At 37.1% G+C, this 115,343-nt stretch carries 101 protein-coding genes, 2 pseudogenes and 3 riboswitches (2 of these 106 cut by a window edge); of the genes and pseudogenes, 66 read left to right on the forward strand and 37 right to left on the reverse strand.

Annotation, left to right across the window (positions count from 1 at the left end; translation table 11 throughout):
* The 3 genes in view from LF886_RS02425 to LF886_RS02435 are tightly spaced (at most 1 nt apart) and all read left to right on the forward strand, a layout consistent with a single transcriptional unit that may run on beyond the window.
* A protein-coding gene (locus LF886_RS02425) for a hypothetical protein (protein WP_236852545.1) crosses the window boundary here: on the forward strand, positions 1-507 show its 3' portion. It extends 198 nt beyond the left edge of the window; 507 of the gene's 705 nt are visible here — the last part of the coding sequence; its start codon lies beyond the left edge, outside the window; the stop codon is at positions 505-507.
* The gene (locus LF886_RS02430; protein WP_124535931.1) at positions 497-1,048 is read left to right on the forward strand and encodes an LptE family protein; all 552 of its coding nucleotides are present in this window, start codon (positions 497-499) and stop codon (positions 1,046-1,048) included. The genes LF886_RS02425 and LF886_RS02430 overlap by 11 nt, the downstream gene beginning before the upstream one ends.
* Position 1,049: 1 nt before the next feature.
* A complete protein-coding gene (locus LF886_RS02435) occupies positions 1,050-3,047 on the forward strand; it encodes a hypothetical protein (RefSeq protein WP_236852547.1) in 1,998 nt (665 codons plus the stop codon).
* 37 nt (positions 3,048-3,084) lie between these two features.
* Here the strand turns inward: LF886_RS02435 and LF886_RS02440 are convergent, their stop codons facing one another.
* The 4 genes from LF886_RS02440 to LF886_RS02455 all read right to left on the reverse strand — a co-directional run bounded on the left by LF886_RS02440 (position 3,085) and on the right by LF886_RS02455 (position 5,774).
* Positions 3,085-3,693, reverse strand: coding sequence for a DUF4126 domain-containing protein (locus LF886_RS02440; protein ID WP_236852548.1), 609 nt, complete (start codon positions 3,691-3,693; stop codon positions 3,085-3,087).
* A gap of 261 nt (positions 3,694-3,954) precedes the next feature.
* Positions 3,955-4,326, reverse strand: a complete 372-nt coding sequence (rnpA, locus tag LF886_RS02445) for a ribonuclease P protein component (RefSeq protein ID WP_236852549.1) — start codon at positions 4,324-4,326, stop codon at positions 3,955-3,957.
* Between the two features lie 103 nt (positions 4,327-4,429).
* On the reverse strand, positions 4,430-5,155 hold the full coding sequence (locus LF886_RS02450) for a ThiF family adenylyltransferase (protein ID WP_103231450.1): 726 nt from the start codon (positions 5,153-5,155) through the stop codon (positions 4,430-4,432).
* The gene (locus LF886_RS02455) at positions 5,148-5,774 is read right to left on the reverse strand and encodes a TatD family hydrolase (RefSeq protein ID WP_103231449.1); all 627 of its coding nucleotides are present in this window, start codon (positions 5,772-5,774) and stop codon (positions 5,148-5,150) included. Before LF886_RS02455 ends, LF886_RS02450 begins: the two co-directional genes overlap by 8 nt.
* A gap of 96 nt (positions 5,775-5,870) precedes the next feature.
* Here LF886_RS02455 and LF886_RS02460 point away from each other — a divergent pair, with 96 nt between their 5' ends.
* From LF886_RS02460 to LF886_RS02520, 13 genes are all read left to right on the forward strand, one after another.
* Positions 5,871-6,500, forward strand: a complete 630-nt coding sequence (locus LF886_RS02460; RefSeq protein WP_047097234.1) for a TetR/AcrR family transcriptional regulator — start codon at positions 5,871-5,873, stop codon at positions 6,498-6,500.
* A gap of 102 nt (positions 6,501-6,602) precedes the next feature.
* Positions 6,603-7,598: an outer membrane protein assembly factor BamD gene (locus LF886_RS02465; protein ID WP_236852551.1), complete on the forward strand. Its 996-nt coding sequence runs from the start codon at positions 6,603-6,605 to the stop codon at positions 7,596-7,598.
* Between the two features lie 41 nt (positions 7,599-7,639).
* Positions 7,640-7,963, forward strand: coding sequence for a DNA-directed RNA polymerase subunit omega (locus LF886_RS02470; RefSeq protein ID WP_236852552.1), 324 nt, complete (start codon positions 7,640-7,642; stop codon positions 7,961-7,963).
* 123 nt (positions 7,964-8,086) lie between these two features.
* The gene (gene coaBC, locus LF886_RS02475; RefSeq protein WP_236852554.1) at positions 8,087-9,292 is read left to right on the forward strand and encodes a bifunctional phosphopantothenoylcysteine decarboxylase/phosphopantothenate--cysteine ligase CoaBC; all 1,206 of its coding nucleotides are present in this window, start codon (positions 8,087-8,089) and stop codon (positions 9,290-9,292) included.
* Between the two features lie 36 nt (positions 9,293-9,328).
* Positions 9,329-10,234 (forward strand): DUF4835 family protein, encoded by a 906-nt coding sequence (locus LF886_RS02480; RefSeq protein WP_103231445.1) that lies wholly within the window; start codon positions 9,329-9,331, stop codon positions 10,232-10,234.
* A 168-nt stretch (positions 10,235-10,402) separates the two neighbouring features.
* Complete coding sequence (locus LF886_RS02485; protein ID WP_236852556.1) at positions 10,403-12,052, forward strand: DNA repair protein RecN; 1,650 nt, start codon at positions 10,403-10,405, stop codon at positions 12,050-12,052.
* A gap of 51 nt (positions 12,053-12,103) precedes the next feature.
* Positions 12,104-13,570 carry a DUF5687 family protein gene (locus LF886_RS02490; protein ID WP_236852558.1) on the forward strand — a complete coding sequence of 489 codons (1,467 nt, stop codon included), beginning with the start codon at positions 12,104-12,106 and terminating at the stop codon, positions 13,568-13,570.
* 3 nt (positions 13,571-13,573) lie between these two features.
* Entirely contained in the window at positions 13,574-14,290 is a 717-nt protein-coding gene (locus LF886_RS02495; protein ID WP_103231442.1) for an ABC transporter ATP-binding protein, read from the forward strand.
* Between the two features lie 20 nt (positions 14,291-14,310).
* The gene (locus LF886_RS02500; RefSeq protein ID WP_236852560.1) at positions 14,311-15,249 is read left to right on the forward strand and encodes a Dyp-type peroxidase; all 939 of its coding nucleotides are present in this window, start codon (positions 14,311-14,313) and stop codon (positions 15,247-15,249) included.
* Between the two features lie 229 nt (positions 15,250-15,478).
* Entirely contained in the window at positions 15,479-16,039 is a 561-nt protein-coding gene (locus LF886_RS02505; RefSeq protein WP_103231440.1) for an RNA polymerase sigma factor, read from the forward strand.
* Complete coding sequence (locus LF886_RS02510) at positions 16,026-16,355, forward strand: TMEM134 family protein (RefSeq protein WP_236852561.1); 330 nt, start codon at positions 16,026-16,028, stop codon at positions 16,353-16,355. The genes LF886_RS02505 and LF886_RS02510 overlap by 14 nt, the downstream gene beginning before the upstream one ends.
* Before the next feature lie 29 nt (positions 16,356-16,384).
* The gene (locus LF886_RS02515) at positions 16,385-16,633 is read left to right on the forward strand and encodes a hypothetical protein (RefSeq protein ID WP_236852563.1); all 249 of its coding nucleotides are present in this window, start codon (positions 16,385-16,387) and stop codon (positions 16,631-16,633) included.
* Positions 16,634-16,663: 30 nt separating this feature from the next.
* Positions 16,664-17,707, forward strand: a complete 1,044-nt coding sequence (locus LF886_RS02520; RefSeq protein ID WP_236852564.1) for a porin family protein — start codon at positions 16,664-16,666, stop codon at positions 17,705-17,707.
* Between the two features lie 74 nt (positions 17,708-17,781).
* Here the strand turns inward: LF886_RS02520 and fumC are convergent, their stop codons facing one another.
* Together fumC and LF886_RS02530 are read right to left on the reverse strand one after the other, a co-directional pair.
* Complete coding sequence (gene fumC / locus LF886_RS02525) at positions 17,782-19,176, reverse strand: class II fumarate hydratase (protein ID WP_103231437.1); 1,395 nt, start codon at positions 19,174-19,176, stop codon at positions 17,782-17,784.
* Position 19,177: 1 nt separating this feature from the next.
* The gene (locus tag LF886_RS02530) at positions 19,178-19,633 is read right to left on the reverse strand and encodes a hypothetical protein (RefSeq protein WP_236852566.1); all 456 of its coding nucleotides are present in this window, start codon (positions 19,631-19,633) and stop codon (positions 19,178-19,180) included.
* Positions 19,634-19,803: 170 nt separating this feature from the next.
* Here LF886_RS02530 and LF886_RS02535 point away from each other — a divergent pair, with 170 nt between their 5' ends.
* Positions 19,804-21,411 carry a fumarate hydratase gene (locus tag LF886_RS02535; protein ID WP_236852568.1) on the forward strand — a complete coding sequence of 536 codons (1,608 nt, stop codon included), beginning with the start codon at positions 19,804-19,806 and terminating at the stop codon, positions 21,409-21,411.
* A 93-nt stretch (positions 21,412-21,504) separates the two neighbouring features.
* On the forward strand, positions 21,505-21,789 hold the full coding sequence (locus tag LF886_RS02540) for a hypothetical protein (RefSeq protein WP_171006268.1): 285 nt from the start codon (positions 21,505-21,507) through the stop codon (positions 21,787-21,789).
* A gap of 92 nt (positions 21,790-21,881) precedes the next feature.
* Here LF886_RS02540 and LF886_RS02545 read toward each other — a convergent pair whose 3' ends face one another.
* Complete coding sequence (locus LF886_RS02545) at positions 21,882-22,754, reverse strand: helix-turn-helix domain-containing protein (protein ID WP_236852569.1); 873 nt, start codon at positions 22,752-22,754, stop codon at positions 21,882-21,884.
* 155 nt (positions 22,755-22,909) lie between these two features.
* On the opposite strand from LF886_RS02545, the gene LF886_RS02550 reads away from it, so the two are divergent.
* The 17 genes and pseudogenes from LF886_RS02550 (at position 22,910) to LF886_RS02630 (ending at position 47,047) form a co-directional block, all read left to right on the forward strand.
* Positions 22,910-24,988: a T9SS type A sorting domain-containing protein gene (locus LF886_RS02550; RefSeq protein ID WP_236852571.1), complete on the forward strand. Its 2,079-nt coding sequence runs from the start codon at positions 22,910-22,912 to the stop codon at positions 24,986-24,988.
* Positions 24,989-25,169: 181 nt separating this feature from the next.
* Entirely contained in the window at positions 25,170-28,007 is a 2,838-nt protein-coding gene (locus LF886_RS02555; protein ID WP_236852572.1) for an alpha-amylase family glycosyl hydrolase, read from the forward strand.
* A 75-nt stretch (positions 28,008-28,082) separates the two neighbouring features.
* Positions 28,083-28,188: riboswitch (SAM riboswitch) on the forward strand.
* 94 nt (positions 28,189-28,282) lie between these two features.
* Positions 28,283-28,716: pseudogene (locus tag LF886_RS02560) on the forward strand (TonB-dependent receptor plug domain-containing protein); the annotation flags it as partial.
* 573 nt (positions 28,717-29,289) lie between these two features.
* Positions 29,290-30,705 (forward strand): TonB-dependent receptor plug domain-containing protein, encoded by a 1,416-nt coding sequence (locus tag LF886_RS02565; protein WP_410685623.1) that lies wholly within the window; start codon positions 29,290-29,292, stop codon positions 30,703-30,705.
* A 7-nt stretch (positions 30,706-30,712) separates the two neighbouring features.
* Positions 30,713-32,011, forward strand: a complete 1,299-nt coding sequence (locus tag LF886_RS02570) for an APC family permease (RefSeq protein WP_236852574.1) — start codon at positions 30,713-30,715, stop codon at positions 32,009-32,011.
* Positions 32,012-32,170: 159 nt separating this feature from the next.
* On the forward strand, positions 32,171-33,256 hold the full coding sequence (prfA, locus tag LF886_RS02575) for a peptide chain release factor 1 (protein ID WP_103232213.1): 1,086 nt from the start codon (positions 32,171-32,173) through the stop codon (positions 33,254-33,256).
* A 77-nt stretch (positions 33,257-33,333) separates the two neighbouring features.
* Positions 33,334-34,011, forward strand: a complete 678-nt coding sequence (locus tag LF886_RS02580) for a hypothetical protein (RefSeq protein WP_236852575.1) — start codon at positions 33,334-33,336, stop codon at positions 34,009-34,011.
* 94 nt (positions 34,012-34,105) lie between these two features.
* Complete coding sequence (locus LF886_RS02585) at positions 34,106-36,208, forward strand: prolyl oligopeptidase family serine peptidase (protein WP_410685357.1); 2,103 nt, start codon at positions 34,106-34,108, stop codon at positions 36,206-36,208.
* A 137-nt stretch (positions 36,209-36,345) separates the two neighbouring features.
* Positions 36,346-39,351 carry a reprolysin-like metallopeptidase gene (locus LF886_RS02590; RefSeq protein ID WP_236852577.1) on the forward strand — a complete coding sequence of 1,002 codons (3,006 nt, stop codon included), beginning with the start codon at positions 36,346-36,348 and terminating at the stop codon, positions 39,349-39,351.
* A 138-nt stretch (positions 39,352-39,489) separates the two neighbouring features.
* Positions 39,490-41,610 (forward strand): methylmalonyl-CoA mutase, encoded by a 2,121-nt coding sequence (gene scpA, locus LF886_RS02595; RefSeq protein ID WP_236852579.1) that lies wholly within the window; start codon positions 39,490-39,492, stop codon positions 41,608-41,610.
* A gap of 44 nt (positions 41,611-41,654) precedes the next feature.
* Positions 41,655-42,638 (forward strand): M28 family peptidase, encoded by a 984-nt coding sequence (locus tag LF886_RS02600; protein WP_236852581.1) that lies wholly within the window; start codon positions 41,655-41,657, stop codon positions 42,636-42,638.
* A 406-nt stretch (positions 42,639-43,044) separates the two neighbouring features.
* Complete coding sequence (locus LF886_RS02605) at positions 43,045-43,290, forward strand: hypothetical protein (protein WP_236852582.1); 246 nt, start codon at positions 43,045-43,047, stop codon at positions 43,288-43,290.
* Positions 43,291-43,307: 17 nt separating this feature from the next.
* The gene (locus tag LF886_RS02610; protein WP_236852584.1) at positions 43,308-43,778 is read left to right on the forward strand and encodes a hypothetical protein; all 471 of its coding nucleotides are present in this window, start codon (positions 43,308-43,310) and stop codon (positions 43,776-43,778) included.
* A 27-nt stretch (positions 43,779-43,805) separates the two neighbouring features.
* Positions 43,806-45,197, forward strand: a complete 1,392-nt coding sequence (locus LF886_RS02615) for an RtcB family protein (protein WP_236852586.1) — start codon at positions 43,806-43,808, stop codon at positions 45,195-45,197.
* A gap of 109 nt (positions 45,198-45,306) precedes the next feature.
* Complete coding sequence (locus tag LF886_RS02620) at positions 45,307-45,852, forward strand: nucleotidyltransferase family protein (protein ID WP_236852588.1); 546 nt, start codon at positions 45,307-45,309, stop codon at positions 45,850-45,852.
* 3 nt (positions 45,853-45,855) lie between these two features.
* On the forward strand, positions 45,856-46,554 hold the full coding sequence (gene prfH / locus LF886_RS02625) for a peptide chain release factor H (RefSeq protein ID WP_236852589.1): 699 nt from the start codon (positions 45,856-45,858) through the stop codon (positions 46,552-46,554).
* The gene (locus LF886_RS02630) at positions 46,541-47,047 is read left to right on the forward strand and encodes a tetratricopeptide repeat protein (protein ID WP_236852591.1); all 507 of its coding nucleotides are present in this window, start codon (positions 46,541-46,543) and stop codon (positions 47,045-47,047) included. The genes prfH and LF886_RS02630 overlap by 14 nt, the downstream gene beginning before the upstream one ends.
* Positions 47,048-47,399: 352 nt before the next feature.
* Here the strand turns inward: LF886_RS02630 and LF886_RS02635 are convergent, their stop codons facing one another.
* A complete protein-coding gene (locus LF886_RS02635) occupies positions 47,400-47,693 on the reverse strand; it encodes a c-type cytochrome (protein ID WP_103232222.1) in 294 nt (97 codons plus the stop codon).
* Between the two features lie 197 nt (positions 47,694-47,890).
* On the opposite strand from LF886_RS02635, the gene meaB reads away from it, so the two are divergent.
* Positions 47,891-48,883: a methylmalonyl Co-A mutase-associated GTPase MeaB gene (meaB, locus tag LF886_RS02640; RefSeq protein ID WP_103232223.1), complete on the forward strand. Its 993-nt coding sequence runs from the start codon at positions 47,891-47,893 to the stop codon at positions 48,881-48,883.
* On the opposite strand, the gene LF886_RS02645 is transcribed toward meaB, so the two are convergent.
* The gene (locus LF886_RS02645; RefSeq protein WP_236852593.1) at positions 48,880-49,428 is read right to left on the reverse strand and encodes a DUF4251 domain-containing protein; all 549 of its coding nucleotides are present in this window, start codon (positions 49,426-49,428) and stop codon (positions 48,880-48,882) included. The two genes, meaB and LF886_RS02645, sit on opposite strands and share 4 nt — an antisense overlap.
* A gap of 105 nt (positions 49,429-49,533) precedes the next feature.
* On the opposite strand from LF886_RS02645, the gene LF886_RS02650 reads away from it, so the two are divergent.
* Together LF886_RS02650 and LF886_RS02655 are read left to right on the forward strand one after the other, a co-directional pair.
* Positions 49,534-50,340 carry a M48 family metallopeptidase gene (locus tag LF886_RS02650; protein WP_103232225.1) on the forward strand — a complete coding sequence of 269 codons (807 nt, stop codon included), beginning with the start codon at positions 49,534-49,536 and terminating at the stop codon, positions 50,338-50,340.
* Positions 50,341-50,426: 86 nt separating this feature from the next.
* Positions 50,427-50,738, forward strand: coding sequence for a hypothetical protein (locus tag LF886_RS02655; protein WP_236852595.1), 312 nt, complete (start codon positions 50,427-50,429; stop codon positions 50,736-50,738).
* Between the two features lie 36 nt (positions 50,739-50,774).
* On the opposite strand, the gene LF886_RS02660 is transcribed toward LF886_RS02655, so the two are convergent.
* The 11 genes from LF886_RS02660 to LF886_RS02710 form a co-directional block, all read right to left on the reverse strand.
* Positions 50,775-51,386 (reverse strand): outer membrane beta-barrel protein, encoded by a 612-nt coding sequence (locus tag LF886_RS02660; protein WP_236852597.1) that lies wholly within the window; start codon positions 51,384-51,386, stop codon positions 50,775-50,777.
* Complete coding sequence (locus tag LF886_RS02665; protein ID WP_236852599.1) at positions 51,370-52,185, reverse strand: ABC transporter ATP-binding protein; 816 nt, start codon at positions 52,183-52,185, stop codon at positions 51,370-51,372. The genes LF886_RS02660 and LF886_RS02665 overlap by 17 nt, the downstream gene beginning before the upstream one ends.
* Positions 52,185-52,937, reverse strand: a complete 753-nt coding sequence (locus LF886_RS02670) for an MlaE family ABC transporter permease (RefSeq protein WP_124535865.1) — start codon at positions 52,935-52,937, stop codon at positions 52,185-52,187. The genes LF886_RS02665 and LF886_RS02670 overlap by 1 nt, the downstream gene beginning before the upstream one ends.
* 103 nt (positions 52,938-53,040) lie before the next feature.
* On the reverse strand, positions 53,041-54,369 hold the full coding sequence (locus LF886_RS02675; protein ID WP_236852601.1) for an exopolysaccharide biosynthesis polyprenyl glycosylphosphotransferase: 1,329 nt from the start codon (positions 54,367-54,369) through the stop codon (positions 53,041-53,043).
* Between the two features lie 85 nt (positions 54,370-54,454).
* The gene (locus LF886_RS02680) at positions 54,455-55,084 is read right to left on the reverse strand and encodes a 7-carboxy-7-deazaguanine synthase QueE (RefSeq protein ID WP_103232231.1); all 630 of its coding nucleotides are present in this window, start codon (positions 55,082-55,084) and stop codon (positions 54,455-54,457) included.
* A 7-nt stretch (positions 55,085-55,091) separates the two neighbouring features.
* Entirely contained in the window at positions 55,092-55,976 is an 885-nt protein-coding gene (locus LF886_RS02685) for a bifunctional 5,10-methylenetetrahydrofolate dehydrogenase/5,10-methenyltetrahydrofolate cyclohydrolase (protein WP_103232232.1), read from the reverse strand.
* 47 nt (positions 55,977-56,023) lie between these two features.
* Entirely contained in the window at positions 56,024-57,664 is a 1,641-nt protein-coding gene (gene pgi, locus LF886_RS02690) for a glucose-6-phosphate isomerase (RefSeq protein ID WP_236852603.1), read from the reverse strand.
* 203 nt (positions 57,665-57,867) lie between these two features.
* Positions 57,868-58,473: a hypothetical protein gene (locus LF886_RS02695; protein WP_236852605.1), complete on the reverse strand. Its 606-nt coding sequence runs from the start codon at positions 58,471-58,473 to the stop codon at positions 57,868-57,870.
* Positions 58,463-58,897 carry an RNA polymerase sigma factor gene (locus LF886_RS02700; RefSeq protein ID WP_410685624.1) on the reverse strand — a complete coding sequence of 145 codons (435 nt, stop codon included), beginning with the start codon at positions 58,895-58,897 and terminating at the stop codon, positions 58,463-58,465. The genes LF886_RS02695 and LF886_RS02700 overlap by 11 nt, the downstream gene beginning before the upstream one ends.
* A gap of 99 nt (positions 58,898-58,996) precedes the next feature.
* On the reverse strand, positions 58,997-59,872 hold the full coding sequence (locus tag LF886_RS02705) for a TraB/GumN family protein (protein ID WP_236852608.1): 876 nt from the start codon (positions 59,870-59,872) through the stop codon (positions 58,997-58,999).
* Between the two features lie 25 nt (positions 59,873-59,897).
* Complete coding sequence (locus LF886_RS02710) at positions 59,898-60,941, reverse strand: DUF4349 domain-containing protein (protein ID WP_236852611.1); 1,044 nt, start codon at positions 60,939-60,941, stop codon at positions 59,898-59,900.
* A 209-nt stretch (positions 60,942-61,150) separates the two neighbouring features.
* Here LF886_RS02710 and LF886_RS02715 point away from each other — a divergent pair, with 209 nt between their 5' ends.
* Positions 61,151-62,509, forward strand: a complete 1,359-nt coding sequence (locus LF886_RS02715) for an acyl-CoA dehydrogenase family protein (protein WP_236852613.1) — start codon at positions 61,151-61,153, stop codon at positions 62,507-62,509.
* A gap of 66 nt (positions 62,510-62,575) precedes the next feature.
* Here the strand turns inward: LF886_RS02715 and LF886_RS02720 are convergent, their stop codons facing one another.
* A complete protein-coding gene (locus LF886_RS02720; RefSeq protein WP_124535849.1) occupies positions 62,576-62,953 on the reverse strand; it encodes a DoxX family protein in 378 nt (125 codons plus the stop codon).
* 157 nt (positions 62,954-63,110) lie between these two features.
* On the opposite strand from LF886_RS02720, the gene LF886_RS02725 reads away from it, so the two are divergent.
* Positions 63,111-63,359, forward strand: a complete 249-nt coding sequence (locus LF886_RS02725; RefSeq protein ID WP_109739121.1) for a hypothetical protein — start codon at positions 63,111-63,113, stop codon at positions 63,357-63,359.
* 109 nt (positions 63,360-63,468) lie between these two features.
* On the opposite strand, the gene LF886_RS02730 is transcribed toward LF886_RS02725, so the two are convergent.
* Both LF886_RS02730 and lon read right to left on the reverse strand, forming a co-directional pair.
* On the reverse strand, positions 63,469-64,581 hold the full coding sequence (locus LF886_RS02730) for an AI-2E family transporter (RefSeq protein WP_236852615.1): 1,113 nt from the start codon (positions 64,579-64,581) through the stop codon (positions 63,469-63,471).
* A gap of 210 nt (positions 64,582-64,791) precedes the next feature.
* A complete protein-coding gene (lon, locus tag LF886_RS02735) occupies positions 64,792-67,197 on the reverse strand; it encodes an endopeptidase La (protein ID WP_236852617.1) in 2,406 nt (801 codons plus the stop codon).
* A gap of 260 nt (positions 67,198-67,457) precedes the next feature.
* Here lon and LF886_RS02740 point away from each other — a divergent pair, with 260 nt between their 5' ends.
* From LF886_RS02740 to serS, 11 genes are all read left to right on the forward strand, one after another.
* A complete protein-coding gene (locus LF886_RS02740) occupies positions 67,458-69,611 on the forward strand; it encodes a SurA N-terminal domain-containing protein (RefSeq protein ID WP_236852618.1) in 2,154 nt (717 codons plus the stop codon).
* Between the two features lie 126 nt (positions 69,612-69,737).
* Positions 69,738-70,688, forward strand: a complete 951-nt coding sequence (locus tag LF886_RS02745) for an MlaD family protein (protein ID WP_236852620.1) — start codon at positions 69,738-69,740, stop codon at positions 70,686-70,688.
* A gap of 11 nt (positions 70,689-70,699) precedes the next feature.
* Entirely contained in the window at positions 70,700-72,037 is a 1,338-nt protein-coding gene (locus tag LF886_RS02750) for a (Fe-S)-binding protein (RefSeq protein ID WP_236852622.1), read from the forward strand.
* A gap of 89 nt (positions 72,038-72,126) precedes the next feature.
* Positions 72,127-72,912 carry a (Fe-S)-binding protein gene (locus tag LF886_RS02755; protein WP_103232354.1) on the forward strand — a complete coding sequence of 262 codons (786 nt, stop codon included), beginning with the start codon at positions 72,127-72,129 and terminating at the stop codon, positions 72,910-72,912.
* Positions 72,913-72,943: 31 nt separating this feature from the next.
* Positions 72,944-74,068 (forward strand): hypothetical protein, encoded by a 1,125-nt coding sequence (locus tag LF886_RS02760; protein WP_236852624.1) that lies wholly within the window; start codon positions 72,944-72,946, stop codon positions 74,066-74,068.
* A gap of 111 nt (positions 74,069-74,179) precedes the next feature.
* Entirely contained in the window at positions 74,180-74,668 is a 489-nt protein-coding gene (locus tag LF886_RS02765; RefSeq protein ID WP_236852626.1) for a hypothetical protein, read from the forward strand.
* 99 nt (positions 74,669-74,767) lie between these two features.
* Positions 74,768-75,901 carry a glycosyltransferase gene (locus LF886_RS02770; protein ID WP_236852627.1) on the forward strand — a complete coding sequence of 378 codons (1,134 nt, stop codon included), beginning with the start codon at positions 74,768-74,770 and terminating at the stop codon, positions 75,899-75,901.
* Positions 75,902-75,911: 10 nt separating this feature from the next.
* Positions 75,912-77,156 carry a polysaccharide biosynthesis C-terminal domain-containing protein gene (locus LF886_RS02775; RefSeq protein WP_236852629.1) on the forward strand — a complete coding sequence of 415 codons (1,245 nt, stop codon included), beginning with the start codon at positions 75,912-75,914 and terminating at the stop codon, positions 77,154-77,156.
* A gap of 137 nt (positions 77,157-77,293) precedes the next feature.
* Positions 77,294-79,129: an asparagine synthase (glutamine-hydrolyzing) gene (gene asnB, locus LF886_RS02780; RefSeq protein ID WP_236852631.1), complete on the forward strand. Its 1,836-nt coding sequence runs from the start codon at positions 77,294-77,296 to the stop codon at positions 79,127-79,129.
* Between the two features lie 38 nt (positions 79,130-79,167).
* Entirely contained in the window at positions 79,168-79,686 is a 519-nt protein-coding gene (locus LF886_RS02785) for a hypothetical protein (RefSeq protein WP_236852633.1), read from the forward strand.
* A 66-nt stretch (positions 79,687-79,752) separates the two neighbouring features.
* Positions 79,753-81,021, forward strand: a complete 1,269-nt coding sequence (serS, locus tag LF886_RS02790; protein ID WP_236852635.1) for a serine--tRNA ligase — start codon at positions 79,753-79,755, stop codon at positions 81,019-81,021.
* Between the two features lie 54 nt (positions 81,022-81,075).
* Here serS and LF886_RS02795 read toward each other — a convergent pair whose 3' ends face one another.
* The 9 genes and pseudogenes from LF886_RS02795 to LF886_RS02835 all read right to left on the reverse strand — a co-directional run bounded on the left by LF886_RS02795 (position 81,076) and on the right by LF886_RS02835 (position 90,653).
* Positions 81,076-81,813 (reverse strand): hypothetical protein, encoded by a 738-nt coding sequence (locus LF886_RS02795; RefSeq protein ID WP_236852636.1) that lies wholly within the window; start codon positions 81,811-81,813, stop codon positions 81,076-81,078.
* Positions 81,814-81,831: 18 nt separating this feature from the next.
* Entirely contained in the window at positions 81,832-82,557 is a 726-nt protein-coding gene (locus LF886_RS02800; RefSeq protein WP_236852637.1) for a sulfite exporter TauE/SafE family protein, read from the reverse strand.
* Positions 82,548-83,000 (reverse strand): FixH family protein, encoded by a 453-nt coding sequence (locus LF886_RS02805; protein ID WP_236852638.1) that lies wholly within the window; start codon positions 82,998-83,000, stop codon positions 82,548-82,550. The genes LF886_RS02800 and LF886_RS02805 overlap by 10 nt, the downstream gene beginning before the upstream one ends.
* A gap of 10 nt (positions 83,001-83,010) precedes the next feature.
* Positions 83,011-84,464, reverse strand: a pseudogene (ccoG, locus tag LF886_RS02810) (cytochrome c oxidase accessory protein CcoG).
* Between the two features lie 96 nt (positions 84,465-84,560).
* Positions 84,561-85,442, reverse strand: coding sequence for a cbb3-type cytochrome c oxidase N-terminal domain-containing protein (locus LF886_RS02815; protein ID WP_236852639.1), 882 nt, complete (start codon positions 85,440-85,442; stop codon positions 84,561-84,563).
* A gap of 9 nt (positions 85,443-85,451) precedes the next feature.
* Complete coding sequence (locus LF886_RS02820) at positions 85,452-85,652, reverse strand: cbb3-type cytochrome oxidase subunit 3 (RefSeq protein WP_076595423.1); 201 nt, start codon at positions 85,650-85,652, stop codon at positions 85,452-85,454.
* 17 nt (positions 85,653-85,669) lie between these two features.
* Positions 85,670-87,931, reverse strand: coding sequence for a cytochrome-c oxidase, cbb3-type subunit I (gene ccoN / locus LF886_RS02825; RefSeq protein ID WP_103232096.1), 2,262 nt, complete (start codon positions 87,929-87,931; stop codon positions 85,670-85,672).
* Positions 87,932-87,952: 21 nt separating this feature from the next.
* Positions 87,953-88,165 (reverse strand): cbb3-type cytochrome oxidase assembly protein CcoS, encoded by a 213-nt coding sequence (ccoS, locus tag LF886_RS02830; protein ID WP_103232095.1) that lies wholly within the window; start codon positions 88,163-88,165, stop codon positions 87,953-87,955.
* A 109-nt stretch (positions 88,166-88,274) separates the two neighbouring features.
* A complete protein-coding gene (locus LF886_RS02835; RefSeq protein ID WP_236852640.1) occupies positions 88,275-90,653 on the reverse strand; it encodes a heavy metal translocating P-type ATPase in 2,379 nt (792 codons plus the stop codon).
* A gap of 89 nt (positions 90,654-90,742) precedes the next feature.
* Between LF886_RS02835 and LF886_RS02840 the strand changes: the two genes are divergently transcribed.
* The 12 genes from LF886_RS02840 to LF886_RS02895 all read left to right on the forward strand — a co-directional run bounded on the left by LF886_RS02840 (position 90,743) and on the right by LF886_RS02895 (position 100,313).
* On the forward strand, positions 90,743-91,456 hold the full coding sequence (locus LF886_RS02840) for a Crp/Fnr family transcriptional regulator (protein ID WP_236852641.1): 714 nt from the start codon (positions 90,743-90,745) through the stop codon (positions 91,454-91,456).
* A gap of 60 nt (positions 91,457-91,516) precedes the next feature.
* Positions 91,517-92,332, forward strand: coding sequence for a 3-methyl-2-oxobutanoate hydroxymethyltransferase (gene panB / locus LF886_RS02845; protein ID WP_103232094.1), 816 nt, complete (start codon positions 91,517-91,519; stop codon positions 92,330-92,332).
* A gap of 3 nt (positions 92,333-92,335) precedes the next feature.
* Positions 92,336-92,653 (forward strand): hypothetical protein, encoded by a 318-nt coding sequence (locus LF886_RS02850; RefSeq protein WP_236852642.1) that lies wholly within the window; start codon positions 92,336-92,338, stop codon positions 92,651-92,653.
* 11 nt (positions 92,654-92,664) lie between these two features.
* Positions 92,665-93,342, forward strand: coding sequence for an RluA family pseudouridine synthase (locus LF886_RS02855; protein ID WP_236852643.1), 678 nt, complete (start codon positions 92,665-92,667; stop codon positions 93,340-93,342).
* Positions 93,343-93,449: 107 nt separating this feature from the next.
* A riboswitch (TPP riboswitch) is annotated at positions 93,450-93,546 on the forward strand.
* Positions 93,547-93,603: 57 nt separating this feature from the next.
* A complete protein-coding gene (gene thiS / locus LF886_RS02860; protein ID WP_236852644.1) occupies positions 93,604-93,810 on the forward strand; it encodes a sulfur carrier protein ThiS in 207 nt (68 codons plus the stop codon).
* Positions 93,811-93,834: 24 nt separating this feature from the next.
* Positions 93,835-95,646: a phosphomethylpyrimidine synthase ThiC gene (gene thiC / locus LF886_RS02865; RefSeq protein ID WP_103232090.1), complete on the forward strand. Its 1,812-nt coding sequence runs from the start codon at positions 93,835-93,837 to the stop codon at positions 95,644-95,646.
* Positions 95,643-96,230 (forward strand): thiamine phosphate synthase, encoded by a 588-nt coding sequence (locus LF886_RS02870; RefSeq protein ID WP_124535796.1) that lies wholly within the window; start codon positions 95,643-95,645, stop codon positions 96,228-96,230. Before thiC ends, LF886_RS02870 begins: the two co-directional genes overlap by 4 nt.
* Positions 96,206-96,946, forward strand: coding sequence for a hydroxymethylpyrimidine/phosphomethylpyrimidine kinase (locus LF886_RS02875; protein ID WP_236852645.1), 741 nt, complete (start codon positions 96,206-96,208; stop codon positions 96,944-96,946). The genes LF886_RS02870 and LF886_RS02875 overlap by 25 nt, the downstream gene beginning before the upstream one ends.
* 2 nt (positions 96,947-96,948) lie before the next feature.
* Positions 96,949-97,563 carry a thiamine phosphate synthase gene (locus LF886_RS02880; RefSeq protein WP_236852646.1) on the forward strand — a complete coding sequence of 205 codons (615 nt, stop codon included), beginning with the start codon at positions 96,949-96,951 and terminating at the stop codon, positions 97,561-97,563.
* Complete coding sequence (locus LF886_RS02885; RefSeq protein ID WP_236852647.1) at positions 97,560-98,336, forward strand: thiazole synthase; 777 nt, start codon at positions 97,560-97,562, stop codon at positions 98,334-98,336. The genes LF886_RS02880 and LF886_RS02885 overlap by 4 nt, the downstream gene beginning before the upstream one ends.
* A gap of 9 nt (positions 98,337-98,345) precedes the next feature.
* Entirely contained in the window at positions 98,346-99,464 is a 1,119-nt protein-coding gene (gene thiH / locus LF886_RS02890) for a 2-iminoacetate synthase ThiH (RefSeq protein WP_236852648.1), read from the forward strand.
* Between the two features lie 141 nt (positions 99,465-99,605).
* A complete protein-coding gene (locus LF886_RS02895) occupies positions 99,606-100,313 on the forward strand; it encodes a HesA/MoeB/ThiF family protein (protein WP_236852649.1) in 708 nt (235 codons plus the stop codon).
* 188 nt (positions 100,314-100,501) lie between these two features.
* Here the strand turns inward: LF886_RS02895 and LF886_RS02900 are convergent, their stop codons facing one another.
* Positions 100,502-102,730 (reverse strand): outer membrane beta-barrel protein, encoded by a 2,229-nt coding sequence (locus LF886_RS02900; protein WP_236852650.1) that lies wholly within the window; start codon positions 102,728-102,730, stop codon positions 100,502-100,504.
* A 120-nt stretch (positions 102,731-102,850) separates the two neighbouring features.
* Positions 102,851-102,948: riboswitch (SAM-I-IV-variant riboswitch) on the forward strand.
* Between the two features lie 298 nt (positions 102,949-103,246).
* On the opposite strand from LF886_RS02900, the gene LF886_RS02905 reads away from it, so the two are divergent.
* On the forward strand, positions 103,247-105,991 hold the full coding sequence (locus LF886_RS02905) for a TonB-dependent receptor plug domain-containing protein (protein WP_236852651.1): 2,745 nt from the start codon (positions 103,247-103,249) through the stop codon (positions 105,989-105,991).
* Between the two features lie 110 nt (positions 105,992-106,101).
* Here LF886_RS02905 and LF886_RS02910 read toward each other — a convergent pair whose 3' ends face one another.
* Together LF886_RS02910 and LF886_RS02915 are read right to left on the reverse strand one after the other, a co-directional pair.
* Complete coding sequence (locus tag LF886_RS02910) at positions 106,102-106,941, reverse strand: DUF5694 domain-containing protein (RefSeq protein ID WP_236852652.1); 840 nt, start codon at positions 106,939-106,941, stop codon at positions 106,102-106,104.
* A gap of 27 nt (positions 106,942-106,968) precedes the next feature.
* A complete protein-coding gene (locus LF886_RS02915) occupies positions 106,969-109,092 on the reverse strand; it encodes an outer membrane beta-barrel family protein (protein ID WP_236852653.1) in 2,124 nt (707 codons plus the stop codon).
* A gap of 180 nt (positions 109,093-109,272) precedes the next feature.
* Between LF886_RS02915 and LF886_RS02920 the strand changes: the two genes are divergently transcribed.
* Together LF886_RS02920 and LF886_RS02925 are read left to right on the forward strand one after the other, a co-directional pair.
* Positions 109,273-110,292, forward strand: coding sequence for a sensor histidine kinase (locus tag LF886_RS02920; RefSeq protein WP_236852654.1), 1,020 nt, complete (start codon positions 109,273-109,275; stop codon positions 110,290-110,292).
* Positions 110,285-110,962: a LytR/AlgR family response regulator transcription factor gene (locus tag LF886_RS02925; RefSeq protein WP_236852655.1), complete on the forward strand. Its 678-nt coding sequence runs from the start codon at positions 110,285-110,287 to the stop codon at positions 110,960-110,962. Before LF886_RS02920 ends, LF886_RS02925 begins: the two co-directional genes overlap by 8 nt.
* Before the next feature lie 146 nt (positions 110,963-111,108).
* Here the strand turns inward: LF886_RS02925 and LF886_RS02930 are convergent, their stop codons facing one another.
* Both LF886_RS02930 and LF886_RS02935 read right to left on the reverse strand, forming a co-directional pair.
* Positions 111,109-113,376 (reverse strand): aconitate hydratase, encoded by a 2,268-nt coding sequence (locus LF886_RS02930; protein WP_236852656.1) that lies wholly within the window; start codon positions 113,374-113,376, stop codon positions 111,109-111,111.
* Between the two features lie 317 nt (positions 113,377-113,693).
* Positions 113,694-115,343, reverse strand: partial view of a bifunctional aconitate hydratase 2/2-methylisocitrate dehydratase gene (locus LF886_RS02935; RefSeq protein ID WP_236852657.1) — the 3' portion only. 1,134 nt of this gene lie beyond the right edge of the window; the window shows 1,650 of its 2,784 coding nt (coding positions 1,135-2,784); its start codon lies off the right edge, out of view; the stop codon is at positions 113,694-113,696.

Consider the following 115,343-nt stretch of genomic DNA (forward strand, 5'->3'; position numbering starts at 1 on the left):
CAGGCAGCAAGTCCCGGAGATATTTTTGATTTTAAAGATTTCATGCCTTATTTTATGTTGCAGTTAATTCTTATTGGAGGTGTTCTAGTACTTTACATTCCTCTATTTGCTGTGCTGGGGATATCAGGCGCAATGTCTGAAGGTAATCAACCCAACCCAATGATCATGATTTTTATGTTTCCTTATATGTTTTTATTAATAGCAGCGATATATTATTTTCTATTGAAGGGGTTTTATATTATTCCATTAATTAGCCTTAAAGGAATCAGCGAAATAAAAGAAGCCTGGAATATTTCAAAAGTAATGACCAAAGGAAATCTATTGTCAATTTTTCTTTTCTCATTAGTGGTGAGTATTTTGTCTCAGATTGGTATTGTGGCTTGCGGGATAGGAATTTTTCTTACGTTACCATTTTTATACACTGCAAATTATTTTGCTTATGAAGATGCCATACAACAAATTGAGTATGATGAAATTACTGAAATTGGATCTAAAAATGAATTTTAAAATTAAAAATATTAGCCTGAAACAATCACTACTAACTGTAATGCTTTTTGCACTGCTGGGAGTTTTGAATTCATGCTACAGCTTTACGGGATCATCCCTTACAGATGAGAAGACTGTTCAGATCAACGAATTTCCGAATAATGCATCTCTCGTAAACCCGGCATTATCACAACAGTTTTCTACAGCAATACAAAATAGATTCCTTCAGAGAACCACTTTGAAAGGAACAAAAGAAAACCCTGATATCCTGATAGAAGGAGAAATCTCAGATTATTCAATTACTCCCACTACAGTAAGCTCCAGTACCGTGACAAACCCGTCTGGCGGAGTGATTCAGCAGGGGCAGAATAAGCTTACGATTACAGTAAAGGTACATTACGAAAATAAAATTCATCCGGATTCAAGTTTTGACAGAACGTATTCTGATGAAGCTGCTTTCAACAGTGATGTATCACTAAGTCAGATTGAAGACCAGCAGGTTAAGCTGGTGACAGATAGAATTATTAATAAGATATTTAACGACATTGTAGCGAATTGGTAAGATGAATCCCAGAGTTTTAGAATTAATAAAAAATCCGAAAAATATTCAGTTAGAAGACCTTGGTCTTTTGAAAGAAGAGATTCACACTTTTCCTTATATTCAAAATATTAGGGCGCTTCATCTGTATGGAGTACACCTGTACGAAAAAGAAAACTATCAGAAAGAACTTTCTACAACCGCTGCGTATACTACAGATAAGAAGATTTTATATCAACTGATCAACGGAAAGATCAGACAGGAGTCAAAACCTGAAATTGTTGAAGATAAAAAACCTGTCAAAGCGGTTGAAAAACCCGCTCAATATGCCCCGAAGAGCAAATCTTTTCCTATTAAAAGAGAAGAAGAAGTCTCTTTGGAAAAACAAGCAGATGAGCAAACCAATGTATGTGTCCTGCCAATTTTACAAGACGTAAAACCTATTTATGTAAATGGTGAACGAAACAGAATTTTATTTGAAGGAGAAGAAAACTTCCTGGATGAAGAAAATTCTGAGATCATAGATATTGAATCTACCCTTGAATCAGGAACTTTGGTAACCCAAAAGACTGAGACTGTTGCAGAGCAACCGGTTCAGGAACAAAAAGAAGAAATTCAGGCTGAAATAGAGGAGAATGCAGGAGAAGACTTTACACCGGAAACGATCATTCATGAAAATCAGCTTTCTTCAGAAAAAGAAGAAGAGAAAATAGATGAAGTAGAAAATGTAAGTTTCCATGAAGTAGAACCTTTATTGCCAGAAGTAAATGTTGACGAAGAAGTCACAGAAGAATCTGAAAGCATAGAAACAGCAGATAATCATGAAGCTGTATCTGATCAAGAGCAGCCGATAGAAGAAATAGATGCTGAAGTAAGCTTTCACGGAACAGATTCGTTTATGCCTGATGTTAAAATAGAGGCAAATAGCGGAGAGACCGTTGAAGCAGGTGAAATTTCCCAACCCAATGTGAATAGACATGAGGAGGAAATGAGGCGTCTGATTGAAGAGGTGGAGAAAAAAATGAAGGAGACTAAATCTGTTTCTCAGGAAGAAGAACCAGAGCCGGAAACCATTGAAGATCATGAAATAAGCTTCGCTGAAACGCAAAATTTCCATTTTTGGTCAACAGGCCAGGAAGAACCTGAGGAAACGAAAGAAGAGCCAATACAGGAAGAAATTGTTGAAAATCAATTGCCTGTAGAAGAGGAATCTAAAGTTGAAATTCCTGAGGAAAAACAAGAAGAACAAGTTCCCGAAGTTCAGTCTACATGGAAGCCAATGAGTGTGGAATCCAATATGCCAGATTCATTAATCAGCAAATCAACAGAAGGATCAGCCCCTGAAATAAAAACTCCTGCAGCAGAAATAATCCCCGCAACAGAGGCGGAAGTAATACTCGAAGAGCTACAACCAAAGGAAACGGCTGAAATTGTTATAGAAACGGCTAAGGAAGAAGCCGTGCCTGTAGAAGAAGAAACAGAAACTATTGAATCTCCTAAAGAAGAGAAAGCAGCAGAAGTTTCAAAAGAAGATGCTCCTGTAATGAATGTATCTTTCTTCGGAACCGATATTTCTACCCTTAAGGTTGAAGAAAAACGGCAGGAAAGTAAAGAAGAACCTGTAGAAAAAGTACAGGAGGTTATCATGAAGAATACCACTCAGCCATCAGCTGATAGCAATGTTCCCGGTTTTATCAATACATGGCAAAGCTGGCTTAAGATTGACAGAGTTGAAGAAGTCGAAAAAGACAAATCAGAAGTTAAAGAGAAAGCTATTGAAGCCTTTATCGAAAACAATCCTAGGATCAGTCAGTTAAGAGAAGAAAGCAGCTATGTTGTTAAAGAAAAGAACAGTGATATATCACATTTGATGACAGAGACGCTGGCCAAACTTTATTTTGAACAGAAACTCTATACAAAAGCGATAAAAGCGTTTGAAATATTAATCAAAAAGAATCCTGAGAAAAAGAAATATTTTGAATCTAAAATTCAGGATATTAAGGATTTCAGAAGTAAGAATTAAAAGAAAAAGGTACCGTTATAAGCAGTACCTTTTTTATTTATATATTTTGAGGCTTGTCTTTATTGCCTCTTAGTTTTTTCCAGGCCTTCCGCCCAAAAACAATAACAAGAATTAATATAATTATTGCAAAAATTGCTGCAATCACTGGAGCAGCCATTGCGAGAACAGACATAAGACCCGCTCCTGCCGTCTCTGTTGTTCCTACCACAGAATTTCCCAGCCCGCCCGTAGTAGCCGTAGAAGCAGCCCGTATTCCTGCAAATCCGGTACTGATGGTTGCTGCTGTACCACCACCTGCAATTAATGCCATTGCCCATTGCGGGAAAGTTCCAAGTTCGGTAAACTGGCTGGCAAATAATATAGAACCAGCAATCGTTGCCATAGGAATAGATACCGTATCCAGCAAATGATCAATAAAAGGAATATAATAAGCAAGGATCTCTGCAACCGTGGCAATTCCTGTTGTAATAAGCGCAGGTAAGCCTGCAAGCCACTCAAAATGCTCATTCATGGGAATCCAGTTGAAGTAAGAAGCAAGACTTACAACAAACATGGGGAGAAATACCCGGAAGCCTGTAGCCGCCGCCAATCCAATGCCAATAAATGCACTGATTATATAAGAGAAATAGGGAACATTATCTAACATATTAATTTTCAGATTTATTGTTTTCCCTAAAATTACAAAAACTATATGATATTTGGAGTGCTGTTAATTTCCGAGTTCCGGATACTAGATACGGGATGCAAGTTTAGAACTTTGCTATTCGTGATTTATTGTAGAATAAAAAAGTATCCACGCAATCATACGTGTAATTCTGTGTGATCTGTGGGAAAATAAAAAATCTCCCTGATTCACATAATCTGCGAGATAAAATACCTCACAGACCTCTTATTCTAATGAAAAAGATTACTTTTTCTGCGCTTCACAAAGCTTTATAAATTGAGCCTCCACGTCCTGAAATTTCGGGGGCATCTCAGAAGAAACCCAAAATACCATCGCCATTGTTTTCTCTCCGAAAGCGAGCTTAAATAAATCCTTATTCAAACGGTAGCATTCTCTCAGCAGTCTTTTGATACGATTTCTGTGTACGGCTTTTTTAAAATATCTTTTAGAAACAGAAACTCCAAATCTTGCAGACTCTACAGAAAGGGTGGGCTTATGTTTAAGAATGATGATTCTCAGATTGCCATTGGTTCTCCATTTGCCTTTTTCAAAAAGCAAACCGATTTCCGTGTTTTTTTTGAGCTTTTCCGCTCTGGGATATTGAGAATTTGTCATTGACGGAGTGTAATTGTAATTTTTATATTTTTTCTCCCACCTGTTTCACAAATTAATATACGATGTTGCTTTCGCAAATCTGCGAAGTAGGAGGGGAAATATGTTAATCTTGATTTAATAAATGATTAATCACTTCTGAAGCGGTGTACAACCCGAAAATGGCAGGCATATAACTTATCGTTCCATAAAATGATCTTTTATAATTGGTTCCGTCAGTCATTTTCAAGCTTTCTTCATCCTGAATATCATTGGCAAACACACAACGAACTCCTTTGTCAATTTTTACTTTTTTCAGCCTTTTTCTTACCTGTCTTGCAAGGTGGCAATGTTCGGTTTTGCTGATGTCTCTTACCAATACTTTGCTTGGGTCAGTTTTTCCACCGGCTCCCATTGAGCTTACGATTTTTATCCTTCTTCTTTTGGCAGCGATAATCAAACTAAGTTTAGGCGTAACGCTGTCGATGCAGTCCAAAACATAATCAAATTTTGCAGAATCCAGAACTTCATCCATTCTTTCAGGATTTAGAAACTCATTGATTTTGGTTAAATTAAGCTGTGGATTGATGTCAAGAAGTCTTTCAGCAACAACCTCTACCTTGTGCTTCCCAACAGTAGAATGCAAAGCAGGAAGCTGTCTGTTGATATTGGTAATATCTACCGTGTCACCATCCACTATCGTCATATTTCCTACTCCGGCTCTTGCAAGAAATTCAGCGGCAAAAGAACCTACTCCGCCTAGGCCTACAACAAGCACGTTCGCTTTTATCAGATTTTCCAATCCATCTTCCTTTATCAAAAGTTCAGTTCTTTCCAGCCAGTATTTATCCATTTTTTATTGAGTGTAAATTTTCTAAAATTTGTTCATTCAGTTGTTCCAAAGAAATTCCTTTTATTTCTGAAACCTTACCGTACAATTCTTCGATGTTAAAATCTTCATTGTCAGTTTCTAAAAACAATTTGTCTAATGGAGTGTTTTTTAAAATATCCTGCAAAGATAAATTATACAAAACAGCTTTTCCAAAACTCAGATAAAAATTATTAGCCAGAAGGTCTTCGGCAATTTGTCTTTTTTTATTAAAACCATGAATAATCATTGGTTGTTCGGCCTTCTTCTTAAAAGAAATAACCTCGTAAAATTTTCTTACACAATGGATGATAAGAGGCTTTTTTACTTCATTGGCTATTCTTATTTGCCTTAGAAAAACTTCTTCCTGAATTTTCTGATCTACAGAAACCAATGAATCCAAACCGCATTCTCCAATGGCAAAACAATTCTCCAACATCATACTCCTCATCCATGAAAACTGTACTTCTATATTGTTTATATCAATATCATTGGGGTGTATACCAATAGAATAAGGGAAATCCGGCGGAATATTTTCTATCCCAAGATTGTAGATTCCGTTCCTGATATATTTCTTATGATGATGAAAATCAAAAAATTCCATATTCAAAAATAGCATTTTTCAGATTTAATCTAAAATTATTAAACGATCGTTTATAAATGTGTTAAAAATTTCTTAACTTTACTCAAAGTGCACTTCATGAAAAAAAAATTTACGGAAAAACAGATTCACATACTGGATATTGCAGAAGAGCTTATCGCAAAGAAAGGATACGAGGGTACCTCTGTGAGGGATATTTGTTCTAAAGCCAATATCAATGTTGCCATGATCTCTTATTACTTCGGTTCCAAAGAGAAAATGATGTCTTATCTCTATCAGTACAGGGTACTGAAAACCAGAGAAAATTTCTCAGAATTTGCAGACACCATCAAGGAAGGAAAACCGGAGATGCAGATGAGAGAAATGATTAAATATATTGTTTCCCAGTTATTTAAATACAATTATTTCCATGGGTTTGTGACGCAGGAACTTCGTCATACAGAAAATCTAAAAGATGAACTGCTTGATTTTTACCAATTATTCGTAAAAAAACTGGATGAAGTGATTAAAAAAGGTGTTGCTTCCGGAGTTTTTACCTTTACACCCAAGCCGGAAGATATTCTTACCATGATTATCGGGTCCACTTTATTTGTGATCAGGAATAAAAACTTTTATGAATTATATGTTCCGAGTAAAAATGAAGAAACCTATACCAAAGAAGCTGAGAAGAAGGTGAGAATGAATCTTTTATTAAGTGTTTTTGCGATTTTGGGATACGCTGCAGACTAAAATTACGTTAAATATTCATAAAAAAAATCTATTGACAAAAAAGTTATATTTTTGCAAATTAGTAAATCGGCTGTGTAACCCGAAAACTGTTGAATTTTTTATATGAAAAAATATATTTTAGGTCTTTTTGCTGTAGCAGTGATTTCATCTTGTGTAAGCCAGCAGGAAAGAGCAATGAGGAGTGCTGATAAAGAGTTTATCTTAAAGGCGGCTAATGAAAACTTCGCTAAGAAAAAGTGGAAAAATGCTTTGGCTCTCTATGACAGACTTGCTAATCTTGTGGCAGGAACTGATGATTTTCCTAATGTAGGTTTCAACACTGCTTATGCCAACTATTATGACAAGAGTTATAAGCTGGCAGGTCACCAGTTTAAAAACTTTGCCGTTAGTTTTCCAAAAGATCCAAGAGCGGAAGAAGCAGCGTACATGTCTGCATTGTGCTACTATGAAGGATCTATGGATTACAACTTGGACCAGTCCAGTACAGAATTGGCGATCAATGAACTTCAGGACTTCCTGAACAATTATCCGAATTCCGAAAGATCTAAAAATATCAGTCAGCTTATTGATGAGTTGTCTTATAAGCTTGAATTTAAAGCTTATGAAAACGGAAAACAGTACTATAACATGGGAGAGTACAAAGCAGCGAATGTTGCTTTAGAAAATGTTTTGGAGGATTTCCCAAGTACAAAACTTCGTTCAAAAATTTATGATTATATCATGAAAGCCCGTTATGAACTGGCGGTAAAATCGGTATATGGTCTTAAAGATGAGCGTATTGAAAGTGCATTGACTTATACTAAACTGGTAGAGAAGGAACTTCCCAATACAGAATATTCTAAGACAGCTACCGATCTAAGAGAAAAACTGGAAAAGGAAAAGCAAAACTTTGTGATTGTTAAAAAACAAACTGAAGCAAGAATTGCAGCTTTAACAGCAAGACAGAAAAAAGAGGCTGAAAAAATGGCCGACAAAGATAAAACTGAGCAGCAGGTTAAAGATCAAATCAGCAATGAAAAGAAAGCAATGCAGTTACAGAGGGACAGTGCAGCACTTAAGACCCCTCCTCCGGCAGCGACTTTCAAAATCCAAAGATAATTCGTAAATTTGCCATCTTAAATAAAAATAATTTTCTCAAAATGAGTGTAAAAGATACAAAAGCCGAAGTAAATACAATTACTTACGACAAAGATAAGATTGAAGATAAAGTAGGTTCAATCTACGAAGCTATTGTTATCATGGGAAAGAGAGCAGAGCAGATCAATGCGGAGATCCGTACGGAACTTCACAACAAATTGGATGAATTTGCCGTTCACAATTCTACATTAGAAGAGGTTTTCGAAAACAGAGAACAAATTGAGATCTCTAAACATTACGAAAAGCTTCCAAAACCAACTTCAATTGCTATCGAAGAGTGGTTAAACGGAGATATCTATTTCAGAAAAACAGAAGACAGAAAATAATCATCTGTGTTTTAATAAATCAAGGTCATAAAGGAATTCATTTCTTTTATGACCTTTGTCATTTTAAAGCCTGATTGTGTGGGAAAAATTAAGTACTTTAGTATTTCAAAAAATTAGAACTAAATGAGTGTGTCCGGTAAAAAGATACTTATCGCGGTCTCTGGAGGAATTGCAGCCTACAAAATTCATTTCCTGATCAGAGATTTTGTGAAAAAAGGTGGTGAAGTACAGGTTATCATGACCCCAGATGCAGAACATTTCGTGACGAAACTAAGCCTGTCTACGTTGTCCAAAAAACCTGTGTATTCAGACTTTTATGGTGATAACGGAACCTGGAACAGCCATGTAGAAATGGCACTTTGGGCAGACATAATGATTGTTGCTCCCTGTACTGCCAATACACTGTCTAAAATGGTTCATGGGATGTGTGATAATCTGGTTATTGCAACTTATATGTCAGCAAAATGCCCGGTATTTATTGCACCCGCAATGGACTTAGATATGTATGTACATCCTTCTACAAAGAAGAATTTAGAGCTTGCGGAAAGCTTTGGACATATCATTATTCCTGCAGAAAATGGAGAATTGGCAAGTGGATTGATCGGCCAGGGAAGAATGGCAGAACCGACAACTATTTTTACGACTATTGAAAATTATTTTAATTCAAATATCCATTCAAAAAGTCTTGAAGGGAAAACTGTTTTAATTACGGCCGGACCTACCTACGAAGCCATAGATCCCGTAAGATTCATCGGAAATCATTCATCTGGAAAAATGGGATTTTCACTGGCTGAAGAAGCTTCCAAAAGAGGAGCAAGAGTTATTCTGATTTCCGGACCAAGCTTCCAAACCCTAAACGACCCAAAGGTTGAACTTCATAAAGTGACTTCAGCAAAAGAAATGCTGGCAAAAGTATTTGAATTTTATGATAAGATAGACATCGGAATTGCAAGTGCAGCCGTAGCAGACTATGCACCAAAAGAAGTGGCTAAGGAAAAGATTAAGAAAAATGACGACAGTCTCACTATAGAATTGGTTAAAAATCCGGATATTCTTAAAACTATGGGGGAGAAGAAAACACACCAGTTCCTGGTAGGATTTGCCCTGGAGACGCAGAATGAAGAAGAAAATGCAAAAGGAAAGCTGGAAAAGAAAAATCTGGATATGATTGTTCTGAACTCTCTGCGTGATGAAGGAGCCGGTTTTAAAAATGATACCAACAAAATCAAAATATTTACCAAAACGGAAAAGAAAGAATTCAATCTGAAATCCAAAGATGATGTAGCAAAAGATATTCTCAATTTTGTTGAGTCTCAACTTTTAAAATAATTTTAATAAATTTCCGTTCTCAATTTTTAATAGACAATGAAAAAAATTATAAGTTTATTTTTTCTGTTTTTCATATATACCCAAAGTTTTTCTCAGGAGCTGTTGGCTACTGTTCAGGTAAACTCCCAACTGGTAGGAGGAAGTAACCAGCAGGCGTATAAAGCATTGGAAAAAAGTCTCAGAGACTTTATCAATAATACCAGCTGGACTGGGAAAAAACTTCAGAATTTTGAGAAAATAAAATGTGGTTTTTCTGTTGTTATTGGAGAAAGAGACGGCAATAGATTCAAAGGGTCCATTGTTGTTCAGGCCATGCGTCCTGTTTATAATACGACTTATGAATCTCCTTTACTGAATCTTCAGGACCAGAGATTTGGTTTTGAATATATTGAAAATGAAAGTCTTATTTTTAATGAAAGACAGTTCTCGGGTAAGAATTTGACAGATGTTGTCAGTTTTTATATTTATGTTATTTTGGGCTTAGACGGTGACAGCTTCCAGTCGATGGGAGGATCCCAATGGTATGCAAAAGCACAACAAATTGCACAGAATTCTCAGAACAGAAACTATGAAGGCTGGAATACCATCAATGAGCCAAGAAGCCGTTCTATATTGATTAATGAAATCATGAACCCCAATTGGAGCCAGCTGCGTTCTACCATTTATACGTACCACAGAGCAGGAATGGATAACCTTTTCAACCAGGACCAGACTGCCGGTAAAAAAGTGATTTTTGATGCTCTGATGCAGTTGAAAATGTACGAGAATACTTTTCAGCAGGCATTTTTCTTCAACCAGTTTCTGGATACAAAAAGTGATGAAATCTTTAATATCTTCAATTCCGGCAATAACGGAGGCTTGATTCTCAATGATCTGAAGCAGACCATGATTATTCTTTCTCCGAAAAATATTGACAATAAGTGGAATAAATGGAAGGTATAAGATTGACACTTATAAAAAACCTTTAAAATTACTGACAGATCATTTGATTTTAGGTTAAAAATAGAATACTATAATTGAGCAGAATGCATAAAAACATTTTCTCACTTCATTAAAAAAAAACCTATTTTTACAGTTCAAATTCAAATTGAACCATAACCCGGATTATCAATGCTTTCGAGAATTTACATTAAAAACTTTGCCCTGATTGATACCCTTGACGTATCATTGAAGAATGGTTTACAGGTTATTACCGGTGAAACAGGAGCAGGGAAATCTATTATTTTAGGGGCTCTCCGTCTTATTTTAGGAGAAAGAGCAGATGTAAAATCCATTGCTAAGACCGAAGAAAAAAGTGTGGTGGAAACAGAGTTTTCACTCAACAACCAGTTTAAGAAATTCTTTATCGAAAACGATCTGGATTACGAACTTCAGACGATTATCAGAAGAGAAATCCTTCCATCAGGAAAATCGCGTGCATTTATTAATGACGTTCCTGTAACATTAGATATTCTTAAAGAGCTTTCTTCGCAGCTGATTGATATCCACTCCCAATTTGAAACATCCAATCTTTTTACATCAGAATACCAGTTTAAAATTATTGATGGACTTTCTGACAATAAAAAGATTATCGAAGACTATCAACAGACATTTTCTGAATTTCAGACCCTTAAATTACTGTTGAAAAAACTGAAAACTCAACTTTCAGAATCCAATAAAGAAAGTGATTATAAAGAATTTTTACTCAATGAACTGGAGGAGCTGAAGCTTGATGATGTAGACTATGAAGATGTTCAGAACCAGCTTTCTATTCAGGAAAATGCGGGAATGATTTCTGAAAACGTAGGTCAGATCCTGTCGAGATTCCATCAGGAAGAAATAGGAATTTTGTCTTTCTTTCATGAAGCGACCCACAAACTTTCAAAAATTTCTGAAGTTTCCACCAGTTTTGCAGAACTTGATGAAAGGCTTGAGACTTCCTTTGTTGAGCTTAAAGATATAATTTCCGAACTTGAGCATACCGCAGAGAGAGTTGAAATCAATCCTGAAAATCTGGTATATCTTACCGAGCTTAATAATAGAATCAACGCCTTATTCCTTAAACATAATGTTTCGGATCTTAATGAACTGATTGAGATCAGAAACCAGCTGGCAGGAGATCAGAAAGGAGCTTCAGAACTGGAGGCACAGATCGAAGAAACAGAGGGGAATATTTCTCAAAAAGAAAAAATACTTCAGAATCTCGCTGAAAAGCTTTCAAAGAACAGAACAAAAAATGTTCCCGTTTTCATCAAAAAAGCAGAAGGACTTCTGAAAAAATTAGGGCTGGAAAAGGCAAAAGTAGATATAGAACTGCAGGATGCAGACGAGTTCAATCAATTTGGAAAAGAAAATATCCAGCTGTTGTTCCAGGCCAATTCCGGATTTCCTTTAAAACCGATTCAGACAGCCATTTCCGGAGGTGAAAGATCTAGAGTGATGCTTGCTGTAAAGAAGATTATTGCAGAAAGTGATGAGCTTCCAACCCTTATTCTGGATGAAATTGATACCGGAGTTTCAGGGAAAGTAGCTGAAGAGATCGGAAATCTTATGAGAGAAATGTCCGAAGATATGCAGCTGATCGTTATTTCTCACCTGGCACAGGTTGCCGCTAAAGGAAATGACAACTATAAAGTCGTCAAACAGGATGTTTCAGGGAGAACCCAATCTACCATTATACCTTTGAGCGACGAGGAAAAACTCAATGAAATTGCTCAATTGCTTTCCGGAAGCAAAATTACCGAAGCTGCTTTAGCACAAGCAAAAGAATTAATTGGCTAGAAATCTGTAACATATTTTATTTTATATTTACTAATGTATAAAAACTAAAATATGTTTCTAAAGTTCCTTAGGCTTGAAATCAAAAGCTTCTTCCGTGGTACATCTTTAGGGATCAATCTGGCCATGAAGATATTCCGGTTCATCGGAATTCTCTATTTCATGGGATGTCTCGTAGGCGGGGCTTTTATTGCTTTTTTCTATGTAAAGGAAGAAATGCACCAGGATCCTTTAAAAGTAGTCTCAAAATTCATGATTGTTGCCTGGATCATTGATCTGGTCATTAAATATCTCTGGCAGGAAATTCCCACACAGAATATTAAGCCCTTTCTTACCATGAATGTCAGGAAGAATACACTGGTCAATTATATGCTGTTCAAAACCTTTCTTTCAGCATTCAGCTGGCTGAGTTCTCTATTCTTCATTACATTTTCATTGATTGCTTTATTTAACGGATATAGCATTTTAGGAATTTTGGTGTGGCTTATAGGCGTTATTTCATTACTCTATCTGAATAATTTCATCAATATTTTCTTCAACGGTAAAGAAACACTGGCAATTATTATAGGAGTTTTCTTTTTGGGAATCGGAGCTTTGGCATATTACAATATCGTTCCGGTTCTGTCTTATTCTGAATCTGTTTTCTACAGTTTCTATGAAAAACCTTACTTTGCTTTGATCCCTGTTTCCCTGTTTGTGATCTTGTGGTGGCTTTGTTTCCGTTATCTGCGTAAAGAATTTTACCTGGATCAGGGACTTGAAGCCAAAAAGACAATAGGAAAAACCGAGAATATTGCTTTCTTAAATAAATATGGGGCTACCGGAACATTTATCAATAATGATATTAAAATGTTAAGAAGGAATAAAGTGGCCAAAGGCATTCTTCTGGGAAGTTTTATGTTCCTCTTCTATGGATTGCTGATGTTTACGTCTTCCCTATACAAAACTCCGGCGATGATGATGTTTATGGGCCTTTTTGTGACAGGAGGTTTTCAGTTTTTGTTTGGACAGAGAGTTCCGGCTTTTGATAGTTCTTATTATCCATTGATGATGACCCTGAATGTTCCGTACAAAGACTATTTAAAGGCCAAATGGTGGCTTATGAATATTGTAACAGGAGTTTCTGTAATTGTAGCGCTGTGCTATGCGTACTTTGGCTGGGAGGTCTACGTTACATTCTTCGCTGCAGGACTATACAATATCGGAGTCAATTCTCAATTTACCTTATGGTCCGGGGCTTTCAATAAGACTCAGATCGATCTTAATTCAAAAGAGAAAAGGATGGGGCAGAAAGGAAGTTTCAATCTGGTAGCGATGCTTCTGTTGATTCCTAAAATGCTTCTTCCGATGGGGGTATTTGCGTTAGCAAAATATTTCTCAGGAATTACAGGAGGAGTAATAAGCATTGCCATTATCGGTATTATAGGATTTTTCATGAGAGAAAGAATCTTCAATATTATCGTAAAACTTTACAAAAAAGAAAAATACAGCACCATTGATGCATTTAAAAATAAAGGTTAAGCCATGATCAACATACATAATTTATCAAAAACATACGGAACAGCAACTGTTCTTAATATCGAACATCTTGACATTCCAAACGGGGAAACATTTGGTCTTGTAGGAAACAACGGGGCAGGAAAGACAACCCTTTTTAGCCTGATGCTTGATTTGATTCAGGCGACCACCGGATCTGTAAGCATTGACGGAATCAAAGTCAGTGAATCTGAGGCCTGGAAGAATAAAGTTTCAGCCTTTGTAGATGACACTTTTCTTATTGGCTATCTTACACCTGAAGAATATTTTTACTTCATTGGAGAGCTGAGAGGACAAAACAAAGCTTCAATAGATGAATTTCTGAAACCCTTTCACGATTTCTTCAACGGCGAGATTCTAAAATCAGGAAAATATATCCGTGATCTTTCCAAAGGAAATCAGAAAAAAGTAGGAATTGTAGGAGCCATCATTGGAAATCCTGAAATTATTATTCTGGATGAACCTTTTGCCAACCTGGATCCGTCCACACAGATCAAACTGAAAAACCTCATCAAAGAACTATCTAAGCAGGATGGTGTTACTTTCCTGATATCCAGTCATGATTTGTCCCATACTACGGAAGTCTGCAACAGGATTGTCGTAGTGAATAAAGGGCTACTGGTAAAAGATATTCAGACCAATCCTGAAACGTTAAAAGATCTGGAGCAATATTTTGCAGATCAGGTTTCAATTTCGGATATTTAGTATATTAAAAACAGACGTGTATGAATAGGGCAGAATCACAAAATGTAACAGATTATCCTAACAGCAATACGATTTTCATGGTGTGGAAACTTCATGATGATCCTCAATTGAAGGAGGTCTTTCAACAATTGTGTGCATTGGTACTTAACCTTAATAATTCGGTTTTCAACAGATTCCCGGACAGCAGAGCAAGCTGTGTAATGGGTATTGGGGCTGAAGCATGGAAAAAATTGGAACTTCCTACACCCCCGCCAAAAGAACTGACCAATTTTGAAGAGATCAAAGGAATAAAACATACCGCTGTTTCCACTCCGGGCGATCTTCACTTTCACTTAAGAGCAGATAATAAAAGCCTGATCTTTGATATGGCTATTGAAATATCAAATGTATTGAGCTCAGTTGCTGAAAGCATTCTGGAAATTCACGGGTTCAAATATTGGGATGCTCGTTCTATTCTAGGTTTTGTTGACGGAACGGAGAATCCTCATGGTGAAGACCGCGATTATTTTGCAAAAATCGGAGACGAAGACCCTCAATATAAAGATGGAAGTTATCTTTTCGTTCAGAAATATCTTCATAATATGGCTGCCTGGAAAGGGCTTTCCACAGAAGATCAGGAAAAAGTGATCGGGAGATCAAAGGAAAATGATATTGAAATGTCTGATGATGTGAAACCTGCCAACTCCCATATTGCTTTAGCCAATATTGAAGGGGAAAACGGTGAGGAATTGAAAATTGTCAGAGATAATATGCCTTTTGGAAGTCCTTCTTCTAATGAGTTTGGGACTTATTTTATTGCCTACTCAAGTACATTTACTACCACCAAAAAGATGTTGACCAATATGTTTGTAGGTGATCCCCCGGGAAACTATGACAGAATCTTAGATTTCAGTACAGCGGTTACAGGAACGCTTTTCTTTGTTCCTACCCGAAATATGCTTGATGAATTCTCAGGATAAAATATAAAAAGGCTATCTCACTCTGAGGCAGCCTTTTATCAATTATTTTTACAGAAATTATACAAAATTCTCAGATTTTTATGATTTGTATACTAAGTCATTAATATCTGATTTTCAGTATTATAAATACTGTTTTGGAACAGTGTCGTTATTAAGTAAATAAAAAATATTTTTTTAAGTTGTAACCTTTTTTTGTTTTGATTGTCTTTAAAGTAGAAACAGCATAAGCATGAAACTTTTGTTCGGAAATAAAAAGAATGATTTGTTGAGCCTCCTGAAGAAACAGGATCCGGCTGCACAGAAGATATTCTATGAACAGAATGTGAAGAGATTCCTGAGTGTAAGCAAAAGCTATGTGAGCGATTTGTATCAGGCGGAAGATTGTCTCATTAAAGCATTCTGCAAAATTTTTAAGCACATAGAAACTTTCAGAGAAGAGTCGAACCTGGACAGCTGGGCAAGAAGAATTGTGGTGAATGAATGCCTGAATTTTATCAAAAGCCATAAAACAGTATTCTATCTGGACGAGATCAACCAGTCTTTTCACGAAGATATCCACGAACCGGAGATTGATTGTGATTTTAATGCACAGGACCTTTTGGATCAGCTTCCCGATGCCTACAGAATGGTTTTTAACCTCTATGTGCTGGAAGGGTATTCGCATCAGGAGATTGCTGATACTTTGCAGATTTCAATGGCTGTGAGCAAAACACAGCTGTTCAGAGCAAAAGAAAAATTAAGAAAGATCTACTTTCAACAACAAAAAAAATTGAAAAATGAAAACGTCTAAAGATAATCTTGAATTTCAGATCAAAAGACAGATTGAAGAAAGAGAAATAGCTCCATCCAGAGATTTGTGGTCAGAAATTGAACTTCAGAGTAGGAGTACTCACCATCCCAAATCAAAAGTAAACTGGTTTTTGGTGGCTGCATGTTTACTTTTGACATTGAGTTTAGGAACTGTTCTGGTTTTTCTTAATCAACCCTCAGAAATTCAGCATGGAATTGTAAAAACGGCAGAAAAAACGGACACAGATAAAATACTAATAGAGCCTGCTCAAAATAATACTCCTTTAGCTGTTCAGGACGACGAAAAAAGGAAGTAAAGAAAACGCTTTCCCAAGATAAAGAAGAAGTGATTTCTGCAGTGGCGATAGGTGAAAATAAACTTATTCCTAGAGAAACTGCTGTAAAGAAGCTAGAAATTCCTCAGCTTTCTCATCCTAAGCTCATAGCAAAAGCCGATTCTTTGAAAACTCCGGTTAAAAAGAAAAAATATGTAGATCCTTCTACACTTCTCTTTTCAGTAGAACATAAAGATGTTATTGAAAAAACCAAGGATGGAAGTAACGTAGCGACTACTATCGATTTGAATGCCAGATAATTTATCCGTAAAAAATTAAAAATTAATAATATGATCAAGAAATTAATCGTAATGGGATTGGTATGCTTTTCTGCAGCATCATTCCATGCACAGAAGAAGGCGCTGAATATTAACCTGTCTTCTAAAAAAGACACCGAAGTAAGCCCGATTGTAAAAGAGAAAGTGGAAGAATATGCCACAAAGATCAATACTATTATTCAGGAAGAAAAGAAACTGATGGAAGGTGAACTTACCGTTTTACAGGCCAGAAATCTTGATAAAGCAGATTTTGACAGAGAGAAGGCCCAGATTGCAGACCGTTACTCCGAGAAAATGGATAAGAGAATTGAAGAATTGGGATTTGATCTGGACGATGTTATTCAGAAGCAGGTAAGATATTCACTTTTGAATACCGATGTTACCTCGAAAGAAGATCTTAAAGAAAAGCTGTTAAAAAAATTCCGTCCCAGCAGAAGCTTTACAGGCTATTTCTCCTACGGAATCATGACACTGACAAATAGTTCTCCCGATAATACTCTCGATAAAAATATCGGATATGCCAATAACCTGGAATTTGGTCTGAAACTGAATTATCAGCTAAGCAGAACAAGTCCGTGGGCCGTTATTTCAGGGTTAGGATTTTCCTGGAGAACCTTGAGAACAGACAACAATATGTACTTTACAAAAAGTGCTGACCAGGGAGTTGCTTTGGCACAGGCTAATGAAAATCTTGATAAAAGTAAACTAAGAACAGGTTATATTATCGTTCCTCTTGGTATGCAGTATAATTTTTCCAAGCTTAAAAATGCAGGAATGGATATCCAGTACAGAAGCTATTACACAGGATTTAAAGTAGCGGCCAATGTATATGGAGGAGTAAAAATGTCGACCAACAATATTGTAAAAGGAAATGATGGCGAAACCAGAGATCGCGGAAATTATCAGGTAAATCCTTTTGTCTATGGAGCGCAGTTTACTGTATCTTATAACAGCTTTAGCTTATTTGTTAAAAAAGACTTTAGCAACTTCTTTAAAGACAGTCATTTTAAGGATGATAAAGCTCTGATATTCGGCTTAGCCATTGGATTAGATTAAATAAACATTGAATGTAAATTAAAAACTCCGGGAATGACTCCCGGAGTTTTTACATTGTATCAGTTATAGAATCATTATTTTAAACTTCCTACCATATCTTCTGGTTTTACCCATTCGTCAAACTGCTCAGCAGTTAACAAACCAAGATTGATGGCTTCTTCTTTCAGAGTAGTTCCGTTTTTATGAGCGGTTTTGGCAATTTTAGCAGCATTTTCATATCCGATGTGAGTATTTAAAGCCGTAACAAGCATTAACGATTTATCTACAAGCTCTTTAATTCTCTCATGATTCGGTTCAATACCTACAGCACAATGATCATTGAAAGAAATACATGCATCAGCGATCAATTGAGCAGACTGTAAGAAATTATAAGCCATTACCGGTTTGAAAACATTCAGTTCATAGTTTCCCTGAGTTCCTGCAAACGAAATGGTTGTATCATTTCCTAAAACCTGAGCACAAACCATTGTTAAAGCTTCATTTTGAGTAGGATTTACTTTTCCGGGCATAATTGAAGATCCTGGTTCATTTTCAGGAATGTGAATTTCCCCGATCCCGGAACGTGGTCCTGATGCTAAGAGTCTCACATCCTGAGCAATTTTATATAAAGAAACGGCAAGCTGCTTCAATGCACCGTGGCTTTCCACAATGGCATCATGAGCTGCCAGCGCTTCAAATTTATTTTCAGCGGTAATGAAAGGATGTTTTGTAAATTGAGCAATATATTCGGCAACCTTTACATCGTAGCCGTTAGGCGTATTCAATCCTGTTCCTACGGCTGTTCCGCCTAATGCAAGTTCAGAAAGGTGAGGCAGAGTGTTTCTTAAAGCTCTTAATCCATATTCTAGCTGAGCTACATACCCTGAAAATTCCTGTCCAAGTGTAAGTGGAGTAGCATCCATCAGGTGGGTTCTTCCGATCTTTACAACATCTTTGAACGCTTTTGATTTCTCAGCCAGTGTATTTTTTAATTTCTCTACTGCGGGAATGGTTACCTCCACTACTTTTTTATAAGCAGCAATGTGCATAGCAGTAGGGTAAGTATCATTGGAAGACTGGGATTTGTTGACGTCGTCATTCGGGTGAACCTCAGATTTGTCACCCAATGTTCCGCCATTATTGACATGAGCTCTGTTTGAAATGACTTCATTGACATTCATGTTCGATTGTGTGCCGGAACCTGTCTGCCAGATCACCAAAGGAAACTGGTCGTTTAGTTTTCCTTCCAGAATTTCGTCACACACGTTGGCGATCATATCTCTTTTTTCGGCAGGAAGTACTCCCAGCTCAGTATTGGTAAAAGCGGCGGCCTTTTTCAGATAGGCAAAAGCTTCAATGATCTCATGCGGCATTGAACCTTCAGGTCCGATTTTGAAATTATTTCTTGAACGTTCCGTCTGTGCACCCCAAAGTTTGTCTGCAGGAACCTGCACTTCTCCCATGGTGTCTTTTTCTATTCTGTAATTCATATTATTTATTTGATTTTTCTTTTATTAAAATGACATCTTTTATATCAGCCATATTCATTAACACATCATAGCTTATAAAACATGTAGGGCCAACTGATTTTAAATTTAATCTCATGTTGTTTTGTGAGATGTCGGAGAGGGTTATGACTCCTTTAGAAAAGACACAATTTTCGTAGCGTTGAGAGGAAAATTTAGCTTCTTTAATATGGATGACAAATGTATTTTTTTCATTGTTTGCTACATCAGATTTTAGAATTGTAAACCGCTCATTTTGAAAATTAATGAATGAAAACGTAAATAAATTAGGCGTTTTTTCTAAAATTTCAAACTTAATTGGTTGGCCCTCAATTTTTCCGACCCAAGTTCCTGAAAGTTGTGTTGTGTTTTCTTGCTTTTCCTGAGCAAAACTGCTATTGCACATGATAAGACATAAAACAAGGGTTAGAATATTTTTCATTGAATTTAGAGATACAATTTTAAAACCTTTTACTATTAAAATAACTTTCTATAAAGTTAATTATAAATGAAAAACCCTGCAATTTATAATCATTATAAATATCAATTTAAATGACTGATTTTACTCATATTTTTTTTAATGAGGCGTATTTTTGCACAAACAAAAATTGAATGGACTTTAGATATCAGGATCCGTATCCAATTCAGAAAGATGATACGGTGTATAAGAAGCTTACATCAGACTATGTAAAGGTTGAAAAACTAGGTGACAGAGAAATTTTAACAATTGATCCGAAAGGATTAGAGTTATTAGCTGAAGAAGCGATGGCAGATGTTTCTTTCATGCTTCGTTCTTCACACCTGGAGAGCCTTAAAAGAATCATTGATGATCCTGAAGCTACAGATAATGACAGATTCGTTGCTTACAACCTTTTACAAAATGCTGCAGTAGCTGTTGAAGGAGCTCTTCCTTCATGCCAGGATACAGGAACAGCCATTGTAATGGGGAAGAAAGGAGAAAATGTATATACAGGAGTAGATGATGGGGAATACCTAAGCAAAGGAATCTTCAACACCTATCAAAAAAGAAACTTAAGATATTCTCAGGTAGTTCCTTTAACGATGTTTGATGAGAAGAATTCAGGATCTAACCTTCCTGCACAGATTGATATCTATGCTAAAAAAGGAGATTACTATGAATTTTTATTCTTAACTAAAGGAGGAGGTTCAGCTAATAAAACATTCTTATACCAAAAGACAAAATCTTTACTGAACGAAAAGTCTCTTGAAGAATTTGTTAAAGAAAGAATCTCAGATCTTGGAACAGCTGCCTGCCCGCCATACCACTTGGCATTGGTAATCGGAGGAACTTCAGCAGAAGCCAATCTTGCAACCGTTAAAAAAGCATCCGCAAAATATTATGATAATCTTCCAACAGAAGGAAATGAAGCTGGACAAGCATTCAGAGATCTTGAATGGGAAGCTAAAGTTCAGAAAATCTGCCAGGAAAGTGCAATCGGAGCTCAGTTTGGAGGAAAATATCTTACTCACGACGTAAGAGTAATCAGACTTCCGAGACATGCTGCATCTTGTCCTGTAGGAATGGGAGTTTCTTGCTCTGCAGACAGAAATATCAAAGGAAAAATCACAAAAGAAGGGATTTTCCTTGAGCAGCTTGAGCAGGATCCGAAAAGATTCTTGCCAGATACTCCTCCACACTTAGAAGAAGCAGTTGAGATTAACCTGAATAAGCCGATGCCGGAAATCCTTGCTGAGCTTTCAAAATATCCGATCAAAACAAGATTGAAACTGAACGGAACATTGATCGTAGCAAGAGATATCGCTCATGCAAAAATCAAAGAAATTATCGATAGCGGGAAACCAATTCCTGAATATTTCAAAAATCACCCAATCTATTATGCAGGACCTGCAAAAACTCCGGAAGGAATGGCTTCAGGAAGTTTCGGACCTACGACTGCCGGAAGAATGGATGTGTATGTAGACGAATTCCAAAGCCATGGAGGAAGTATGATCATGCTGGCAAAAGGAAACAGAAGTAAAGATGTTACCAATGCTTGTGGTAAATACGGAGGTTTCTACCTTGGATCTATCGGTGGTCCTGCTGCGATTCTTGCAAAAGACAATATTGTGTCTGTAGACGTAGTGGATTTCCCGGAATTAGGAATGGAAGCAGTAAGAAAAATCGAAGTAAAAGACTTTCCTGCATTCATCATTACCGATGATAAAGGCAACGATTTCTTCGCAAATCTTGCGCACTAATTAGTTTAAAATTAAAATAAATAAGAAAATAGAACATGTATCTTTTGTGTAAAAGGGAAAAAAGTTCTATTTTTGCCTAAAATCTTTAAGAGAATGATAACGATATTATCAGCATTTTGGCCGTTCTACCAGTTCCTTTGGACTATATTCTTCATTACTATGTTCTTAGTAGGATTCTGGTGTATTTTTATGTTCTTCGGATTAGTAATCCCAATGTGGCTAACTGAAGGTTTGAAAGAGTATTTCGGAAAAGTAAAGCCTTTCGATCCTGAAGATATCAGAAGAAAGCTTATTACTGAGCAGGAAGGTGTAGAAGTTATCTATAACGAGCCTAAAGGAAACGGACCTTTCCTTCACGATCACGGACATCATCATTAATTGATTGTCATTGCTTTTTCACCTGAATTCTGAAAAAGCAATATCAAAGCAAAACAACATATATAAACCGCTTAAGCAATTAAGCGGTTTTTCTATTTATTATTTCGCAGGCTTTCCGGTGATACTCCAAATTTCTTTTTAAAAGCCCGTGTAAAGTTCTGCAGGTATTCATAACCGCATTCAATGGCGATTTCTTTGATCATAATATTTTTATCGGGAATCAACTTTTTGGCTTTCAGCATTCTGAGTTCCGATATATAATGAGCAATCGTTGTATGGTACTGTGCCTTGAATTCTTTTCTGATGATATTCTGATTCATCCCGATATATTTCCCTATTTCTTCCGCCTTTATATTTCTGTGGTAATTTTCATCGATGAATTTTCTGATTATTTCAGGGGTCTTTGGATTTGATTCCAGTATATTCTTTTCATTGAACTGTTCGAAAATAAGAATAAGAAGCTTAATGATCTTGGCCTCTATAAATAATTTCTGCATGATTCCTTTCTTGGTGTAGCCCAGAATCTCTTTTATGATCATGTGCATTTCAACCGTTATGTCAGGAGGTGTTTCTTTATGAAGGAATATAAAATTATTGTGAGTCATGTTTTCCAGAATTTCTGCGTTCTCGAGATTAAGCTCCGGATTGATGAGGTTAAAAATATATTGATAATTAATTTGAATCTGGAGATATTTCAAAACCTCCTGATTTTCTGTCCATAGTTCAGCAACGCTTTCGTTGGGCGAATAATGAAGGATATATTGATTTTTCCTGAATAAGAATTTCGTTCCACAGTCGTGAGCTTCCAGATTGATACCATCACTTAGCAAGAAAATAAGATTAAAGCTTGACTTCCCTTCCAGCATATGAGACTTGAAGGTTTGGTCAGGACACAGGTCTTCCTGCATGATGATTTTGATGTCTTCGGATCTGAACAAAAGTCCACTTTTAGAATGATTCCTCATACAACACATTTTTACAGCCATGGTACAACTAACTTAAAGTAAAAGTACCGCGTAGGATAACCAAAAGTTCGGAAATGATAACTCGGGGTTAATTATGTGAGGTACTTTTGCGCAAAATTAAATTAAATTTAGAATAATTAAAAATAATATTTCATATGTTTAAAAATTTACATTTTGCAATAAAGAAAATCATCACGGGATTAGCATTGCTAGCTGCTGCTGGAAGCGGTTTGTATGCTCAGCAATGGGAAAATGTAGGAGGAGTTCAGAATGTATCAGCTGGGGGAAGCAGTTTTAATAACCTGGTTATTGATAATTCAGGAAATTATTATCTTTCCTATTATGATGTTTCAGTAACTAAAGGCTCTGTACAGAAATTCAATGGAAGTACATGGTCCTATTTAGGAGGAAGCCCTGGAGTTACCACCGGAACGGCAACTTACAATTCATTGTCTATAAGTCCTAACGGAAACAGCATCTATTACACCAACCAGATTGGTTATCCGGGATCCGGAATGGAAGTACGTCTGTTTACAGGAGCTTTATGGTCTCAGCTTCCTAACGCTACAGATAGCTCTGTTAACTATCAGGCTTCCGCAGTATCTTCTGATAATATTATATTCACTTATGGATCATATGGTTCAGGAACTGTAAAAAGATATTTTGGCGGTACATGGGAGCAGGTAGGTAATGCAGGTTTTTCTGGAGGTGCTGAATTTGCTGAAATGGTCATCGGAACCAATAATAAAGTGTATACATGCAATGTTTCAGGAGGTTTAAAAGTATATCAAAACAATACGGATGCAAGTTCATCACAAGACTGGAACTTAGTAGGTGGGGCTGCTGTAGATGCTTCTTCATCAGGAGAACAGTATAATGCTGATATTGCTTTAGATGGAGCTAACAGAATCTATGTTGCGTATGTTTCAAACTCAGGAGGAGGAAGAAAGGTCAATGTTAAAAAGTTTGACGGAAACTCTTGGGTACAGGTTGGAAATGCCAATTTTTCAGCAGGAAGTGTACAGCATATTGCTTTAGCCGTAACAGAATCCGGGAAACCTTATGTGGTGGCCAGCCGTTTTGAAAATGATAATTTCCTGAGAAATACAGTGTATAAATTAGATGATTCACAAAACTGGGTTCCTTTTGGAGGTGACTTCGTGTCTGATGGTGAAGCAAAATACAATGATCTTGCTATAGATAAAGCACACAATTACCTTGTTCTGGCTTATTCTGACAATACTACAAAAGTTAAAAGAATCTCTTTAACGTTAAATCCACAAACATGCAGCAATACAGATCCTGGATCAAATGTAGGAGATGTAGGCTGTGTGAGTTTTATGTATCGCGGTCAGCAGGTTGCCTATACCACGGTAAGAGGTGCAGACGGAAAAATTTGGCTTCAGCAGAATTTGGGAAGTGCACAGGTTGCTTCATCAATGGCTGATGCAAATTCATATGGAGATCTTTTCCAATGGGGAAGATGGGATGACGGGCACCAGCTTAGAAATTCTCAGGTGGTACAGGCTCCATCACCGAATACTCCTGAAGGAACAAGTACAACAGGAGGTGGATATATTGCCGGACCTACAGCATGGTGGGCGGCTTTTGCAAGTGGAGATACATGGACAGGAGCTTCCATTGCAGATGTTAGTGCATCTGCCGGAGTAGATCCTTGTAAAGCAATAGGAACAGACTGGAAAATACCTTCTCAGGCAGAATGGGCTGCACTGGTAGGAGCAGAAAGTATTGCAAACCCTGCAACAGCCTATGGAAGCCATCTTAAACTGCCGGCAGGAGGATTCAGAAGCTCAAGCAATGGAGATTTTACTTATGTAGGCCAAAGAGGATACTTCTGGAGTTCTGACACTTCGACTTCAGGAGGGAAATATCTTTATGTGGGAGCCACTATTGCTAATGCTTCGGCAGGTGCTATGAGAGGACAGGGGGCATCAGTAAGATGTATTAAACCATCATCTTCTCTGGGGACTTCGGATGTTAAGCTGAATAAATCAGTAGTAGGAATGTATCCAAATCCTACAAAAGGAATACTTACTATTAAGTCAGATTCCGGTATTGAAAAAGTGAATGTTATCAACGCTGTAGGGCAAAAAATGAATGTACAGTTCACGGATAACCAGATCAACATGACCGAGCTGCCTTCAGGATTATACATCGTAGAATTAAAATTAAAGAACGGTCAATCCATTTCAAAAAAGATTATTAAAGACTAACCGGATTTCATCAAAGAATTTCGTTAGATAAAAAATAGTTCATTACAATTACTTTTATTGGGAGGCTCATGAAATTTTCATGAGCCTTTTTCTTATTTGTTTTTCCCATTAAAATGAAATATCAGATCAAAATAATGTTGATGAATAAAAAATAATATTATATTCGATAAAAAATATGATAATGAAAAAATTTTATTCCGTTGTTTTTCTGTTGATTACCATGGCCGGTTTCGGGCAGATCAACTATACTATTACGCCCAATCCATTCAACGAAACCGATGCTGTTACGCTTACAATTCCCGGGGATCAGATTGATGAATCTGCCTGGGGTATTTCCAACAATGCTGTTTATATCTGGTCATGGTCTTTTGATACCAATTATCAGAACAGTCAGAACTGCCCCACCAATGGCAGCTGGGGCGATTCCAATGACCTGAATAAACTGAATTATAATGCAGCCACAGATACCTATTCCCTGGCTTTTACTCCGACTTCTTTTTTCGGAAGAACAGGAATCGGAAGGTTTGGTTTTTTATTAAAAGATAAAACAGGATCACATCAGACCTCACCGGATATATTTGTAAACGTGGGTACTTTAAGCTTAACCCTTACAAACCCGCTGGCAAATAGTCTTACCTCAGTCCCGGCAGGAAATTCCATCAATATTACAGCAACGACCAATGCTAATACTACTTTCCAGTTAAAAGCCAATGGAGTTGTTGTGAATTCAGCCCCAGCTCCTTCACAAGCTTATTCTTATACTTATACGGTTTCGGAAGATGCTAATATGGAGCTTACAGCAACACAGGGATCCAATTCCAAAAATGCTGTATTTATTCTGCAGACTCCGAGAAATGTAGTGTCTCAGGCAGTTCCGGGCTGGATCAGACAGGGGATTAATTATCATCCTACAGATCAGACCAAAGTAGGGCTTGCATTGTATGCTCCCGGTAAAAACTTTGTGCATGTTATCGGCAGTTTTAACAATTGGGCTGTGAATGATGCCTATTTGATGAAAAAAGATACCACAAATCCTGACCTTTACTGGATTGAACTCAGCGTACTGACTCCTCAGCAATTATATTCTTTTCAATACAGAACCAATGATTTAAGAAAAGTGGCAGACCCTTATTCACCACAGATTTTATCTTCTTACGACGACCCATGGATTTCGGCTTCTACCTATCCAAATCTACCTGTATTCCCTGCAGGACAGGGCTTTGAAGTTTCTACATTTAAAACAGGACAAACCGCTTATAACTGGCAGGTAACCAATTTTCAAAGACCTGCGAAAGAAGATCTGATCGTATATGAATTATTACTAAGAGACTTTACTCAGGAAAAAAACTGGCAGTCACTGATCAACAAGATTTCTTATTTGAAGAATTTAAAGATCAATGCTATAGAACTGCTTCCCATCATGGAATTTGATGGAAATCTTTCCTGGGGTTACAATACTTCCTTCCATTATGCATTGGATAAAGCGTATGGAACTCCTGAAAAATTCAAAGAATTTGTAGATCTGTGCCACCAAAACGGGATTGCGGTGATTTTAGATGTCGCCTTTAATCATGCAACAGGACGCTCACCTTTGGTAAGACTTTGGAATATAGATCCTGATGGAGATGGCTACGGAAATGTTGCTCCGGATAACCCTTATTTCAATCAGGTTCCCAAACACTCTTATAATGTGTTTAACGATTTTAATCATACAAGTTCTTCAACTCAATATTACGTTGAAAGATGCCTTCAGCAATGGTTGACAGAATACCGCATCGATGGATTTCGTTGGGATTTAACGAAAGGATTCACTCAAAACTGTTCCGAAAATGATGAAGCCTGTACCAATGCTTATCAGCAAGACAGAGTTGACATTATGAAACATTATGCAGACAGACAGTGGGCTATTGATCCCAATTCTTATATGATCTTCGAACACCTGGGAACAGATGCAGAAGAACAGCAGTGGGCCAATTACAGAATAGCAGAAGGAAAAGGTGTTATGCTTTGGAATAAGCAAACCGATCCCTATAATCAAAATACCATGGGATATAAGGAAAACAGCAATTATGACCGTATGAATCACAGTCTTCATGGCTTTACCAATATGAGTGCTGTGGGATATGGAGAAAGTCATGATGAGGAAAGACTCATGTTTAAAAACCTTGAATATGGTGCCGTCAATGGAGGTTATAGTGTTAAAAATCTGAATACGGCTCTTGAAAGAATGAAAACCTTCGGAGCTACATTTTTCACTATTCCCGGTCCGAAAATGATCTGGCAGTTTGGAGAATTAGGATACGAATTCAGTATCAACAGATGTGCGGACGGTACAATCAACAGCGGATGCAGAACAGATGAGAAACCCGTTGCATTTACGCTGGGATATGATACCAATGCAAACAGAAAAGCAGTGTACGACACATGGGCTAAAATACTCAATATCAGAAACACCCATCAGATTTTCAAATCTAAAACGTACAGTATAGAATCCAATAATCTTACGAATGATCCTGATGGCCTGATCACCAGGATTTATCTCTACGATACAACCATTACTACCGGAATAAAGAATGTGGTGGTATTGGCTAATTATACTACTTCTGCACAAAATGTTGTTCCTTACTTTCCTTACACAGGTCAATGGCAGAATCTGATGGATGACAGTGTTTCCAATATAGCTTCAACAACTGCTCCGATAACTTTACAGCCTGGAGAATTCAGGATTTTCGGAAATTACGCAGGCGCTTTATCCACAACGGATACTCATGCAGCTAATAAATTATCTCTTCAGATTGTTAATAATCCAATACAAAATGGGATCGCAAAATTAATTTTTAACAAAGCAAAAAACGGAGAAATTTTATTTTTCGACATGACCGGTAAAAAGCTGGACTCATTCAAAATTGATAAAGAAAATGGGACTTTTGAAACCAAAATCAATTATCCGCCAGGAACTTATCTGGTTCAATTAAAATCAGAAACAGGAATCGCAATTCAAAAGATGATTGTTAAGTAAAACAAAAAGGCAGATTGGCAGAATAGCTGATTTGCCTTTTTTGTATATTGAAAAAAATAGTCTACTTTTGCGGTAGATTTATCAAGAAAGGTGGAGGGATTTGGCCCAAAGAAACCTTAGCAACCTGTACAATTCAAAAAGTGCAAAGGTGCTAATTCCAACCCGGAAGGGGAGATAAGTGAAGTCAATATTCTTATATGAATTCCATTTCTTGAAGTCTTGTTTATCTGCGAAAAGGTTCGCAGGAATGTTATTATTAATTGGCAAGAACAAAAATGAAAAAATTAAGTACAGCGGTATTTTTGCTGAGTATAATTTTGGTAGCTGCTCAGGAGAATGAGGAGAAAGGAAAACAAATCGAAGACATTATCATTGTCGGAAACCGAAATGTCAAAAGAACAAAACTTGAGACAACGGTTCCTGTAGACGTTATTAATATTGACAAGATCCAGAGAAGCTCTCCACAAATGACTGCTCAGGATCTTCTGAACTATGTGATCCCATCATTCAATGCAGTGAGGCAGTCTGCTTCTGACGGTACAGAACATATTGATCCCGTGTCCTTAAGAGGAATGGGACCAGATCGATTTTGGTATTATTAAACGGAAAAAGAAGGCATTCTACATCGTTAGTCAACTATCAGAATACCGTAGGAAATGGCTCTGTAGGAACAGATCTTGGGACAATTCCCATCATTGCAATTGATAGAATAGAAGTCCTAAGAGACGGAGCTGCTGCACAATATGGTTCCGATGCCATCGCCGGAGTGATCAATATTATTCTTAAAAAAAATGCCGGAGCATCAGCAAGTCTTACTTATGGAGTAACCGGAAGAAATGATGGCGACACTTATCAGGCCGGAGCCAATTACGGAACTTCATTAGGAAAGAAAGACGGCTATATCAATCTTTCACTACAATTAAGCCATAGAGGAAAAACAACAAGAACTCAAAATCATGATTTAGATATTTTCGGAGATAATTTTGCGTATGCGTTTGCAAATGATCCCGAAGCCGCAAGAGCTGCAGATGATGCAAAAATTAAAGAGCGAGGATTGACACGTGACGACTTCAATTTCCAGATCGGAGATGCCCAGATTAGACAGGGACAGCTGTTTTTCAATGCAGAATATCCTTTTAATGATAATTTTAAACTGTATTCTTTCGGAGGTTTCAGTATCAAAGAAGGAAAAGGATTTGGCTTCAGAAGACTTCCAAGCGAAACATCTAATGTCGTTTCATCCATTTACCCAAACGGTTTTCAGGCAAGTCTTGGATCTCAGGTGTATGATGTCTCTTATGCTGTAGGCGCAAAATATAATGTCAATGACTGGCTATTTGACCTGAGTAATACGTTCGGAAGCAATACTTTCAATTATAATGTAAGCAATACCAATAATGCTTCTCTTGGGGCAAAATCGCCAGCCCGTTTTTATGCAGGAGCTCATAGTTTCCTTCAAAATACCGTTAATCTTGATGTTTCTAAAAATATAAAGCGGTTCAATATCGCATTCGGAGGAGAATTCAGATTTGAACAATACCAGATCAAGGCTGGTGATGAGGCTTCTTACACCCAATATGACATCAATGGAAATGTGGCTGCTGAAGGTTCTACAGTGCTTGGTGCGGGCGGATCACAGTCTTTTATCGGGTTTTCTCCCAATAATGCATTGACGAAGGACAGACATTCGACCGCAGTATACGCAGATGTTTCCTATGATTTAGATAAAAAGCTGAATATTGATGCCGCTGCAAGATTTGAAAATTACTCAGATTTTGGAAATACATTGAATGGAAAACTCGCTGTACGATATGAATTTGTAAAAAATTATGCAGTAAGAGCAGCAGTGGGAACAGGATTCAGAGCGCCTTCACTTCAGCAGCAGTATTTTAATAATTCTTATGCAGATATTTCGACTTCTGGTTCGGGAATTGTAACCAAAGGAATTTTCAGAAATGATAGCGATGCAGCGAGAATCCTGGGATTTGATAAACTCAAACAGGAAACTTCTGTCAACGCAAGTGCAGGATTTACCCTTCACCCTTTGAATAAATTATCTATTTCCGTAGATGGATATTGGATTAAAGTGAAGGACAGAATTGTAATCACCAGCAATATTACAGATCCAAGGCTGGCCCAGTTTATGGTAGAAAGCGGAAGATTCTTTGCCAATGCTGTTGATACAGAAACCAAAGGAGTAGATGTGGTTGTTTCTTACGACTGGATTCTCGGTAACGGAAAATTAAATATGAATCTTGCCGGAAACTATACAGAAACAAAAATTACAGATTTCCATTTTCCGGAAAACTTAGGAACCCCTCAGAATGAATTCTTTGGTCCGGATCAGATTAATATCATTGAAACATTATCACCAAAAACAAAAGCATCATTAGGATTAAATTATGGAATCGGGAAGTTCAATTTTCTCGTAAGAAATACCTATTTTGGCAAAGTAATAAGAGATGGTTATCCATTTGGCGGAGTTCAGGAGTTCTCTCCAAAAGTAGTGACCGACTTCAGCGTTGGATATGATGTCTCAAAAAGTATCAACTTTACCGTTGGAGCCAATAATGTTTTTGATGTCTTCCCGGATCGCCAGATTTATGAAAATTCATACTATGGAGTATTCAAATATGCACCGGTTCAGATGGGAACGCTGGGGAATTATTTCTTCGGAAGGCTTAATTTTAATTTTTAATCATTAAATGAGTACTACCTCACATCAGATTGGCTGGAAAACAGCCGCAGCCATCGTCGTTTCCAATATGATCGGAACAGGGATTTTTACCACCCTGGGATTTCAGCTATCCGATATTACCAATACCTACAGTATTTTCCTGCTGTGGGGTATCGGAGGGATTCTCGCTTTGTTCGGAGCTTTTTGCTATGCCGAACTAGGCTCACATTTTAAAGGAAACGGAGGCGATTTTATCTATCTTAAAGAAACCTATCATCCGTTGTTCGGGTACCTGATAAGCTGGGTTTCTTTGATTATTGGATTTTCTTCTCCTGTGGCCCTTGCAGCATTGGCAATGTCAAAATACCTTTCTGTATTTGATTATTCTTTTGGAAATGGTTTTGCGATTGCAGCCATTTTCCTGGTTGCGATTGCGTTGTCATTTAGCCTGAAAACGTCTAGCAGATTTCATAACTTTTTTACTTTCATCAAAATAACCTTCATTATTGTACTGGTTATTCTTGGAGTTGGGCTTTCAGATTCACCACAGATTGGAAATAGTCTGAACTTCAGTGACAACTGGAAAAACGAGATCATGCTTCCGGCTTTTGCCACTTCTCTTGTTTTTGTCACCTATTCCTACACCGGTTGGAATTCAGCTTCTTATATTGCTGGGGAAATAAAAGATGTTCAGAAAAACCTTCCCAAATCACTCATTATAGGAACTGTTTTCGTGACAGTAAGCTATATTTTGGTGAATTATATTATGCTGAAACATGCTTCTGTGAGTCAATTGGCAGGAAAAGAAGACGTGATGGGAGAGGCAGCGGTCAATATGCTGGGACCCACCTTCGGAAAAATTGTTAATATTTTTATCGCGCTACAACTGGTTGCAACCATAAGCGGATACCTGTGGGTAGGATCTAGATTGACGCAGGTTTTTGCAAAACACACCTATTTTTGGAAACCATTATCCGCAGGCAATGAAAAAGGAATTCCGGTAAGGGCTATTTTTGCGCATGCAGTGATTGCGGCCATTATTATTCTGACAGGAAGCTTTAAAGAAATTTTCGTGTACACGGCTTTTATTTTACAGCTTTTTGCAAGTCTGGCTATTTCTACCGTATTCTTTCTGAAGAAAAAAGACAGAAAAATTTTTAAGTCTAACGCTTTCCATATTTTTCCTGCTGTTTTTCTCCTGTTTAGTATTTATATTCTCTACTTTACATTTATTCATAATCCTAAAGAAAGCTTGATAGGACTGGGAATTATCGCAGTTGGAATTTTTTTATATTTGCTGGACAGAAGGCTCTCCAAAGGATCTTAGAAGCGGTTTTAATCTCATATAAATCCTGATAAACAAATTTGTAATTGGGCATTTTTGCTATTTTACTCCCTTTATCCCTAATGCTCAAAAATTTATGCTGATTCGGAATTTTAATTTTGAATTAATAATTCTTATCTTTGCACCCACAAAATTTCTACAATGTCTAAATCATTAATTCCAAAATTAGAAGCTATAAAACAAAGATATAATGAGGTTGCAGACCTTATTATACAGCCTGATATCATTTCAGACCAAAAAAAATATTCTTCTTTGAACAAAGAATATAGTGATTTGGGAAAAATTGTAAGAGTTTACGATCAGTACAAAGGTGCCCTTGACAGCATTGAAGAGTCTGAAGAAATCATTGCTGATGGATCAGACAGAGACTTAGTAGATCTTGCTAAAGAAGAGAAATTAGAAGCTCAGGCTAAAATTCCTGGATTGGAAGAAGAGCTGAAAGTATTGCTTATTCCTAAAGATCCTGCAGATGATAAAAACATCATCGTAGAATTACGTGCCGGAACAGGGGGTGATGAGGCGGCTATTTTCGTAGAAGATATCTACAGAATGTACAGCATGTATTTCAAAACCAAAGGATGGAGACATGAAGTTACAGATTCCAACGAAGCGGCGAAAGGCTACAAGGAACTGATCATGAAAGTAGAAGGAGAAGGCGTTTACGGAATCATGAAATTTGAATCAGGAGTTCACCGTGTACAACGTGTCCCTGAAACAGAATCTCAAGGAAGAGTTCATACGTCCGCAATCACAATTGCTGTTCTTCCGGAAGCAGAAGAAGTAGATTTTGAATTGAATCCTGCCGATATTGAAATGCAGACTTCCCGTTCAGGAGGTGCTGGAGGTCAGAACGTAAACAAGGTTGAAACTAAAGTTCAGCTTACCCACAAACCTTCAGGGCTGGTAGTGGTATGTCAACAGGCTCGTTCTCAGTTGGCTAACCGTGAATTGGCAATGGAAATGCTAAGAACAAAATTATACGATATAGAATTACAGAAAGTGCAGGGAGATATCGCAGCACAACGTAAATCTATGGTATCTACAGGAGACCGTTCTGCAAAAATTAAAACGTACAATTACCCACAAGGTAGAGTTACTGATCACAGAATCAACAAGTCTATGTATAACCTTGATGCCTACATGAACGGAGATATTTCTGAAATGATTGATGCAGTAATCATGGCAGAAAATGCTGAGAAAATGAAGGGAGAAGAAGAAAATTACTAAGATTAGAAAACATAAAAATAAAGCCTCTGATTCTTCAGGGGCTTTGTCTTTTCAAATAACTAAACATAAAATATACTATGAAAACCTACAAAATTATTTTGCTGCTGATGCTTACCATGATGGGACAGCAACTTTTCGCGCAGACTGAAGTAAAGAAACCTAAAGAAGCCTTTGAACTGTTCTTTGGTACTTTCGTGAGCAATGATGAAGAAACTTTGAAAAAGCTTAATGATTATTTAAAACCTACAGTAGAAGGCCAGGATGCTTATCAGGTGAACTTCAAAGAAACTTCACAAGAAGTGATGAATGGCAGTGTAGAGAATTTTTTGTCGGCTTTTCCTAAAGCTACAGGTTCAGCATGTAAAAAAGAAGCTGAAGACTATTTCAGAGCCATGTTTGATAATTTTAAAAAAGGAAAACTTACCATTAAAGATGTAAAAGTAGTTCCTAATGAATACGTTGAAGGGCAAAAGATTGCAGAAATAACATATTCTGTAAGCTTCCTGGTTCCATCAAAACTGACCTCCGGGCCAAAAGGTGATCTGAAAAAAATAAAAGTGGAAGATCTGAAAAAATACCTGACTCAGGCAGTTCAGGATTTTAAAAATGCTGATAAAACTGTAACCACAGATCAGAACTTTAATCTATACGAGCTTAAAGAAGGTTATAAAATATACTATTGGAACGGAAGTCCCGATGAGATTGTTACCAACCTTACCGATTTCTATTTTGAAAGTTTCGGTGCTAGTGAATAGTCGAAAAATACTCTAGTAAAACATACAAGTCTCAATTTATTGGGACTTTTTTTATTTCATATACTTTGCGTATTTTTGAGAAAAACCGATCAGTATGAATTTTAAACCTATATTGTTAACAGCTGGAGTATTATTTTCAGCATCTTTTTATTCTCAGAAAATGAATTATCCTAAAGCATTAAAAGGAAGCCAGACCGATACTTATTTCGGAAGCGCAGTTTCTGACCCTTTCAGAGACCTTGAAAATGATTCTGAAGCGACCAAAAAATGGGTGGATGAAGAAGTTGCTTACAGTCAGAACTATCTTTCAAAAATTCCTTTCAGAGATAAAATCAAAAGTCAGCTGAAGGACATCTGGAACTATGAGAAAATTTCAGCACCCTTCAAAGAAGGAGATTATACCTATTATTACAAAAATGATGGTTTGCAGGCACAGTCTGTTTTGTACAGAACAAACAACAAGACGAATGCCACAGAAGTATTTTTAGACCCTAATAAATTCTCAGAAAAAGGAACAACTTCACTTTCTAATCTGTCTTTCAATAAAAAAGGAAACCTTGCCGCTTATTCTATCTCTGAAGGAGGAAGCGACTGGAACAAGATTATCATCATCGATGCAGTTACCAAAAAGCAGATTGATGAGACTTTGCTGGATGTGAAATTCAGTGGAATTTCATGGCAGGGAGATGAAGGGTTCTATTATTCAAGCTACGATAAGCCGAAAGAAGGGACAGTACTTTCCGGAATGACAGATAAACATAAGGTCTATTTTCATAAACTGGGAACAAAACAGTCTGAGGATAAGCTGATCTTCGGAGGAGATAAAACACCAAGAAGATATCTGGGAGCCGGAGTTTCTGAAGACCAGAGATACCTTATCATTTCTGCTGCTAATGCTACAAATGGTAATGAATTATATATAAAAGATCTTAAAAAAGGTGGAGACTTTGTACAGATTGTAAGCGGATTTGATGTCAATGCAAACATTGTAGACACAGAGGGAGATAATCTTTTCATTTTTACGGATAAAGATGCACCAAATATGCGTCTTGTAAAAACGACGATCAGTAATCCTGCTCCTGCAACATGGAAGGACGTAATTCCACAGACTGAAAATGTATTGGGAATTTCTTCCGGTGGAGGATATTTCTTTGCCACCTATATGATTGATGCCATAGATCAGGTAAAACAGTTTGATAAAGCTGGAAAACTGGTTAGAGAAATTACACTTCCTGGTAAAGGAAATATATCAGGATTCGGAGGAAAAGAGAAGGAGAAAGATGTTTACTTTTCTTTCAGTAATTATATTACACCGGGAACCACTTATAAATTCAATGCAGACTCAGGTAAATCTGAAGTATATCAAAAACCAAAAGTGAAGTTTAATCCGGATGATTATGTTTCAGAACAGGTATTCTATACTTCAAAAGACGGTACAAAAGTTCCTATGATGATCAATTATAAGAAAGGAACTAAGCTTGATGGTAAAAACCCTACTATTCTATACTCTTACGGAGGTTTCAACATTAGCCTGCAGCCATCATTCTCTGTAGTGAATGCTATCTGGATGGAAAATGGAGGTATCTATGCCGTTCCAAACATTCGCGGTGGAGGTGAATATGGAAAGAAATGGCACGATGCAGGAACAAAACAGCAGAAGAAAAATGTTTTTGAAGACTTTATTGCTGCCGGAGAATATCTTCAGAGCAAAGGATATACTTCAAAAGAATACATGGCACTTTCAGGAAGATCCAATGGAGGATTGCTGGTAGGAGCAACCATGACAATGCGTCCGGATCTGGCAAGAGTAGCTTTCCCGGGAGTAGGAGTTCTGGATATGCTGAGATATAATAAGTTTACAGCCGGAGCAGGATGGTCTTATGACTACGGTACAGCAGAAGACAGTAAAGAAATGTTCGAATATCTTAAATCATATTCTCCTGTACACAATGTAAAAGCAGGAACATGCTATCCATCAACAATGATCATCACCAGTGATCATGATGACAGAGTAGTTCCGGCACATTCATTCAAATTTGGAGCAGAACTTCAGGAAAAACAGACATGTAAAAACCCTATTCTTTTGAGAATTGAAAAGAATGCAGGTCATGGTGCCGGAAGAGCAACAGATCAGGTGATTAGCGAGAATGCAGATCTTATATCATTTGCTTTGTATGAGATGGGAATAAAGAAATAACTCTAAAAAAGTATATTATTTAAGGAAACAGCTGATTTTATTTAAAATTGGCTGTTTTTTTTATGTGGCTATGGTTATTATTCTTATTTTTATGGCGGATATTAAAAGTTTATTAATTCTAAATTAACTGTGTAATTATGAAAAAAAGAATTTTATTGGTTTGTGCATTAGCTGCTGGGTTGTCCAGTGTTAATGCTCAGAGGTGGGAGCCAGCCTCACAAAAAACGTCTCAGATCAGAAAAGAAGTAGAAGTAAAGTATTCTTATAGATTTGATTTGAAATCTCTTAGAAATATTTTAAAAGATGCTGTAGAAACAGGCAAAGGAGCTCAGGCTGTTATTGTATCTCTACCTACAGCAGAAGGAAAAATTGAAAAATTTGCTGTCTATAGCGATCCTGTTGTGGAAAAATCTATGGCAGACAGATATCAGCTAGGTTCTTATGTGGGAGTAGGAGTAGATGACCCTGGAAAATATGTAAGATTTAGTACTGCACCTACTGAAATGCAGTCGATGATTATCAAAGACGGAAAATTCGAGTTTATTGAGCCTATTACTACAGATAAGCAGGTTTATGGTGTTTTTTATAAAACCAAGAGAACAGAGGGAGAGCACGGTTTTGAATGTACAACAGAAGAGAACAACTTTAAAGATATAAAGTCATTAGAGTTCAACGGGAAAAAAAATCTTTCTAATGTAGGTATTACAAATAGACCTGCAAGTACAAAATTCAGAACTTATAGATTAGCTCTATCTACTACAGGAGAATATACAAAGAAATTTGATCCAGCAGGAGGGATAACCAATACGGTTATTCAAATGAATGCAACAATGACTCGTGTAAATGGTGTTTTCCAGAAAGACTTTGCCATTAAACTTATTGTTCTGGATCTTCCGGCTATTATCTTTACAGATTCTACATCCGATCCTTATACAAATAATTTAAACCTACAACTTCAGCAAACCTTAACAAGCCAGGTTGGAAATGCTGCTTATGATATGGGGCATGTATTCAATGCAGCCGGAGGTAATGGAAATGCAGGATCTATTGGATCTACATGTGTTGACCCTGCAACTAATACAACGTTGGCAAAAGGATCTGCTTTTACTCAGAATACAAACCCGGTAGGAGATTCTTTTGATATAGATTATGTGGCTCACGAAATGGGACATCAGCTGGGAGGTAATCACACTTTTTCTAATAAATCTGAAGCATCAGGAGCTAATGTAGAACCAGGAGGAGGAACTACAATTATGGGATATGCCGGAATAACAAGTGACAATGTTCAAATGTCTTCGGATGCATACTTCCATTATAAATCTATAGACCAGATTTTAACAAGTCTGGAAGGAAAACTAACTTGTGGTACTTCAGAAACAATTGCAAATACACCGCCTGTTATAGGGGCTCTTACTTCATATACTGTTCCTAAAGGTACAGCTTATTATCTTGATGCAACAGCTACAGATGCAGAAGGAGATGCAATTAATTATACATGGGAGCAAAACGATAGTGTAAGTGGTTTGGCTACAATCTCTGGTGACAGTGGTTGGGGGTATAACACACAGGGAGCTTTAACAAGATCTCGTTTCGGAACAAGCAGTGGGAGAAGATATTTCCCAAGTCTTCCTTTAGTAATGAACGGAATTCTTACCAATAAAACGGATGCCGCAAATAATCCAAACCCAAATTGGGAAACGGTATCTTACATTCCTAGAACTGTAAATTATGCAGTAAGTGTAAGAGATCAAAATGCACAAAGGCCAATGCTGTCTTCTTTAGAAATAGCTACAGTCATTGGTAATGATGGACCTTTCAAATTTAACGGAATTACTGCATCATCAGTTCTATATAAAAATGCTGCTAATGTTATTCAGTGGGAGGTTGCTAATACAAATACAGCTCCTTATAACTCACCTAACGTAAAGATTGATTATACTGCTGATAATGGAGCAACCTGGACAGACTTAGTAGCTTCTACACCTAATACAGGTAGCTTCACTGTGCAGATGCCAAATACTATTACGACACCAATCAAGTTGAGAGTATCAGCAATTGGTAACGTTTTCTATGCAGTTTCTCCTGCTGTTACTGTTGCAGATGCACCTACTTCTACAACTGCCGCTCCAACCGGACTTGCGACAATAAGCACAGAAGTATTCAAGACAACAGCAAGAGTATCTTGGAATAGTGTACCTGGAGCAACGTATTCTGTTAACTATAGAAAACAAGGTGCTTCAAGCTGGTCAAATGCAACAAGCCCAACGAGTTCAGTTGTATTAACAGGTCTTGAAGATGAAACAAATTATGAAGTACAGGTTGCGGCTGTAGTAAATACTGTGCCTGGAACATTCTCCAATAATTACACATTTAAAACGAATGGTTTAAAAACAGGTATTGATTATTGTATATTAAACACAGGAATTACTGACTATGGAACAGTATATCAGGTGTCATTGAATGGAACAGTAATTCAAACAGATGGTTCTTATAGAGGGTATAAAGATCTTAGCGAAAACCCTGCTATGACCCTTAACCTCGTAAAAGGAACTCAATATAGCTTAGATCTTAGAACTGTAATTTCAAGTAATTATTCTGGTTTGGCATCACGACCTATAAGAATTAATGCATGGATTGATTATAATAGAAACGGATTGTTTGAAACATCTGAAAGAATTTATGGATTAGGAAGTAGTAATGTTTCTGTAAATAGTGCTGTTGGAGCAGCCGTAAACTTTACAGTACCAGATACTGCTTATGCAGGAGGTAAAACATTAAGAATGAGAATTGTTTCTAAATTTGGGAATTCAGATTTAGTAGATACATGTGGTGAACTTGCTGCAGGTGCAGGAGGAATTATGGATCTACCTGTAAAAATTACAGAAACCCTTGCTGTAAACGAGACAAAAGATGTAAAATCATCTGAAATTTCTATTTACCCGAACCCGGCAGATACTTTCGTAGAAGTAAAAAATCTGAAAGGAAAAGCAGATTATAAAATCTATACTGCTGACGGAAGATTAGCTCAGGAAGGACAGATTGATGGACAAAGAATTAATGTTGCTTCATTAATCAAAGGGATGTATGTGATCACGATAAAAGATGACAAAAATACTTACAATACGAAGCTTATCAAAAAATAAGCAGACGATATACCAATAAGAAAGGCCGGGCATTTGCCCGGCCTTTTTCTTTTGCTAAAACTTAGAAAAACAGAACGTTAACAGAAGTTTCATGTTTCGCTCAAAAAAATTAACTTTACGCAGACAAAAATAATTGGAATGCGAAAGACAATTTCTGTGAAAAAACCTGATTTTAGTGTATCACCTCAGGAAAGAGAGATTTACAATTTTGAAAAAGATGGGCTTGAACTTAAATCATCCTATGAGAAAAAAGATGTAAAAGATAAATCATTAACGCAGACTTCTCCAGGAATTGAACCGTATCTGAGAGGACCGTATTCCACCATGTATGTTCAGAAACCATGGACAATCCGTCAGTATGCCGGATTCTCTACTGCTGAAGAATCCAATGCTTTTTACAGAAGAAATCTTGCTGCCGGTCAGAAAGGACTTTCTGTAGCATTCGACTTGGCGACTCACAGAGGATATGATTCAGATCACACAAGAGTGGTGGGGGACGTAGGAAAAGCAGGAGTTGCCATTGACTCGATAGAAGATATGAAAATTCTTTTCAATGAAATTCCATTGGATCAGATTTCCGTATCGATGACGATGAATGGTGCAGTACTTCCTATTTTGTCTTTCTACATCGTTGCAGCAGAAGAGCAGGGGGTGAAACAAGATCAGCTTTCAGGAACAATCCAAAATGATATTCTGAAGGAATTCATGGTAAGAAATACCTATATCTATCCACCTGCACCTTCGATGAAGATCATTGCAGATATTTTTGAATATACCTCGCAGAACATTCCAAAATTCAACTCTATTTCTATTTCCGGATACCATATGCAGGAAGCAGGTGCTACGCCAGTACTGGAAATGGCTTACACATTAGCAGATGGTCTGGAATATGTAAGAACAGGAATCAAAGCCGGAATGAAAGTAGATGATTTTGCTCCCAGATTATCCTTCTTCTGGGCAATTGGGATGAATCATTTCATGGAAATTGCTAAAATGCGTGCTGCAAGGTATATTTGGGCAACACTTTTAAAACAGTTTAATCCTCAGAATCCAAAATCTCTGGCATTAAGAACCCATTCTCAGACCTCCGGATGGTCTTTGACAGAGCAGGAACCTTTCAATAATATTACAAGAACAGCCATTGAAGCTCTATCTTCGGCTCTAGGAGGCACACAGTCTCTTCATACCAATGCACTGGATGAAGCCATTGCCCTTCCTACAGATTATTCAGCAAAAATTGCAAGAAATACACAGATCATTCTTCAGCAGGAAAGCGGAATATGTGATGTGGTAGATCCAATGGGAGGAAGTAGCCTGGTAGAAAGCCTTACTCAGCAAATGATTGAAGAAGCGATGAGGTATATCAATGAGGTAGAACAGGAAGGAGGAATGACGAAAGCAATTGAAGCCGGAATTCCTAAAATGAGAATTGAAGAAGCTGCCGCTAAAAAACAGGCTAAGATCGATAGTGGAGAAGAATTCATTATTGGTGTGAACTCATTCAAATCCTCATTGAAACAGGATGCAATAGAGATCTTAGATATTGATAATACAGAAGTCCGCAGAAAACAGATCGAAAGACTGAAAACGATAAAAGCAGAAAGAAATGCTGATGCCGTTGAGCAGATCCTGAATGAAATCCGCGAAAGTGCAAAAACAGGAAAAGGAAACCTTCTGGCACTATGTATCGAAGCCGCGAGAAGAAGAGTTACTCTTGGCGAGATGAGTGATGCTATGGAAGAAACCTTTGGAAGATATAAAGCAAATATTAGAACAATTTCTGGTGTATACGCAATGAATGCCGGTAAAAACGAATACTTTGAAAAAGCCCTTAATCTGACTCAGAAATTTGAAGAAGAAGAAGGACGCCGTCCAAGACTAATGGTGGCTAAAATGGGCCAGGATGGTCACGACAGAGGAGCAAAAGTAGTAGCAACAGCATTTGCCGATATGGGATTTGATGTGGATGTAGCTCCATTGTTCCAGACTCCCGAAGAAGTAGCTAAGCAGGCTGTAGAAAATGATATTCACATTTTAGGAGTATCCTCATTGGCTGCAGGTCACAAAACACTAGTTCCACAGGTAGTGGAAGAATTAGCTAAACTGGGAGCGGATGATATTACCATTGTTGTAGGAGGAGTAATTCCACAGCAGGATTATGAATTCCTGTATGCTAATGGTGCTGACTTTATTTTCGGTCCGGGAACCAACCTTCCGAAATGTGCCGTAGAAATTTTAGAAAGATTTTTAGAAAAATAAACAGAAAAGCTTTAATTTCAGCATAGAGATTAAAAGCATACACTATGAGTCTGAAAAATATAATAAAGCCGACAAAGAAAAAACTGCTTTTTCTTGTCGGCTTATTTGTTATTGCAGGTGTTTTTCTGCTGGCTTCCGGAAAGAAAAATACATCAGTACAAACCTCTCCAATACACGCAGATACGGGTTGGGTAAAAAAGCATTTAACAGCACTTACCCAAACACCGCAGTTCCGGAATCATAAAAATATAGACCAGCTGAACGCAGTAGCAGACTATATTCATCAGACTTTTGCTGCTTACAGTGACAGCACTTCTTTCCAGGAATATAAAGTTGATGGGAAAATATATAAAAACGTGATCTCCTCCTTTGGAACAGAGAATAAGAAGCGAATTATTATAGGGGCGCATTATGACGTCTGTGGGGACCAGCAGGGTGCAGATGATAACGCAACCGGAGTTACGGCTCTTTTGGAGCTGGCAAGAATGCTTAAAGGACAGAAGCTGAACTATAGAGTAGATCTTGTTGCCTACACACTGGAAGAACCACCTTATTTCAGAACCGAAAATATGGGAAGCTACATCCATGCAAAATACTTAAAAGACAAGAATATTGATGTGTATGGAATGGCAAGCGTAGAAATGATTGGTTATTTCCGGGATGAAAAAGGTTCTCAGAGCTTTCCTCTAGGTCTTCTTTCCTGGATATATGGAGATAAAGGAGATTTTATTACTCTGGTCAAAAAATTCGGAGCCGGGAAATTTGTTAATAATTTCAGCGGAAATTTTAAAGAAGCCAATCAAATAAAAACAGAAACATTTACAGCACCAAAATTCATATCAGGAACCGATTATTCGGATCATCTTAACTATTGGAAATTTGAGTATTCCGCCCTGATGATCACCGATACCTCCTTTTTCAGAAACAAAAATTATCACGAAACCACCGATACGTTGGAAACATTGGATACGAAACGAATGACCAAAGTTATTGATGCCATTTTTCTCAGTATTATTCACCTGAAGTGAAAAAAATATTTTGATTATCAGAAAAATTTATATATTTGCACCTGAAAATCAAGTTTAACCAATAAAAAACGACGAAGCAATGTTCAGAACAAAACAGAATTCTACAGTTGGATTACCCCTTATGGTGGTAAGGCTTCGCGGTTTGGTACATTCTTAGAATAATAGTACAATACAATATCAAAACCCGAAGTCGCAGAGATTTCGGGTTTTTTATTGCGCAATATTTCAAACTTCAAGTTTCCCCGAAATCTTTTTTAGTGTCATAAACGACAAAATAGGATGAGGTATACTCCTCAAAACCGTTACTGTCTATTATTAATCCATTCAACTAATGTTTTAGTTGATTAAAAGTTGTGTGAGATAAAATAAAGAACTTCTACTATCTCACATCAGACTTCTGTTAACAATGGAAAATGATAATCTTCTGTTTTCCCGCCTGAGAAGCGTGAGAAGCAGGAAAAGAACAATTAGAAAAGATGTAGAAAAGCAGATAAGAACAAAATACAAACGTAGTAGAGAACTTTGGAAAATAAGAAGAAATCTTCCACTGATTCCATTAGATAGACCCTATCAAAAAGGATTTGTAAGATTTTTTGTAGTAAGGGATGATGTAAAACAATCTAAGGATGGAGATTTTTTGAAGGAATTTTAAAGAAGATAAATACCTATATGTATTCTGAAAACCGAAAATTTCTAAAAAAGAAAAGAAAGTTTGGAAGAAAGATATATGTAGAAAGAGAACAGAAGCTCAGATATATTACTTCATTTTCCTGGGATTATCCAAAATTAGAACTTACCGACAGAGAAAGACAATACTTTGAAAAGAAGGAAGACTACTGTCCTGTCCGTAAAATATTCGGAACCTACTACATATTTACCGAGCCATGGAGATTTACCCTGAGGGTAAAACCCAATATGATTACCCATTACAAACCCTTGGATCTGGAGCTGGAAAAAGAAAATGCAGCGCTGGATTCCTATTTGGAACAGTATAAGGTGATAGGGATTATGCATAAAATTAATTTATATAAACCCAATCCATGGAAAGAAAGGTATCAAAGAGAACTTATCAAAAGCAGGAAATATGCTTCCTGCACAATGTCTGCAACAGAGTTTGCAGAAAGCTTACAGGACTTATAGGTCCAACTGTTATTTAAAACAAAAACAATGGGAAATTTAAAACTAAAAGGAAAAGATATATTAAAACTCGGCTATCCAAATAACCAAAGCGTAAACGTAGCATTGGAAGTCATGAAAAGAAATTTTGCAACCAAAAATATTGATCACGTAAAATCTCTTTTAAAGGAAATCCTGCTGAATCCGGAGAATTTTGAAAAAGATCTCACCTTCGGACAAATCGCAGAAACCCTGCTTTCATCCAAAAAAACAGAAAAAAGAATGTTGAATTCACAGCGTGCTTCATTTCAGATTTTTGGAAATAACATTTCAGAAGAGGCAAAAAATCAGTTATACACTGGTTTGAAACTGCCTATTTCTACTCAGGGAGCATTAATGCCTGACGCCCATAGCGGGTACGGGCTTCCGATCGGTGGAGTTCTGGCGGTGGAAAATGCAGTGATCCCTTATGGAGTAGGAATGGATATTGGCTGTAGAATGAGCCTCAGTATTTTGGATACACCGGTTTCATATCTTGAAGGAGCAAGAGATAAATACGAAAAAGCGCTTGCCGAACATACAAAATTCGGAATGTATGAAACGCATAAATCTCACATAGATCACGAAATTTTCGACAGAGATACATTCGATATGATCCCGATCTTAAGAAGATTAAAAGGAAAAGCAATCAAACAGATGGGATCCTCAGGCGGAGGAAATCACTTTGTGGAATTCGGAGAAGTAGAAATTACCGAAGAAGACAAACAGATTGGTCTGCCAAAAGGAAAATATCTTGGAATCCTTTCTCATAGTGGCTCTAGAGGGCTAGGAGCAGAGATTGCACAGTATTACTCAAGAGCAGCAACAGATCAGTGTCCGCTACCAAAGGAAGCGCAAAACTTCGCCTGGCTGGATCTTAATACCCATCTCGGACTGGAATACTGGACAGCGATGAATCTTGCAGGAGATTATGCTTCAGCCTGTCACAATGATATTCACAGAAGACTGGTAAAAGCAGTCGGTGGAAGAGTAAAAGCCAGAATTGAAAACCATCACAACTTTGCCTGGAAAGAAATTCATAACGGAAAAGAAGTGATTGTTCACCGTAAAGGAGCAACTCCTGCTAATGAAAATGAATTGGGAATGATTCCCGGATCTATGACAGCAAAAGGTTTTATCGTTCGTGGAAAAGGAAATCCAGAGTCTCTGAATTCAGCATCACATGGTGCGGGAAGAGCGCATTCCAGAGGAGAATGCAGAAACCTTTTCACTCAGCATGATATCAAAAAAGAACTGAAATTGAAAAACGTCACGCTTATAGGCGGAAATGCAGAAGAAGCACCTATGGCCTACAAAAACATCAATGAAGTGATGAATGCACAGAGTGAGCTGGTAGATATTCTGGGAACATTCCAGCCAAGAATTGTGAGAATGGATAAATAGCTAGTGTAATACTTTATAACCTTATAGGTTTCAAAAACCTATAAGGTTTAATAAGGAAATGTTTTAAAATCGATAAGGTTTAAAATATTCAATTTAAAAAAACAAAAAAATGGGAGCACCACATAACATAAAAAGATACGGTGAAGTCTGGCCGGAATTCAGAATCCGGTTTGGGCTCGAAATTTTAAATATATTAAAAGATAAAATCATTATATCAGGAGGCTGGGCATGGCATTTTATGTCAGAAACAGGACATATGGAATACAAACACGCTCATGACCATAAGGATATTGATGTTTTTGTAAAGAAAGAAAATGTAGCAGAAGTCGTAATCATTCTTCAGCAGGAAGGGTTTCAGAAAGTCTGGACCCGATATGATCATCTGCCGAGTGAGGAAAACTTTCGCAGGTATGAAAAAACGGTAGAATTGGACCATGATAAATTCCACAGAATTACGATAGACTTTTTTGAAAGAAATGATCTTGAAACAATTGAAGCCAATGGTTTTACCGTTGTGAAGCCTGATGTTTTACTTTCATTTTACAGAAACATTCATTCCAGCGACAAATGCTGGGCCGTGATGGCTGCAAAAGATTTATTACAAAAGGGAATAGATCCGGTAGGACACCCTTTATTAAGCAAAATGCCGACATAAAAAATGGAAAAATTAATACAGATCACTTCAGGAAGAGGTCCTTTAGAATGCCAATGGGTAGCAGCCAAGGTTCTGAAGACCTTTCTTGAAGAGGCAAAACAAAATACAATAGAATACGAAATCATTCATCGTGAGAACGGGGATGAAAACCTGACACTGAAATCGGTGACTGTGCTTCTAAAAGGCGAAGGAGTAACTCTGTTTTTAAAAAACTGGTTAGGAAGCGTTTGCTGGATAGGAAAAAGTACATTCAGGAAACTGCATAAAAGAAGCAATTGGTTTATCGGGATTTTTGAACTTGAAAATCTAAAAATGATTGATTTCAATGAAAAAGATATCCGTTTCCAAACTGCCAGAAGCCAGGGAAGTGGAGGACAAAATGTAAACAAGGTGAATACCGCTGTGCGTGCCACTCATATTCCTACCAGAGAAACTGTTTTTGTGCAGGATTCCCGTTCGCAGCTGGAAAATAAAAAACTATCCGTTATCAGATTAAAAGAAAAAGTAATGGCGGTTTATATTCAACAACTGGAAAGAAAGCTGAAAGAAACATGGTCTCTTCAGATGCAGATAGAACGCGGAAATCCGGTTCGTACATTTTCAGGTACAGATTTTAAAAAGAATTACGAAGACAAGACATTCAAAAAACAAAGGAATGCCTTGAAAAATGACCTTAAAAACTACAAAAATGACCTTAACTAAGAGTAAATATTATTTTGAAGCATTAGATTATTTTCCATTCAATCTTTCCGAATGTATGGATGCGCTGAACTATGCCTTGTCTTATGAACCTGAAGATGCAGACAGCCTTTGTCTGATGGGAAGAGTATATTCGGAGGAATTGAAAGACTACGAAACTGCAAAGAGATACTTTGATGAAGCCATGCAGAACAACATCGGGAATATCAATACTCCCAAGTATTATATTGAATGTCTTTTGAATAATGAAGACTACAAGGAAGCAGAAAAGTTAATTGAATTTGCTTTAAAGATAAAAGGAATTGATAAATCTGAAATTCTGAACTGTCTGTCTCTTTTGCAGGAAAGAAACTTTGAGTACAAACAAGCTTTGGCAACTCTTAAAGAAGCTAAAAAATTTGCCTACAGCCGCACTGCACTTGAAGTCATTGAAGACAGAGAAAAGTTCGTCAAAGGAAAAGTTACCAGAACAAGAACCATAAAAAAGGCAGAATAATCTTTTTTTGATTACACTTAAAAGAAATAAGCTTTCGTTAGAAAGCTTATTTTTATTAACAGAGATCAGATAATCATACACCATTTGATGTTGGTCATCAGTCAGTTTAGCCTTGGGAGCCATTCTGCTTAACGTGTTGATCCATCCCTTGTCGTCATGCTTGGTAGGTTCTGGAAGCTTGTGACATTTTGTACAGGAATTTTCAAAAATGGTCTTCCCTTGTGTCAATTGCTCAGATGAGGTATACTTTGGCCCTGTTACAGCCACACTTTTTGGTCCGCATGACACCAGAAACGCTGATGCTGCGATACCGCTCAAAATGAATTTTTTCATACCTATTTTTATTTAATGATTACTTCTTCACAGAAACAATATAATCATAAACCCATTGGTGCTGTTCATCCGTTAGTTTTGCCTTTGGAGCCATAGAATTCATAATACCTACCCATTGCACAGGATTGTGTGAAGCAGGATCAGGGAGTTTATGGCATCTTCCACAAGAGTTTTCAAAAATAGTTTTCCCTTGAGCAATCTGTTCTGCAGTAGATGTTGAAGTTCCTGCAGTAGCAGCAGATGTAGTAGCTTTTGGCGTACAGGAAACCAGCAAGATAGCAGTAAACGAAGCCGCAGCGATGAGTTTTTTCATGTTTCTTCTTTTGATATATAACAAATGTAATAAATTCCTTAACCTGTTGATACAGGGCTTTGTAGTTTTAATTTAGAAGAAATAAAAATTGAATTGATGAGAAATTGATAATTGTAAATAAAGTCAATGTAAATCTTTTGCCGATCATTATGAGCCGGCTATTGACCATTCGCATTTTAATTATTAATTTTGAATCAATGAAATTTTCTACAGAAGAGCTAATAGAAGGAATACAGTCAGGAAACAAACGCCTGATTGCAAAAGCTATTACATTGGTTGAAAGTAAAAAAGCAGAGCACAGACAACAGGCAGAGGAACTTTTAAAGAAGATCATGCCTTTTACCGGAAACTCCTTGAGGGTAGGGGTAACGGGAGTTCCCGGAGCTGGAAAATCCACCTTTATAGAAAACTTCGGACGTTTGGTTATAGCTCAGGGCAAAAAAGTTGCGGTTTTAGCTATCGATCCGAGTTCTGCGATCAACAAAGGAAGTATTTTAGGTGATAAAACCCGAATGGAAGAACTGGCCAAAGAAGAAAATGCGTTCATACGTCCTTCCCCAAGCTCAGGTTTTCTGGGTGGAGTAGCCAATACTACTTTTGAAACGATGATGATCTGCGAAGCTGCGGGTTATGATTATATTTTGATTGAAACAGTGGGAGTAGGTCAGTCGGAAGTTCTTGTAGCAGATATTACTGATGTTTTTTTATTCCTTAAAATCATTGGAGGAGGAGATGAGCTGCAGGGAATAAAACGTGGGATCATGGAAATGGTAGACCTCATTTTCATCAATAAAGTAGAGAAGGACAATCTTCAGAAAGCAAAAAATACAAGACTGGAATTAAAAAGAGCACTGGATTTTATTCCTCCTAAAGAAAAAGGATGGAAAATCCCTGTTTTATTGGGTTCAGCCCTCTATAATGAAGGATTGCAGGATGTCTATGATAAAATCTTTGAATTTATTGATCTGAAAAAGAAAACAGGACGGTTTGAGGAAATTCGTGTTCAGCAGGCCGAAAAGCGCTTTGAATATTGGGTTCAGGAATATATTTTGTCCCTGATGAAAAAGAGCAATGCCGTGGAAGAAGCTTACCACATGCACAAAAAAAATGCTTCAGCTATGGTTTCCAATCCAAGTACTGAAGCAAAATTATTTGTAGAGAAATTTTTATCTAACGAAAACAGGGATTAAGGTTTCTCTTTTTCCTGTTTTACCTCAGTTTTAGAAACATATCCGTCATAAGTAATGGGTTGTCTGTCATTACTTCTCATAGAAACGAAAGCTTTACCGTTTTTAAAGATCTCAATATTGACTTCATCTATGGTTCTTACATCCTTAGGCTTGAACTTTAATGTCCAGGTTCCTTTTTTATTCTGAGTTTTATTGACAGTAAAATCTTTTGAAGTGAATCTGTAGCTGTTGTCACCTGCATTTCCATAGCTTGGGTTGAATACCCTTCCGAAGTAAGGTAATACTACGTCCAGTGTATTTTTAGTTACATCAATTGTATAATCTCCATTCAGATTAAGCAATCTTGTTGCAGTGGCATTAGGCATAGAATTCATGACATTGATAACATCATAATTCGTAGGATTGGCTCTTTCTGCATGGAAGGTGAACTCCTGAGAATCTACCAAGGTGTTCACGATTTTCGGATCTAATGAACCCTGTGATGCACAACTTTGAAAAAAGAACAGAAATCCAAAAATACTCAGTAAAGAAATATACTTTTTCATAATGAAATAATTATTACATTTAAATAGCAAAATGTATGCAAATATATTCTTTCTGAAATATTTTGGAATAAAAATTGTAAAGGTTGAATTATTAACACTCAAACTATGAAAGTTACACATCTATTTGGAATGGGAGCTGTTGCTCTGTTGGCTGCTGCCTGTACTACAAACCCGATTACAGGAAGGTCTTCTTTACAGCTGGCCAACAATTCGGAAATTTTAACAATGTCTTCACAGGAATACAGAACGACATTGTCTAAAGGTAAAGTGATTACCGGTACAGCAGATGCAAAAAGAGTGGTAAATGTAGGAAGTAGAATTAAGAGCGCAGCAGAAAGATATTATCAGAGTATAGGAAGATCAGCAGATCTTGCTACTTACAGCTGGGAATTCAATCTTTTGCAGAGCAGCGAGCTGAATGCCTGGTGTATGCCTGGTGGCAAAGTGGCTGTATACACCGGAATATTACCGGTTACCAAAGACGATAATGGTCTTGCTGTAGTATTGGGGCATGAGGTTTCTCACGCATTGGCAGGACATGGAAACGAACGAATTTCTCAGGCAATGGTTGCTCAGTACGGAGGGGCTATCCTGGGAGGAACGATCTCAAATTCACAATGGGCAAGTGTTTTCCAGAAGGTATATCCTATCGGCTCACAGGTTGCTTTATTGAAATACGGAAGAGGTCAGGAATCTGAAGCTGATGAAATGGGGCTTTACCTGATGTCTATGGCAGGATATGATCCGAGAGCAGCAATTCCTTTCTGGAACAGAATGGAGGCAGCATCTACAGGATCAAGACAACCTGAGTTCTTATCTACCCACCCGAATCCGGAAACAAGAATTTCAGATATCAACAAAGATCTTCCGAAAGCATTAGAATACTATAAGGCTGCAGGAGGAAAAATATAATTAGAATTTTAATCTTGAGTAAGGCCTTATTAAATTTTTAGTAAATTTGGTAAGGCTTTTTTATACAACCACTTAAACACAATATTATGAAGAGTTTATCAATTACCGGACTTATACTTTTGGCTGTTTCTGCATTACTTTTCTATCTAACGACTGATTTTGCCGTAGAACAAATAAAAATCTCTCACATCATGGGAGTGATGGCAGGCGTTGGGATAGGACTTATCATTGGAGGAATGGTAGGATATTTAAGTAAGGGAAGCGCTATCAAAGCGGAACAGAAGAAAAAAGAATTCAAACAGCTGCAGAAAGACAAAGAAGATCTGGAAAAGCAGGCTGCAGAAATTGCAAAACGCCAAGCTGAACTTGAAGATCAAAATAAAAACCCTCAAATTTAATTTGAGGGTTTAAAAGTTGTTATTTTCGATACTTGATTAGAATTTATATCCTAAACCTACCATAAACAAGTTAGGTCTGTTGTCATATCTGATTTCCGAACCGGAAACTCTGTTGATAAAGTTTCTTTCATCCTTACTGAAAGCACCTTCATATCTTGCATTTACAAGAAATTTTTTGATTTCAAGCTGAGCACCAAACTGGTATCCTACTGTAAAATCATTTTTAGCATTTTCTTTAAAGTCGTTGTAAGTATTGTCTTTGTTTAAGTTGAAACTTCCGACAGGTCCAACGAAAACGCCCAGCATATTTCCTAAAAGATTGTATCCCAAAAGAACGGGTACATCTATACGGTTGCTTTTAACATCAAAAGTAGTGTTCTGTGTAGTAAACTCGTTTTTGAAGTGAGTATAGTAGATTTCCGGCATCACAAACAGTGAAGTAGGAAGACCCACTTTTAATGAAAGTCCCACATTGAAACCTACATTATTTTTACCTGTTCCGCCAATGGCATCATTCACTGTTCCTTTAATGTTGGACCATGAAGGTGAGCCTGTAGGAAAAATTAAGTTAGCCTTACCTGCCAGAGAAATCTGTGCAGAAGCCCACATTGAAAACCCTAATAACGCTATACTAAGTGCCTTTTTCATTATCGTCTATTTTTGTATTTGTATTTTCAATCGTTTTATTATTCTCAAGTAAATATTCTCTCAGCTCTTTAAACAGTTCTGAAGAATAAACGAAATCAATCAGATTTTTATTGCCTGCAGTAATCAGAATGTCTTTGTTCCCTTCCCATTCTTTGATTCCCAATCGTAGGTATACAATTTTCTCGCCAATCGTCATCACAGAGTTCATATCGTGAGTATTGATAATGGTAGTTGTATTGTACTCTTTTGTGATTTCATAAAGAAGATCATCAATGATCTTTGAAGTATACGGATCGAGTCCGGAATTGGGCTCATCACAGAATAAATATTTAGGATTGTTGACAATAGCTCTGGCAATGGCAACCCTTTTCTGCATTCCTCCTGAGATCTCTGAAGGGTATTTTCTATCAGCTTTATCAAGATGTACTCTTCCGATTACCTCAAAAACCCTTTTCTTTTTTTCTCTGTAAGTAAGATTGGTGAACATATCAAGTGGGAACATAATATTCTCTTCTACCGTAAGGGAATCAAATAATGCACTTCCCTGAAATACCGTTCCGATTTCTGCACGAAGATGCTGTTTTTCATCTCTGTTCATGGTATTTACATTACGGCCGTCAAATAAAATTTCTCCTGAAGATGGCATATACACATTCAACAGACTTTTTAGAAAAACTGTTTTCCCGGAACCACTCTGCCCAATAATTAAGTTTACTTTTCCTTTATCAAATGAAGTTGAAATTCCTTTCAATACTTCAACGTCATCAAAACTTTTCTTAAGATCTTTTACCTCAATCATTAGCTTAATATTAATTGGGTTAAAATTAATTCGGAAATGATAATAAATACCATTGTCCATACAACTGCCTGTGTACTGGCCCTACCTACTTCCAAAGATCCTCCTTTTACATTGTATCCGAAATAAGACGGCACAGTAGCAATGATAAAAGCAAAAACGGTTGTCTTGGTAAATGCATAGTAAACAAATAAATTGGGCATATACATTTGGATACCAACGATATAATCATTCTCTGTCCAGTTTCCTGTTAATATCCCGGCAATATAACCACCTCCGATACCGAATACAATACTGATAGCGATAAGAAGAGGGTTAAAAATCATACATGCGATAATTTTCGGAAGGATCAGAAAATTGGGTGAATTTACTCCCATAATATCCAAAGCATCTATCTGTTCGGAAACTCTCATCGTTCCGATACTGGATGCAATATAGGATCCTACTTTACCTGCTAAGATCAGACTGATGATTGTAGGTGCGAATTCCAAAACCAATACCGCTTTCGTAGCATATCCTACAAATGAAGGTGGAATAGGAAATGAAGAAGCATCAAAGTTATTGAACATTTGAATAGCAACTACTGCCCCCACGAAGATGGATGTGAAGATGACAAGTCCGAAAGAATTCACTCCCAAATCATTAATTTCTCTCATGAACAGCTTCCAGAAAACTCTCATTTTCTGAGGTTTCTGCAGGGATTTTCCCAAGAGGATCATGTATTCCCCTACTGCTGTGAAAAACTTTTTTAACATACTGCTAAATTAGACTTTTTTATTTAATTGGGCTAGAGTCGAGAATAAGACTAAAGCCTAGTTTTGTGTTAAAATTATTTCAATATTTACCTTATTATGATCTTTATTTGGCATTTTTATCACCTCCTATAACCAATAAAACGGTTTTTAAAATAATAACCAGATCGAGTACAAAGCTCCAGTTTCTTACATAGAAAGCATCCGCCAGCACTCTTTTTTTCATTTCTACTTCCACGTCTCCAAAATCACCACGCAATCCATTCACCTGTGCCAATCCTGTAATTCCCGGACTAACCATACTCCTTAAGCTGTATCTTCCGATTTTTGGTTTATAATAATTGTCTACAGAAAGCATATGCGGCCTTGGTCCTACGACAGACATCTCACCTTTCAATACATTAATGAACTGTGGAAGCTCATCAAGGCTGGTTTTTCTTAAAAATTTACCTACTTTGGTAATTCTGGAATCATTTACAGAGGTTGTTTTCGTTGCAGACTCATCGTTCACAATCATCGTTCTGAATTTGATACAATTGAAAACCTCTTCATGAAAACCATATCTTTTCTGAAGGAAAAAGACCGGACCTTTGGAAGTCGCCTTAATAAGAATGGCAATAATGGGAAATACCCAGGAACAGACCAGTGTCAATATCAGGATAGAAAAGAAAATATCAAAAGTTCTTTTCATCAGAAAATTGGAATAATAATCTAATGGATATCTTGCCTGATTAAGAACCGGCTGGGTTTGTATATATCCAAGATCATACAGGAAAAAATCGCTTTGCGTGATACTCGGAATCAATGAAATATGAATCTTGTTATCCTCCGCCAGTTTGAAAATCTCATTCTCAATCTTTTCATCGTAAGAGTTTTCCATGGATAAAAACAAGGTGTGAATCCCGTTCTTTTTCCAGAAAGTAACCAGTTCACTGATGTTAATATCAGAACTGTCATATTCAAATATCCTGTATCCATAGTCTTTACGGTCCATAAAGATATTTTTCAGAATATCTGTAGACTGATGGTCTCCTAAAAACATTACATTTCTGTAATTAGCTCCCAGAGATCGTAAATATTTGATCGCAAAATAGATCAATGATTTTGTCAGGAAGATGAAAATAAAAAGATAAAATGAAAGCCAGTAAATATCCGAATTGAAAAATGCATTATTACTTACCTTCCCTATAAGCAGAACGCCCAGTATAAAAAAGAGGAAATGGATTAAAAGGCGTTCAAGAAACAAGGTATATGTAAGGTTTCTCGGAATGTTGTATATTTTTGTTCTACCACTCAGAAGTACCCAGAACAAAAACAACAGAATCAGAGAAAAAATATTTTGATACCAGGTTTCTTTATGGTATTTTAAACTTTCGTTTCTGCTTATAAAAAAGAATATAAAAATAGATGCAATAACCATGAGGTCAAGCAACATAATGATCGATTTCAAGTATCTAGAGTATCGAATTCTCTGCATCTAACGGTATTATAGCTTATAAGACCAGCTAATTTACGCTTTTTTAAGGGATATTCAGATATTTATGAGTCTGAACTGAAGCCTGCCATTCCGGATGTTCCAGGATGAAGTCTGTGATCTTAGGATACATGTCATCTCTCTTGCTCCATTCACTTTGAAGATAAAGCCTGCAGTTTTCAGAAACTTTTGAAGCCTGCTCTTGCGCGAAGGTAAAGTCATGCTGATTGAAAATGATCATTTTAAGCTCATTGGCTTTTTGATAGATCTCTTCTTTAGGTAATCCTGTTTTCTTTGGAGAAAGCGTAATCCAGTCAAGGTGCCCGCTCATAGGATAAGCTCCTGAAGTTTCGATATGTACTGTGCACCCCAGTTCTTTTAGCCTAGAGGTCAATATTTCTAAATTCCACATTAATGGTTCACCACCTGTTAAAACAATTGTTTTACAATGTTTGGCAGCCATTTCTGCAATTTCTACTGCATTCATCAAAGGGTGGAGTTTCGGATCCCAGCTTTCTTTTACATCACACCAGTGACAGCCGACATCGCAGCCTCCAAGTCTGATAAAATAAGAGGCTTTTCCAGTGTGTGCTCCTTCTCCTTGTAAAGTGTAAAAATGCTCCATTACAGGGAGCATTTTACCTTCTTTTAATAAAATATCTTCTTCTTTATTCATTTTAAAATTAGTCGTTATAGACCGAAGTTTTGTAAGCGATGATGGTATTTTTCATCAACATTGCTCTTGTCATTGGGCCTACACCTCCAGGTACCGGTGTAATCCAGCCTGCTTTTGCAGCACAGCTGTCAAAATCTACGTCACCTGCAAGGTAATATCCTTTTGGAGAGTCGTTATCCACTCTGGTAATACCCACGTCAATAATTACGGCTCCTTCCTTGATCATATCTCCTTTCAAGAAATGAGGATCTCCCAAAGCGGTAATCACAATGTCTGCTTTTCTTGTGTATTCTTCGATGTCTTTCGTATATGAGTGTGTAAGGGTAACAGTAGAGTTTCCAGGGAAATCTTTTCTTCCCATCAGGATGCTCATTGGTCTTCCTACAATTTTACTTCTTCCGATAATTACACAGTCTTTTCCTTTGGTTTCAATATTATATCTTTCCAATAATGTTAAAATCCCAAATGGAGTTGCTGGCAAGAATGTATCCATTTCAAGAGCCATTTTTCCAAAATTTTCAGGGTGAAAACCATCCACGTCTTTTCTTGGGTCAATAGCATTGATGATCTTTTCCTGATCTATCTGATCTGGTAAAGGCAGCTGAACGATAAATCCGTCTACTGCTTTAGATTTATTAAGCTCGTCAATTTTTTCTAGTAACTCAGATTCAGAAACTGTACTAGGAAATTTAATTAAGCTGGACTGAAATCCTACTTCCTCACAGTCTTTCACTTTAGAGTTTACATAGGCTTTGCTTGCTCCATTATTTCCTACAAGAATAGCCACCAAATGCGGAGCTCTTCTTTTGCTTTCGAGAATCTTGTCTACTTCAACCTTGATCTCTGCTTTTATTTCTTTGGATACTTTAAGTCCGTCAAGAATTTCTGCCATTTTTACTTTTTTACTTTATAGATTTACTTTTACTTTCTTTTTACGTACTATTTATTTTCTTTATAGTAACTGATCAATCCATTGGTAGAGCTGTCGTGAGAGTTTATTGCCTCATTGTTCTCAAGCTCAGGAAGGATTTTACTGGCTAATACTTTTCCTAATTCCACTCCAAACTGGTCGAAGCTGAAAATATTCCAGATAACTCCCTGAACGAAAATTTTGTGTTCATACAAAGCGATCAGCTGGCCTAATGAAAAAGGAGTTAATTCCTTGAATAATATAGAGTTGGTAGGAGTGTTTCCGTGGAAAACCTTGAAATTGATCAATCTGTCTATTTCTTCATCAGATTTCCCTGAATTTCTAAGTTCTTCTTCCACTTCCTCTTCCAGCTTTCCGAAGGCAAGTGCTTCAGTCTGAGCGAAAAAGTTCGCTAATAATATATCCTGATGGTCAGAAACTTGGTTCGGGCTTTTTGCATAGGCAATAAAATCTGCCGGAATCAATTCTGTACCTTGGTGGATCAACTGGTAGAAAGCGTGCTGACCGTTTGTACCAGGTTCTCCCCAGATAATAGGTCCCGTTTCATATTCTACGAATTCACCATTTCTGTCTACACATTTTCCGTTGCTTTCCATATCTCCCTGTTGAAGATAGGCCGCAAATCTGTCCAAATACTGGGAGTAAGGTAAGATTGCATAAGTTGTTGCAGCGTAGAAATTACGATACCAGATCCCAAGAAGTCCCATTAATACAGGAACATTTTCAGAGAAATCTGCAGTCTGGAAGTGTTGGTCTGTATCAAAAGCTCCTTTTAAAAGCTGTTCGAAGTTTTCATATCCTACAGAAAGAACAATGCTTAATCCGATAGCACTCCAAAGTGAATATCTTCCGCCTACCCAATCCCAGAACTCAAAAATATTTTCTTCAGCAATTCCGAATTTTTTAACGGCTTCAATATTAGTAGACAGCGCAACGAAATGTTTGGCAACATCTTCCTGTTTTCCAGCTTTTAGGAACCAATCCTTAGCTGAATTTGCATTGGTCATTGTTTCCTGAGTGGTAAATGTTTTGGAAGCAATGATGAATAAAGTGGTTTCAGGATTTAAGTTTTTTACCACTTCTGCGATATGGTTTCCGTCCACATTGGAAACAAAGTGAACATCTAATCTTGTTTTAAAATGCTTTAAAGCTGAACAAACCATTACAGGTCCCAGATCTGAGCCTCCAATACCAATGTTCACAACATCAGTGATCTCTTTTCCGCTGAAACCTTTGTGCTCTCCTGAAATAATTTTCTCAGAAAAAGATTTCATGTGGTCAAGAACTCTCTTGATTTTTGGTTTGATATTTTCTCCGTCTACAAGAATTTCACGGTCAGAGAAATCTCTTAATGCCGTATGCAAAACCGCTCTTCCTTCTGTTTCATTTATTTTATCTCCGGAGAACATTTTAGAAATGGCATCCTTTAACTGGCTTTCTTCAGCCAATTGTAATAAAAGCTCCTTCGTTCTTGAATCGATTAGATTTTTAGAATAATCAAAAAGATAGTTGTCCTTTTGCAGGGAAAACTCGCTAAAACGGTTCGGATTATAATGGAAAAGGCTTCTAAGATCAAAATCATTTCCACCGAAGTGTTCGTCAAGTGCCTTCCAGCTATTAGTTTGTGTTGGATTTATTTTTGATAGCATAGTACAGAATTTTTATACTTCAGAAAATCATGTATTAGATCAAAATTACTGACAATCTATAATGATTTATTTCTGATTTGCAAATTTACGGAAAAATAAAACCTCAGATAAATTTGAAGATGAGAAATAACAATTTTTTAAAAAACAAAGCCTCAGATATTCTCTGAGACTTCATTTTTAGGGTGTATAAAAAAGCTGTTAAACTATTCTTCCATTTCATTCAGGATCTTTTCCAATTGTCTGGCACCAGGTCCGTAAATATATTTTGTCCATAAGATAATACTTACTACAATGGCTAAAACACCTATCAATACTAATAAAATGAGTGATAGTTGATGTTTATCGGTAATGTCAGCTAACGACTCACCCTTTTTCTCCAACAGATTAAAAGCGAGTAACCCTAGGGTTATTAGAAAATGGGGAAGTAACAAGAAACCAAAAGACTGGTATCTTTCCATGTTTAACTTGAGTTCGTGATAGATCTTCCACAGGCTGTTTCTTGTGTTTCCGGTATAAAGTTCTGCTTGTTTGTAAAATTGATAAAATCCGAATAAATAATAACAGGATACTACTACCAATACAGCGTAAGATATATAATAAATGATATACTGTGAAGAAGGAAATTGAAATAGTAGCGGGAAGAACCCAATAAGTATGATGGAAAGAACCTGTGCAGGAAATTCCTTTTTCATACTCTTTTGAATCTTTTCTATAGGATGTTTACTTTCTTTTAATTGTTCTATAGTGTCAGGAATATGAACGCTGCCGCCTTCGTTATTCCATTGTTCTTTTAATTGATCAAAATTCATAGCCTGATTTTTTTATGATTTGTTGTATTTTTTCTTTTGTTCTGTTGAGTTTTACACGGGCATTGCCTTCACTGAGTCCTAAATTGTTCCCTATTTCTTTGTGAGACATCCCTTCCATGAAATAAAATATGACTGCTTTTTCTAAAGAGTTCAATTCCTGAACGGCACTGTAGAAGATTTCCAGCTGTCTGTCCTTAGTGGGATTATAGTCTTCCTGTTGTACTTCAAAATAAGTAGAAGCATCTGTGTGGTTATTGGACCTCTGCTTTTCTTTTTTTAAATACGTAATAGCAGTATTGATGGCAACCCGATACATCCAGGTAGAAAACTCACTGTTCCCTTTGAAGGTCTGGTAGGATTTCCAAAGCTGGATAAGGATTTCCTGCTGCAAGTCTTCCCGGTCCTCTACAGAATCTGCATAGATCCGCGAGGCTTTGTACAAAATACCCTTGTGCTGGTTGACAAGCTTTAAAAAAGCAGTTTCAGTTGGATTGCTCACAATAGTTTCATGGTTTGGTTATGATTATAAACTTGATACAGGTTTTACAGTATAACCTTTTGCCTGTAGAAGAGGGATAATACCATTTTCGCCCATAAGATGAGATCCACCCACCGCAAATAAAGAACTTTGGTTTTTCATTATTTCAGGCATTGCTTTTACCCAATTTTGATTTCTGTCGGTAAGCATTGCTTTTTCCTGTTGGGTATTCATAAACCTTTCATCCTTAAAAAGACTGTAAAGTAATTGTACATTTTCATTTTTAAAAGCTTCTATCATCTGTTTAAAAAGGATTTCATATTCCTTACTCATTTTTAGCTGGGTGATGGTGCTTTTCAGGTTATAAGCTTCATTCATGCTTTTCATCTGATCTTCTACCTTTTCAAGTCCTCTGACCGTTTTTTTATCTTTTATTGCTTTCTGAAGAAGTTCTATTTCGTAGAGCTTTATTTCAGTCTGGGGACATGGTATTGCTTTAGTAGAAAGCAGAGCATACAGTGCTTGTGAACTTGATGAGTCAATGCTTTTTAAATCCGTCCCGTAATCAGCCAGAATTGTATTCAGCTCTTTGGCTTCATCCGGAGAAAGCTGATCTGATATTTTTTTATCTGTCTTATACATTTTTTGTAGCGATTTTATTTCAGCAGGATCTGTATAATTGATCTCCATGACAAAATTTTCAGATTTCTCAAGCGCTTTCAATACCTTAGATTTTATTTCAAAATCTTTACTGCATAAGATATGAAAAGTTCCGGTAATATAAGAAGGCTTAGAGAGACCATTCCCGGATACTTCCCATAGCAGGCTGTTGTCATTGTTGGTAGTTGCTTTCTGTGCTTTTGCAGTTGTCATACTCATTGATAATAACGCTGCGAATCCAAGTTTTACTAAATTTTTCATACTATTAATTTTTTTTGATTTTCTATTATTTTAAAGAGTAGGTAAAGCAGGCATTACAATCGTTACAGTTTTTTTTCAAAAAAAATAAAAACCTCCCGGAAAAGGAGGTTGTAAAATCTAAAATTATGATGATAACCAATTGGTTAGGAATGTTTTTTTTATTCTTGAATTTTTGGTTGCCCAGGCTTTGAAATTCTTTTTTTCTTAGGAAATAGATCACTGCAGCTGCAATTAATAGGATCGGCCAGATGTTGATAAGAGCCACTATGATTTTCTGGATCAAGTAGAAACCATAAACAAAGCCATCTTTGGCGTCATAAATGAAATTGTATTTATATTTATTATCAATGCTTGTTGTGTTGGTAACCGCAATTTCTGCAATACGCAATTGAGGTTCTTTGATGTAAATCTGAATGGTGCTGTATTTAAGATCGTCTGTCATATTCATACTTGACAGCTTTTGAAGATTTCCTTCAGACATATTTTTATCATCTAAGTTTACTTTATCCTTATTGGTTTTCAGCTTGCTGATATTTTCAGAGGTTTTTTGATTTCTTTTCCCTTCAAGTTCAGAATATTTGATGTTGGCAGTCACATCTTCCGCATTAATGGATCTGGAATTAAGAAATAATTTGTTCGTATTAATTGACATTAAAAGTTCACCTAGTTTTTCAGTCGGAATATGCACCTGCATTGTATTTTCTGTCTGATATTTTTTGACCAGCATAGCTTCTTCATTAGAAGTGTTGTAGGTGCTTTCAGAAACCACATTACTTTGAAGATTGCTGTTGGTAACAAATCCTCCAAGCTCCTGAACCGATTTTTCAATAGCGATGGTTGCATTGTACACATCTTTTACTTCCATATTGACATCTGCAGTCTTGATGAACTGTTTGTCTTTTACTTTCATATCTGCAACAGATGAGATACTGTCTGATACAACTGCCGTTGCTGAATCTGTAGTAGCATAGGCTTCAAGGTCTGTAGAAGAAACTTCGCCTTTTTTACATGAATAAATACCTAATAAAAGAACAGCAGATAGAGATAATTTAATGTAAGTGGTTTTCATAGCGTTTATTTTTAATGTTTTTGCTTGAGTCAAAGTTCAGTCAGGATCTTTTGTAACGCTTGAAAATCAAAAGTAAAAAACTTGTAAACGGAATATTCTGTTTTAATGAGTTGAAATTAAATGCTTTGTAAAACACGGTTGGGCTTTGCACATTGCTTTCGGAGCAATTTTTGCTTATCTTTTACAAACCAAAACTACAATCTATCATTATGTCAAATACCTTTTCCAAAATCAGAAACGCAATAGGACTATTCACATCCATAGATTTTGATCAGCTGAGTGCCATTTCTCAAAAAGTAGATCTGCCAAAACTGATGCATAATTTTTCAAAACTGGATGATAAACAGCTTTCCGGGCTTATGAAAATGCTTGATCCGGAAAAGAAAAAGAAGGAACTTCCCCCTATTGATGGAGACTTCTATGATATCTACCATACTCTGACTCCCGAACAGCGCGAAATTCAGCTTAAAGTAAGAGCATTCATGGAAAAAGAAGTAAAACCTCTGGTGAACCATTACTGGCTTAGAGATGAATTTCCTTTTGAACTGATTCCGAAATTCCAAAAACTGGATATCTGCGGTGTTACCTATGAAGGATACGGCTGTCCGGGAATGCCTTTCCTGATGGAAGGTGTTATTGCGATGGAGATGGCGAGAATAGATGCTTCTATTGCCACATTTTTTGGAGTACAGTCGGGGCTGGCGATGGGATCTATTTATATCTGTGGTTCCGAAGAGCAGAAACAGAAATGGCTTCCGCAGATGCAGAAATTTGAAAAAATAGGAGCTTTTGGGCTTACAGAACCGGAAGTGGGTTCCGGGGCAGCAGGCGGATTGACTGTAACCTGTAAAAAAACACCTGAAGGATGGGTACTGAACGGTCAGAAAAAATGGATTGGGAATGCCACTTTTGCTGATATTATCATTATCTGGGCAAGAGATTTAGACAGTGGAGAAGTAAAAGGATTTATTGTAGAAAAAGATAATCCTGGATATTCCGTAGAAAAGATCAAAGGAAAAATGGCTTTAAGGATCGTGCAGAACGGATTGATCACCTTAAAAGACTGTCTTGTAACCGAAGAAAATCGTTTGCAGAACGCCAATTCATTTAAAGATACTGGAAAAGTACTGAGAATGACAAGAGCAGGAGTGGCATGGATGGCAACAGGTTGTGCGCGTGGAGCTTACGAAAGTGCTTTAGATTATACCCGAAAAAGAGAACAGTTTGGAAGACCTATCGCCTCATTTCAAATGATTCAGGGACATCTGGTAGAAATGCTGTCTAACCTTACTGCAATGCAGACCATGGTTTTTAGGCTGTCTGAAATGCAGGATGAAGGAATTTTAAAAGATGAACATGCTTCGTTGGCTAAAGTTTTCTGTACACTCAGAACAAGAGATATTGTTTCCAGAGCAAGAGAAGTGCTGGGTGGAAACGGAATTTTGCTGGAATATGATGTCGCTCGTTTTGTAGCCGATGCCGAAGCCATTTATTCCTATGAAGGAACAAAAGAAATCAACTCGCTCATCGTAGGACGATCGATTACAGGATTCAGTGCTTTTGTGTAGGGAACAGGTAGTAGATGATAGGTTTCAGGTTATAGGTGCTACAACCTGAAATCTATTACCTGCAGCTTATGAAACTAAATGCTTGTATTTTTCTTTATTGTCAATAATGATCCAAAGGTTGATCAGGAACATCACCCCGGCGATGCTCATGCCCATTGGAGATTTATCCATCGTGAAAACGTGGGTAACAATTCCTACCATGACAGGTAAAATAACAATGGCCCCTAACGCTCTTGTTTTTGGAAAAATGAATAATAATCCGCCAATGACTTCTACAATACCCACCAAAGGCATCAGCCAGCTGATTTCTCCAAAAGCAGAGAAAAGTTTCATTTGCTCTGGAGTAGGTTTCTCCATTGGCATATAATTAAAAAACTTGTTTAATCCGGCATTAATAAACATAAGCCCGAAAAGTAAGCATAAAATGAATTTTACTATTTTCATAATTGATGATTTTACATCAAATGTAAAATAAAAATAGGATTCGTTGATTTAATTTTTATAAAAAACATTTAATTAATGTTAATGATAGGTTAATGTTAGATTTTGAATAATTTTATTATCTATATTTGAGATGCAAACAAAAACTAATAAAAATATTATGTTGAAAAGCTTAAAAAAATTAAACCGTACGGATTTAAGAGAAATTCAAGGGGGCGGTGGCATTGGAAAATGTGATATAGGCCCAATAGGATGTCCATGTAAAATTCCGCCTGGTGATCCTTGTTTAGGTGGGGGCGGAGGTACGACACCACCACCGGATTATGGATACTGTCCGGATATTCAAGCCAATATTCTATGTACAGAAACCTGTCCAAACGGAATGAGCCCATACTGCGCTCTTCCCTAGTAAAATATAAAAAGACTGTCTTGAAAAAGGCAGTCTTCTTTTTTATATAAAGTTCAGGTCCGAAATGATCTCGCTTACCCGTTATTATCCATTATTTATTACTCATATTCTAATCCATTTCCTCCAGGGTAATATTTTTAGAAATCTTATAGCTTTTCTTCTTTTTATTGGGCTTCTGTTCTTCACCCAATAATCTCCCCCAAGGTTTAAGGTCATCCACTCTTTCACAGATAATTTTAATAATAGCAATGGCTGGAATACACAGGAACATTCCTGCAATTCCCCAAAGATGTTCTCCTAAAAGAATACCAATAAAGGAAAATAAAGCATTGATCTTTACTTTGGAACCTACAACAAATGGAAGAACAATATTTCCATCTACCGCATGAATCGCAATATACCCCAATGCAACATAAATACATGTGGAAGGAGTTGAAGTGGCAAATGCTATAAAACATGAAATTAAAAGAGAAATAAAAATTCCCAGATACGGAATGACGTTTAGTAATCCTGTCAGAACTCCTAAAAGAATAGCATATTTCACACCCAGAATTGTAAGAAGGATTGAAGTAAGAATAGATACGATAATTACCTGTAGAAAAAGTCCGAAGATATATTTCTTGGTCATAATACGAATCTCACTTACAGCTTCCTGTACACTCGCTTTATGTCTTTCGTTGAAAACAGTAACGATAAAATTATTTAAAAGCCTTCTGTAATTTAAAATAAAGATAAAAAACAGGGTGAAAAATATAATAAATCCGAATCCCGTTGAAAATATCCCAAAAGTAAACCCTAAAATCATTCCTGAAGAAGATAGTAGTTTATTCAATCCCTGGTTGATATAATCTACCTGTTCATCCACTTTCACATTGAATTTTTTGGAAACCCAGTGCTGCAAACCATTAAAAACAGTTGTGAACTGTTCTTTAAGGTGGGGAAGATCCTTGCTGAAATCAGAGAGCTGATTGGTAAAGAAATAAATGATTCCACCTAAAATCATCAGCATAATAAATACCGAGGTCATGGTAGACATTGATCTTGGAAACTTTAACTTTTTTTCCATAAAAGTGGCAGCCGGTAAAAACAGCATAGCTAGCAGGAATGCTAGAAAAAACGGAGCTAAAATACTCTGTCCTAATGCCAGAAGATAACCAAGGCCGATAATGGAAACCACCACCAGCGAAAGCTTGAGAAGGAAAGGGAGTCTAAGAAAATTCATAATCTATAAAATCTGTAGTGTGGAATAAAAATAAGAAAACCCCACTGAATTGAAAAATTTTTATTCAATCCTTCAGGGTTTTTCTTGTAATGAAGCAAATTTTATTCCACCCAATAAATAAAATTCTGTTTTTTTATTTATAAAACAGAAACACGCTCTGAATATCAGAACGTGTTTCCTTATTGAGAAGTTAATATGTTATAAATTGTTTTATGCTTCAATAGCGATGTCAATTACTTCCTCCATTCTGTTGACGTAATGGATGCTTAGATTTTTCAAATAATCTTTTTTGATCTCTTCCACGTCTTTTCTGTTGGCTTCACAAAGAATAACATCTTTGACTCCTGCTCTTGTTGCAGCAAGAAGTTTTTCTTTGATTCCTCCTACAGGAAGTACTTTTCCTCTTAGTGTAATTTCTCCCGTCATGGCAAGGTGAGGTTTTATCTTTTTGTTTTTAAAAGAAGAAACCATTGAAGTCAGCATCGCAATACCCGCAGAAGGTCCGTCTTTAGGAGTTGCTCCTTCAGGAACATGGACGTGGATGTTTTTCTTATCCAGTTCTTCCTGAGAGATTCCCAGTTCGTCATGCTTGGCTTTAATATATTCCAGGGCAATCGTAGCAGATTCCTTCATTACTGTTCCTAGGTTTCCGGTCATCGTCAAAGAACCTTTTCCGTTGCTTAGGATACTTTCAATATAAAGGATATCCCCACCAACACTTGTCCATGCAAGACCTGTTACAACACCTGGAACCCCGGTGATTTCAGATAAGCTTCTTGGTCTTGGTACACCAAGGATCTCATCTACTTTTTCCACTGAAATTTTTGGATCATAATCTTTTACCAGAGCAGTCTGAAGAGCTGCCCATCTTGCAACGGCAGCAATTCTTTTCTCCAGAGTTCTTACACCGCTTTCAGAGGTATGGGCTTCTATAATATGCTTAAGCTCTACATTTCCAAGTTTGAATGATTTAGCATCTAAGCCATTTTCTTCCTGTTGTTTCTTGATTAAATGTCTTTTCGCAATCTCAGTCTTTTCTTCCAAGGTATAGCCGGCAATCTGAATGATTTCCGTTCTGTCCAAAAGAGGAGTCTGTATCGTTGAAAGAGAATTGGCCGTAGCAATGAACATTACTTTTGACAAATCATACCCCATCTCAAGGAAATTGTCATAAAAAGACTTATTTTGTTCAGGATCAAGAACTTCTAGAAGTGCTGAGCTTGGGTCACCATGGATACCTTGTGCAATTTTATCAATCTCATCAAGAACGACTACCGGGTTTGAAGTACCGGATTTTTTGATAGATTGCAAAATCCTTCCCGCCATAGCACCAATATATGTTTTTCTATGTCCGCGGATTTCGCTTTCGTCATGAAGACCACCGAGTGATAATCTTACATATTTTCTTCCTAAAGCATCTGCAATAGATTTTCCTAAAGATGTTTTACCCACTCCCGGAGGCCCTACCAATAATAAGATAGGAGATTTCATGTTGTTTTTTAATTTTAAAACAGCCATGTGCTCCAGAATTCTTTTCTTGATATCTTCCAGTCCGAAATGTGCCTTGTCTAGTACCTTTTCAGCCTTTGCAATATCAAAAATATCTTTTGTATAGGTTTCCCATGGAAGATCTGTAAAGAAATCCAGATAGTTTCTCTGTACATTATAGTCCGGAGAATTAGGATTCTGACGTTGCAGCCTGTTGATTTCCTTTTGGAAATGTTCCTCTACTTCCTTGCTCCATTTCTTCGTTTTAGCCTTGGTAATTAGATCTTCAATATCACTTTCAGGTCCTCCGCCCAGTTCTTCCTGGATGGTTCTGATCTGTTGATTCAGAAAATATTCTCTTTGCTGCTTGTCAAGATCTTTTGAAGTCTTCTGATGAATTTGATTTCTCAATTCAAGTTTTCTGAAATCCTCATGCATCATTTCGTAGCATTGCTTAGCCCTTATCATCAGGCTTTTCTCTTCAAGAAGCTTTTGCTTGGCAATCGAAGAAAAATTGGCGTTGGTACAGATGAAATTCAGAAGATCATCATTATTGTTGATGTTTTTGATTGCGAAATTTGCTGCATTAGGAATATTAGGGTCCAGTTCAATGATCTTTAAAGCAAGATCCTTGATATTTTCCAGCAATGCCTCGTATTCCTCCTGATCTTTAGGCTGGGTATCTTTTAATTTTGATATTTCTGCTCTGAAATAAGGTTGGTTTTCAATGATCTTTTTAATCTTAAATCGGTGAAAACCTTTTGTAATAGCAGTAATATTACCTTCCGGGAGCTTGATGATCTTAATGATCTTGGCCAATGTACCGGTTGTATAAATATCTTTTTCGGAAGGTTGTTCCACATCCGAATTTTTTTGGCTTACAATTCCAATGAAATCTCCGTTCTTTTGTGCTTCCTCAAGAAGTTGTATTGAGGTCTTTCTCCCTGCAGTAATAGGAATTACCACATTGGGGAACATGACCATATTTCTTACGGGAAGTATAGGGAATATTTTCTGTTCGGAATTTTTATCAGTCTCTGCGAAGTCGGAAAGATTGATTTCTTCAGTGACAATATCAAAACCGTCGCCGATCATTTCTTCTAAACTAATATCTTCAAATTCTGTCATAGTCAATCGAATGACAAATTGTCATTTTCGTTTTTTATCGTTATTGGGATTTTTTATAAGATGCGCTGAAAACGTGTGGCATATTATAATATTCTAGAAATGCACAATACTTATGCCATTTGTTTTTTACTTAAAAATGCGGTCAAAATTTCCTTTTTTAGTTAATCTTTACATTAAAAGTCAAAATTAAGCACTTCTATTTCTGTAATTTCTTAAAAATGTGTATTTTCGCAAACTGATAAAAAACTATAATTTATAAAATGGCAATTTTAGGACAGATTAGGAGTAAGCCTTGGCTTTTAATGGGTGTAATAGCCTTAGCGCTTTTGGCGTTCTTGGTAAACCCGGATAGTATCGACAAGGTTTTTGGTAAGAATCCTGACGTTTTAGGAAAAGTAAACGGTGAGAAAGTCACCCGCGAAGAGTTCAATGATCAACTTTTCGTGCTGCAGCAACAGGCTGAACAACAAGGTCGTCCAAAAAACGGTCTTGAAGAACAGGCTTGGCAGTTACTTGTACAATCTAAACTTATCAAACAACAGTTTGAGAAATTGGGCTTTGAAATGACTGATGATTATTTCTGGAATCAAATCCAGTACGATCAGATGTTTGCTCAGAATCAACAGTTCTTTGATGAGAAAGGTAATTTTAAAACTCAAGAGCTTAAAAAAGAAATTGAAACATTAAAAAACACCAATCCTCAAGGATATGCTCAATGGTTGAAAACTAGAAAGACAGTTGAGTATAGACTAATGGCAAGACAGGTGTTTACAAATATTTCAGCAGGTGTTACTACAGGTAAAAAAGAAGCTGAAGAATTGATGAAGCAGAGAGATCAGCTTGCAGATATCGACTTCGTGAAAGTAGACTATGCAGCTTATCTTCAGAAAACAAAGATCAGTGTTTCAACACAAGATCTTGCGAACTACATCAAGCAGCACCCTGTAATGTTCAAAGCTGAGCCGAGCAGAAATATCGGTATCGTATTTTTCCCATCTAAACCTAGTGCGGCAGATGATGCAGCAACTCTGAAAGAGATTACAAAACTTTATTCAGGAGGTACAGATGCAAGTGGAGGTGCTGAAAACTTCCAGAATACGAAAAATGATTCCATGTTTGTAACGGTAAATTCTGATGCGCCATTCAACCCTCAATATGTGAATCCTACACAATTGCCTCCAACTATAAAAGATCAAATCACTGCAGCAGCAGTAGGACAGACTTTTGGCCCTTATAAAGAGCAGGATGTATACGTAGTTTCTAAGCTTGTAGGTAAAAGAGCTTCAGATTCTACATTATCAAGACATATCCTTATTGCTTTCAAAGGAAGCCCGGCAGGTGAAGGAGTAACAAGAACTAAGGAGCAGGCTAAGAAATTGGCAGACTCTATCGGTGCTATTGTAAAAGCAACTCCAGCTAGATTTACAGAATTCCTTAAGGTTTCTAGTGATCCAAATTCTGCAGCTCAGGGAGGTAGCTTAGGATGGACAACTCCGGAAACGCCTTTCGTTCCTGAGTTCCTTACTTACCTTGCAAACAATCCAAAAGGAGCTACAGGAGTAGTAGAAACACAGTTCGGTTACCATATCATCAATATTGAAGATAAAAAATCAGGATCAATGGGGTATAAAGTTGCTAACCTTGTGAAAGCAGTTAAACCTTCAGATGCTACTGAGGCTGATACAGATAAAAAATCAAGAAAATTCATTCAGCAGGTTCAAGGAAAATCTTTCAACGATTTCGTGAATATTGCTAAAAAAGGAAACTATCAGTTCACCAATCCAAAAGCAGCAAAAAGATTTGAAGGTCAACTTCAGGGCTTAGGTACTGAAAAAGATCCGGAAATCCTTACTTGGGCTTTCGATAAGAAAAGAACTAAAGGAGATACTGAATTATTTACAGTAGAAGGAACAGGTGATAAAATTGTAGTTTATCTAAACGGAAAACAAGATGCAGGTCTTGCTGATCCGGAATCTGTGAGAGATCAGATTGAAGTTCTTGTTAAAAATAAATTGGCAGCAAAACAAATCTCTGATAAAATTGCAGCAGCTAAAGCTTCAAGCTTAGATCAGATTGCTAAATTATTCGCAGCTCCAAAACAGTCTGCTCAAGTAAACCTATTGAACCCTTCAATAGCAGGTACTATGGAACCTAAAGTTGCCGGTGCAGCATTTGGTGTTGCAAAAGGTAAACTTTCCAATCCGGTTGAAGGTGGAACAGGAGTTTATGTTTTGATCAAAAAATCAGAAACAGTAAACAAACAACCTGGAGATCTTAAGCAGTTCACAGAGTCTCTTACTCAAAGAAATTCCGGAATGTTCGGACAAGCTTGGATGAAGAGTCTTCAGGACAATGCAGATATCGAGGATTACAGAATTGAGATCTGGAACAAGCTGGGAAATCAGCAACAATAAGAAATTCATTTCAATGATATAAAAAGCGACAAATTTTTTGTCGCTTTTTTTGTATTTATCGCAGAACAATAAAGGAAAAGATTTATTTAAAATGTACTATATTTGCTTATTAGAAAAAATTAGCAAGTGAAGTTCAGTAAAGAAATAAAAGCAGGTGTGATTACACTTCTGGCTATTGTAGGTTTTGTGGTGTTGTTTCAGTTTATGAAAGGGAAGAGCCTTTTTACTACTGACAATATATTTTACGCAAAATATGATAATGTAGAAGGCCTTGCGCAGTCTTCAGCAGTTTCTATCAACGGTTTGAAAGTAGGGCAGGTGGATAAGATTATTCCTCTGACCGCGAAAGACGGTAAAATCAGTTTTGTTGTAAAAATTACAATAGATAACAAATTCGAGTTTTCGAAAAATTCATCATTGGAAATCTTTGAACCAGGATTAATGTCCGGTAAAGAGATGAGAGTAAACCTTGCATATGGAGGTCAGACGGCTAAAGACGGAGATACTCTGAAAGGTGCTTTCAAATTGGGAACACTCGGAAGTCTTTCTTCTCAGGTAGGCCCGGTAAAAGATCAGCTGCAGGTAGTGCTACACAGAGTAGACTCTCTAATGGCTAATGCCAATCTGCTTGTTGATGCTCAAAACAGAGCTGAAATAAAAGCTTTATTATCCAATCTTAATAAAACAGTAGGAGCATTACAGACTACAGCCGGAAGTGTAAACAGTCTGGTAGGACACAATGACCCTAAACTGCAGAAAGTATTGGATGATGCAAGTCTTACCATGCAAAGTGGAAAAGTGACTTTGGATAAATATGGAACCCTGGCTCAGAGCATCGATACTAAGCAGTTGAATTCAACAATTGCCAACTTAGATGCTACAGTAGGAAAATTGAATCAGGTGATTGGCGGTATTGATAAAGGAGAAGGAAGTTTAGGGAAACTGATGAAAGATGATCAGCTTTATAACAACCTGAATTCGGCTTCTACTAACTTGAATTCATTAATCGAAGATATGAAAGCGAACCCGAAGAGATATATCAACTTCTCGGTTTTCGGTAAAAATAACAAAGACTAATACGCCACCTTATGCAGTACATTGGTAACATTATTTTCCTGATTTTATTAGTGGCAGGATTTGGGCTGTTTGCTAAAAGCCTGCTGAAAATCTACAGAAATATCAGGTTAGGTCACGAAATCAATAGAAACGACAGAAAAGGAGAACGCTGGGGAACCATGGCTCGTGTAGCGATGGGACAGAGTAAAATGACGGCACGTCCTGTTGCCGGAGTTCTACACCTTTTTGTATATGTAGGTTTTGTGATTATTAATATCGAATTAATAGAAATCATTGTTGATGGAATATTTGGGACGCATCGTTTTCTATCAAGCATTTTCGGACATACATTTTATAATTTCTTCACCGCAACATTAGAAGTTTTAGCACTTTTGGTGGTCATTGGAGTTGTTATCTTCTTTATCCGTAGAAATTTTTACGGAGTTAAGAGATTGACAATGAAAGAACTTTTTGGGTGGCCGAAAAATGATGCAAACTGGATCTTGATCATCGAGTTTGCTCTGATGATGGCTTTCTTTAAAATGAATGCTTCAGATTTTATTTTACAGACGAGAGGCATTTTTCCAGAACATGGAAGCTTCCCGATCAGTGAATTGACATTAGTTCCGTTTTTGGAAATCTTCAGTTTTGATAGCGGATTTTTGATGTTTACAGAGAAAGCCGCTTGGTGGTTCCACTTTGTAGGGATTCTTTTCTTCATGAACTATCTTTATTACTCAAAACATTTGCATATTATCCTTGCGTTTCCAAGTACATGGTATGCCAATCTTAATAAAAAAGGGAAATTCAACAATCTTGACTCTGTAACCAAAGAGATCAAATTAATGATGGATCCCAATGCTGATCCCTACGCAGCTCCGGCTGAAGGTGCTGAAGCAGATACTCCTTCTAAATTTGGGGCAGAAGATATTTTTGATCTGAACCAGGTACAGCTTCTTAATGCATACTCATGTACAGAATGTGGACGTTGTACTTCCGTTTGTCCGGCTAATATTACCGGGAAAAAACTTTCTCCAAGACTGATTCTGATGAAAACCAGAGACCGATTGGAAGAAGTAGGAAGAAATATTGATAAAAACGGAAAATTTGTTGATGACGGTAAAAAACTGCTCAACGATTATATTACAAAAGAAGAACTTTGGGCATGTACAACATGTAATGCATGTACAGAGGCTTGTCCGGTATTGCTTGATCCGCTTTCCATTATTTTTGAGATGAGAAGATTCCTGGTGATGGAACAGTCTGCTGCGCCACAGGAACTGAATCTGATGATGACCAATGTGGAAAATAATGCTGCTCCTTGGCAGTATAATCAGGCAGACCGTCTGAACTGGGCAGCGGAAAACTAGATAATTAATCAATTTGTAAGTTTGAAATTGATTAAAGTCTACATCATTTTCAAATTTCCAAATTCTCACATTTTCAAATTGAAAAAGAAATGGATTTCAATATAAAAACAATGGCAGAATATGCTGCCGAAGGAAAAGCCCCGGAAGTTTTATTTTGGGTTGGATGTGCGGGAAGTTTTGATGACCGTGCTAAAAAAATTACAAAAGCATTTTGCAAGATATTAAACAAAATAGGGGTTGAATTTGCTGTATTGGGGCAGGAAGAAAGCTGTACCGGAGATCCGGCTAAAAGAGCAGGAAATGAATTCGTTTTCCAGATGATGGCCCTTACCAATATTGAAGTGCTGAATGCCTATGAAGTAAAGAAAATCGTAACGGCTTGTCCACACTGTTTCAATACCCTGAAAAATGAGTATCCAAGCTTAGGAGGACACTTTGACGTAGTGCATCATACTCAGTTCCTGAAAACCTTGATGGAAGAAGGAAGACTGAAAATAGAAGGAGGAGCATTCAAAGGGAAGAAAATTACATTCCATGATCCGTGCTATTTAGGACGTGCCAATGATGAATATGAAGCTCCAAGACTATTGCTTGAAAAGCTGGATGCAGAGCTTGTAGAAATGAAGCGTTGCAAGACCAACGGACTTTGCTGTGGAGCAGGGGGTGCACAGATGTTTAAAGAACCTGAAAAAGGAAACAAAGACATTAATATTGAAAGAACGGAAGAAGCTTTATCTTTTGAACCTAAAGTAATTGCTACTGGATGCCCTTTCTGCAACACGATGATGACGGATGGGGTAAAACACTTTAACAAAAATACTGAAGTTGCCGTAAAAGATATCGTTGAACTTCTTGCTGAAGCAGAAGATTTATAGTTGTAATCTTATACAGGTTTATGAAAGTAAAATGGAGATTCTCCTTTTTGTTTATAATTTCGATACTTACTCTTCTTACATTCTGGAACTACCAAACAGAGTATATGACTGGGATATGCCAGGCTATCTGGGATCTATGTATACTTCCGAATTTCCGGACTCACCGGATAAAGTTAGAATCATTACGTATCAAGAAATAAAAAAAGAGGCTCCTGCAGAGCATTACGCAGACGTAATCGGAATAAAGCAATGGGACATTCCCAGGCAGTATTTCGTAAAAAATACACAATCTTTTACAGAACAATTACCCTATTTTCAAATCAAAATAGGGTATATTCTTGTGATAACTCTTTTTTATAAGCTTGGACTTTCCTCCCCAATGGCCGTCCTGTTTACCAGTCTTATTTCTTACTTTTTTTCAGGATTATTATTATTTTATATTCTAAAACTCCTGTTTCCGAAGAAATACTGGCTTGCTGTACTATTAACGGTAGCTGCTATGCTTTTGCCGCCAATGACCTATATGTCCAGGGTTTCTACACCGGATATGTTTATTTTTCAGTTTATGCTGATCTTTATTATTGCTTTGATTAAGAATTGGAGCAAATGGATCATGTTTCTGCTTCTTTTTGGAATCACTTTCATACGTCCGGACTATATTACTTTTACTCTGACTTATATCATCGCTGTCTTCTTCTTTTACTACATTAGAGAAAAGAAAATTGATGTTTCCCTTATTGCGCAAGGAACAGTACTTTTACTAATGTACCTGGCAATTATTAAATTTTACCATTATCCCGGTTGGAAAGACGTCTTTTATGACACGTTTATAGACAGAAGACCTATTATCTCTACCCATCCTATCGATGTCAGTGTAATGGAGTATTTAAGCATTATTTATATTAAAATTATTTACTTTAAAAAAGTGACATTATCCGTAGCGATTATGATTGGCGTTATTTTCTGGAAATCAAAAGATATGTGGGTAAGGATGATCTCAGTTCTTTTTCTGGTGAATGTTTATATTAAATTCTTTTTCTTTCCGCAATCGGCGGCACTACGGTTTTTCTTTCCGTTTATTTTCCCGCTTTTCATTATGATGCTTTATGTACTGAGCAAAAAATACAATGATCTTAAACTCGAGAAAATTGCGTAATTTTGTCTTTTAGATGGTAAGGATATGAAATCACTGTTACAGTAATATTCTGTTCTATGAACCGAATTGAAGAGTGATTGCACAGTGCCTTGAAAAATAAATTGTTACATTATGAAAATCGAAGAATCTAGCATTGTAGAAACCAACGACTACAGAGTTATTATATACCCGGCTTCAAGACCTTTTGAAACGAAAGAGGCAAAGATCATTACTGAAAAACTATTTGATTTCCTTGCGACTTGGGCTGCCCATGGAAAACCGCTTTCTTCTTCATTTAAAATTGAAAAGAACCAGTTTATAGTGGTCTGTGTAGATGAAGAAAAAGAAATGGCTTCAGGATGCAGCATTGATGCATTAGGAAAGATCATGAGAGAAATTGATGAAGAATATCAATTGGGTCTTTTTGACAGAATGAAGGCAAGCTTTGTTGAAAACGGAGAAGTGAAAACTTTAAAACTGATCGATTTTAAAACAAAGTTGAGAAATGGTGACCTTTCAAACGATATCCAGGTTTTTGATTTCTCTAAAAATACGTATCTGGACTTTTTGAGCCACTTCCTTCTTCCATTGGAGAAGAGCTGGGCGGCTTCTATAAAATAAACGCTGTTAAGCTGATACAGCTGATCAAATATAAAGTGGGAACCTGTTTCCCACTTTTTTGTTTTATAATGTATATTTGCATAGACTCGAGTAAAACAGATGCCTAAAGTACTTTTTTTAACGACCTCCCACAACTATAATGATGATCGCATCTTCTATCATCAGGCGAAGGCTCTTAGAGATAATGGGTATGAAGTGAAAATATGCAGCTTATATGCAGAGTACAAAGGTCATATTGATGGGATTGAAATAGAGTCGTATGCGGTTCTGGAAGAAAGTATAGAAAAGAAGATAGAAACCTTGCGAAAGGTCTGTGATACTTTTCAGCCAGAATGTATCATTTGTTCCGAACCTTTGGCAGTAATAGCTGCAAAGAAGTTTGTAAAAAAACATAAAGTATGCTGTATCTATGATGTTACAGAATGGTATCCTTCCATGTCTATGCTTGATGGATACCGATATCCGGCTAAAATTTTCCAAGCTGTCAAGTTTTCCCTTATTCAGTTGTATGCAGGATTTTTAAGTACGCATTTTATTTTTGGCGAAACCACCAAAAAATTTCCCTTAGCCTATCTTTTTGGATTTAAAAGACAAATAATTCTACCTTATTATCCTGATACTGTTTACATCAGGGAAAGTGTAAAAAGACTCGATTCTGAAGCCATTACACTCTGTTACACAGGTCAAATTTCTAAGGATAAGGGAATTGATAATTTCTTTAAAGCAGCAGATAAGGTTCGTCAAAAATATCAGGAACTTCGTATGAAGATTCTTATTATAGGATCAACTGTACAGGAAAGTGATGAACTCTATTTTTCAACGCTATTGAAAAAGTATTCTTTTGAACATATTGAGATCAGAAAACCCACTACTTTTGAAAAATTTACAGAAGCATTGGCAGAAGCAGATGTCTGTTTTGACCTTCGGGAAATCAATTTTGAGAACAATCATTCACTGCCGATTAAACTTTTTTACTTTATGGGCGCAGGAAAACCAGTGATCTATTCAAATTTGAAAGGAATCAGAAAGCATATGGGAGATCTCTCATTTGGTAATCTGGTAGATCCGGAGAACGCTGAATCGATTTCAGAAATTATTATCAATTATATCAGGGATCCGGAACTGTATTATTCACATGCTCTCAATGCGCGAAAAGAATTTAACGAAAAATATAATTGGGAAGTGATAAGAAATTCCTTTGTTGATTTTGTGAAAAGTTCTATTGATAAATAATCACATCACCATGCAGTTTACTATTATTAAAACATTTGTCTCACGTTTTCTTATTCTGATCCTCAGTTTCGGTCTGGTGATCTATTCTACGAATATGTGGGGAAGTGAGGGTAAAGGAACCATTTCTATTGTTGTTGCCAATGCTGCTGCAGTAAGCTTTTTCAGCAGTATCTTTTCAGGAAGCAGCGCTTCTTATTTTGCTTCAAGGTTTAAAATAGAAAAGGTCTTATTGTATGCCTATCTATGGTCTATCCTGATTGGGCTTTTTGTGCCGTTTTTATTCAGTCTGGCTTCTATTCAGAGTGAATATCTTTTTTATCTTATCGGGATTTCAGTTTTTTCATCTCTTTTGTCTACTAATATCAGCTTGTTTATTGGCAAACAGGATATTAGACAGTTTAATGTGTATACTGTTTTACAGCAACTTGTCCATATTATTTTTATCGGAACATTGGTATACGTGTTCGGAAAGAAAGATGTTTCCGTATATTTTCTTGCACAGATCGGATGTCTGGCACTTTTATCATTTACCAGCTTCCTGCAGATCATAAAAAAATGTAAGATTTCAGAAATTTCATTCTCTAAAGATGTTGCCAAAAACATGTTTGAATATGGCTGGAAAACCCAGCTGAGTGCGTTTGTCCAATTTCTGAATTACAGGCTCTCATTTTATTTTTTAGAATATTTTGAAGGTATTGCCAGTGTAGGAATCTTTTCAATCGGGGTTACATTTTCAGAAGCTATTTGGACGATCACGCGAAGCATTGCCGTTGTTTTATACTCAGATGTGGTGAACAGCAAAAGCAGAGAAGAATCTGTAGTGAAAACCAAAGAATCCCTGAAGCTGACATTTATTTTAATGATAGGTTTTGTGCTGGGAATCATAATCATACCCTCACAGGTTTATGAGATGATTTTTGGGAAAGAATTCAGAAATACCAAAGAAATCATGCTCCTTTTATCTCCCGGAATCTTTGCCATTGCGGTAAGCGATATGGTAGGACATTACTTCTCGGGAATGAGAGAGTTGAAAATCCTGAATGTAAAATCAATAGTTGGGCTGATCGTTACCGTTGTATTCTCCTTTATTGTGATACCCAGGTGGGGAATTTTAGGAGCTTGTATTGCCACCACATCCTCCTATTTGGTTTCCGCTTTCCTGCTGTTCCGGAAGTTTTATGGCGCTACAACATTCAGTTTAAAAGATTATCTGGTTTCAAAAGAAGAAATACAGCTTTTAAAAGAAAATTTCTGAAGAAATAATTATTCTCTTCAGGTGCAGAAAATAAAGTCATTTCCCTATTTTTACAAATCTATTAAGACTTTACTATGTGCGGAATCAGCGGTTACTATTCATTTCATAAAAGTATTTCCTCAAAAAATATTCTGGAAATGAATCAGGCGATCAGACATCGCGGACCGGATGATGAAGGATTTTGGCTCTATGAGCATGGTCAGGCAACTTCTTTTTCAGGAAATGATTCTACCCTAAAAATTAAAGAACAATTTCCACTTTTACAGAACAGAAATTCAGAAATTGCCTTAGGTTTCCGCAGGTTATCCATTATTGATCTGTCTGAAAAAGGGCATCAGCCCATGCTCTCGGAAGATGAAAAGATTATTATTACTTTCAACGGAGAGATTTATAATTTTAAAAAATTAAGAAAAGAACTTGAGGCTGCAGGACATTTTTTTCAAAGTAATTCCGATACCGAAGTCATTTTAAAAGCTTATCAGGAGTGGGGAAATTCAACCTTTGCAAAGCTGGACGGCATGTTTTCCCTCTGTATTGTTGATCTTATCAGCCAAAAACTTATGCTGGCAAGAGACAGAGTAGGGATGAAGCCCCTATTTTACCATCAGAGTGAAAAGGGATTGGTTTGGGCATCGGAAATAAAAGCGTTATTAAAAAATGAATTTGTAAAGCCTGAAATCAATTGGAATGGAGTGTACACCAATTTTCTTTTTCAGACTACTCTGGCCCCACAAACGTGCTTTCAGGATATTTTGTCCCTTGAACCTGCTTCTTTTATGACCATTGATTTAAAAGATCAGAAGATGACCAAAGAGAAATTCTGGAAACTGCCTTTACCATCTTCTGAAAATATTTCTGAAGAAGAAGCCGTAAGAATAGTAGATGAATTGTTGTCTGAAAGTATATCAGAACAACTGAATGCAGATGTTCCTGTAGCAGTGATGATGAGCGGTGGAATAGATTCTACCTTAATTGCTTCAAAATCAAAACCTTTTAATGCCCATATCAAAACATACACGATCTCTTATCCGTTTTCTGAAGAAGAAGTGAAAAATGCATCTTTGGCCGCTGAGCATTTTGGAGTTTCGCATGAGGTAAAAGAGGTAAGCGATGAAGAAGCTTTGGAACAGCTTAAAGAAAATATCCAGCATTTTGAAGAGCCGTATAGCAGTTTTGAAGTGCTGATCAATGCAGCAAAATATGCACACGATAAAGATTTTAAAGTAGTATTAAGCGGAAATGGTGCTGATGAGCTTTTTACAGGCTATTCTCATACTTTGAAACTTAAAAGATGGCTGCTGATGAAGAATTTTAATTTTATAAAACCTTTTATTTTTACAAAAGATAAATTTTCGCAACGGGTAAAAAATTATTTCGGTCAGGATTATCTGTTTGACTTTTTCCGCCAGAGTCAGATCAGTATGATGCCTCTTGAAGCTAAAAACCTTATAACACCTGCTATTTACAATATCATTAATACTGATTTGTCCCGTTACCATGGTCTTGAAATAAAAGGGTATTCAGGATATTTTGAATATGATATGAAATATTCCCTGTCTTCCCATCACGTCTTTCGGGATGATCTGAGTGCGATGAAATACAGTGTAGAATTTCGGTATCCGTATTTAAGCAATAACCTGATCGATTATGTGGCAGCATTACCTGAACATATCCGCTTTAATGGAATACAGAATAAGCCATTGCTGCGTAAAGCTGCAGAAAAATATCTCCCCGACTCAGTTTTGAATATGCCCAAAAAAGGATTTTCGTTTCCCGTCAACTATTTCATCAAAAATGAAAAAAAAGTAAGGGACTTTATTGTTGAAACCCTTGAAAGCTTAAAGAAGAGAAACTTTTTCAGTGCAGCCGTGATTGACGAATGGTGGAATCATCAGGAACACGAATATGATTGGGTGAAAATCTGGCAGCTCGTCACTTTTGAACTGTGGTATCAGAAATATTTTGAAAAATAAAGAAGCAGCCTAAAGATTAATATTTTACCTTTGTAATTATGATGAAATATTTTTGGAGCATATTTGTTGCGGTTTTTGCACTGGTAAGTTGTAAAAGTGATGATGATTCTTTGCAGAGAGTGGATCAGGTACTTAATATCTATATGAAAAACAGTGCCGGTCAGGATCTTCTGAACAATAAACTTACAGGGTCTTACACCGGGTTTTCCGTGAACGATGTTTTTGGAACAAAAGATATTTCTCCGGTAAGTATTTCGTTAAGAACGTCACCGGAGTCATTATTCTATATGGAATATCTTGCGGGTGCAAAGAGAAGAAGATTAGATTCTATCAGCCCTGACAATCCGGGAACAGGAAATTCATACTATTCCCAAATGCGGATTACGTTTACAAAAAGTACTAATGTAAGTGATAATGTGATAGGATTGCTGGAAGTGCAGTATCGTAATACGCCCACAGCATTCCAGGTTTCAAAGGTATTGTATGACGGAAACGAAGTGTTTTCAAAAAATGCTGATGCACCAACTTCGATAAATACCGTTACTATCACAAAATAATTTTTAAATTTGCACAATTGTTAGCTTATTATAAGCTAAACATCTAATATTTAACATCTAAATAAAATGTTACAAGTCAATTTTTTGCGCGACAATAAAGAACGCGTTTTAGAAGGTCTTAAGAAAAGACAATTCAAAAATCTTGAGTTGGTAGACGAGGCTATCGCTGCCGACGACGAAAGAAAAAGAATCCAGTTTGAACTAGATTCCCAGCTTTCCGAAATCAATAAAATTTCGAAAGAAATTGGACTTTTGATGAAAGAAGGGAAAAAAGAAGAAGCGGAGTCTGCAAAATCTAAAACAGCACAATACAAGGAGTCGAGCTCAGAATTGAAATCTCAATTAGAAGTTAAAGAAAATGACTTACTGAATATTCTGTACCAGCTTCCAAACATTCCAAATGAATTGGTAAAAAGTGGTGTTTCTGCTGATGATAATGAAAATATTTTCCAGTCTCATCCTGTAGAAGGTCTTGGTGAAGGAGCTATTCCTCACTGGGAACTGGCAAAAAAATACAACCTGATCGATTTTGAATTAGGGGTGAAAATTGCCGGAGCAGGTTTTCCTGTTTATTTAGGAAAAGGTGCAAGATTACAGAGAGCTTTGGTTCAGTATTTCTTAGATAAAAACGTAGAAAAAGGATATACAGAAGTGAATCCTCCTCACGTTGTGAATGAAGCATCAGGTTTCGGAACCGGACAGCTGCCAGATAAAGAAGGACAGATGTATTATATCAATGAAGATAAGTTATACCTGATTCCTACGGCAGAAGTTCCAGTAACGAACCTTTACCGTGATGTATTGCTTGATGAGAAAGATCTTCCGATCAAAAATACCGCATTCTCTCAGTGCTACAGAAGAGAAGCGGGAAGCTACGGAGCTCACGTAAGAGGATTGAACCGTCTTCACCAGTTTGAAAAAGTAGAGATTGTAAGAATTGAAAAACCTGAAAATTCTTATGCTGTTTTGGAAGAAATGGTAGAACATATCAAAGAAATCCTTACAGATCTTGAACTTCCGTTCAGAGTATTAAGACTTTGCGGTGGTGATACTGGTTTTGCAGCTGCCATGACGTATGACTTCGAAGTTTGGAGTGCAGCTCAGGAAATGTGGTTGGAAGTAAGCTCTGTGTCTAACTTTGAAACGTTCCAGGCAAACAGATTAAAGTGCCGTTATAAAGCAGATGGGAAATCTCAGTTGGTTCACACCCTGAACGGGTCAGCAATGGCTTTACCAAGAATTATGGCAGCATTGCTTGAGAATAACCAGACAGCGGAAGGAATTAAACTTCCAAAGAAGGTTGCAGAGTATGCAAGATTTGATGTAATCAACTAAGCTTAGAAAGTTTAGCTTATAATAAAAACCCACCGAATTTCGGTGGGTTTTGCTTTATTTTGTAACGATAATAATCTTTTTATCAGCGTTTTTAAGTTTTGGATCTTTATCATAAATGGCTTTGAGATCATATTCTATTCTTACCGAATGATCATCAATCTGTTTCAGCCAGTCATGTTTTCCTGAAATGGATTGTATTGGGTTTTCAAACCTTATTGTGGTCCCTATCTTTTTGAAAAACATGATCATCATACCTCCGATCTTTTCAGTCTCTTCCTTTGAGCTTTTAGTTCGGATGGCTTCTTCAATACTTTTAAGGTTAAAATTTTCGGTATTGATAGTTAAAGTTTTTCCATCCCAATTATTGTAAATATTCTGATCTAAGGGTAATTTTTCAGTTTTTGTAAAGCTTTTTAATGCCTGATAATCCTCCTGAGCAAAATGTTCCATCTTAAAAGAAAAACCTGCCAGCTTATTATCTTCTTTCGTTGATTTCATGAAGATCTTTTTCATAATCTTGATGGAATCCGGATTTTCAGTTTTTAATTTTCCTTCCTGCTTGGCAAGATCATACATACTTGTCCAGTTAGTCGGAAGCCTGTCCATTTCTCCAAATTCCTTCTGTTTTAATGAATCCGGTGTCATGGCCATCATTTCTGCCATAAACTCTCTTGTATCAATATCTGTTACTGAAGTAGAAGCGGCATCTTTATGATAGACAATTTCAGAATTGACACTACAGGATTGCAGTATAAAAAGGCTTATCAGAAATAAGACAATGGTTTTCTTCATGGTTTGTTTAAATACAAATTAATGGCAGTTAACAGCCCCGTTTGGATCTTTGATGATGGTCATGGCTTCAGCCTTAGGAGAAACATAAGGAATTCCCAATTCAAGACCTCTAAGAATGAATAGTCCTCCTAAAATAATCATGATTACCGGAACAGCTTTCAAAACCTTTCCCCTAAAGGCCTGATTCATGAGATTTCCGGCTAAAACAATAGCAAACATGAACGGAAGGGTTCCAAGCCCAAATAAAGCCATATATAAAGCTCCCTGCCATATTCCTCCTCCTGCGAGGCTGGCGGTAAGGGCCATATAGACCATTCCGCACGGTAAAAAGCCATTCAGAATTCCTGTAGTAAATCTTGAACGGTAATCTGCTTTCTGAAGCAACCGGCCTAAGTTTAATTTAACAGTGTATAGAAACTTAGACAAAAAAGGGATTTTTGAAGCAAAATCTTTTCCTCCAAATGAAAATACAGCCATGATAATCAGCAGAACTCCCGCAGTAATCGTCAGATATTGCTGAAAGCCCGCCATTTCAAATCCTTGTCCTATAATTCCCAGAAGTGCACCCAATAATGAATAGGTGAAAATTCTTCCGAATTGATAGGTAAGGTTCTGAAGATAAAAATTGGCAGCCTGTTTTTTGGTTAATCCCATCGATAAAGCAATAGGTCCGCACATTCCGATACAGTGAAAACCGGAAGCAAAGCCTAAAGCGATAGCCGATACAATAAGTCCTATTTCCATATCACATCATAATCCATTCTGTAGTCTGTTTTATCTTTTGTCCAACTTAATCTTAATGTGTAGTTTCCTACTTTCAATACCTGTGCTGGTATTATGAAAGACTGGCTGGCGTCAAGCTGTACAGATTTTTTAATATCTAAATTCTGGTCGTCGGTTCTGTTTAAAACAAATTTTACCGTAGTATTTGAGTTGTTATATTCTTTTGGAAAAGTAATTTTAATTCCTTTGGTATCCTGACTGTATACTGGTTTTTCCTGTAAATCATCAGCCTTTTTCTTGGCGTCAATCACATCCTGATACTTCAATTCTTCTTCGTAATAGTTATCGGTTACCATTTCAGAATTCTTCTGCCCGTTCGGGAAAAGAAACATCATGGATAATATAAAAACTATGAATGCAAATAATGCAATTACAACACCGTGTCCCCAACTAAAGTTCTTCATTTTTTTCTAATTAAAATTGCAGTTTAAATGGCCCTTCAAAATATGTCTGATATGAATCAATCAATTTACCTTTCATATCATAAACGCCAATCGTGATATTCTGTTTAGAGAGTTTCATTTCATCTTCCGGGAAGCTGATATTGATTGTTCCTTTTGAAATTTTATCTCTGTCTACCTGAATTTTGCTTGATGCACTATAAGTAATTTCACCATGTGCCGGATCCATTACTTTGATGGTAACTATTTTTTATCGTTCGTTTTATTAAGGAAAGTATAATTATAGGTATTGGTAATTTTACCCTCTCTTACAAAGAATGTGCTTCCTGCCGGTTTGATGAATTTAGCTTCCATCTCACCACGGCTGTAAAGAAGATATCCCAAGAATCCTACAAGAAGGAAAAGGAATATTGAAAAACCTTTCATTCTTCCTGTAAACTTGAACTGAGTCTGTTGCTCAATTTCGTTTTCAGATGCATATCGAACCAATCCTTTTGGAAGGCCTACTTTTTCCATTACTTCATCACAGGCATCAATACATGCTGTACAGTTGATACATTCCAACTGCTGTCCATCTCTGATGTCAATTCCGGTAGGGCATACCACTACACACTGATGGCAGTCGATACAATCTCCTTTACCAGCTGCTTTACGGTCTTCACCTTTTCTCCATTTTGATCTGTTTTCTCCTCTTTTGAAATCATAGAAAACGTTGATGGTATCTTTATCAATCAATACTCCCTGAAGTCTTCCGTAAGGACATACCAGCGTACAAACCTGTTCTCTGAACCACGCAAATACAAAGTAAAATGCCGCCGCAAGAAGAATCATTACTATGAAATTGGTAGGGTGCGTAAATGGTCCTTCACCAACGATTTTAAATACCTGCTCATATCCTACGATATACATAAACATGAAGTGGGTAATGATCAATGAAATGATGACATAAACAGTCCATTTCAAACTTCTCTTCCAGATTTTCTCCGTATTCCATTCCTGTCTGTCCAGCTTCATCTGCTTGTTTCGGTCACCTTCAATCAGATATTCTATTTTACGGAAAATCGATTCCATAAAAATTGTCTGAGGGCAAATCCACCCGCAGAAAATTCTTCCGAACGCAATCGTAAAAACAATAATAAAGATTAAAGAGGCGATAGCACCTAAAGTAAGGATAAAAAAGTCCTGTGGATAGAAAGGCTGTCCAAAGATGAAAAATTCTCTGTCTATAACATTGAACAACAATAACGGGTTACCATTGATCTTGATGAACGGTAACGCAAAATAAATAATTAATAAGAGATAACTTACAATGTTTCTATAGTTGGTATATTTTCCTTTTGGTTTTCTTGGAAATACCCATCTTCTCTTTCCGGATTGCTCCATTGTCCCTATAGAATCTCTGTAAGTCTCAGGGTCCAGAACCTGTCCCTGTCCGCCTCGTACTTCTAATTCTTCTATGTCTGACATTTTGTAATGTGTTTAAAAAAGAAAAAACATAATTCGTTACTATTTTTAAGGTAATAACAAATTATGTTTTTTTCATATGTTTCTAATTTTTCTAAATTATTCTTTTTCCCAATGTGCTTCAGTTCCTTGAGGAGCTGCTCCTCCCTGAGCTGGAGTTATTGGTGATTGTTCCTGATTGATATGGTATACATATGCGGCAATCTTTTCAATCTCTGCACCTGAAACTTCTCCGTTTTTACCGAATGCTCTCATCGCAGGGTTAGTAGGAGAACCATTCCAGTCCATATGGAATACGTTTTTGAATAACGTTTTCTCAGGCTGGTTGATCCAGTAGTTATCAGTAAGGTTTGGTCCGATACCTCCACTACCATCTTCCTTGTGACAAGATGCACAGTTTGTTTTGAATAATTCTTTACCTTCTGCGATATTATCAGCTGAATACTTAGCTGTTTCAATCGTTACAGGAGGCTGAGTTTTTTGGTATTCTTCAATACTAGCCAATTGCTCTTTATACTCTTTTTCATATTCGCTTAACGGGTGAGCGAAGTCTGTGAAAGAATATGCTGCGATATATACAATACAAAAAGCGGTCCCAAAATAGAATAAACCTACCCACCATTTTGGTAATTGGTTATCCAACTCCATGATCCCATCGAAACCGTGGTCAATAAGGATATCTTTTTCTTCAGTTTCAGATTGCTTTTTGAAAGCGGCATCATACATTCTTCTCAAGAAAGGAACTTTCTTTTCAGCTAAGTAAGCTGCTTTCTCTTCCGGAGATAATTTTTTGAATTTGTTGTTCTCAATAAGGTCTCCAATAGCACTATGGATATAGGCAAGGATACCAGCGATCACAACTGTTCCCCAGAAGTAAGGCGAAGCTAGGAACGCGTAGCTTTGTACAAACAAATAATAAAAAACTATTAAAAGTCCTATTATTATCAAGATGTTTACGACAACAGGTGTTCTTTGTTTCATAAAAATAGTTTAATTTTTTAAATTAAAATCGTCATCCTCATCATCCCCAAGTGGTGCCTCTTCCTCCTCTTTGTAATATTTTTTAGGTCTGCTAAAAACATAGATTACTAGAGCGACGAAGAACAGCATAAAGAAAATCAGAGCCAACGTCTGGTAAAAACCAGCGTTTTCTGTATTGGATAATATATCTTTAAAGTTCTGAGGAATCATATGAACCTTTTAATGTTTTAGTTATTACTTGCTGTTTTGATTTCCGTTGTTTTGATATCAGTACCTAGTCTCTGAAGATAAGAGATAAGAGCTACAATTTCTTTTTTCTCTAATTCTCCCTGAGGTCTCTTTGCATAAGCCTGCTTAAGGTCATTTGCTTCAGAGAAGATATCTTTTACAATTTTTGCTGACTGGTTATTAGCCCATTTGTCTGCAGAATCGATTTGAGCCTTAGTATAAGGTACATCGAATACATTCTTCATCAGCTTCATTTTGTCTACCATCTTAGTTCTGTCTAAGTCTGTAGCAATTAACCAAGGGTAACGAGGCATGATAGAACCTGCAGAAGTAGATCTTGGGTTATACATGTGTTTGTAATGCCAAGAACTTGGGTTTTTACCACCTTCTCTATGTAAATCCGGACCTGTTCTCTTAGATCCCCATAGGAATGGTCTGTCGTATACGAATTCTCCAGCTTTGGAGTATTGTCCGTTTTTACCATTGAATCTTGTGATCTCATCTCTGAACGGTCTGATCATTTGAGAGTGACAAGCGTTACATCCTTCACGGATATAAATATCTCTACCTTCAAGTTCAAGTGGTGAATAAGGCTTCACTGCAGAAATCGTAGGTACACTTTTCTTAAGAGATAGTGTAGGGATGATTTCAATTGAACTACCGATAGATATTGTAAAGAAAGATAGAATACCTAATAATACCGGAGTTCTTTCCAGCCAAAGGTGAGTACCTTCTCCTTCTTTTCTGTTTTTACTGATGTTTGCTAATGCAGGAGCTTCAGCAGGAACTTCTTTTTGGAATGATCCTTTTCTTACCGTAGCAATTACGTTAACAATCATTAGGATAGATCCTGAGATATAGAATAAACCTCCTACAAATCTCATTTTGAAGTAAGGAATAATTGCCGTTACAGTATCCAACCAGTTTTTCCATAATAATGTTCCGTCTGGGTTGAATTGCTTCCACATTAAACCTTGTGTAAATCCTGAAATATACATTGGAACTGCATAGAAGATAATTCCTAAAGTACCTAACCAGAAATGCCAGTTAGCTAATTTTACAGACCAAAGTTTTGTTCTCCACATGATGGGTACCAAATAATAGATAACCCCGAATGCCATGAAACCATTCCATCCAAGAGCTCCTAAGTGTACGTGACCGATAACCCAGTCTGTAAAGTGACCAATTTTATTGATGTTTTTAGTTGCTAAAAGCGGTCCTTCAAACGTTGCCATACCATAACAAGTAACAGCTACTACGAAGAACTTAAGGATAGGATTTTCTCTTACTTTATCCCAAGCTCCTCTTAAGGTAAGAAGACCATTTAACATTCCTCCCCAAGATGGTGCAATAAGCATGATAGAGAACCCTGTTCCTACCGCCTGAGCCCAAGCTGGAAGAGCTGTATACTGAAGGTGGTGAGGACCAGCCCAGATATATACGAAAATTAATGACCAGAAGTGAATAATAGACAGTTTATAAGAGAATACCGGTCTGTCTGCAGCCTTCGGAAGGAAGTAATACATTAAACCAAGTACCGGAGTTGTCAATACGAATGCAACCGCATTGTGTCCGTACCACCACTGTACTATCGCATCTTTTACCCCTGCATACGCTGAATAAGATTTCCAGCCTGTGAAAGATAAAGGTACTTCTAGGTTGTTGAAGATGTGAAGCATTGCTACTGCAATCCAGGTACCAATGTAGAACCATATTGCTACATAAAGGTGTCTTACTCTTCTCTTCGAAATAGTAAGGAACATATTGATACCAAAAATGATCCATGAGAATGCTATCAATATGTCGATCGGCCACTCGTGTTCTGCATATTCCTTAGAGGTATTGATCCCCATAAAGAATGTAACGAACGTAGCAACGATCATAAACTGCCAAGTCCAGAAATGTAACCATGACAATGTATCACTGTACATTCTTGTTTTTAATAATCTCTGTAATGAGTAATAAATACCCGTGTAAACGATGTTACAAACAAATGCAAAGATTACTGTGTTGGTGTGCAACATTCTGATTCTACCAAAACCAAATGCACCATGAGTGTTTATTAACCCCTCAATATTACCCGATGCCAAACTTTTGATGGTCGTGTCATCTGTCCCGAAAAAGAATTCAGGTAATTCCGGGTAGAAAAGCATTAATGCCGCCGTAAGCCCGAACGTAAATCCAATGAGACCGAAAACTAAGGTCGCATAAAGGAACGCACGGACAATACTATTGTCATAACTAAACTTTTGTGTTTCCATATCAACTATTCACTATTTTTCTCAATTTTTATTATTTTCTCCTATTTCTTTCTCGTCTTTATCTTTGTCGCCACTTTCATCATTTTCTTTGACTCTTTCATCATCAAAAAGGATTCTGACAGCTGGAGATTCATCATCTTCAAACTGTCCTTTTCGGGCATACACTATAAATACGACCAAGAAAATCGCAGCTAAAGAAACACTGCAGAGGATCATTAAATATAGAATATCCATTGGACAACAAAATTAACCTATTTTCGGGGTTCAAATTTAGTGAAAAATAATGACATTCATCACGAAATGCCGATTTCAGCTAATTTAAAATCAGTCTAAATAAGGGCCTTTAAGCCTGCTTTTTGAAATATTTCCGACCTAAAATCCACGTTGAAACTGTAGTAAAGGTAACCACTGTGATCGAACTGATTGGCATAATGATTGCTGCGAAGAGCGGATGCATATGCCCTGTAACTGCGTAACTTAAACCAACAATATTGTACAAAAAGCTGATTATAAATGTCATTTTCACAATGGTGATAGAGCCTTTACAAACATTCAGATAATTGTCCAGGGTGACTACTTTATCCCCATTCATGATGACATCAGAGGATGGTGTAAAACTGTTGGTGTCATCGGCAATTGCAATACCTACATTACTCTGTTTTAAAGCTCCTGCATCATTAAGGCCATCTCCAAGCATTGCCACTTTCATGTGCTGATCCTGAAGGGTTTTAATGTAATTTAGTTTGTCTTCCGGGCTCTGGTTAAAGGCCATTCCTTTGTAATTTGGAATAAGCTCTTTAAGCTGGTTTTCTTCTGAGGAATTGTCTCCGCTCAGGATAAATATTTTGTAGTGGGTTAGTTTTGTGAAAAGCTCTCTCAGTTTCGGGCGGTATTCATTTTTAAAGATGAATTTACCTAGATACTCACCATTTTTACTGATATAAACTGCTGTTTCAAGATTTTTAGGCTCCTGGTTGTTATACCTTGCGGATCCGATTTTATAAAGATTTCCTCTGACGCTGGCTTCATATCCTTTTCCTGAAATTTCAATGAAATTCTCTACTGGGAAATAATCATCACTTACCTCAATGAACTCATATAACGACTTTGAAAGCGGGTGATTGGAGTTCTTTAATAATGTTTTAATATTCAAGGAATCAAACTCGTTGATCTCAGATCCGTCGTATTTGATATTTGATTTTTTTCTGTGGGTAATGGTTCCGGTTTTATCAAAAACAATCGTATCAAGTTTCGCGATTTTTTCAATCGTTAAAGTATCTTTTACATAAAATTTATTCCGGCCTAAAATCCTCATAATGTGTCCGAAAGTGAACGGCGCAGATAAGGCAAGCGCACAAGGACATGCAATAATCAGGATGGCGGAAATAACCTGGAACATCGTATTCAAATCAATAAAATACCAATAAGTTCCTGCAACTAAAGCGATACCTAAAATAATGAATGTGAAATATTTACTAACGTTATTAGTCAGCGTGTCAAGACCTGTTTCGTGTTTTTTAAATGCTTCTTTATTCCAAAGCTGAGTTAAATAACTTTGATCTACGTTTTTAATCACTTCAAGCTCTAAAGAAGATCCAACCTGTTTTCCTCCGGCAAAAATTTTATCTCCGGGTTGTTTGCTTATGCTTTCGCTTTCTCCGGTGATAAAACTGTTATCAATATTTCCTTCTCCGTTGATCAAAATTCCATCAACGGGTATGATTTCCTGATTTCTAACTAGAATTCTATCACCAACTTTTATTTCAGACAATAAAATATTATCCTGTTTTCCTTCGAAATCCACTTTCGTTACGGCAATCGGATAGAAAGATTTGTAATCTCTGTCATAGGAAAGAGCACTGTATGTCCTTTTTTGGAAAATTTTCCCGAGAAGCATGAAGAATAAAAGTCCACAAAGGGTATCGAAATATCCTGGACCATAATCTGTTACCACTTCATAAATACTTCTTCCGTATAGAACAAAGATTCCTAAAACAATCGGAACGTCAATGTTGACGATCTTATTTTTTAAACCGTACCATGCAGATTTATAATAATCAGAAGCTGAGTAAAATACAACAGGCGTCGCCAGAAGGAAAATCAAGGTTCTGAATAAACCTTTATAATGTTCCATCCAATAATCTTCACCTCCAATATACTCTGGAAAAGCAAGGAACATTCCATTACCAAAAGCAAAGGCAGCAATGGCAAATTTTACTAATAAAGATTTGTCGAGATGATCTTCATTTTTATCCGCCGTTTCAAGACTGATAACCGGTTTATATCCTAGGTTGGTTAAAAATTTAGCGAGTTCGCTTAATTTCAGATCGTTATGATTGAATGAAATCTGTAAGGTCTTCCTGGTAAAGTTTACCTGAGAATATTTGATGTCCTTATGTAAAGTATGAAGGCTTTCCAATAACCAGATACACGAAGAACAGTGAATTACAGGGATTTTGAATGTAACAAGACTGGTGCTTCCTTCAGAGAAATCAGTGACTTTTTCAAAAATTTCCGGAGTGTCCAGATAATCAAATTGGGTAGAATTTTCATCGTTCGGACGAATTCCGGCCCCTTTATTAAGCTCATAAAAGTTGCTTAAATTATTCGTGTTTAGAATTTCATAAACAGACTTACATCCGTTACAACAGAAAATCCTTTCATCAAATAAAATTCTCTCTTTTTCTATACCTTGACCACAATGAAAACAGTTCTCGCTCACCACCATAATATATTGAACGACAAAATTATAACAATTTTTTTTGTTTATCGCGTTAAAAAGTTCTATTTTTGTGATAAATATCATATAAAATGCCGCAGGAACAACAGATAGCAATTGAAGAGAGGTTCGCCAAAGTTTTTAATGATAAATCATTTAAGGAAAGACTTTCTAGCGTAGATTTTGAAAAATACATTAATGGCAAGAAGAGACTAAGTTTTCAGAAACATGATACCATTTTCGAGGATGGTGAAACTCCCAAAGGAGTGTTTGTTCTGGAAAAAGGGGCTGCCAAACTTTCAAAATCAGGAGCGTTCGGAAAAGATCAGATTTTAAGATTTATCAAAGAGGGGGATATCATCGGCTATCGTTCTTTGCTTTGCGGGGAAAATTTCCAGGCCAAAGCAGAAGCAATGACAGATATTGAATGTGTTTTCTTGCCTGCAGATATCTTTATGTATCTGTTAGAGGTAGATCCACAGCTGTCTTTCGTAATGCTTCAAAAAATCTCATACGAATTAGGTGAATCTTCAAATACCATTACTTTCCTTGCTCAGAAAACGGTAAGAGAAAGACTGGCAGAAATTCTCTTGCTTTTAGAGCAGAAGTTAGGAGTAGATCCTGAAGGGTTCATTAAGATCTCATTGACGAGAGAAGAAATTGCCAATATTATCGGTACGGCTACTGAAAGTGCCATCCGTCTGATCTCAGAATTCAAACAGGATAGTCTGATTGAAGTAGATGGAAGAAATATCAAGATTCTAAATCACGACAAACTCATGAAACTCGGTCACGTAGTTTTATAAAATCATACAAAACTTAAGTCGGCTGAAGGCCGACTTTTTAACTTTTAAAATAGATAAATTATGTCTGTTCACTCTGAAATTAAGAAAGTTACGACTGAAACCTTGCGTAAAATGAAATTCGACAAGGAGAAAATAACAATGCTTACAGCCTATGATTTTACCACAGCAAAGATGGTAGATGCAGGTGGAGTAGATGCTATTTTGATTGGAGACTCTGCGGCGAATGTAATGGCTGGTTTTGAAACTACATTACCTATTACGCTCGATCAAATGATCTATCATGCTCAAAGTGTGGTAAGGGGAACCGACAGAGCTTTGGTGGTAGCAGACTTACCTTTCGGAACTTATCAGAGTAATCCTGAAAAAGCATTGGAATCTGCAGTAAGGATGATGAAGGAAGGAGGAGCACATGCTGTAAAAATTGAAGGTGGAAAAGAAATTTCCAAGTCTATCAAAAAAATTATCAATGCAGGTATCCCGGTAATGGGGCATTTGGGATTAACACCACAATCAATCTATAAATTCGGAACCTATAAAGTAAGAGCTAAAGAAGAAGCAGAAGCTGAAAAATTGATCGCTGATGCACAGCTTTTAGAAGAATTAGGCTGTTTCTCTGTCGTATTAGAAAAAATACCTGCAGAATTAGCGAAAAAGGTTACAGAAAGCATTTCTATTCCTACCATTGGAATAGGGGCCGGAGCAGATTGTGACGGACAGGTTTTGGTATATCATGATATGGTAGGAATGAACAAAGGTTTCAGTCCGAAATTCTTAAGAAGATACCTTGATCTTTACACAGAAATTACAGGAGCGGTTGCTCAATATGTAAAAGATGTGAAAAGTGTAGAGTTTCCAAACGAAAACGAAAGCTATTAATCCATGCAAAATCAACAACAATCTATCCAGGGAATATTATCCATCGCAGCACTTATTTGTCTTGCGATCGGGTGGTTCAATTTATTTTCTCCGGAAATCAATCATTTACTTTCAAGAAAAGTTTTCTATGTCTTGATAGGTGCCAGCTTCTTTATTCAGGCTCCATTGCTTACCAACAAAAACTTTGTTTATGCGATGTATGCAGCAGCAGCTATTTGTGTAATTGGAGCTTTTATACCGGAAGATTCAAAGCTTTCAGCGGTTAAAACAGTAGGGCTTCTGGCGGGGATTATTCTATCATTATCTAATAGAAGAAGGTAGGCTGAAAAAGTATGAAGGAGCAGATTATATATGAAGACAATCATCTTCTGGTGATCAATAAAAAAGTCGGTCAGCTCGTACAGGGCGATAAAACCGGCGATGAATCACTATTAGAATCCATCAAGAATTTTATAAAAATAAGAGATGCTAAGCCGGGAAATGTTTTTCTCGGCTTGGTTCATCGTATAGACCGTCCTACATCAGGCTTGGTGATCTATGCAAAAACTTCCAAAGCGCTTTCCCGTCTTACTCAGATGGTGAAAAACCGTGAAGTGAAAAAAACGTATTGGGCTGTTGTGGGAAAAGAGATAATTCCACAGAGTCAGAGACTGGTTCATTACCTAAAGAAAAACGAGAAGAATAATAAAGCGATCGTCTTTACTAAGTTTACAGAAGGAGCGAAGGAAGCGATTCTAACTTATCATATTATCAAAACATTGGATAATTATCTGCTTCTTGAGATTGACCTTGAAACGGGGAGACATCATCAGATCCGTGCTCAGTTGTCTAAAACGGGAATTCCTATCAAAGGTGATTTAAAATATGGTGCCCCACGTTCTAATCCTGATGGAGGAATTAATCTTCATGCCAGAAAACTGGAGTTTATTCATCCGGTAACCAAAGAAAACATTGAAATCATAGCTCCCGTTCCGCAGAATGATGCGATTTGGAGAGCTTGTGAAGAATAGTGAAGAATGTAAATAAAAAATAAAAAGCCCGTCTCTGGAATTGAGACGGGCTTTTTATTTAAAATCATTTCAGATTTTGCCCATTCTAAAAAAATGTCTAACTTCGTCCCATACTTTAGGGGTGTCTGTTATCAACAGACTGAGACTTTACCCTTTGAACCTGATCTGGATTATACCAGCGTAGGGAAAAGTAGGTGACTTTTGCTGTACATTCTATTGTACAATAATGGCCATTCCTAAAGTATATTTAAAATATTAGGAATGGAACTTATAATCAACCACACCCGAAAAACATTTGATATACTTCCTGAAACTCTGGAAGCATTATTGGCTATTGAACTACCCGGAAAGAAAAAGGGTATTGCTGTAGCCCTCAACAATCGCATTATTCCGCTGTCGGTCTGGGCGGAAACCATCCTCAACAATAACGATTCAATTTTAATCATTACCGCTACTCAAGGCGGTTAATTCTCATACTTAATACCTATACTTATGGCTCACTCCATTACATGTTCGCCATTTCCGAACTCAAAGAAAATCTATGTTGAAGGAACAATACACCCTATCAATGTAGCAATGCGTGAAATACAGCTTAGCCCAACCAAACTGACGAACGGTGGCTTTGAACATAATGCTCCGGTAACCATTTACGACACTTCAGGTCCTTATACCGATGAAAATGCAGTCATTGATATCCAGAAAGGACTTCCAAGAATCAGAGAACAATGGATTCTGGACAGAAATGATGTGAATATCCTGGATGGAATTACCTCTGAATATGGAAAAGCACGTTTAGCAGATCCACGTCTCGACGAACTGAGGTTTTCTTATGATCATAAACCTAAAGTGGCACAGGAAGGAAAAGAATTGACCCAGCTTTACTATGCGAAGCAGGGAATCATCACTCCGGAAATGGAATATATAGCGATCAGGGAAAATCAAAGAATAGAACAGCTTGAATCTGTATCAAAAGAAATGGCTTTCCAGCATCCGGGACACAGCTTTGGAGCCAATACTCCGAAAGGAAAAATCACTCCGGAGTTTGTAAGAGACGAAATTGCAGCAGGAAGAGCAATTATCCCTAATAACATTAACCACCCGGAAAGTGAACCCATGATCATTGGAAGAAATTTCCTGGTGAAAATCAATGCCAATATCGGAAACAGTGCGGTTTCATCCAGTATTGATGAAGAAGTAGAAAAGGCAGTATGGGCTTGCCGATGGGGAGCTGATACCATTATGGATCTTTCAACAGGGAAAAATATTCACGAAACAAGAGAATGGATCATCAGAAACAGTCCGGTTCCGATTGGTACGGTACCTATTTATCAGGCCCTGGAAAAAGTAAAAGGAGTCCCGGAAGATCTGACATGGGAAATTTTTAGAGATACCCTGATTGAACAAGCAGAACAAGGAGTTTCCTACTTCACCATCCATGCAGGAGTTTTGTTGAGATACATTCATTTAACAGCGAAAAGAGTAACCGGAATTGTTTCCAGAGGAGGTTCCATTATGGCGAAATGGTGTCTGTTTCATCATAAAGAAAGCTTCCTGTATACTCATTTTGAGGAGATTTGTGAGATCATGAAGAAGTACGATGTTGCTTTCTCTCTTGGAGACGGCCTTCGCCCGGGATCTATTGCAGATGCCAATGATGCAGCTCAGTTTGCAGAACTGGAAACTTTAGGTGAACTGACAAAAATAGCATGGAAGCACAATGTACAGGTGATGATTGAAGGACCTGGCCACGTTCCGATGCACATGATCAAAGAAAACATGGAAAAGCAACTGGAAGAATGTCATGAAGCTCCGTTCTATACCTTAGGGCCTTTAACGACAGATATTGCTCCGGGTTATGATCACATTACTTCCGGAATCGGGGCGGCAATGATCGGTTGGTTCGGATGTGCGATGCTTTGTTATGTAACACCAAAGGAGCATTTAGGACTTCCAAATAGAGACGATGTAAAAGTGGGGGTTATTACGTATAAACTGGCAGCTCATGCGGCAGACCTTGCAAAAGGACATCCGGGTGCGCAATACAGGGATAATGCATTAAGCAAAGCAAGATTTGAATTCAGATGGGAAGATCAGTTCAACCTTTCATTAGATCCCGAAACAGCAAGAGCTTATCACGATGAAACATTGCCTGCAGAAGGAGCTAAAATTGCGCATTTCTGTTCTATGTGCGGTCCAAAATTCTGTTCAATGAAAATTACTCAGGAAATCCGTGAGTCTGCAGAACAGGGAATGTTTGATAAGTCTCAAGAGTTTATCGAAAAAGGGAAAGAAATTTATATATGATCCTTGTAATCACTTCTGAATTGATTGTTCCGAAAGAAACTGATACTATTAATCAGATGTTTCAGGAAGGGCTTGATTTGCTTCACATCCGTAAACCATGGATCACTCGCAATGAAATGATTGAGTTGATCAGCCAGATTGATAAAAATTTTTATCCACATCTGGTGCTTCATACTCATTATGATCTTGGAAAGGAGTATGATATTTCAAGGTTTCATTTCAGGGAAATTGATCGGAAGGAAGAAACGTATAAACCTTTTGCAATAGAAAATACAATTTCAACTTCAGTACACGATATCACAACATACAATACGTTGGAAAAAGAATGGGAGTATGCTTTCATAAGCCCGTTCTTTCCAAGTATATCCAAAAAAGGATATGGGATAGATTCTACCATAAAAGAAGAAATAAAACACCAGAACAATCCGGATGTAAAATTGATTGCCCTTGGAGGAATTGATCAGGATAATATTCACGAAGCTTTCGAAACAGACATAGATGGAGTCGCTTTATTAGGGGCGATCTGGGAAAGTGAAGAACCCTTAAAAGTATTCAGAAAATGCAGGAACGTCCTTATGCCATGAGTATTGCGGGCTTTGATCCGAGTGGTGGAGCAGGCTTACTATCAGATAGTAAAACCTTTGAACAATCGAAAGTGATGGGACTGGGAGTATGTACAGCTTTGACATTACAAACAGCTTCCAAATGTCTGAGCTTAGAATGGCGTCCCGTGGATGAAGTGGTTGAAGCGATTCAGATGCTGATGGAAAATTATCTCATTTCAGCAGTGAAAATCGGAATTGTGAAAGATGCGGAATTTCTAGGTAAAATTATAAAAGCATTAAAGGCTGGTAACCCTGAAGCAAAAATCGTTTGGGATCCGGTTTTGAAAAGCACTTCCGAATTTACCTTTTTTCACCTTGAAACACTTCCACAGTTGAAGCATATTGTAAACGATATCAGCTTAATGACTCCCAATTACAATGAATATAGGGTTTTAAAGGAAAATAATCTTTTGCCGGATACCAATAAATGTTCATTACTGATCAAAGGAGGACATAGAAAAGACCTTTTGGGAACAGATGTTTTAGTTGAAAACGGTACAGAAATACTTTTAAAACCAAAAGATGATAATGAGATCTATTTTCCCAAGCATGGTTCGGGCTGTGTTTTATCTTCAGCTATTACAGCAGAACTGGCGAAGGGTGAAAATAAGGAAACTGCCTGCCGGAAAGGGAAATTATACATCGAAAAATTTTTAAAAAGCAATCCCTCGTTACTGGGAACACATTCATCGTAAACATGGAAAAATTACAATATATATCACAGGGAAATACAATACAGGAACAGGAGCTTCATATTCGTAAAGCCCTGGATAACGGAATCAAATGGGTACAAGTCCGATGGAAAAATGCTCCTGAAAACGAATTAATTAACCTCTGTGAAATATCAAAACAGCTTTGCTCGGAATATCAGTCGGTTTGTATCATTAATGATCATGTACAGCTGGCAAAAAAGATAGATGCTGACGGGGTTCATTTGGGATTGAATGACAGCTCTGTCGAAGAAGCAAGATTAATCCTGGGAGAAAATAAGATTATTGGCGGAACGGCAAATACGCTTGAAGATGTGCTTCAAAGGCTCAATGAATCTTGTGACTACATTGGCTTGGGACCATTGAGATTTACGGCAACCAAAGAAAAGCTAAGTCCTGTTCTTGGATTTGAAGGATATCAGAAAATCGTTGATGGATTAAGAGAAAAATCAATAGACATTCCCAAAATATTTGCGATTGGCAGCGTAACTCTTGAAGATATTTTGCCATTGCAGCAGATCGGAATCTATGGGGTTTCCGTATCAGGATTGATTACAAAGCAGCCAACCATTATTAATGAATTAAAAAAAGTAATGATATGAACAATCAGAAATTAGAAATAGCAGGAAGAACTTTTGAATCAAGACTGTTTTTAGGAACAGGAAAATTCGGAAGTCTGAGAGATATGGTAAAGTCTGTCATCGCATCAGAAACCGATATGGTAACTATGGCTCTGAAAAGAATAGATGCCCAGTCTAATGAAGATGATCTGCTCGACTCATTAAGAGAAACCAAGGTTCATCTTCTGCCCAATACTTCCGGAGCGAGAACCGCCAAAGAAGCAGTATTGGCTGCACAATTAGCCAGAGAAGCATTGGAAACAAACTGGGTGAAACTGGAAATCCATCCGGATCCGAAATATTTATTACCAGATCCTATTGAAACTTTATACGCTACCGAAGAACTTGCCAAACTAGGATTCGTCGTGATGCCTTACATTCACGCCGATCCTGTCCTGTGCAAACGTCTTGAAGATGCGGGAACAGCAGTAGTAATGCCTTTGGGAGCACCCATTGGAACCAATAAAGGATTAAGAACCCTGGATTTTCTGGAAATCATCATCAGCCAAAGTAATGTTCCAGTAGTGGTAGATGCAGGAATTGGAGCACCATCAGATGCGGCAAAAGCAATGGAAATGGGAGCAGATGCGGTGCTGGTAAATACAGCAATTGCCGTTGCCGGAAATCCATTGAATATGGCGGCTGCTTTTAAAGAAGGAGTTATTGCCGGAAGAAGAGCGTATGAGTCAGGATTGGGAGCAATAGCCAACCATGCCGAAGCTTCAAGTCCGCTCACGTCATTTTTATTTGAATAAACCAAAATCATGAAAAGCTTTAAAGATGTTTTTGAAAACTATCAATGGGATGAGGTAAAGAATAAGCTTGAAAAAGTAAGTCTTTCTGATGTAAGACACAGTCTTCAGAAAAAGAATAAAACGCTTGATGACTTTCTGAATCTCCTTTCACCAGCCGCTGCTCAGGAACTGGAACTGATGGCAAGAATGACGCAGATGCTTACCCAAAAACGATTTGGAAAAACCATTCAGCTCTATGCTCCGCTGTATCTCAGTAATGAGTGTCAGAATATCTGTACTTATTGCGGATTCAGTCTTGATAACCAATTGAAGAGAAAAACGCTTTCTGATACGGAATTGATGATTGAAGCATCAGTATTGAAATCAATGGGAGTGAATCATGTATTGCTGGTAAGCGGAGAAGCCAATAAAATTGTAGGAGTTCCTTACTTCCAGAATGCTGTCCGTAACTTAAAACCTCATTTTTCCAATATTTCCATTGAAGTTCAGCCATTAATGGAAGAAGAATACAGGCTGCTTCATGAGGAAGGAGTACATTCTGTGTTGGTTTATCAGGAAACCTACCATCAGGACGTTTACAGAGAATATCATCCGAAAGGTAAAAAATCGAACTTCCATTTCCGGCTGGAAACTCCGGACCGTATAGGAAGTGCGGGGATTCATAAAATCGGACTGGGAGTTCTCCTGGGACTTGAAGATTGGAGGGTTGATAGTTTTTTCAACGCCTTACACATTGATTATCTTCAGAAACAGTACTGGAAAAGTAAGTTTTCCGTTTCCTTTCCAAGGCTCAGACCGGCAGAAGGAATTATAGAACCCAATTTTATTATGGAAGACAAAGATCTGCTTCAGCTGATCTGTGCCTACAGAATCTGGAATGAAGACCTGGAGATCTCTATTTCTACCAGAGAAAATGAAGTGTTCAGAAATAATATTATATCACTGGGAGCAACAGCGATGAGTGCAGGATCAAAAACCAATCCGGGAGGCTATGCTGTGGATAAAGAATCCCTGGAACAGTTTGAAACCAGTGATGAACGAAGCATGGAAGAGATTAAAATAATGATCAAAAAAGCAGGCTACGATCCTGTCATGAAAGACTGGGATTCCGTGTACAGTGGATTTTAAATTTGTAAACCATTAAGAACCTTGAAGAAATGAAGCTTACTTAAGAAAAATCGAAGATTTTTAAGATAGCATCTTTTTAAAACGAAGCTCAACTTAACTTTCCTTAAAAACTTAAAGAATCTTAATGGTTCAATTATAATTATGAAAGAAGATCATTTTTCACGATACAGCCGGCAGATATTTATTGAAGAAATAGGATTGGAAGGACAAAAGAAAATTAAGGCTTCAAAAGTCCTTGTTATAGGAGCTGGAGGTTTGGGAAGTCCCGTTATACAATATCTGGCTGCCGCAGGGATAGGAACCTTAGGGGTTGCAGATTTTGATTTGGTAGAGCTCCATAACCTGAACAGACAGATTATTCATACCGAAAATAGAGTAGGCCTTTCAAAAGTAAAGAGTGCTAAAATATTTGTTGAAGAACTCAATCATCACGTGATATGTAGAGGAATTGAAGAAAAAATAAATGATGACAACGCTGAAGATATACTTTCTCAATTCGATGTTATAGTAGATGGATCAGACAATTTTTCAACAAGATATCTGGTAAATGATACCTGTGTAAAATTAAAAAAGACACTGATTTACGGGAGTATTTTAGGATTTTCAGGACAAGTAGCCATATTTAATCATAAAGGAAGCAAAAACCTGAGAGATCTATTTCCGGACCCACCTTTTGATGAAGATATGCCGGATTGTGACAGTCTTGGTGTCTTGGGAGCTTTGCCAGGAATAATAGGAAGTATGATGGCCCTTCAGACCTTGAAAATCATTACGGATCTTCCGGTGAGCTTAAATCAGCTGACCCTGGTGGATACGCTGGATTGGAGATTTCAAACCATAGATTTTTGATGTAAATATAAACACTAATATCACTAATATTTTCACCAATAACACCACTTCAATATCAATAGGAACGGGCTTTAGTCCGTTTCACTTTTTAATACCATCCATTGGCTTTAGCCAAAACGTATTTCACATCAAAAAAAATAGGCAGTAATTATGTACTGCCTATTTTTTATCTTAAGAAATATTGAGAATTATTGTCCCTGCTGCATTACGCCGCCGTTATCTTCTTTTTTAGTACTATTCAGGATGTTTGGGTCTTCCTTAGCCAGCTTATTTCTTGTAGGAATCTTATAATTGATTGAGAATCCAAAGTTTCTCGTATCATATTTACTGCTAATCATTACCGGAGTTCCTTCTGGTGGATTAGAACGCACCTGCATCATCTGTCCGTTGAAAATATCATTCGCAAAAATAGAAAGCGTCAGACGGTTGTTCATAAATTTCTTCGTCAATGTAAGATCAAGCGAGTTGTTGAACGGTTTTTCTGCAGTGAAGTAGAAATATCCTGCTTTTGGAGTCAGGTAGCTGTAATTGGCTGTCAGTTTGATGTCTTTAGGCAAGATAATTTGCGTCATGATATTGAAAATCCAGAACCCTTTATTGTTCAGATTGTCAATTTCATGTTTCTGATAACCAGCATATAAATACATGAAGTTAATTTTGTCAGGATTAAAATTAAATTTCATGATTTCGCTAAAAGGCTTGCTGAAAATCATAAAAGGAACCGGTAATCCAACATTGAAGTTGTGAATTTTCATATTCGAAATATTCACTTGCTCATTGAAGAGTTTTCTTCCGTCCTTTCTGATAATCTGTGCCACCTGATTGCTTGCTGAACTTACGCTATATCCAATGAATGCATAGTCAAAAGCTGATATTTTTAATTCATAATTATCAAAAATAGTAGGCTGTAGATTCGGGTTACCGTTCACTTCTGTACTTGGCCCGGAGAATGTCACGTTATTAGGGTTCAGGGCAGAAATACTCGGTAAGCTGATTTTTTTGTTGTAATTCGCAGCAATATAAACCTGATTCATCACATTATACTGTACGCTTGCATTTGGGAAAAGCTTAAATTTATTGAAAGGAATCAAATCAGCCTCCACCAGCTTTGCATCTTTGTTGAAGAATCTTGTTACCCCTGTAATGTCATAATTTTCAGCACGGGTACCCAATGTGAAGTCAAACTTTTTCAGCTTAGCCTGAAATTCCAAATACGTAGAAGCCGTCTGTCTCTGATATTCAAGATTGGTTAGACCAAAACTTTCCGTATCATAATCCTGCCTTTCATACAACCCTCCCAAGCTTATCTTTCCACCATCAAGAAGCTTAATGGGTTGAGCATAATCTACTTTGAAGTTGGTAATATTCATCACAGATTTATTGTTCAGAATATCTTTTAATCCATTCGTAGGGCTATCGAGAGGTTCGCCGGGATAGTTTACAAATGTACCGTCCTGAAAGAAATTGTCCTGAGCAAACTTACTGTCAGATCTTGTATACCCCAACTGGAAGTCCAGTTTTTGAGATTTGTCAGCAAAACGCTTCTGATAAGTTACCACCGCTTCCTGTCTCAGGGTATTGGTATGAGCAACATCCGAAGAAGTATAAAAAGCTTCTTTTAAATCATTCAGATTTCTCTTGAAAGGTAAATCTCCATGTCCGTCACTTAAAGTGTAGTTATCATTATTATTGTGATAAATATCGTAGTTTACTAATAATCTGTCTTGCCCTAAATCAAAAGTCAATCCTGATTTTGCAAAATATCCTCGTCCATATCTGTCGGTATGACTTGATAGCAGCTCATCCTGCTGACCATTCAGCATACTTTCACGATAATTTTGGCCCACATTCAGCTGCCAGCCGAAAAGCTTATTTCTTGCATTTAAATTAACAGAATTGGTCGTTCTGTTTCTATATTTATCGTAATTCGTGAAAGAATAATTCCCTGAATAAGTAGCTGTTAAATATTTATTGGCGTTTTTGTTGGTAATGATATTCATGATAGCACCTCCGGAAGTCGCTGGAAATTCAGCACCTGGCTGGGTGATCACTTCAATTCTTTCTACAGAATTGGCAGGCATTCCTTCAAGAAAAGAGTTCAGTTCATTGGAGGTGATATTCAATGGTCTTCCGTTCAGATATACATCCAGTATTTTCCCCTGATACATCATCCCCGCAATATCTGTTGATACAAGCCCCGGAAGTTTTTTGATTCCTTCCAAAACGTTTCCGTTATTCAGCTGAGGCTGCTCGGAAAAGTCAAAAATTGTACGATCTGCTTTTTGTTCAACGGCTTTTTTAGTTTTGGTGATGACTACACCTTCAATTTGCTTTTCTTTATCAGCAGTAGTGTTCTTTTCCTGTGAGAAGACCAGCATAGAACTTACCAGTGATAAAGCGAAGATAGTTTTTTTCATAATGTTTTTTACTGATATCCGGTTAGACGCTGAAAAAGAGAAATTGTTACGCTAAAATGTTGAAAATCGAAAAATTAAGCCAAATATTTTTTTATTTACGAAATAATTATATCTTTGTCAGGTAATTATCAAGAATCTCTAGATGGGATAGCAACCTGCAAAAGCAAGCAAGGTGCTGCAATCGATAAGCCGGATCTTCCGGAAAAAATGTTTATCATTCTATCATTACCCCATCTTGAATTTTTGTTTTAAAGTTAAAATCAAATGTTTAAAGACAAGGGAAATCACCTTACATCAGTTATTTTTTATGCCTCGGATCATGAAGTGAGTCTTCATTATTCCGATATGTTCTCATGCCATTTCTACATGCGCATGTGTTGTTGTTTCTAGTCTTTTCTATTCCTAAAAAATAATACAAACATTTCGAGCATCTATGGTAACCTTAAAATTTAAGGCTACAGGATCTTTTTTGCTCAAAAAAGAATTTTTAACAACAAAAAGTAAACAACAATCAACATGCATAATTTCAAAAAAAGAATCTTTGTTCCTTCTATTGCGCTTATCTCTACATTTTATTATGCGCAGACAGACACTTTACAATCTAAGAAAATAGATGATGTGGTTATTCTTGGATCAAGAGGTTCCGGAAGATCACTGACAGATACACCCGTTCCGGTGGATATCATTAATATTTCTAAAATTTTAAAACAAAGCCCAACTAACAATATCAGCCAGGCTTTAAATTATATTGTACCTTCATTTTCATCCACCTCTCATACAGTGAACGATGGAACTGATTTTGTAGATCCGGCTCTTTTAAGAGGACTAGGTCCGGACCAAGTGCTGGTTTTGCTCAATGGAAAAAGGAGATATCAGTCTTCATTGATTAATGTTACCCTTACACCGGGAAGAGGGTCTGTGGGAACCGATCTAAATGCTATTCCGGCTTTCGCTTTGGAAAAAATAGAGGTTTTAAGAGACGGAGCTTCTGCTCAATATGGTTCTGATGCCATTGCAGGAGTCGTTAATCTCGGACTAAAAAAGAGACTGGGACTTTCCGGACAGGTATTTCTGGGAGGGTATGCTTCTCCTGTTACTAATAATTTCTCTGGGGGAGTAGATGGGCAGACTATTTCTGTAGACCTTAACTATGGTGCTAAAATTGGAAAAACAGGATTCATTAATATTACAGGTTCTGCACAATACCGAGATCCTTATTCCAGAGCAGGAGTAAGGGAAGGTGATATTTTCAATGCTTATAATGCAATTAATTACAGAGCATTGCAGGATGGAGTGAATATTGACGGTCTGTATAAAAATATTACCAATACGTCCAATACTCAACAGATTATTAATACCGTTAAACAGTATGCCACTAAGGTAGATTATTTTGGAACTAATTTTCAATCTCAAATTTCGGGAGCAAACAGCATTTCCGATCTTCAAAAAATATTGGGGCAAGATGTTACATCACAGGAACTTAATTACAGAGGATTGGAGAGAAAAGATTTCAGCCTGAGAGCAGGTCAGTCTAAATTACAGTCTGGGCAGCTCTTTTTCAACTCTGAAATTCCTGTGAATGATGATTGGAAAGTTTACTCATTCGGTGGTTACAGTTACCGTCTTGGAAATGCCGGAGGATTTTACAGACTTCCGAATACGGAAAGAAACATCAATGCTGTTACTCCCAATGGATATCTTCCACAGATTGAAGCAGCGGTAAATGATTATTCTCTGGCAGCCGGAATCAAAGGAAAATGGAATGGCTGGAATGTGGACTTCAGCAATACGTTTGGGAAAAATACCTTTGGTTTTGGAGTTGTCAACACTTTTAATGCATCGCTTACAGATAGCTCTCCAAGAACTTTTGATGCCGGAGGATCTGAGTTCTCCCAAAATACGGTTAATCTGGACTTCTCCAAAAAATATGATGTCCTGAAAGGATTAAACCTTGCCTTTGGTGCTGAATATCGACATGAAAACTATAAAGTGAATGTCGGAAAAGAAAACTCTTATGCTTCTTACGATATTTATGGGCGTGTGGTAACAGCTAAAACCCCTGAAAATGAAAAAGTAACCGACTTCTTCGGAAGTATAAGGCCAGCCGGAGCACAGGTTTTTCCCGGCTTTAGTCCGGAAAATGCCGTTTCAGGAAATAGAAACAGTATTGCTGCATATGCCGATGCAGAGTTGGAAGTTACGGACGGATGGCTTCTGGAAGGAGCATTACGATATGAGAATTATTCAGATTTTGGGTCTACCTTCAATTATAAAGTGGCAACCAATGTAAAGCTGGCCCCCAATCTGAACTGGAGAGGTGCTTTTTCTACAGGATTTAGAGCGCCTTCTTTAGCTCAAATTTATTATAGTTCTACTTCTACGTTGATTCAGCAGGGAAAAACTACACAAGTGGGAACTTTCAGGAATAATTCTGAAGCAGCACAGGCATTGGGTATTCCAAAATTAAAACAGGAAACTTCACAGTCTTACAGCACAGGAATCACATGGAAAATTCCGTCATTAAGTCTTACTTTCACAGCAGATGCTTATTTAATAAAGATTAAGGACAGAGTAGTGCTGACAGATCTTTTCTTCCGCCCTGATGGTAATTTTACCCCAGGTTCAGATCAGGCAGTTTTGCAAAGTGCTTTTGATCTGGCAAGGGCTAGTGCTGCTAACTTTTTTGCCAATGCGGTAGACTCTCAGACGAAAGGGCTGGATATTACTATCTCTCAGAATTCAAAGATTTCATCAGGGGTTTCTTTGGAGAATAATTTGGGAATCAATTTTAATCAGACCAAAAGAATCGGGGATATTCATGCGTCGCCTAAATTGGTAAGCCAGATTGATAATTATTTCTCAGAACCGAACAGAGTCTATTTTGAAGAGGCGGTACCGCGCGTAAAAGCGACCTTATCCAATGTTTTAAGAGTTTCCGAGTTTACCTTCCTGCTGCGTAATTCTTTCTTTGGCAAAGTGACTGATGCGGATGTTTTAGATGCTAATTTTGACGGTGTGACAGGAAGTACAGAGCATTTTATTCTTAATAACCGTTTTGTAACAGATTTATCCGTAGGATATGATTTTAATAGAAATATTTCCGCAACGATCGGAAGCAATAATATCCTGAATATTCTGCCATCTAAAAGCCCGAATATAAGTTCATTAACGGCTGATAACCAGTTTGTATATTCCAGACAGGTTTCCCAGTATGGGATAGGAGGAAGGTTCTTGTTTGCAAGAATCGAATTCAGGTTCTGATAGATAAAGCTTAAATGTCTTAAAAAAAACAGAGAGTTTATCTCTGTTTTTTTTATTCTATTACACCATAAAGAATGAATTTTCTATGAGAGTGATGATTCTGATTTTATTTATTTCAGTGAAGAAAACTCAATAAAATCATATTCGGCAGAAGAAGAGAAAAGCTGTCTGAGTACTGCTGCATGACCATTTCCTGCTATCACAAGAATTCGGTCTTCACTGTTATGAGGAATTTTTTGAATATTGCGGAACATTCTCAGATTTCTGCTGTACCAATACAATGCAAGCATATCTGCTCCATCAAACTCTCTAAGTTTAAAATCTCCGCTCAAATAGGCTCCATATCCATACTGATGACTTTCTTTAGAATTCATGTAGGTAAATGTGTCTAAAATCGATTTAAAATTTTTCGGTTCAGAGCTTTTAAAGAAAGCATTAAACTGTTCGGAGATCACATCATCACTTCTAAAATCATAATCTTGGCTGAGGTTGTTAAAAAATGTAGAATCTGTCTTCCCAAATTTTGTCTGGAGATCATTCCAGATCGATTCTGCATCTATACTGAACAGTTCTTTGATTTTTAGTTCATTGGCTATTCGCATAGCAAGCTGATAACGCTCATCTCTTTCTTCTCGGTGTTTTCCCTCACTATACTCTTTCAGTTTTTGATTTGCATTCCAGTTTGGCCAGGCTTCTATCGCAATTTTTGTAGGCTTAAACTTTTTGATGTACTCTACAAGTTCAGTAACTTCCTTTGCCGTTTTGGGAGACAACACGTCTATTTGGTCTTCTTTTTTTGTTTTATGAGCGTCAAGATTAGGATACTCAAAATGGAATGAGCCTACCACCAGGACTTTAGTCTTTGGGTTTTGAAAATAATCGGATGGCTTTTTCTGAGCAAAAATAGATGTTGATAAACATAGTAAGAAAATATAAATAAAGGTTTTCATAGTATTGCTTTTTTGTTGGTTTAAAAATTATTGTGCGCGGTTTTTTTCTTCAAAATTGACCGCTCTGTTATTTGACTTTACTTTCTGATTTCCAAAGGTGTAAGTGATGCTGAGTGTCATTCTCCTGGCATCCCAATAGTTGTCAAATGTCTGGGTGTTATCCGTAAAATACATCTCTCCTTTATATCCGGACTGTTTAAAAATATCACTCACTGAAAGATTGACCTGGAGTGCTTTTTCCACAAAACTCATTTTCACTCCGGCATCCAGGCTAGCCCTATTTCTTGAAGAAGAAAATCCATCTCTGGAAGGAAGATTATTCCAGTAGTTGACAAATAAGAGGAATGTTTTAGCTTTGTTCAGCTGGAAAGTATTGTTGAGAGAATAATAGAATGACTGTCCGCTTTTAGGAACCAAGTTAAATCTCGTAATTTGAGTCTCATTATAACTGAATGAAGTTGAGATATTGCTTTCCCAGATTTTGAAAAAAGTATCCGTATAATTGAAATTGATCCCATAATTATCCTGATTATAATAATTCTCAAACGTGCTGGTAAGGTCAATTCCGTTCAGGAATGAAATCTGGTCAAAATTATTGGTTGTTCTCTGATAATAAAGATTGGCAGAAAACTTATTTTTAAAGATATAATTGAACTCAATATTATGGTTAAAAGATGGCTGCAGGCTTGGGTTTCCGGAATAATAAGTGTTCGGATTAGAGTACCATCGGAACGGATCTAAAGCCCGGAAATAAGGACGGTTGATTCTTCGGGAATAATTAATGCTGTATTGATTGTTTTCATTGGCTTTATATGACAGATAAGCTGTCGGGAAAAACTTCCCATAATTGTTCTCAGATTTAGACGATGTAGTAGGAGAGAAACCGCTGGTTTGTGAATATTCATAACGAAGTCCTGCTTTCACAGACCATTTTTCGTCAAGATCTTTGCTGGCACTGATATAAGCGGCATAATTTTTCTCATTATACTCAAAAAGATTACTCTTAGAAGGATCTATGGTATAATTTCCATTCTTAAGATTAAAATACCCGATATCTGAATTATTGGAAAACTGACTATATTTTGCCCCGGTTTCCAGCTGAATTTTTTTGAAATTTAATGTTAAATCCCCCTGCCCGGAGTAGATCTTATAATCTACAGATGAAAGATTTCTCACGATCTGCGCTGCATTGTTGGCAAGATTTCTTGTTGTAAAATTAACCTCCGTATCAGGAAGGTTTCCATAATAATTGGCTCCGAAGTTTAGCTTGTGCTCTCCGAATTTCTGATCAAAATACAGATTCAGCATTTGGGAGGTGAAAGCAGAACGGTGTTTAGAGTCTGTACTCGTTTGTAAAGTGGGAGTATTTCCGGTGAAATAGTTTTGTGTTGAATTGATATCCATATTAGTATGCCCCTTCGTTATATCATATACCAACCCAATATTGGTATTTTTAGAAAGTGAATAATCAAAATTGGCATTCAGACCAAGCCCGTCATTCATATCCCGCCTCTCATCCCTGCTGATAGAAGAATTTTGGCCAATAATATTATATTTTTCCACTGATCTTTTATCTCCGTCATAGCCCATAAGCTTTATGGAAGTTTTAATTTTTTCATTCTGATAATTAACGCCTGCTGCACTGCTGAAGCCGGCATATGTCTTTTGAACATAGTTGGTATTCAGGTAGCCGCTCCATCCGAGATTCTGATTCTTTTTGAGAACGATATTGATAATTCCGCTGTTTCCCTGGGCTTCATATTTGGCAGGTGGAGTAGTGATCACTTCAATTTTCAGGATATTTTCTGATCGGATATTTCTTAAATAATTGATCAGCTCAGCTCCGGAAAGATTAAGCATACGGTCATTTACCATTACAGAAACTCCATTTTTGCCGGCAATGGAAAGAAGTCCTTTATTTTCATCCACCTGCAATAAGGGAGTACCAGCCAGAACTTCAGTTCCGGAACTTCCCTGCGAAAGCATAGAATTCTGAACATTGTAAACAAGACGATCCACTTTACGCTCTACCAGAACTTTTTTACCATTCACTGTAACCGCTTCGATTTTGTTGACATTGGCGGTATCTTTAGTTTGCGCTGCTGCAAAAGAAGAGATTAGGGCAGCTATAAATAGAATAGGGTTTTTCATGGTATATAATTGACAGATTATGTTGTATTTCTCTGACAAAATTAGAGGGATGTTTTTTGAGATGAAATAGCATTTAGATGAAAGGCGTGATTGTGCATATCAAAAAAGTTTCGTCGGAAAAAAACAGGTTTTTATCGAAAAGGGTTGATAAAGTATCCCTGTATAGATTTATATTTGAATATGAATAAAAAACAAATAATCTGGCTGCAGGTTTTTTATTGGAGTTTCAATTTTATAGGAAATACCATTACCCCTTATTTCTTTTTCCCTGAGAGCCGGGGATTTGAATGGTATGTACTGAACGTCACTTATTTTATTACTGAAATTTCTACTTTTTATCTTTTGTATCTGGTTATTATTCCCAAAATATTAAATCTGGATAAAATTTATTCCGCTGTTTTGGTTTTTGTGATTTCTATTTTAAGCTTTGGAGTAATTCGGTATGGAATAGAAGAGGTTTTGCTTCCTCTTACCCTTGGATTCAGGAATTATAATAAAGATACCGGACTTCTGTATTATTTGATCGATAATATTTACAACGCTTCATTGACGGTTTTCATTGCTGGAATTCTATGGATACTGGAAAAATACGGAGTGTCAGAAAATGACAAAAAACAACTTCTGATCGAAAAGAAACAGGCCGAGCTTCAGGCATTGAAAACCCAGATCAATCCTCATTTTATTTTTAATTCATTGAATAATATTTATTCCCTTGTCTATCAAAAATCTGATAAGGCACTTCCGGCGATTGAAGAACTTGGTCAGCTGTTAAGATACAGTACAAAAGACCTGGAGAAGGATTCTATTTCTTTGGATAAGGAAATTGGATATATTGACAGTTTGATTGCTTTGGAGAAACTCAGAATCAGAAATCCGGAGTTGCTGCTCATAGAAAAAGATATTCAGCATCCTCACCTGAAGATCTCACCGATGCTGCTGGTTCCTTTTGTGGAGAATGCTTTTAAACATGGTGATTTCCGTGATAAAGGTTTTGAAATGAAAATCTCAGATCAGGATAAAACCCTGCATTTTTATCTTTTAAATTTTAAAACACAGAAAATGAAAGATACAGTGTCCGGGATAGGAATCCAGAATGTGAAAAAAAGGCTGGAAATATTGTATCCCAAACATCAGCTTGAGATCAAGGATTCAGAGAAAGAATTTATTGTTGATTTAAAAATTGATTTAAAGGATGAGTAAGATAAAATGTATCATTGTAGATGATGAGCCTCTGGCAATATCCCTTTTGGAGCATTATGTAGAGAAAATACCTTTTCTTGAACTGGTTTTTTCTACAGAGAATCCAATTCTTGCGTTGGAATATCTTCAGAAGAACGATTGTGACCTCATCTTTCTGGATATTCAGATGCCTGAGCTTACGGGACTCAATTTTATGAAAATCGTAGGAGTTGATCAAAAGTATATTTTAACAACTGCTTATTCGGAATATGCCTTGGAAGGCTACGAACATAATGTTGTTGATTACCTTCTGAAACCAATCTCCTTTGAAAGATTTCAGAAGAGTGTATTGAAGGCACAAGAACGTTTTTCTTTTCCACAGGAACAAAATACCCATTTCTTTGTAAAATCCTCGGGACAAAGGTATCGCATCGGCTTCAATGAGATTCTGTATGTAGAAAGCATCAAAGACTATGTCAATATCAGGACGGAAACTGATGAGTATATCGTTCTGGATACCCTTAAATCAATGGAAAGCCAGCTTTCCGAAAGATTTGTAAGGATTCATAAGTCTTTCATTGTTAATCTTGATAAAGTCAAAAGTATTGGGGCCAAAAAAGCCATTCTTCCCGAGTATGAAATTCCCATCGGAGAAAGCTATAGAGCGGGTCTTTTGGATAAATTAAAGTAAGAATATCATAAGATTATTATAATGATTAAACCTATAAGGTTTGGAATGTTTACCAAAGTTCAACACAGAATATTTCAACACAGTTAAAATAAAAAAGACGACTTCCGATGAAGCCGTCTTTATATTAATTAATCTAACAATTAATTTTATTTTTCCTGCTTCTTAATTAGGTTAAGGGCAGAACCTGCCTTAAACCAATCAATCTGCTGATCATTGTAAGTATGGTTGGCCATGATGATGTCCTTAGTTCCGTCAGCATGAACGAATTCTAAAGTCAATTGTTTACCTGGAGCAAACTGATCAAGATCTAAGAAGTTAACCGTGTCATCTTCCTTGATTTTGTCATAGTCAGCCTCATTAGCGAAAGTGATTCCCAGCATCCCTTGTTTCTTAAGGTTGGTTTCGTGGATTCTCGCAAATGATTTTACCAATACAGCTTTCACACCAAGGTGTCTAGGCTCCATAGCTGCGTGCTCTCTTGAAGAACCTTCCCCATAGTTCTGGTCTCCTACAACGATCGTTGGAACGCCCGCTGCTTTGTAAGCTCTTTGTACAGCCGGAACTTCACCGTATTCACCGGTTAATTCGTTTTTAACTTTATTGGTTTCCATGTTGTAAGCATTTACAGCTCCAATCAACATGTTGTTTGATATATTGTCTAAGTGACCTCTGTACTTCAGCCATGGTCCAGCCATAGAGATGTGGTCAGTTGTACATTTTCCGAAAGCTTTGATCAATACTTTAGCCCCTTCAATGTTTTTACCATCCCAAGCAGGGAATTCTTCTAATAACTGAAGTCTGTCTGAGGTAGGGCTTACATTAACAACGATTTGGGAACCATCTTCTGATGGAGCCTGGTATCCGTTGTCATCTACTGCAAAACCTTTTTCAGGAAGTTCAAAACCTTTAGGCTCGTCCAGTTTTACCTGCTCACCAGCTTCGTTGGTTAAAGTATCCGTAATTGGATTAAAGTCTAATCTACCAGAGATCGCCACAGCAGCTACCATTTCAGGAGATGCTACGAAGGCGTGAGTATTTGGGTTACCGTCAGCTCTTTTTGCAAAGTTTCTGTTGAAAGAGTGAATAATAGAGTTTTTCTCTCCTTTTTCAGCACCTTCTCTGTCCCACTGCCCAATACATGGTCCACAAGCATTGGTAAAAATTCTTGCGTTTTCAAATTTTCTGAAAGAATCTAAGAAACCGTCTCTTTCCGCAGTAAATTTTACCTGCTCAGAACCTGGATTGATTCCTAATATTGCTTTAGGCTTTACTCCTTTTGATACTGCGTCCTCTACAATGGAAGCAGCTCTTGATAAATCTTCATAAGAAGAGTTGGTACAAGAACCGATAAGAGCCCACTCAACTTCTAGCGGCCATCCGTTAGCTTCAGCTTTAGCCTTGAATTCAGCAACGGGAGTCGCTAAGTCCGGAGTGAAAGGTCCGTTTAGGTGAGGAGTCAGTTCAGAAAGGTTGATTTCTATTAACTGGTCGAAATATTGTTCAGGGTTTGCGTATACTTCAGCATCACCTGTTAAGTGTTCTGCAATTGTATCAGCGGCATTTACCACATCCTGTCTTCCTGTCGCAGCAAGATACCTTCTCATAGAATCATCGTATCCGAAAGTAGAAGTCGTAGCTCCGATCTCAGCACCCATATTACATATAGTACCTTTACCGGTTGCAGAAAGAGATTCTGCACCTTCACCGAAATATTCTACGATACATCCTGTACCTCCTTTTACGGTAAGAATTCCTGCTACTTTTAAGATAACATCTTTTGCAGACGTCCATCCATTCATTTTACCGGTTAATTTTACCCCGATAAGTTTAGGCATTTTAAGCTCCCAAGCCATTCCTGCCATTACATCTACTGCATCAGCACCTCCTACACCAATAGCAACCATTCCCAGTCCTCCTGCATTTACGGTGTGAGAGTCGGTACCAATCATCATTCCTCCCGGGAAAGCATAATTCTCCAGTACAACCTGGTGAATAATACCCGCTCCTGGCTTCCAGAACCCGATTCCGTATTTATCACATACAGAGCTCAGGAAGTTGAATACCTCAGAGTTTTTGTTAATACCTTCCTGTAAATCTTTATCAGCACCTACTTTCGCCTGGATCAGGTGATCTGCGTGTGCCGTTGAAGGAACAGCAACTTTAGTTTTTCCTGCCTGCATGAACTGTAAAAGTGCCATCTGCGCAGTTGCATCCTGCATTGCTACTCTGTCTGGTGCGAAGTCTACATAAGAGTTTCCTCTTTCATATTCTTGTGTAGCATTTCCTTCCCAAAGGTGGGTGTAAAGGATTTTTTCTGAAAGGGTAAGAGGTTTTCCCACGATTTGTCTTGCCGCAGCAATTCTTTCCGGGTAACGCTCGTACACCTTTTTGATCATATCAATATCAAAAGTCATATCGTATTTTAGTTTTGTTCTTTTTCCGTGAATGCTTCTTTCTCTTATGCTGAGAAAGAAAAATCATTTTTTTATACATCAAAAAACGTTCCTATAATCCATAAATAGGGATGGTTTTGACTATAAAATTGAGAGATTTTATAACTTTCAATTTAAGAAAAAATAGATTCTATTTTCTCGGTTTTGTCGAAAAAAAATGTATTTCTCTTAAAATAGAAACATTCTAAACAAAAAAATGAAAGATTTTAAATCCTAAAGGACTAAAATCTTTCATTTATATAACATTCAATAGTCTTGCGACTTATAAATTAATTTTGTTAGTGAGCGCTTGTACTTGTCAATTCTTTAATAGAAGGTACAAACGTTGTAAGGTCAATACCTTCAACAGCCGCTTTATATTCATCGATGCTAGGGATTCTTCCAATGATAGCAGAAAGAACCACTACCGGAGTCGAAGCAAGCAGAGATTCTCCTTTTTTACGTTCAGAATCTTCAACCACTCTTCCCTGGAAAAGACGAGTAGAAGTTGCCAATACAGTATCTCCTTTAGCTGCTTTTTCCTGGTTACCCATACAAAGGTTACATCCGGGACGCTCTAAGTACATTACGTTTTTGTATTCAACACGAGCTTCTCCTTTTGGAGTATTGTCATCAAATTCAAAAGCTGAATATTTCTCTAATACTTCCCAGTCTCCTTCTGCCTTTAGCTCGTCAATGATGTTATAAGTAGGTGCCGCTACTACAAGAGGAGCATTGAATTCTACTTTTCCTTGTTGTTTTTCAAGGTTCTTAAGCATTTGAGAAACAATCTTAAGATCTCCTTTGTGAACCATACAAGATCCTACGAAACCAAGATCTACTTTTTTCTCACCTCCATAGTAAGAAAGATCTCTGATGGTATCGTGAGTATATCTCTTAGAAACATCTTCGTTGTTTACATCCGGGTCAGCAATCATAGGTTCTACGATGATGTCAAGATCTACAACTACTTCAGCATAATATTTAGCATTTGCATCCGGATTTAACGCTGGTTTTTCACCAGATCTTATTTCAGCAATTCTCTTGTCTGCTTTATCAATTAATCCTTGAAGAACCTGATTGTGATTATCCATACCTTTATCAATCATAATCTGGATTCTGCTTTTTGCAATTTCCAATGATTCGATCAAAGTATTGTCTTCAGAAATGTTGATAGAAGCTTTTGCTTTCATCTCAGCAGTCCAGTCTGTAAATGTAAATGCCTGGTCAGCAGGTAACGTTCCGATATGAACCTCAATGATTCTACCCTGGAATACGTTTTCACCACCAAATTGCTTCAACATCTGAGCTTGGGTTGCATGAACTACATCACGGAAATCCATGTGTTCTTTCATGTTTCCTTTGAAGGTTACTTTCACAGATTCAGGGATAGGCATAGAAGCTTCACCTGTAGCTAATGCAAGAGCAACGGTTCCTGAGTCAGCTCCGAAAGCTACTCCTTTCGACATCCTTGTGTGAGAGTCACCACCAATAATAATCGCCCACTCATCTACCGTAATGTCGTTAAGAACTTTGTGGATTACGTCCGTCATCGCGTGGTATTCACCTTTAGGGTCACGAGCTGTAATCAAACCGAATTCATTCATGAATTTCATCAGTTTAGGAATGTTAGCCTGAGCTTTTTTATCCCATACTGAAGCAGTGTGACATCCTGACTGATAAGCACCGTCAACAATTGGAGAGATCACTGTCGCTGCCATTGATTCAAGCTCCTGAGAAGTCATCAAACCTGTTGTGTCCTGAGATCCAACAATATTTACCTGTACACGAACGTCTGAACCTGCGTGTAATACTTTTCCTGGAGTAGTTCCTACTGCATTTCTGTTGAAGATTTTTTCTACAGCAGTAAGTCCTTGTCCTTCGTGAGAAATTTCTTTTGATGGAGCAAATACAGCAGGAGCTTCAATTCCTAAAAGCTGAGCTGCAAA

This window comes from Chryseobacterium sp. MEBOG07 (assembly GCF_021869745.1).
Taxonomy (GTDB): domain Bacteria; phylum Bacteroidota; class Bacteroidia; order Flavobacteriales; family Weeksellaceae; genus Chryseobacterium; species Chryseobacterium viscerum.

What these genes read in the sequence shown, in the direction of transcription:
- LF886_RS02450 (WP_103231450.1), bottom strand. Translation starts at nt 5,155, where the DNA reads ATGGATAAATACTGGCTGGAAAGAACTGAACTTTTGATAAAGGAAGAT.
- coaBC (WP_236852554.1), top strand. Translation starts at nt 8,087, where the DNA reads ATGAGTGTGTCCGGTAAAAAGATACTTATCGCGGTCTCTGGAGGAATT.
- LF886_RS02585 (WP_410685357.1), top strand. Translation starts at nt 34,106, where the DNA reads ATGAATTTTAAACCTATATTGTTAACAGCTGGAGTATTATTTTCAGCA.
- LF886_RS02720 (WP_124535849.1), bottom strand. Translation starts at nt 62,953, where the DNA reads ATGAAAATAGTAAAATTCATTTTATGCTTACTTTTCGGGCTTATGTTT.
- thiC (WP_103232090.1), top strand. Translation starts at nt 93,835, where the DNA reads ATGGCTCACTCCATTACATGTTCGCCATTTCCGAACTCAAAGAAAATC.
- LF886_RS02850 (WP_236852642.1), top strand. Translation starts at nt 92,336, where the DNA reads ATGCAAAATCAACAACAATCTATCCAGGGAATATTATCCATCGCAGCA.
- LF886_RS02590 (WP_236852577.1), top strand. Translation starts at nt 36,346, where the DNA reads ATGAAAAAAAGAATTTTATTGGTTTGTGCATTAGCTGCTGGGTTGTCC.
- fumC (WP_103231437.1), bottom strand. Translation starts at nt 19,176, where the DNA reads ATGAATTACAGAATAGAAAAAGACACCATGGGAGAAGTGCAGGTTCCT.
- meaB (WP_103232223.1), top strand. Translation starts at nt 47,891, where the DNA reads ATGAAATTTTCTACAGAAGAGCTAATAGAAGGAATACAGTCAGGAAAC.
- LF886_RS02925 (WP_236852655.1), top strand. Translation starts at nt 110,285, where the DNA reads ATGAGTAAGATAAAATGTATCATTGTAGATGATGAGCCTCTGGCAATA.
- LF886_RS02670 (WP_124535865.1), bottom strand. Translation starts at nt 52,937, where the DNA reads ATGTTAAAAAAGTTTTTCACAGCAGTAGGGGAATACATGATCCTCTTG.
- prfH (WP_236852589.1), top strand. Translation starts at nt 45,856, where the DNA reads ATGGAAAAATTAATACAGATCACTTCAGGAAGAGGTCCTTTAGAATGC.
- LF886_RS02875 (WP_236852645.1), top strand. Translation starts at nt 96,206, where the DNA reads ATGCAGGAACGTCCTTATGCCATGAGTATTGCGGGCTTTGATCCGAGT.
- LF886_RS02615 (WP_236852586.1), top strand. Translation starts at nt 43,806, where the DNA reads ATGGGAAATTTAAAACTAAAAGGAAAAGATATATTAAAACTCGGCTAT.
- LF886_RS02915 (WP_236852653.1), bottom strand. Translation starts at nt 109,092, where the DNA reads ATGAAAAACCCTATTCTATTTATAGCTGCCCTAATCTCTTCTTTTGCA.
- rnpA (WP_236852549.1), bottom strand. Translation starts at nt 4,326, where the DNA reads ATGACAAATTCTCAATATCCCAGAGCGGAAAAGCTCAAAAAAAACACG.
- LF886_RS02435 (WP_236852547.1), top strand. Translation starts at nt 1,050, where the DNA reads ATGAATCCCAGAGTTTTAGAATTAATAAAAAATCCGAAAAATATTCAG.
- pgi (WP_236852603.1), bottom strand. Translation starts at nt 57,664, where the DNA reads ATGCTATCAAAAATAAATCCAACACAAACTAATAGCTGGAAGGCACTT.
- LF886_RS02755 (WP_103232354.1), top strand. Translation starts at nt 72,127, where the DNA reads ATGGATTTCAATATAAAAACAATGGCAGAATATGCTGCCGAAGGAAAA.
- LF886_RS02775 (WP_236852629.1), top strand. Translation starts at nt 75,912, where the DNA reads ATGCAGTTTACTATTATTAAAACATTTGTCTCACGTTTTCTTATTCTG.
- LF886_RS02815 (WP_236852639.1), bottom strand. Translation starts at nt 85,442, where the DNA reads ATGAAACAAAGAACACCTGTTGTCGTAAACATCTTGATAATAATAGGA.
- LF886_RS02510 (WP_236852561.1), top strand. Translation starts at nt 16,026, where the DNA reads ATGAAAACGTCTAAAGATAATCTTGAATTTCAGATCAAAAGACAGATT.
- LF886_RS02685 (WP_103232232.1), bottom strand. Translation starts at nt 55,976, where the DNA reads ATGGCAGAAATTCTTGACGGACTTAAAGTATCCAAAGAAATAAAAGCA.
- LF886_RS02650 (WP_103232225.1), top strand. Translation starts at nt 49,534, where the DNA reads ATGAAAGTTACACATCTATTTGGAATGGGAGCTGTTGCTCTGTTGGCT.
- ccoS (WP_103232095.1), bottom strand. Translation starts at nt 88,165, where the DNA reads ATGGATATTCTATATTTAATGATCCTCTGCAGTGTTTCTTTAGCTGCG.
- LF886_RS02715 (WP_236852613.1), top strand. Translation starts at nt 61,151, where the DNA reads ATGTCAAATACCTTTTCCAAAATCAGAAACGCAATAGGACTATTCACA.
- LF886_RS02795 (WP_236852636.1), bottom strand. Translation starts at nt 81,813, where the DNA reads ATGAAGAAAACCATTGTCTTATTTCTGATAAGCCTTTTTATACTGCAA.
- LF886_RS02705 (WP_236852608.1), bottom strand. Translation starts at nt 59,872, where the DNA reads ATGAAAAATTTAGTAAAACTTGGATTCGCAGCGTTATTATCAATGAGT.
- LF886_RS02490 (WP_236852558.1), top strand. Translation starts at nt 12,104, where the DNA reads ATGTTTCTAAAGTTCCTTAGGCTTGAAATCAAAAGCTTCTTCCGTGGT.
- LF886_RS02655 (WP_236852595.1), top strand. Translation starts at nt 50,427, where the DNA reads ATGAAGAGTTTATCAATTACCGGACTTATACTTTTGGCTGTTTCTGCA.
- LF886_RS02725 (WP_109739121.1), top strand. Translation starts at nt 63,111, where the DNA reads ATGTTGAAAAGCTTAAAAAAATTAAACCGTACGGATTTAAGAGAAATT.
- LF886_RS02645 (WP_236852593.1), bottom strand. Translation starts at nt 49,428, where the DNA reads ATGAAAAAGTATATTTCTTTACTGAGTATTTTTGGATTTCTGTTCTTT.
- LF886_RS02880 (WP_236852646.1), top strand. Translation starts at nt 96,949, where the DNA reads ATGGAAAAATTACAATATATATCACAGGGAAATACAATACAGGAACAG.
- LF886_RS02855 (WP_236852643.1), top strand. Translation starts at nt 92,665, where the DNA reads ATGAAGGAGCAGATTATATATGAAGACAATCATCTTCTGGTGATCAAT.
- LF886_RS02505 (WP_103231440.1), top strand. Translation starts at nt 15,479, where the DNA reads ATGAAACTTTTGTTCGGAAATAAAAAGAATGATTTGTTGAGCCTCCTG.
- serS (WP_236852635.1), top strand. Translation starts at nt 79,753, where the DNA reads ATGTTACAAGTCAATTTTTTGCGCGACAATAAAGAACGCGTTTTAGAA.
- LF886_RS02900 (WP_236852650.1), bottom strand. Translation starts at nt 102,730, where the DNA reads ATGAAAAAAACTATCTTCGCTTTATCACTGGTAAGTTCTATGCTGGTC.
- LF886_RS02635 (WP_103232222.1), bottom strand. Translation starts at nt 47,693, where the DNA reads ATGAAAAAACTCATCGCTGCGGCTTCGTTTACTGCTATCTTGCTGGTT.
- LF886_RS02485 (WP_236852556.1), top strand. Translation starts at nt 10,403, where the DNA reads ATGCTTTCGAGAATTTACATTAAAAACTTTGCCCTGATTGATACCCTT.
- LF886_RS02785 (WP_236852633.1), top strand. Translation starts at nt 79,168, where the DNA reads ATGATGAAATATTTTTGGAGCATATTTGTTGCGGTTTTTGCACTGGTA.
- LF886_RS02675 (WP_236852601.1), bottom strand. Translation starts at nt 54,369, where the DNA reads ATGTTGCTTGACCTCATGGTTATTGCATCTATTTTTATATTCTTTTTT.
- LF886_RS02710 (WP_236852611.1), bottom strand. Translation starts at nt 60,941, where the DNA reads ATGAAAACCACTTACATTAAATTATCTCTATCTGCTGTTCTTTTATTA.
- LF886_RS02620 (WP_236852588.1), top strand. Translation starts at nt 45,307, where the DNA reads ATGGGAGCACCACATAACATAAAAAGATACGGTGAAGTCTGGCCGGAA.
- LF886_RS02540 (WP_171006268.1), top strand. Translation starts at nt 21,505, where the DNA reads ATGATAACGATATTATCAGCATTTTGGCCGTTCTACCAGTTCCTTTGG.
- LF886_RS02800 (WP_236852637.1), bottom strand. Translation starts at nt 82,557, where the DNA reads ATGGAAATAGGACTTATTGTATCGGCTATCGCTTTAGGCTTTGCTTCC.
- LF886_RS02895 (WP_236852649.1), top strand. Translation starts at nt 99,606, where the DNA reads ATGAAAGAAGATCATTTTTCACGATACAGCCGGCAGATATTTATTGAA.
- LF886_RS02570 (WP_236852574.1), top strand. Translation starts at nt 30,713, where the DNA reads ATGAGTACTACCTCACATCAGATTGGCTGGAAAACAGCCGCAGCCATC.
- LF886_RS02430 (WP_124535931.1), top strand. Translation starts at nt 497, where the DNA reads ATGAATTTTAAAATTAAAAATATTAGCCTGAAACAATCACTACTAACT.
- LF886_RS02660 (WP_236852597.1), bottom strand. Translation starts at nt 51,386, where the DNA reads ATGAAAAAGGCACTTAGTATAGCGTTATTAGGGTTTTCAATGTGGGCT.
- LF886_RS02545 (WP_236852569.1), bottom strand. Translation starts at nt 22,754, where the DNA reads ATGAGGAATCATTCTAAAAGTGGACTTTTGTTCAGATCCGAAGACATC.
- thiS (WP_236852644.1), top strand. Translation starts at nt 93,604, where the DNA reads ATGGAACTTATAATCAACCACACCCGAAAAACATTTGATATACTTCCT.
- LF886_RS02480 (WP_103231445.1), top strand. Translation starts at nt 9,329, where the DNA reads ATGAAAAAAATTATAAGTTTATTTTTTCTGTTTTTCATATATACCCAA.
- LF886_RS02580 (WP_236852575.1), top strand. Translation starts at nt 33,334, where the DNA reads ATGAAAACCTACAAAATTATTTTGCTGCTGATGCTTACCATGATGGGA.
- LF886_RS02495 (WP_103231442.1), top strand. Translation starts at nt 13,574, where the DNA reads ATGATCAACATACATAATTTATCAAAAACATACGGAACAGCAACTGTT.
- ccoN (WP_103232096.1), bottom strand. Translation starts at nt 87,931, where the DNA reads ATGGAAACACAAAAGTTTAGTTATGACAATAGTATTGTCCGTGCGTTC.
- LF886_RS02750 (WP_236852622.1), top strand. Translation starts at nt 70,700, where the DNA reads ATGCAGTACATTGGTAACATTATTTTCCTGATTTTATTAGTGGCAGGA.
- LF886_RS02465 (WP_236852551.1), top strand. Translation starts at nt 6,603, where the DNA reads ATGAAAAAATATATTTTAGGTCTTTTTGCTGTAGCAGTGATTTCATCT.
- scpA (WP_236852579.1), top strand. Translation starts at nt 39,490, where the DNA reads ATGCGAAAGACAATTTCTGTGAAAAAACCTGATTTTAGTGTATCACCT.
- LF886_RS02840 (WP_236852641.1), top strand. Translation starts at nt 90,743, where the DNA reads ATGCCGCAGGAACAACAGATAGCAATTGAAGAGAGGTTCGCCAAAGTT.
- LF886_RS02665 (WP_236852599.1), bottom strand. Translation starts at nt 52,185, where the DNA reads ATGATTGAGGTAAAAGATCTTAAGAAAAGTTTTGATGACGTTGAAGTA.
- LF886_RS02535 (WP_236852568.1), top strand. Translation starts at nt 19,804, where the DNA reads ATGGACTTTAGATATCAGGATCCGTATCCAATTCAGAAAGATGATACG.
- LF886_RS02695 (WP_236852605.1), bottom strand. Translation starts at nt 58,473, where the DNA reads ATGAATTTTGATCAATTAAAAGAACAATGGAATAACGAAGGCGGCAGC.
- LF886_RS02765 (WP_236852626.1), top strand. Translation starts at nt 74,180, where the DNA reads ATGAAAATCGAAGAATCTAGCATTGTAGAAACCAACGACTACAGAGTT.
- LF886_RS02520 (WP_236852564.1), top strand. Translation starts at nt 16,664, where the DNA reads ATGATCAAGAAATTAATCGTAATGGGATTGGTATGCTTTTCTGCAGCA.
- LF886_RS02760 (WP_236852624.1), top strand. Translation starts at nt 72,944, where the DNA reads ATGGAGATTCTCCTTTTTGTTTATAATTTCGATACTTACTCTTCTTAC.
- LF886_RS02910 (WP_236852652.1), bottom strand. Translation starts at nt 106,941, where the DNA reads ATGAAAACCTTTATTTATATTTTCTTACTATGTTTATCAACATCTATT.
- lon (WP_236852617.1), bottom strand. Translation starts at nt 67,197, where the DNA reads ATGACAGAATTTGAAGATATTAGTTTAGAAGAAATGATCGGCGACGGT.
- LF886_RS02555 (WP_236852572.1), top strand. Translation starts at nt 25,170, where the DNA reads ATGAAAAAATTTTATTCCGTTGTTTTTCTGTTGATTACCATGGCCGGT.
- LF886_RS02820 (WP_076595423.1), bottom strand. Translation starts at nt 85,652, where the DNA reads ATGATTCCTCAGAACTTTAAAGATATATTATCCAATACAGAAAACGCT.
- LF886_RS02500 (WP_236852560.1), top strand. Translation starts at nt 14,311, where the DNA reads ATGAATAGGGCAGAATCACAAAATGTAACAGATTATCCTAACAGCAAT.
- LF886_RS02600 (WP_236852581.1), top strand. Translation starts at nt 41,655, where the DNA reads ATGAGTCTGAAAAATATAATAAAGCCGACAAAGAAAAAACTGCTTTTT.
- LF886_RS02470 (WP_236852552.1), top strand. Translation starts at nt 7,640, where the DNA reads ATGAGTGTAAAAGATACAAAAGCCGAAGTAAATACAATTACTTACGAC.
- LF886_RS02870 (WP_124535796.1), top strand. Translation starts at nt 95,643, where the DNA reads ATGATCCTTGTAATCACTTCTGAATTGATTGTTCCGAAAGAAACTGAT.
- LF886_RS02730 (WP_236852615.1), bottom strand. Translation starts at nt 64,581, where the DNA reads ATGAATTTTCTTAGACTCCCTTTCCTTCTCAAGCTTTCGCTGGTGGTG.
- LF886_RS02605 (WP_236852582.1), top strand. Translation starts at nt 43,045, where the DNA reads ATGGAAAATGATAATCTTCTGTTTTCCCGCCTGAGAAGCGTGAGAAGC.
- LF886_RS02740 (WP_236852618.1), top strand. Translation starts at nt 67,458, where the DNA reads ATGGCAATTTTAGGACAGATTAGGAGTAAGCCTTGGCTTTTAATGGGT.
- LF886_RS02920 (WP_236852654.1), top strand. Translation starts at nt 109,273, where the DNA reads ATGAATAAAAAACAAATAATCTGGCTGCAGGTTTTTTATTGGAGTTTC.
- thiH (WP_236852648.1), top strand. Translation starts at nt 98,346, where the DNA reads ATGAAAAGCTTTAAAGATGTTTTTGAAAACTATCAATGGGATGAGGTA.
- LF886_RS02805 (WP_236852638.1), bottom strand. Translation starts at nt 83,000, where the DNA reads ATGAAGAACTTTAGTTGGGGACACGGTGTTGTAATTGCATTATTTGCA.
- LF886_RS02440 (WP_236852548.1), bottom strand. Translation starts at nt 3,693, where the DNA reads ATGTTAGATAATGTTCCCTATTTCTCTTATATAATCAGTGCATTTATT.
- LF886_RS02885 (WP_236852647.1), top strand. Translation starts at nt 97,560, where the DNA reads ATGAACAATCAGAAATTAGAAATAGCAGGAAGAACTTTTGAATCAAGA.
- LF886_RS02930 (WP_236852656.1), bottom strand. Translation starts at nt 113,376, where the DNA reads ATGACTTTTGATATTGATATGATCAAAAAGGTGTACGAGCGTTACCCG.
- LF886_RS02905 (WP_236852651.1), top strand. Translation starts at nt 103,247, where the DNA reads ATGCATAATTTCAAAAAAAGAATCTTTGTTCCTTCTATTGCGCTTATC.
- LF886_RS02550 (WP_236852571.1), top strand. Translation starts at nt 22,910, where the DNA reads ATGTTTAAAAATTTACATTTTGCAATAAAGAAAATCATCACGGGATTA.
- LF886_RS02530 (WP_236852566.1), bottom strand. Translation starts at nt 19,633, where the DNA reads ATGAAAAATATTCTAACCCTTGTTTTATGTCTTATCATGTGCAATAGC.
- LF886_RS02770 (WP_236852627.1), top strand. Translation starts at nt 74,768, where the DNA reads ATGCCTAAAGTACTTTTTTTAACGACCTCCCACAACTATAATGATGAT.
- LF886_RS02610 (WP_236852584.1), top strand. Translation starts at nt 43,308, where the DNA reads ATGTATTCTGAAAACCGAAAATTTCTAAAAAAGAAAAGAAAGTTTGGA.
- prfA (WP_103232213.1), top strand. Translation starts at nt 32,171, where the DNA reads ATGTCTAAATCATTAATTCCAAAATTAGAAGCTATAAAACAAAGATAT.
- LF886_RS02680 (WP_103232231.1), bottom strand. Translation starts at nt 55,084, where the DNA reads ATGAATAAAGAAGAAGATATTTTATTAAAAGAAGGTAAAATGCTCCCT.
- LF886_RS02455 (WP_103231449.1), bottom strand. Translation starts at nt 5,774, where the DNA reads ATGGAATTTTTTGATTTTCATCATCATAAGAAATATATCAGGAACGGA.
- LF886_RS02630 (WP_236852591.1), top strand. Translation starts at nt 46,541, where the DNA reads ATGACCTTAACTAAGAGTAAATATTATTTTGAAGCATTAGATTATTTT.
- asnB (WP_236852631.1), top strand. Translation starts at nt 77,294, where the DNA reads ATGAATCAGGCGATCAGACATCGCGGACCGGATGATGAAGGATTTTGG.
- panB (WP_103232094.1), top strand. Translation starts at nt 91,517, where the DNA reads ATGTCTGTTCACTCTGAAATTAAGAAAGTTACGACTGAAACCTTGCGT.
- LF886_RS02460 (WP_047097234.1), top strand. Translation starts at nt 5,871, where the DNA reads ATGAAAAAAAAATTTACGGAAAAACAGATTCACATACTGGATATTGCA.